Genomic DNA, 115,343 nt, shown 5'->3' with positions numbered 1-115,343 from the left:
GTGCCGTCGGGGGCCTTCACATGCAGGTCGGCCCGGTTCTTCGCGGCCTCGTAGTCGGCGAAGAGGGAGCTGGTGGAGTCCATGCCGGCGGGCTTGTAGAGGGTGTCCTCGGAGAGCTTCTCCCAGGTGGTGCCCTCGGCGTTCGCTACCGCCTGCCCGGCTGCCGTCGGGCCGTAGTTGGTGTAGGCGTAGGAGGCGCGGAACGGGGCCAGCGGCTCGTACCGGAGGTGGTTCAGGATGTACGTGCGGTCGTAGCCGAGGTCCTCCAGCAGGTCGCCCGAGTGGTCGGGCAGGCCGCTGCGGTGCGCGAACAGATCGGCCACCGTGACGTTCCGCGTCACCCACGGGTCCTTGAGGGCGAAGCCGGGCAGGTGGGCGGCCACGGGATCGTCCCAGCCGATCTTCTCGTCACCCTCGCCCACCGCCCCGGCGACTACGGTCGACGCGAGCGGCTTGGACAGGGACGCCAGCTCGAACACCGTGTCGGGGTCGATCCGGGCGGACCGGCCCTGGTGGCGGACGCCGAAGCCCTTCAGATGGACGACCCGGTCCTTGTACACGACGGCGACGGCGACCCCGGGCACGCCCGTCCGCTTCATCCCGTCCCGCACGATCCCGTCGAGCTTCCCCACGGCCGCGTCCACCTCCGCCTCCGTCAGCTGCGCGGGCGGCCGGGGCGGGGGCGCGGCGGCGAGGACACCGGGGACGAGCAGGAGCGCGGCCCCTGCCAGGGCCGCCCGCGCCTTCCCTCGGTGGCGTGTCGTCGTCTGCCGAACACCCATGCAGACCATTGAACGCCTCGCCAGGGACGGTGTCCTGCCGAGGCGTGCGCGCGGCTCGGCGGTCCTTCGCGGTCCAGGGGGCGGCCCCGCCGTCGCCGACCGCGCTCCTGGTGGTCGTCGGCGGCCGTGCCCCCGCCGCGCGCCGACGACCGGCGCACCGGCGTCCGCGGGGCAGCGCGGCCCGCGCCTCAGTGCGGGAAGGCGCGCGGCTGCCGCAGCCGGGGGAGTCCGGCGCGGAACTCCTCGATGCGGGAGCTGATCTGGCGCATCAGGACCGTGCCGTCGAGGCGGTCGAGGTAGAGGTTGCGACGGGCCAGACCGGGCGCGTCGACGCAGAAGTACAGCGCCATCAGCGGATTGACGAACAGTTCGCTGTCCTTGGTCCGCTCGGTGAACCTGACGTCGCCGAAGGCGCCGCGCACGGCGGCGGCGACGGAACCGTTGACGATGCTCGGGTGGCCCGGCGTGCAGGCCTGGGCGTCGGCCACGGCGTCCAGGTAGAGGGCCCCCTCGGGGCTGTGGTGCGACAGGGAGAACGCGCCGAGGTAGGCGTTCTCCCGGTCCAGCGCGGCCAGGTTCTCCAGGACCAGGGAGTGGTTCACCCCGTGATGGGCGTCCACGCCGAAGCCGAGACAGGCCACCAGCCTCTGGGGGACGTCGTCGAGGTCGCACACGGCGGCGAGACTGGCCATGTCCTCCTCGGGCGTGCCCAGCCCGTGCTCGTCGCCGCGCATCAGGATGTCCGTCCCGCCGTCCACCAGGACGACGGCGTCCACCCCGCCCAGGTGGTCGAGGAGCGCCCGGTAGGCGGCCCGCAGGGGTTCCACGCCGGTGCGCGGGAAGGCGTACACCGTCGAGGGGAGGTCGTGCCGGTCGAGCCAGCGGGCCAGGGTGCGCTCGGGGAAGTAGTCGCCGCGGGCGGGGAGGTCGGGGCGGACGGCCGCGACGTCCGGCTGGAGCCAGACCTCGGAGGGCAGCCCGTACAGGTCGGCGAAGGAGAGGTTGGCCAGATGGACCTCCTTGCCCGCCGAACGCAGGGCGAGCGCCAGCGGCAGGCCCGCGTACACGTCGAAACCGCCGCCCGCACCGGCGACGAGCACCCGGCGCGCGTCGCGCAGCCGGGTGAACAGGGGAGGCTCGTGGAGGGAGAACACCCCGGGACGCTAACAGGCGTCGATCACGCGGCCAACGGAGTTGTCGCCGACAGTGCCGAGCCGTGCGCGAGCCGGGGTCCGGCCGGCCGCGGCCGGAGTGGCCCGACGGCGGCGACCGGACCCCGCGCCCAGGACTACGCGCCGCTCTCCCGCAGCATGTCCGCACGCTCGACGATCTTCACGCGCTCGCGGCCCTGCGGCTCGCCCAGCGCCTTCTCGGCGGCGTCCAGCTTGTACCAGCCCTCCCAGGTGGTGAAGCGGACGGCGCGCTCGGTGAGGAACGCCTCCACCGCCGCCGGCTCGGGCGAGGCGGGCGTCTGCAGACGGCCTTCGGCGTGATCGGCGAGCAGGTTCGACACCGTCTCGTTGGCGTCGCCCTTGGTGTGGCCGATGAGGCCGACCGGACCGCGGCGGATCCAGCCGGTGACGTACGTCGACTGCAGGTGCTCGCCGGACTCCTGTATGACGCGGCCGCCCTCGTCCGGGACCGTGCCCGAGTCGAGGTCCCAGGGCAGCTTCGGGAGCTTGTCGGAGAGGTAGCCGACGGCGCGGTAGATCGCCGTGACGTCCCAGTCCTTGAACTCGCCGGTGCCCTTCACGTTGCCGGTGCCGTCGAGGGCGGTGCGCTCGGTGCGCAGACCGACGACCTTGCCGTCCTCGCCGAGGATCTCGGCCGGCGACTCGAAGAAGTGCAGGAACAGCTTGTGCGGGCGGTCGCCGACGTCGCGGATCGCCCAGTTCTCCAGCGTCTTGGCGACCATGTCGGCCTGCTTGTTGCCGCGCCGCGTCGCGATGGAGCCGTCGTCGTAGTCGATGTCCTCGGGGTCGACGATGACCTCGATGGTGGGGGAGTGGTCGAGCTCGCGCAGTTCCATCGGGGAGAACTTCGCCTGCGCCGGGCCACGGCGGCCGAAGACGTGGATCTCCAGCGCCTTGTTGGCCTTCAGGCCCTCGTGGACGTTGGCCGGGATCTCCGTCGGCAGCAGCTCGTCCGCCGTCTTGGCCAGGACGCGGGCCACGTCGAGGGCGACGTTGCCGACTCCCAGGACCGCGACCTTCTCGGCCTCGAGCGGCCAGGTGCGCGGGACGTCCGGGTGACCGTCGTACCAGGAGACGAAGTCCGCGGCGCCGTAGGAGCCGTCGAGCTCGATGCCGGGGATCGACATCTCGCGGTCGGCCGTCGCGCCGGTCGAGAAGATCACCGCGTCGTAGAAGGCGCGCAGGTCGTCCAGGCTGATGTCGGTGGGGTAGTCGACGTTGCCGAAGAGGCGGATCTGCGGCTTGTCGAGGACCTGGTGCAGGGCGTTGACGATGCCCTTGATGCGGGGGTGGTCCGGGGCGACGCCGTAGCGGATCAGGCCGAACGGGGCCGGCATGCGCTCGAAGAGGTCGATGGAGACACCCGGGTCGGCGGCCACATCGGACTTGAGCAGCGCGTCGGCGGCGTAGATCCCGGCGGGGCCGGCTCCGACAATGGCTACCCGCAGGGGGCGGGGCATGATCAGGTTCCCTTCGAGTGGCGACAGATCGACTCGGGGGAAGCCTAAACTAAGGCAAACCTTACCCGGTACGCGGGTCCGGTCTATGGACTCATAAACATCATTGATGAGTGGAACGGCGGCCGACGCACCTCACGGCAGCGGCTGTTCGGCCCAGATGACCTTGCCCTTGGCGGTGTAGCGGGTGCCCCAGCGTTCGGTCAGCTGCGCCACGAGGAACAGGCCGCGGCCGCCCTCGTCGGTCATGGCCGCGTACCGCAGGTGCGGTGAGGTGCTGCTGCCGTCGGCGACCTCGCAGATCAGCGTGCGGTCACGCAGCAGACGGACGCCCACCGGGCCGTTGCCGTAGCGGATCGCGTTGGTGACCAGTTCGCTCAGGATCAGTTCCGTCGTGAAGGACAGCTCCTCCAGATCCCAGCGCGCCAGCTGCCGCGCCACGGCCGCCCGCACCTCGCCGACCGCCGCCGGGTCCACCGGCACGTCCCACTCGGCGACCCGGTCGGCGCCCAGCGCCCGGGTGCGCGCGACGATCAGCGCGATGTCGTCGGCCGGGCGGGGCGGCAGAAGGGCGTCCAGGACGGCCTGGCAGGTCCCCTCGGGCGGACCGTCGGAGCCCCGCTCCAGGGCCGTGCGCAGCAGCTCGAGACCGGTGTCGATGTCCCGTTCCCGGTCCTCCACCAGCCCGTCCGTGTACAGCACCAGCGAGCTGCCCTCGGCCAGTTCCAGCTCGACCGTCTCGAACGGCAGCCCGCCCAGTCCGAGCGGCAGTCCGGCGGGCACCTCGACGTACTCGACCCGGCCGTCGGGGTGCACCAGCGCCGGCGGCGGATGGCCGGCCCGGGCGATCGTGCAGCGCCGGGAGACCGGATCGTAGATGGCGTACAGACAGGTCGCCCCGGAGACGGCCGCGTCGGTGGCGTCGTCCGCCTCGTCCTGGTCGATACGGGCCACCAGCTCGTCCAGCAGCCCGAGGAGTTCCTCCGGGGCCAGGTCCAGGGCGGAGAAGTTGTGCACCGCGGTGCGCAGCCGGCCCATGGTGGCCGCCGCGTGCAGGCCGTGGCCGACCACGTCGCCGACGACGAGGGCGACCCGGGCCCCGGACAGGGGCAGCACGTCGAACCAGTCACCGCCCACGCCCGCCTGCGCCGGCAGATAGCGGTAGGCGATGTCGAGGGCGTTCTGCTCGGGCAGGGTCCGCGGCAGCAGGCTGCGCTGGAGGGTGACCGCCATGCCGTGCTCGCGGGTGAACCGGCGTGCGTTGTCGATGGAGATCGCGGCCCGCGCCACCAGCTCCTCCGCCAGCACCACCTCGTCCGGGTCGAACGGATCGGGCCGTTCCGACCGCCAGAAACTGACCACCCCCAGGATCAGGGACCCGGCCCGCACGGGCACGGTGATCAGCGAGTGGATGCCGAACTCCACGACCTGCTCGGTGCGTTCGAGGTCCTGGGCGCGCCAGCCCGGCGCCTGGGCGAGATGGGCCTCCAGGACCGCCCGTGCCTCGCCGAGGCTGTGGGCCTGCGGGGCGGAGTCCACGAACCGGATCCGCTCGCCCACCGCGTACAGCGGCGCGCCCTTGCGGATCGCGCTCACCGCCGTGCGCCGCAGCGTGCCCCGGGCCCCCGGCTCCTCGCCCTCCAGGACGGCGTCGAACAGATCCACGGTCGCGAAGTCCGCGAACCTCGGCACGGCCAGCTCCGTCAGCTCCTCGGCGGTCCGGACGACGTCCAGGCTGGTCCCGATGCCCACCCCGGCCGCGTACAGCATGTCGAGGCGCTCGCGGGTCGCCTCGGCCCGGCCCGACAGGGCGCGCAGCTCCGTGGAGTCGCGCAGGGTGGCGACGCTGCCCGCCGGGCCGCCCGCCAGGTCGGTGGGCCGCTGGTTGATCGCCAGCAGCCGCTCCCCGACCAGGTGCACCTCGTCGGTGACCATCCGCCCGGAGGCCAGCAGTTCGGCGGTGTCCCGGTCGAGTCCCAGATCGAGGACCTGACGCCGTTCCGCGTCCGGCGGCAGGTCGAGCAGGCGCTGCGCCTCGTCGTTGGCGAGCAGCAGGTCGCCCTCGCCGCCGACGATGATCACCCCTTCCCGTACGGAGTGCAGTACCGCGTCGTGGTGCTCGTACATCCGGGTCATCTCGCGCGGGCCCAGGCCGTGCGTCTGGCGCAGCAGGCGCCGGCTGACCAGCGCCGTGCTCGCCGTGGCCAGGGCGAGGGCCACGGCGGCGCTGCCGAGGACGAGCGGCAGCTGCCGGTCGGCGTTGCCGCCGACGTGCGCGGTGGTGATCCCGGACGACACGAGCCCGACCACGGTTCCGTCGGCCGTCTTCACCGGCACCACCGCCTGGACCAGCCGGCCGATGGTTCCGTTGACCTCTTCGAGCACGACCCCGCCGTCCAGGGCCGGCTGGATGTTCCCCACGAACTTCTTGCCGATGCGGTCCGGTTTGGGATGCGTGTAGCGGATGCCCTCGGTGTTCATGACGACGAGGAAGTCCATGTCGGACGCCTTGCGGGCGGCCTCGGCCTTGGGCTGGAGCACGGCCGTCGGGTCGGGGGTGTTCAGCGCCGCGACGATGCCCGGCGAGTTGGCGAAGGTCTGCGCCACCGCGAGGGAGCGGTTGCGGGCTTCCTGGGTGGTGTCGTGACGCACCTGGAGCAGCAGCGCCACCACGGCCGCCACGACCAACAGCAGCACGATGACCACCTGGAGGACGAACACCTGTGCGGCGAGACTGCGCCCGCCCAGTGCGGACTCAGGCGTACGCCTGACCCGGGGACGACGGGCCGGCCGGGCATCCGAACGCCCCAGGAGTCGGACCATGTGCCATGTCTACACTGCCGGGCCGCGCGAGGCGAGAGGCGTCACGCACGGTCACGGGGCGTGTCCCGCCCGCTTGCCGTGGGTGACTTCCGCCGCCCGCCGGGTGGCCAGCAGCAGCGCGATGTCGTCCGCCCGGTCCGCGGCCTGCCGGGCCGTCGCGGTGAGCCGGTCGGCCACGTCCGCGAGGGTACGGCCGGGAGGATGGTCGGCCGTCGGCCCGCCGGCGTCGGCCTCGGCCGCCGGACGCCCGTCCCCGGCTCCCGCCAGGGCCAGGCGCAGCGTCGTGATGCCTTCGTCGATGTCGTGACCGGGCCGCTCGACCAGCCCGTCCGTGTAGAGGGCGAGGATCGCGCCCGGCTCCAGGCGCAGTTCCGTCACCGGGTAGTGGGCGCGCGGGTCCACCCCGAGCACCACGCCGCCGGCCAGTTCCACGACCTCGGTTCGGCCGTCGGGGTGGCGCAGCAGCGGCGGCAGATGCCCGGCGCGGACCGCCCGGGCCAGACCGGTGGCCGGGTCGAGCCGGACGTAGCAGCAGCTGGCGAACTGGCCGGGGTCCAGGTCGATGAGGAGGTGGTTCGTGCCGCCCATGACCTCCTCGGGCGGCCGGTCGCCCAGCGCGAAGGCCCGCACCGCGCTGCGCAGCTGACCCATGGTGGCCGCCGCCTGTACGCCGTGCCCCTGCACGTCCCCGATGACCAGTGCCAGCCCGTCGCCGGCCTCCACGACGTCGTACCAGTCGCCGCCCACGTCCATGCCCTCGGTGCCCGGCAGATAGCGCCCCGCGGTCTCCACGCGCGCGTGCTGCGACAGCCGGCGGGGCAGGAGGGCCTGCTGGAGTCCTCGGGCGAGGGCTGCCTCGGTGTCGTAGCGCTGTGCCTTCTCCATCGCGTGGGCGATCAGCCCGGCGAGCGCGGTCAGCACCGTGCGCTCCTCGGATCCGAAGCTGCGTGGACGGTCGAAGCCGAGGATGCACGAGCCGACCGGGCGGCCCGAGGCGATCAGCGGGAGGAAGGCGCGGGCGCCCTCCGACGCGTCGAGGTCGATGCCCGGATAGGCGTCCGCGAGCTGCTGCATCGAGTCGAAGAAGAGCGGCCGGCCCGTGGTGAGGGTCTCCACACCGGGCAGCCGGGTGTCCAGCCCCACCCCTTCGAAGGGGGCGAGGAAACCTTCGGGGAAGCCGGACTCCCACGCCAGGTACAGGTGCCGCTCCTGGAGCAGGTAGATGGCGAGCCGACGCCCCCCGAACGCGGGCAGCAGCTCCTGCATCACCACCGCCGACACCTGGCGGGCGGTCACCGCCTCCGTCAGCGCTATGGCCAGCACGATGGGCCGGTAGAGCGGGGTGGTCGGGGTGGTGGTGTCGGGGGCGGTGGTGTCGGACTCCGAGGGCTCGCGGTCCGTGTCGTTCGGCACGCGGTGCGCCGGGACCGCCTTGCAGGTGACGAGGTCCGCGCCCGGGTACAGGGACACGCGCAGCCAGTCGCCCTCGTACGGCCGGGGGACGGCGGAGGGGTCGGTGGCGACCGGCAGCCGCACATGGAAGTGCGCGGGATCCGGAGACAGCAGGGCGCCGCGCAGATGCTCCTCCACCGTCGGCTGGTTCAGCCACGGCACGGCCTCCCACAGCGACCGGCCGACCAGCCGGTCCCGCGGCACGCCCAGAAGGTGCCCGGCCCGCGCGTTGGCGTAGACGACGAGCCCCAGCCGGTCGAGACAGAACACCCCCTCGGGCAGGAGGTCGGCGGCCCCGTCGGCGAGGGCGCCCGGGCCCGGATCGAGGAGGACGCCTGCGATGGGCCGGGGCAGCGTGGAGGACGCGGCGGAGGCGTCGGCCGGCCGGGCCGCCACGCCCGTCGCGTCCCACAGCTCGAGGAGCCGCAGTCCCCCCTCGGTGGTGCGGACCTGGAGCGGCAGCGGCGGCGGCCGGCCCCGGGCCGTGCGGTGCAGCAGGCCCGGCAGCCGGTGGGCGTCCGTCGGGTCGACGGCCCGGGCCAGGGCGTCCAACGTGCCCGGGAACTCGTCCGGAGGCAGACCGAGCAGGGTCCGTGCCTGCTCGTCGAGCGTGACGACGTCGGTCGCCGGGTCCCAGGAGAACCGCCCGACGCGCCCCGGGGCCGGTCCGGCGGCGGGCGGCCGTACGCACAGCGGCCCCTCGTCCCAGGTGACGTCCTCGCCGTCCGCCCCGAGCCCCAGCAGGGCCGCTCCGAATTCGTCCGCCACCGCCGTCAGCCGCTCACGCTCCGCCTGCACCTCCGCCGCGTCGGCCGCCGCCGGTCGCAGGACGGCCAGCACCCCGAAGGACCGCCCGTCCGCCACGACGGGCACGTAGAGCGAACCGAACTGGAACGGCAGGCCCGCCGCGAGCTGCGCGTAGTGGCGCATCATCTCGGTGGCGTTCGCCAGCACCACCGGCACACCCGTGCGGTACACGTCGGCCACCGGGAACGGCCGGTCCATGTGCACCCGCCACCAGGGGCGGAACAGCGGACCGGGCAGCCCCGCGAGGACCGCGAGGCGCAGTTGCCGGGACGTGGCCGAGCACAGGTAGACGCCACCGGTGTGGCCGCCCGTCGCCCGCAGTGCGTCCGCCAGGACTCCGGTCAGCAGCGCGGGCGGTGGCCCGGACGTCTTCCGCTCGTTTCCGGCGCTCCCAGTCATTCGGCCCTACCTCGTCCGTGCGCCGCCGCTTGGGTGACACAGCAAGAATGCGCCACACCTGGCCGGATGTGCATCCGCGCGCCCTCGGGGAGAAAGGGTCCCGGCGAGGTGACCGGCACTCCACGAGCGAGATCCTGGTGGGCGCCGGCTCCTCACGACCCGGCCGTACCCGCCGCCGCCGAACGAACGAGCCCCCGGCCCGCCCCCGGCCGCCCCCACCGGACTCCCCGCCGACGCGCGGCGCACGGGGTCCCGACCGCCTGGAGGCAGGCCCGCCCGGGGTCCCGACCGCCTGGGGGCAGGCCCGCCTGGGGGCAGGCCCGTCTCGGGGTGCGGCCCGGTCCGGGGTGCGGCCCGGTCCGGGTCGGGTCCGTCAGCCGGTGGTGGTGTGCAGGGTGCTCTTGGCCAGCTCGTAGGCCGGGAGCATCGCCTCGTGCTCCGCGGTGTCCATGCCGCCCAGATGCAGGACGACGGGACCCTCGGACGTGGTGACCGCGAGCGCGTGCTCCTGCTTGGTCTCCTCGAGAAGCTCGCTCGTGGTCGTGTACACGACCTCGGTGCCGGTGATGTCGCCCGCCTTCACCGTGCTGTACCGCGCCCCGCTCGCCCCCTTCTCGGCGGCCACGAACTCCTCGAGCACGGCACGCGCGTCGGCGTCGCCCGGCTCGCCGGTCCACACCCGCAGGAACCCGATCTTCCCCGCGGGCTTGGCGTCGACCTCGCAGGCCATGGTGACCGGGCCCTGGCGCAGGAAGGCGTCGGCGAGGTCCGCCAGGTCGCCGGTGGCGGCGGACGACTCCTCGGCGTCGACGGCCTCGGCCTTCCAGAACTCGGCGATGTCGAAGCCGACGGGAAGCTCGCAGGCGGACCCGGAAGCCCCGATGGACCCTCCCCGCCGCGCGACCTTCGCGTCCTTCGTCGCCGACGCCCCGGACGCGCCCTCCGACTCGGCCTTCTCGGCCGCGCATCCCGTCATCAGCCCTGTCAGAAGGGCCGCCACTGTCAGCCCCTGCCCCACGTTCCCCACGGTCCCCGCCCCGAAGCGCACTGCTGTGTCTCCTCTCGACGCCGGCGCGATACCGGCGGAGCACTGTAACCGAGGGGGTCGTGGCTCCCGCCACCGAGATTCGCCGACCGGGCGGCCGGGCCGGGGAAAGTACCGTCCCGCCCCCTGTTCCAGCCCCTGACCGACATGTGCGCGGACGAGTGACGTGCCGTCATATTCACGCGTCGCTGGGAATCCATAGCGGCATGAGCAAGACCGCGCTGATCGTCATCGACATGATCGACACCTACGGCCACCCGGACGTCGACCTGCTCCTGCCGTCGGCCCGCAAGGTGGTCCCGGTGGCCGCCGGTCTCCTCGAACGGGCCCGCCGCGCCGGCGAGCGCGACATGGGCGCGCGAGTGGGCGACAGCGGGGGCCTGTGGACCTGAACGACCCCGCGCCGCGACCCGGCTGACGGACAGTCGGTTCGGCGCCGCCGTACCCGCGTGGTCCGCGTCCGGGCCCGGCCCGGAGAGCGGACGGGGCCGTCCGGCACGGGGCACGGGGCCGACATATTCCTCCGATTCCTCCGATTCCTCTGTTTCGTCCGCTTCCGCCGTTTCCACCGCTTCCTCTGCTTCCACCGCTCACCAAGGGGCACACCACACATGGCCGAGTTGACCCGTCGCAGACTCCTGGGCTCGACCGCGGGCGCGCTGGGCGCCGCCGCGGCTCTCTCCCTCCTCCCGCCGAGCGTGCAGAAGGCCGTCGCGGCCGGAACGTCCCGTCGCGGCTCACTCGCCGACGTCGAACACGTCGTCCTGCTCATGCAGGAGAACCGCTCCTTCGACCACTACTTCGGCACCCTGTCCGGTGTGCGCGGCTTCGCCGACCCCGAGGCGCTCACCCTCGAGACCGGGCGCTCCGTCTTCTACCAGCCCGACGCCGAGAACCCCGCGGGCCACCTGCTGCCCTTCCACCTCGACACCCACACCTCCAGCGCCCAGGCCATCCCGTCCACGAGCCACGCCTGGTCGGTGCAGCACGAGGCGTGGAACGGCGGCCGGATGGACCGCTGGCTGTCGGCCCACCGCACGGCCGACGGCGCCAACGCCCCCTATGTCATGGGCTACTACACCCGCGAGGACATCCCGTTCCAGTTCGCCCTCGCCGAGACCTTCACCGTCTGCGACCACTACTTCTGCTCGGTCCTCGGCCCGACCTGGCCGAACCGCCTGATGTGGATGACCGGCACCATCGACCCCGACGGCGCCCGGGGCGGGCCCGTCGTCCGCAACTCCGCCCCGACGCCGTTCAGCTGGACGACGTACGCCGAGCGGCTCCAGGCGGCCGGGGTCGACTGGAAGGTGTACCAGCAGGAGGACGACTACGGCTGCAACCTGCTGGAGCAGTTCGACACGTTCCGCAACGCGCGACCGGGCTCCGAGCTGTACGAACGGGGCGTCCGGCCCCAGCCGGAGGGCACCTTCGAGGACGACGCCCGGGCCGACCGGCTGCCGACCGTGTCCTGGCTGGTGCCGCCGGGGCACCAGTCGGAGCACCCGGACTACCTGCCGGCGGCCGGCGCGGACTTCGTGGCCTCGAAGCTCGAGGCCATCGCGTCCAACCCCGAGGTCTGGCGCAAGACCGCGTTCATCCTCAACTACGACGAGAACGACGGCCTGTTCGACCATGTGCCCCCGCCCACTCCGCCCGTGGGCACGCCCGGCGAGTTCGTCGGCGGGCTGCCGATCGGCGGCGGCTTCCGGGTACCCGCGATCGTCGTCTCGCCGTGGACCGTGGGCGGCTGGGTGGCCACGGAGCCCTTCGACCACACCTCGACCCTGCGATTCCTGGAGAGGCTCACGGGGGTCATGGAGCCCAACATCAGCGGATGGCGGCGCGGTGCCTTCGGTGATCTCACCTCCGCCTTCCGCTTCGAGTCCACCAGTGCGCTCGCGCCGGCGCTGCCCGACGACACGGCGGAGCAGCTGATGAGGGCGAAGGAGGAGGTCGCCACCCTGCCCAGGCCCACGCTGCCGGGCGCCGAGCAGTCGTTCCCGGTCCAGGAGACGGGCCCCCGGCCGCAGCTCTGACCCGGACGAGCACGCCGCTCTGACCTGGACGAGCATGCCGCGGGTCAGCGGTACGCGACCAGGTCGGGCGGTTCTGCGCGCGTAGAAAGCGGGCTGCCCTGCGGAAGGAAGAAGAGGGCGCAGATGCGCAGCGGTTCCGGCTCCCGGTTCTCCGCCATGTGCACGCCCCGCGGCCCCACCGGTTCGACGATGCATCCGCCGGCGGGCGTCACGCACTCGGATCCGTCCGCCAGGGTCCGGGTCAGGACGCCCGCCGTCACCACGGCGACGACCCGGCCCTCGTGGTAGTGCCAGGGGAGCGAGTGGCCCGGCGGGATCTCGTAGTCGGCGACGACGACCCTGGTGTTCTCCGGTACGCCCAGGGCGAGCCGTTCGGTGAGCAGGCCGTCGGCGAGCAGGGTCGGTACGGGTTCCGCGGTGGGGCGGGCCTCGACGGGCGACGGTCGGTTCACGCGGCGGTCGTCCGGGGCGGGCGGGGGCCGGGGGCGCCGGGGCCGGTCCGGCCCGCTGCGCGACGCAACCCGGCCGAGTTCATGTTCCGCTGGTCAGTGCGTTCCACGGCGTTGACATTAACCCACTTGAGTTACGGAGACGTGACCGGGTGTCATCGGCCGCACCGGTGGCCTGCAGCCCCGCGCGCCTCCCCGGGATCTCCGGGCCGGCGTATCCGGCAGGGTCTGGTCGAAATGTGAGGTAGACGGCCTCTGCGGGAGTGATCCTGGCAGGCCTTCTTCGCGTCCTTCTGAGCGTGGATCGTATGAGACATCGTGCGACGAGTGTTTGGGGGAGACCTTGAGCATCCTGCGTCCGGACGTGGAACGGCCGCGCGAAAGCCGTACCGAGGACGAGCCGCGCGCTGGCCGTGCCGAGGGCGGGCCGCGCGGCGGCCGTGCCGACGGTGAGCAGCGTGGCGGCCGTGCCGACGGTGAGCGGCGTGGCGGCCGTGCCGAGGACGAGCCGCGCGCCGGCCGTGCCGAGGGTGGGCCGCGTGGCGGCGGTGCCGAGGGCGGGCCGCGCGGCGGTGCGCTCGCCCGCACCGCCGCTTTCGTCGCCCGGACGCTGCGGGGCGAGTGGTACGGCATCGTCGTCGACCCCCTGCGGCAGTTGCGCCGCCGCGGGCCCGCGGCGCTGCTGCTGGCGTTCGTCGCCTGCGCGGGCGTGATCTTCTTCCACGCCATCGCCCAACATCCCACGGGCGCGGCGGTGGTGCGCGTCCTCGGCGGGGTCCAGGGCGACCTTCCGCTGTGGCTCGCCCTGCTGCGCACCCCGGTCTCCCTCTACGTCCCGGCCCTCGATCTGCCGGTGTGGGCCGGCATCACCCAGCTGTTCCTCGCCTTCGCCCTGGCCGAACTCGCCCTGGGCCGCCGCAGGACCCTGCTGATCGCCTACGCGTCCACGCTGGCAGGCACCCTCACCGTGCGGGTGATGATGGCGATGGGGCCGGGATGGTGGGGCCTCGGACTGCCGCCCGAGGTGGGCCAGGTGCTCGACACCGGCCCGTCCGCGGCCGTCGTCGGCCTGTTCACCTATCTCTCGGTCGTCCGCCGCGCGCCCATCGTGTTCACGCTCACCGGCGGTTCGATGGTGTGGGAGTCGATCGCCAAGCCCAACCTCGCCGGTCGCGAACACCTCATAGCGGTGACCGCCGCGATCGTCCTCGGCCTGCTCCACGAGAGGGGCCGCCGCCGACGGCAGACCGCCACGAAGACCCAGGACAAGGCGTCTGCCTGAGATCTTGCTATGAATTCGTGGTGCGGTTGAACACTCCTGAGTCCGTCTGCGTATAGGGCCGGGGGATCTCATGCCCATGGCCGCCGACGACGCGTAGGAGCACTCCTTGGTACAGAACAGGCGCAGACGCCAGACGGGCGGGCGACGCGCGACTTTCGCGGCGCTGGCGCTCATCATCGGCGGCGGTGGGCTGATGGGGGTGAACGTCTACGCATCGGCCACCGAAGACGGCAACTCCACAGAGGGCGGCAACAGCGCCGTCACCATCGACTGCCCGGACGTCGGCAGCAAGCTGACCGACGTCCCGGAGCAGGCGTCGCCCGAGGTCGCCCGCGAACTCGCCCTGCTGGACGAGCAGATCGCCGCCGCCTACCGCCAACTCCAGGAGTCCGCGGAGTCGGTGCGGCAGGACGCGGACTTCGCCGACAACGCGGTCATGGACCCGTTGAAGGAGAAGCGCGGCGCGACGATCCAGCGCATCGCGGAGTCCATCGACCGGGCCGGTGACCGCCCCGAAGGCCTGGAGGACCTCGCCGGCTGCACGCTGCGCGACAACGACGACCAGGCCGACGAAGGTTCCGACGGCAGCGGCGACGAGAACCAGAACGGCGATCAGCAGGGCGACGACCAGAACGGCGACGACCAGAACGGCGGCGGAGACCAGCAGGGCGACGACGGCCAGCAGGGCAACGGCGGTCAGGCCGGAAACGGCCCCGTCGCCGCGGACTACGCCGACATCAACGCCGTCCAGCCGGCGGGGCAGACCCCGGATCCCAGCTCCGGTCCCTCCCGCGGCACCTTCACCACCAGCTGCGGAGTGAACGCGAACGGCGTGTTCAACTCCGACAACGTGATCGTGGCCCCGGGCGTCACCAACGGCGCCCACCACTTCCACGACTACGTCGGCAACCAGTCCAACGACGCCTTCGCCTCCGACGACGACCTGGCGAACGCCGACACGAGCTGTGTGGACCAGGGCGACAAGTCCACCTACTACTGGCCCGTGCTGCGTCTGCAGAACGGCGACCAGGAGCAGGACGCGCAGAAGCCGGGCGGTGGCATCGAGGGCAACGCCGGCAAGATCGTCACGCCCAAGGAGGTCACGCTGACCTTCGTGGGCAACCCGCGCAGCCAGGTCACCGCCATGCCCCGGCTGCTGCGCGTCATCACCGGCGACGCCAAGGCCTTCGTCAACGGCACGGCCAACGCCAACGCGTCCTGGAGCTGCACAGGGTTCGAGGACCGGCAGCTGAAGGACAAGTACCCGATCTGCCCGTCCGGCAGCGACGTGGTGCGCACCTTCCGCTTCCAGAGCTGCTGGGACGGCAGCAACATCGACAGTGCCAACCACCGCACCCACGTGGCCTTCGCCGCCGCCGACGGCACCTGCGCGAACGGCTTCAAGGCCGTTCCGCAGCTGGTGCAGCGCATCGTGTACGACGTCGACGCGCCGAGCCTCCAGGACGGCGGCAAGACCACTCCGCTGTTCGCGGTGGACTCCTTCCCGGAGCAGCTGCACAAGCCGGTGACCGACCACGGTGACTTCATCAACGTCTTCGACGAAGGCCTGATGCGCGAGATGGTCGACTGCATCAACGACGGCCGTACCTGCGGCGCCGGCACCGACCCGGGCAACGACAACGGCGGAAACGACAACGGCGGAAACGACAACGGCGGAAACGACGGCGGCAACGGCGGCGGTGCCAACGGCGGCAACGGCGACGACAACGGCTCCGGCGACGACGGAAACGCCGGCAACGGCGGCAACGGCGGCGGAAACGCCGGGAACGGCAACGGCGGTTCCGGCGAGGGCACGCAGGAGCCGTCGCAGGCCCCCGACGCTCCCGCGACCACCGAGCCCGCCGACACCGAGCCCGACACGGGCGGCAACGGTTCCGGTGGCGCCACCACCGACCCCCGCGTCTACACGAAGCCGTCGGCCAAGGCGGCCACCTCGGCGCCCGCCGCCGGCTCGGGCGGCGAGATCGGCTCCCCGGCGACCGCGGCCCCCGCGGCCACCCCCGAGCAGTCGCAGACCCCGGCCGGCACGGGAACCGACACCACCGTCCCGGGTGGGACCGAGCCCCAGGCGGTCCAGGGCGGCCTCGCCGAGACCGGCGCCAACCTCTGGCCCGCGGCCGCCGGAGGGCTGCTGGTGATCGCCGGCTTCGGCGTTCTGTTCCGCAACGCACGCCGTAAGTACTGAGATCCAGACGCCGTACTGAGGTGCGGTACTGAGACTCGGCCACACCACCGAGGGCCCGTCGGACCGCCGACGGGCCCTCGGTGCGACCCACGGGTCTCCGCGCCCCCGTACGGGTGCTCCGGTCCACGAGCCACCGCCCCCGCGCCGGACCGCGCGGTATACGTCGTGCGAAGCGCGGGCGACGATGGGAGACCCATGGAGCACACGGAGCACACCGAGCGGGCGGAGCAGGCGGAGCACACGATGTCCGGGGACTCGTACGACTACGACCTCGGCACCCACGGCCGGCCCGTGACGACCTCGTCCGCCGAGGCACAGCTGTGGTTCGACCGCGGACTGGTCTGGTCGTACGCCTTTCACCACGAGGAGGCCGTCGCCTGCTTCGAGGCCGCGGTCCGCGCCGATCCCGACTGCGCCATGGCCCACTGGGGCATCGCCTACGCGCTCGGGCCCAACTACAACAAACCGTGGGAGTTCTTCGACGAGCAGGACCTGGCACGGACCGTCGCCCGTACGCACGAAGCCGTCGAGCTCGCCCACCGCAGGGCCGGGGCCGCCACCCCCGTCGAACGGGCCCTGATCGGCGCGCTGCGCGCCCGCTATCCGCAGACCCGTCCCGCCGAGGACTGCTCGGTGTGGAACGAGCCCTACGCCGACGCCATGCGGGCCGTCCACGAACTGGCCCCCGACGACCTCGACGTCGCCGCCCTCTACGCCGACGCCCTGATGAACCTCACCCCCTGGCAGCTGTGGGACGTGCGCACGGGCCGGCCGGCCGAGGGCGCCCGCACACCGGAGGCGAAGGAGGTGCTCGACCGCGCGCTGGCCGACGGGGCCGCGGACGCGCATCCGGGCGTCCTGCACTTCTACATCCACCTCATGGAGATGTCGCCGACCCCCGAGGCGGCCCTCCAGGTCGCCGACCGGCTGCGCGGCCTGGTCCCCGACGCCGGTCACCTCCAGCACATGCCCTCGCACCTCGACGTGCTGTGCGGCGACTACCGGCGCGTCGTCACGGACAACACCGCCGCGATCACCGCCGACGAGAAGTACCGGACGCGCTCCGGCGCGATGAACTTCTACACGCTGTACCGCTCGCACGACTACCACTTCAAGATCTACGGCGCGATGTTCCTGGGCCGGTACGGGACCGCGCTGGAGACCGTGGAACGGCTGGAGGCCTCCATCCCGGAGGAGCTGCTGCGCGTGCAGAGCCCGCCCATGGCCGACTGGCTGGAGGCGTTCCGCACCATGCGCTTCCACGTACTGATCCGCTTCGGCCGCTGGCAGGACGTCCTCGACGCGCCGCCGCCCGCCGACCCGGTCCTGCACAGCGTGACCACCGCGATGCGCCATTACGCCCGCGGCGTCGCGCTCTCCGCCACCGGCCGGGTCGCCGAGGCCGAGGCGGAACGCTCCCTGTTCCGCTCGGCGGCCGACCGGGTGCCCGAGACCCGGATGCTGTTCAACAACACCTGCCGGGACATCCTCGCGATCGCGTCCGCGATGCTCGACGGTGAACTGGAGTACCGCAGGGGCAACCACGACCTCGCCTTCGCCGCCCTGGAGCGGTCCGTCGAACTGGACGACCGCCTTCCCTACGACGAACCCTGGGGCTGGATGCAGCCCACCCGGCACGCGTACGGCGCCCTGCTGCTGGAGCAGGGGCGGATCGAGGAGGCCGAGGCGGTCTACCGCGCCGACCTCGGTCTGGACGACACGCTGCCCCGTCCGTCCCAGCACCCCGGCAACGTGTGGTCCCTGCACGGCTACCACGAGTGCCTGGTCCGGCTGGGCAGGACCGCCGAGGCGCGGATCGTGGCCCAGCAGCTGAAGTTCGCCACCGCCCTGGCCGACGTACCCGTCCGGGCGTCCTGCTTCTGCCGTCTCGACGGCGACACGGGCACCGGTACCGGGACCTCGGTCACATCCGGGTGCTGCGCCATGGACAATTGATCGAGATCGTCGGCGCTGTCGACGCGACTGAGGGGGCCTCGGAGCATGGCGGGCGCACGGTGAACGAGATGCGTGGGAAGAAATGGTCGCTGCCGCACGTCGGCCCGACACAGCGGGACGCCGTCGCCCGCGCGCGGGGCTGGGCCCGGCTCGCCCTGGTGCTGGTCGCCGCGTGTGTCGCGGTGGTGATGGCGGGTGCGGGATCCGGCGGCTGGCTGGTCCTGTTCATCGGGTTCGTACTCCTCGCGCTGGCGGGGGCGGGCGTGTGGTGGATGCTGGCGCACCGGGGCGGAGCCCGGCTGCTCGGCGGGCTGGTGGCCGTCACCGCGCCGGTGGGCGTGGTGGTGCTGTACGCCCTGTCCGGCCTGTGGCCGGTGGCGGTGGGCGCGCTCGCGCTGTGGGCGGGGGCGCTGGCCTCGGCCCGGGCCTCACTGCGCAGCGTGCGCCGTCCGAAGGGCATGCACGGCCGCAGGACTCCGCCGCCGCGCCGCCCGGTCCTGATCATGAACGTGCGCTCGGGCGGCGGCAAGGTCGTCAAGCACGGGCTCGTCGCGCGCGCCGAGGCGCTCGGCGCCCGGGTGGTCGTGCTCGGCGCCGACGAGGTCTACACCGATCCGGAGGCGGAGGCCCGGCAGGCCGTCGCCGAGGGCGCGGACCTGCTCGGTGTCGCGGGCGGCGACGGCACCCAGGCACTGGTGGCGGCCGTCGCCGCCGAACACGACGTGCCCTTCCTGGTGATCGCCGCCGGCACCCGCAACCACTTCGCCATGGACCTCGGCCTCGACCGCACCGACCCCACCCTCAGCCTCGACGCCCTCACCAACGGCGTCGAACTCCGCGTGGACCTCGGGGACGTCGGCGGCCGGGCCTTCGTCAACACCGTCTCCTTCGGGGCGTACGCGGAGATAGTGCAGAGCCCCGACTACCGCGACGCCAAGGCCGCCACCGCACTCGACCACCTGCCCGACCTGCTCCAGGGCGAGGCCGGTCCGACCCTGGACGTGCAGACGGACGACACCCGTCTGCACGCGCCGCAGGCACTCCTGGTCAGCAACAACGCCTACGCCCGCGCCGACCCGCTCGGCGGCGGACGCCGGCCCCGGCTGGACGCCGGACTGCTCGGGGTGATCGGCGTCCGGGTGGAGGGCGCCGCCCAGGCCGCCGAACTCGCGCTGCTCGGCGAGCGCGCGGGCAGCATCACCTCGGTGACGTCCCGGCGTGTCGTCGTCGACGCGGACCGCGACCGCATCGCGGTGGCCGTCGACGGCGAGGCACTCGAACTGGCCACCCCCGTCGTGTGCACGGTACGGCCCGCCGCGCTGCGGGTCCGGGTGCCCCGGCACCGCCCGGGCGCGGCCTACGCGCCCCCCACGGTCGACTGGCGGCGCATCGTCCGCCTCGCGCTCGGCCATCCCGACCCTCGCACGATCAAGGAGGCCTACGATGTCTGACCGTCTGCCGAAGCTCCCCACCTCGCATCTGGTCCGTGACCTCGCGACCATGGACCAGGCCCTGTACGAGACGGTCAGCGTGACCAGAACGCCCACCCTGGACAGCGCGCTGCGCCGGCTGTCCGCGGCGGCCGACCATTCCAAGCTGTCCTTCGCGGTCGCCGCCGCGCTCGCCCTGCGCGGCGGCCGTCCCCGCCGCGCCGCCGCGCTCGGCGTCGCGGCCATCGGCGTCGCCTCGGCGACCGCGAACCTGCTCGGCAAGCAGCTCGTACGCCGTCCGCGACCGCACCGCGCCGAGGACTCGCCGTTCCCGGGGCGGCATGTGCCGATGCCGCACTCGGCGTCCTTCCCGTCCGGGCACACCGCCTCGGCCGTCGCCTTCGCGGCCGCGGTCGGTCCGACCCTGCCGGTCTCGGCGGTGCCGCTGGGCCTGCTCGCCTGCGCGGTCGGCTACTCGCGGGTCCACACCGGGGTGCACTACCCGGGCGACGTCGTGGCCGGAGCGCTGCTGGGCACGGGCTCGGCGGCCCTGGTCCTGGCGATCACCGCGCGTAAGCACGCCTGAGGGAGCCGAGAGGGCCGAGAGGGCCGAGAGCGGTCCTACTCCCTGCCGCAGTGGAGGAAGAGGTGGGGTTCCGGCACTGCCTCGGGATGGTCGGGGGTGAACAGCATGTTCTCCTCGGCCAGCACGGTCAGGCCGGCTCCGGTGACCATGTCGACGAGATCCTCGTCGGCGAAGCTCGTGACCCGCACGGGCTGCCCCATGAACACGGCGTCGACGCCCGCCACGTCCAGCGGCACGGTGGCCAGCGCGAGACTGCCTCCCGGCCGGAGCGCCCGGGCCAGCCGCCCGACCAGCCCGGCCTGCTGCGCGCGGTCCAGTTGCAGCAGCGAGAAGTACACGCAGACTGCGTCGAACGAGCTTTCCTCCAGCGGAAGTTCACGTGCGTCGAGGCACCGGAACTCCGCCTCGGGCACCTGCCGGGCCGCCAGCTCCACCATGACGGGGGAGACGTCGACGCCGAGCACGTGGTGGCCCGCCCGGGCGAGGGTCTCGGCCGTCGGCCGTCCCGTGCCGCTGCCGACGTCCAGTACCCTGCCGCCCGGGGCGAGCCGCCCCAGCAGCCACTCCAGGGATCTGTGGTGCGCCTCCGAGTGCGCGAACGCCTTCTCGTACACGGGCCCCAGCGCGTCGAACACCCGCGCCGCACGCTGCCCGCCGTCCTCGCCGACCAAGCCGGTTCCCTTCGTGGTGGTGTGTGAGTCCCGCGCCGTCATGGTGCCCCGGCCGGGGGCTCGCCTTCCGGGAAACGGCCGGAATCGTATTTTCCACTACCGTAAGTAACATGATCCAATCCTCTTGACGCGGGCCCTACTGGTGAGTAGCCAAGCCCCCGGGTAACCGTCGCTTCGTTCGGAGGACCCCCATGCCCTCGCTTGAGGACGCTCTGCAAGAGTCCCGTACCGCCTATGAGGAGCACGCACGCACCTGCCGTCAGTGCCACTTCGACATGGCGCCGTGCGCCGTCTCCAAACACCTCCTGCGCGCCTACAACAACGCCAGGCGGGCTCAGTCCCGCACGAACTCCGTGATGGGCTGAGGGGCTCGGCGGCTCACTTCGCCGACCTGGGCACGGTCACTGTCAGTTCCCGGATCTCGTAGCCGCCGATCTCGTCCTTGAACGACACCCGCGGGCTGCCGGTCATCCGGAGACCGTCCAGCGCGAAGAGCCTGCTGAGCAGCACGTCCGCCTCCAGGACGGCGACAGCGGCGCCCGGACAGCGGTGGGCGCCGTCCCCGAAGGCGAGCCCCGCCGCCCCCGGCCCCAGGTCCCGCAGCCGGCCGGGCCGCAGCAGGTCCGGGTCACGGCCCACGCCGTCCGGGTCCGCGTTGGCCTCGTCGACGAAGACGGTGAGCAGCTCACCGGGGCCGATCGACGCCTCACCGACCCGCATCGGCGCGGTGGCCCGGCGGGACAGGCGTCCCACGACGGGTTCCAGCCGCAGGATCTCCCGGAGCAGTTCGAGCCGCTCCGGCTCCTCGGCCACGCGGTACCGGCCGAGGAGCTCCGGGTCGTCGAACAGATGCCAGGCCGCGACGCAGATGAACTCCCGGGTGGTGACCATGCCCGCCGCCGCGTACGTCAGGCACTCGCCGAGGATCTCCGCGCCCGAGCATCCCTCGGCCAGCAGATGGGAGATCAGGTCGTCCCGCTCCCGCTTCCGGTGCGCACGGATCGCCGGGCGGACGTCGGCGAGATGGATGCGCAGCCAGTTGGTGTTCTGGCGCAACAGCCAGTACAGACCCCGCAGGCTCGTGAGCCCGGGCTGCCCGAACTCCTCGGGGAAGAAGCGTTCCAGCCGGGACTTGAGACCCGGGCGGCTGTGGGTGAGCCCGAGGATGTCGCTCACCACCTCGATCGCCATGGTGAAGCTCAGGTCGGACAACTGCGCCGTACCGGTGGCCCGGAGCGCCGCCGTCTGCTCCTCGGCGATCCGCGTCATCAGCTCGCGGTAGTGCTCGTCCACGTGCCGCGGTGTGAAGAACCGGGCGGTCTGCCGCCGCTGTTCGCGGTGTCCGGGACCGTCCTGGTAGAGCACGGGACGGCGGACGCGCGCCGGCAGCTTCTCCACGGTCTCGATGCCGAGTCCGGCCTGCACCGTGTCCGTGGCGCGCAGCACCTCACGGGCGGCCGTGAACCCACGGACCTCCCATGTCCCGTCCGCGCCGCGGTGTACCGGGCAGCCCGGCCGGGCGGGCCCTCGTTCGACCTTGCGCACGCTCTCCCGCGCGTCCCCCATTGGTCCCCCATCGTCGCACCGGACGACAGTGTCGCCGCGACGGCCGCCCGCGCGATGCGCCTTTACCGGCCATGCGCGGGCGGGCGCACAACTCTCCCGCCCGGCAGGACCCGTCGGAACTCAGGCGGGCCGGACGGCGCCGCGCAGGGCGCCCTCCCCGAACGGCAGGATCGCCTCCTCGCGGATGTACGTGCCCGGACCGGGGGCGTGGATCATCATGCCGTTGCCCGTGCACAGGCCGGTGTGACTGAGGTCGTCGAAGAAGAAGACGAGGTCGCCGGGGCGGAGTTCGGCCAGGCTGATCCGGGTGAAGGCCTTCGCCTGGTCGATGGCGGAGCGTGGCAGGGTCACCCCGGCGGACCGCCACGCGGCCTGCGTGAGGCTGGAGCAGTCGTACGACTCCGGTCCGGTCGCCCCCCACACGCACGGCCGGCCGATCTGCGCCCGGGCGAAGGCGAGAGCCTTGTCCGCCTTCCCCAGGTAGGCCGTACCGGTGGTGCTGACCGTGACATCGGTCGGGGCGACGGCCGGAAGGACGGCCTCGGGGAGCGGGGCGGCGGGAGCCGCGGGAGCGGGCGGGGCCGGGTAAGCGGCACCAGCGGTCAGCACGTCCGCCAGGGGGGCCTGGTAGCTCGGCATGGGCGCGGAGGGAGCGGGACCGGACGTCGCGTAACCCGATGCCGGGGTGGTGAAGCCGAGTTCCGACGGCGGATAGCCGGGGGCGACCGGGGCGCCGGGCGCCATGAAGCCGGACTCCGTCGCGGGCAGGCCGAGTTCGGGCATCGGATAGCCGGACGGCGCTGTGACGGCGCCGAGTTCCGAGGTCAGGGGGTCCGGAGCCGGCGCCGCAGAGGGCATGGGGAAGGCGAAGGCGGTCTCGGGCGCCGCGAAGCCCGACGCCGGTGCGGCGAAGCCGAGTTCACCTGTCGCGAGATGTCCGTCCGCGCCGATCGGTGACGTCGTGCCGGGAGCGGCGGCGGGCGGCCGTCCCGCCCACGCGGCGGTGATCTCCGCACGGAAGGCCAGCTGCTCCGCGGTGTCCCAGGGCTGCTGGGCCGGCTGCGCCCCGGCCGGCTGCGTCCCGGTCGTGGGCATGACGGTCGTGGGGAGGGAGGGCGCGGACAGGGAAGGCGCGGACAGCGAGGGGGCGGTGGCGGTCGGCGCGGGCAGGGACGCCATGGGCAGGGACTGGGGCTGCAGGGACGGGGACTGCATGGGCTGGGACCGCATGGGCTGGGCGAGGGCCCGGGCCAGCACCTCCCTGGCCGCGGCGAGCTTCCGCCCGTTCCGCTCCTTGGTGTTCTTGAGCGAGGCCTGCCGGTCGGTGGGCGCGGACGCGGGGGAAGCGGTCCTGGCGGGCGCGGCGGCCTGGGCGGGGACGGCGGGCAGCAGGGCCCTCGGCGCCTCCTGGCGCGGCTCGGGGGCCGCGGGGAGAGCGGCGACAGCGCGCGCGGTCAGCTCCGGGACGCGCCGGGGAGCCGCTTCCAACTCCCGTACGGCAGAGCTGTCGGCGGGCCGCTCCGGTGCGCTCGCCGGGCGAGCGGCCCGGGCCGGACGGGCGGGCTGGCGGTCGGCCGGCAGTACGGCGGGCGTCACCGGACCGACCCGGCCACGGGCCACGTCGAACCACTGCTTGGCCACCGCGTCGAGCGACGGATCGCTCGACCCGCGCCCGCTGTTGGCGACGGACGTGACCGTCCCGCGGGACCTGCTCGACTGGGCGCGCGTGATGTTGTAGGAGCCCGTGTCGGACTCGGCCCGGTCGTAGAGCGAGTTGACCCGCTCCTGGATCTCCGCCCGGCTCGGCTCGTCGGTGTTGCCGCCTGGGGAGCGCGGGCTGCGATCCGTCGCCATGGAAGACGTTCTCCTTCCGTCCTCCGCCTGCCACTCGGCGGCGGAATCCGGGCGACCCTTGTTGCCAGGTGCCCCCAAGCCCCCTGCCCTGACGGGCAGTCGTACGGCCTGGGCGTCAACTTAACCAACTTGTGAGGCTGGCGTGAAGATTGGAGCGTCAAATGTCCGATACGTATTCGTGACCTTCGTCTCTTGCGGCCGCCATCAGGTTTGCTCGCTGCACGGACCGTCGCGGACCGGTCACGAACGGGGGTCGGCCGCCCCGGTCTCCGGGTGCCGGACGCGGCCGGCGTCGTCCTGGGCCAGCAGGGACAGCAGGGCGGCCACGCTCAGGCCCGCCTCGGCCGGGTGGCGCAGCACCTTGCCGGACTCGACCCGGTAGGTGTTGCCGCGCCCCTCCCTCGTGTGGGACAGATAGCCGGCCTGTTCCAGGTCCGCGATGATCTTCTGAACGGCCCGTTCGGTGAGCCGGCAGTGTGCGGCCAGGTCCCGGATGCGGGCGCTGTGATTGTCGGCGATGGCGGCCAACACACGGGCGTGGTTGGTGAGAAACGTCCATCCGTTGTGTGACTCGGGCACTCCGTCCATGGGGCGATTGTACGGCTGGTTATTCACGTATACAAAGGCCGGAACTTTATTTCGTGTATCTGTTGACGTGTGACGGGCGGCGGGGTGAATCTGGAGGAGACCAGTGGACTGACCGGGGAGGCGGTCATGCCGGAACGAGCTTGTGACGCGAACGCCGAAGGCGGAGACGCCTTCGTCGGTGCGGAGGTGAGCGGTGCGCGTGCCTTTCGGCCGGGCCCCGCGCCCCGGATCGGTGTCCGTCCCGACGGCGACCGTGTCGTCGTGACGGTGCGGGGCGAGCTGGACCTCGACTCGGCCGGGCAACTGGCACAGGCCCTGCGTGCGGCGCTCGGTGACGCGGCGCGCGGCGTGGATCTGGAACTCGGCGGCGTCGCGTTCTGCGACTGCTCCGCTCTGAACGTGTTGCTCGATCTGCACGAGCAGAGCCTGAAGCTGGGCAAGACGCTCGCCCTGCGCACGGTGAGCCCCGCGGTCGAACGGCTGCTGACCCTCACCGGCACCCGGACGCTGTTCGACGCCGTCGGCCCCGACGCCCCCGGCCCCCGCGACGAGGGGACCGAGGGGGCCGCTGAGGGTGAGGCGGACCATGGTCACCCGCCGGCCCGAGGCACGGACCACGGCACCCTGGACGACCTGCGCATCGAGGTCGTCCAGCTGCGGCGCGCCATGCAGACCCGCCCGGTGATCGACCTGGCCCGGGGCATCCTCATGGCGTCCTTCGGACTGGGCGTCGAGGAGGCCTGGCGGGTGCTGGTCCTGGCCTCCCAGAACACCAACACCAAGCTGTACCACCTCGCCCGAGACCTGGTCGCCGCCGTACGGGGCGAACCGCCCGCGGACGCCGTACAGGAACAGGTCGCCGCGGCGGTGGCCAAGGTCAGATCGGAGACCCCCTCGCCCTGACCGGTCCACGGGGTGCGCCGTCACCCGGAGCGGACCGAGGCGGGCGGGGGATCCGCCGGGGCCATGTGATCCGTGTCCGTCGCCGTGCGTCTCCCGGCGGGGACGTTTCGTGGCCGCAGCCCACCGACCAGGCCGGCGATCACCACGGCGATGCCCAGCCATACCGACGGCCCTGGCACGCCGGCGCCCGTGACGGTGCCGACGGCCGCCGCTGCCAGTGGCGCGATGCCGGTGAGCAGTCCGGCCCGCCCGGCTCCGACGGACCGCACCGTCGAGTACCACAGGACGAAGGCGGCCGCCGTGACCATCAGCGCCAGGTAGCCGACGGCCGCCCACTGGGCCCCGGACAACTCCCGTGCCGCCGAAGGCCCTTCATGTGCCACGCCGAGGACGGCCAGCAGCGCCCCGCCCAGCCACGTCGCGTGCACGGACACCCCCCACGGCGTGTGCCGTGGCAGTACCGGCACCGCGAGCAGGGTGAACGCGGCCTCGCAGCCCAGGGTGAGCGCCGCCCAGGCCACCCCGACGGCATCGGTGCGGCCGGTTCCCACCACCAGCACCGCGCCCGTCATGACGACCGGTGCCGCCCACAGGACCTGCCCGCTCGGCCTGCGCCGCTCCAGCAGCGGACCCACCACCCCGAGAACCAGGGGGACACACGCCACCGCGACGGCGACCACCGCGGGCTCCGCGTGCGCGACCCCCCGGACCACGGCCACGTTGAACAGCACGAGACCGGTGACCGCGAGCCCGGTCAGCCACAGCCACTCCCGTCCCCGTGGCCATGTCGGGCGAGCACCCGCCAGCCGGGCGAGGACCACCAGGATCGCGGTCGCGGCCGCGTACCGGACGGCCTGGGCGGTGAACAGCGGGGCGTCGACGAGCGTGTGAGAGACGGTGACGCTGCTGCCGACGAGCGTCATCCCGACCATCCCCGGGACGAGTTGGACGAACGGCGCGGAAGGTGTGTCCATGCCGTCCACCCTGCCCTCACAATGGACTCCATGGGCAGGTCCACGAAGTCATCGGCCGAGGGGTCCAAAAAGCCACGCGCGGCAGCCGTCCCGGCGGTCGGCTCGGACTTCCTCCAGCTGGACATCGGCCAGGCGCCGCCCGGTGGGCGCACCGCCTGGCTCACCGACCGGCTGCGGTCGGCCATCGCCGACGGCCGGCTGTCCGTCGGAGCGCGGCTGCCCGCCAGCCGAGTGCTCGCCGAGGAGCTGCGGGTCACCCGGGGCGTGGTCACCGAGGCCTACCGGCGGCTCGCCGAGTCCGGTCAGATCGCCGGTCGCGGCCGGCGCGGAACGGTGGTGGTGGCGGCTCCCGCCTCGCCGCCCGATCGCGCCCGCGCCCGCGGCGCGGGGGAGGCCGGGCGGCCCGCGCTCTTCGGGTCGGCCGACCGCGAAGGCGTCGTCGACGCGCTGCGCGCCCTGCCCTGCCGGATCGATCTCTCGCCGGGTGTCCCCGATCTCGCCGCCTTCCCCCGCACCGAGTGGCTGCGCGCCGAACGGGCCGTCCTCGCCGACGTCACCCCCGCCGAGTTCGGCTACGGCGACCCCCGAGGCGCCCTGGCCCTGCGGCGGGCCGTGGTCGGCTGGCTGGCCCGCAACCGCGGCATCCGTGCCGACCCGGACGAGGTGGTGGTGGTCGCGGGCGTCGCGCAGGCCCTCGGCCTGCTCGGGCAGCTCCTGCGCGCGGACGGAATCCGCCGCATCGCCGTCGAGGACCCCGGATCCCTCGGAGCGCGCCAGCAGTTGGAGTACGGGGGCCACACGACCGTCCCCGTCCCCGTGGACGCCGACGGCCTCGACGTCGGCGCGCTGCGCGCCGGTGGCGCTCGTGCGGTGCTGCTGACCCCGGCCCACCAGTTCCCCACCGGGGTCGTACTCGACGGGGAACGCCGCCGCGAGCTGCTGCACTGGGTGGCCGAGGGCGGGGTGGTCATCGAGGACGACTACGACGCCGAGCACCGCTACGACCGGCCGCCGGTGCCGGCGCTGCGCTCGCTGGCGATCGAGGGCCTCTGTTACGCGGGCAGCGTCTCGAAGCTGCTCGCGCCCGCGCTCCGGGTGGGCTGGCTCCTCGTTCCGCCGGGCCGGATGGACGCCCTGGTGACGGCCAAGCGGTACGCGGACCTCGGGAACGGCATCCTCACCCAGCTGGTCCTCGCCCGGTTGATGGACTCGGGCGAGCTGGAACGGCACCTGCGCCATGTACGGCTGCGCCACCGTCGACGCCGGGACACGATGCTGCGGGCCGTCGAGGAGCACCTGCCGGGTGCCCGCGTCCACGGGGCGGCCGCCGGCCTCCACCTGATGGTCACCTTCGACGGGCCGCGCAACGGTTTCCACGACACCGACCTGGCCGCGGCCGCTCTCGCACGGGGCGTCAAGGTGCACCCGCTGTCCTGGCACAGGATCACCCCCGGCCCCCCGGGCCTGGTGCTCGGCTACGCGGCGGGCCCCGCCCACGGGATCGACGAGGGCATCGCCGTCATCGGCGACGCCCTGCGCGGTGTGCGGAAGGAGACGACCAGGTGATCAGGGGGCACCCGGGCAGGTGGTGGCTTCGACGTCGTGCAGGTGGATGAGGATCTCGCGGGGGCCAGGGTTCGCCGACCTGCCGGGCGGTGGACTCACGGGCGGCCGGCTCACGGGCCGTCGGCTCACGGGCGGTTGCCGGCCGTCGATCGTCGTCAGGACGGCCATTCCGGTTCGGACAGGGTCGCGTCGAGCGCGTCGAGGAGTACTTGGGCCGGTTGGGACGCGGGCGGCTTGCCGTACACGGCGGCCACGACCTGCCTGCGCATACCGGGAATCCGGTCGAGCCTGACCCTGGGATGCCGGTTGGCGAGGAGGGTGAGCCCGGGCAGCAGACTCACGCCCAGCCCGGCCGCCACGAGCGCCTGCACGGCGACGTAGTCGTCGGTCTCGAACTCGACGATGGGGGAGAACCCGGCCCGCCCGCAGGCCGCGACGAGATGCTCGCGGCAGCGATCGCATCCGGCGATCCAGCGAGTGTCGGCGTAGGTCGTCAACTCCGCCCGGGGGCCGTCCCAGGAGCGGTCCGCCGGTGTGACCACGTACAACGGCTCGTCGAGAAGCGGTGTCATGGTGGTGTCGCGGCGATCACGCTGGGGCGGGTCGCCGTGCTCGAAGATCAGCGCCACGTCGACGTCGTTGTTGCGCAGGGCGCTGAGCGCATCCGGCGGTTCGGCTTCGCGCAGAATGAGCTCGATGCCGGGATACCGGTCGGCGACGCGCGCCGCCGCAAGCGGTACCAGGGTGGCCAGCGCCGAGGGAAAGGCGGCCAGGCGGACCCGGCCGGTGCGCAGCCCGGCCAGTTCGTCCAGTTCGGCGTGCACCGCTTCGACCTGCGCGAGGATCGACTCGGCGCGGTCCACCAGGAGCCGGCCGGCCTCGGTGAGCCGGATTCCGCGCCCCATCCGCTGCAACAGCGGCATGCCGACCTCGGCCTCGAGTTTGGCGAGCTGATGGCTCACCGACGGCTGGGCGTAGTGCAGCGCCTCGGCGGCAGCGGTGATCGAACCTTCACGGGCGACGGCGACCAGCACACGCAGCCGACTCAAGTCGATCATTCGCGAATCATAGCCAGCTTCGATGACAGCCTCGAAAACACGCATTGGACCGCTACCGGGGCCGTTGGGAGGGTGAGTGGGAAAGTTCGTGCGAGAGATTTCGACCGCACACTTCACCGTCGACGATCTCGCCTCCCCCGTCATGCGCGCCCTGCCCCTCGGGCGTGGAAAGGAGACGTTGAATGACCACGGCTGTGAATCCACCGTCGCGCTCGATGTCGGTGAGCGACAACGCGGCGCGGACCCTGGCGAACGCCACCAAGACCGTTCCGCAGATGGCCTCCATCACGCCTCGCTGGCTGACGCACCTGATGTCCTGGGTGCCGGTCGAGGCCGGCATCTACCGGGTGAACAAGGTCGTTCACCCCGAGTCGGTACGCATCGAGTGCGACACCAACGACGAGTCGCCGCTGCCCGACACCTTCGTCGACTATGCGCCGGAGCCCCGGGAGTACCGGCTCAAGGCCGTCCAGACCGTCCTGGACCTCCACACCCGGATCGCCGACCTGTACTCCAGCCCGCACGACCAGACCGCGCAGCAACTGCGGCTGACCATCGAGGCGGTGAAGGAGCATCAGGAGGGCGAGCTGATCAACAGCCCGGAGTACGGGATGCTGAGCAGCGTGGCGCCCAAGCAGCGGATCTCCACGCTGACGGGGCCGCCGACACCGGACGACCTCGACGCCCTGATCACGAAGGTGTGGAAGCAGCCGGCCTTCTTCCTCACCCACCCGGAAGGGATCGCCGCTTTCGGCCGGGAGTGCACCCGGCGCGGTGTCCCGCCGGCGACGGTGAGCATGTTCGGCTCGCAGTTCCTGACCTGGCGCGGCCTGCCGATCATCCCGTCGGACAAGGTTCCGCTGCAGAACGGCAGAACGAAGTTCCTGCTGCTGCGCACCGGCGAGTCGCGCCAGGGCGTGGTCGGACTGTTCCAGCCCGGGCTGTCGGGGGAGCAGGGGATGGGCCTGTCGGTGCGCTTCATGCACATCGACCGCAGCGCCATCGCCTCCTACCTGGTCTCCCTGTACTGCTCGCTCGCGGTGCTCACCGAGGACGCGCTCGCCGTGCTCGACGACGTCGAGGTGGACAAGTTCCATGACTATGCCCCCAGCTACCGGTGACGAAGGCGCCCCGGAGTGGCTGCCGGACGAGGAGACGCTGAACCGGCTGGCCGGGGAGTTCTTCCGCGCTCTTCCGGGCCAGTCGGCGGACACGGTGCCTCCGACGGCTCCGGTCCTCGAAGGCCCGACGGAGTGGCCGGTGCCGACCGGCCTGCCCGCCGCTGACCCGCCTCCACCGGCGCCGGCTGCCCACACGAGCCCGCCGTCCGGGCCGCCACCGACCAGCGCCCCGGCCGCCTATGCGGCGAGTGCGCCCGGCGTCGCCGGCTCCGTCCCGGAGCCGGCGGCCCCGCCGGTGACGCCCGGACCGCCGCCCGCCGCCTCGCTGTCCGCACCGACGTCCGCACCGACGTCCGCACCGTTGTCCGTGCCGGCCCGGTTCTCGGACCCCGGCCCGTACTACTTCCTCGACGAAGCACCCGGGTACCCCGCCGAGGCGCCGGAGCTTCCCGGCTTCGGGCATCTGGGACTGCCGCCCCTGTTCGAGCCGGCGCCACCGGCGGCGACGACCGCGCCGTACTACTTCGTGCAGGACCCCGGCACACCCGGCGCACCCTGGACCCCCGTGGCCGGCGCACAGGATGCGCAGGTGGCGCTGCCGCTCGACCCGCATCCGGCGTTCGACGTGCGGGCGGTGCGCCGGGACTTCCCGATCCTGTCCGAACTGGTCAACGGCCGACCGCTGATCTGGCTGGACAACGCCGCGACCACGCAGAAGCCGCGTGCGGTGATCGACCGGCTGGTCGAGTTCTACTCGCGGGAGAACTCCAACATCCACCGGGCGGCGCACGAGCTGGCCGCCCGGGCGACGGACGCCTACGAGGGCGCCAGGAAGACCGTCGCCCGGTTCGTCGGGGCGGGCTCCGCCGAGGAGATCGTGTTCGTCCGGGGCACCACCGAGGCGATCAACCTGGTGGCCAAGGCATGGGGGCCCCGGCACATCCGCGCGGGCGACGAGATCGTCATCTCCTACCTGGAGCACCACGCCAACATCGTGCCCTGGCAGATGCTGGCCCAGCAGACCGGTGCGGTGATCAAGGTGATCCCGGTCGACGATCACGGACAGCTGCTGCTCGACGAGTACACGTCGCTGCTGTCCGACCGCACCAAGCTGGTCGCGGTCACCCAGATGTCGAACGCGCTCGGCACCGTCGTACCGGTCGAGAAGGTCATCGAGCTCGGGCATCGGGCCGGGGCACGCGTCCTGGTCGACGCGGCGCAGTCGGTACCGCACCTGCCGATCGATGTCAGGGCGCTGGACGCGGACTTCCTGGTCTTCTCCGGGCACAAGCTGTTCGGGCCGACGGGGATCGGGGTGCTCTACGCCAAACGGGAGGTGCTCGAGGACATGCCTCCGTGGGAGGGCGGCGGCAACATGATCACCGACGTCACCTTCGAGCGGTCCAGCTATCAGCCGCCGCCGGGCCGCTTCGAGGCCGGAACGGGCAACATCGCCGACGCGGTGGGCCTGGCCGCGGCCATCGACTACGTCGACCGCATCGGCCTGCCGAACATCGCCGCCTACGAACACAGCCTGGTCGAGCACGCGACCGAAGGCCTGCGCGGGGTGCCCGGACTCCGGTTGGTCGGCACGGCCCCGCACAAGGCGAGCATCGTGTCCTTCGTCCTGGACGGCTACGAGCCGGCCGAGGTGGGCACCGCGCTCAACGAGTCCGGAATCGCGGTGCGTTCGGGCCATCACTGCGCGCAGCCGATCCTGCGCAGGTACGGCCTGGAGGCCACCGTCCGGCCGTCGTTCGCCTTCTACAACACGCACGAGGAGGTGGACTCCCTGGTCGCCGCCGTTCGCCGGCTCGCGGACCGGCGCGGCGGGCACCGCTAGCCTTCGCCTCTCCAGCTCCCACGGACCCGCTCTCGGCCGGGGCCGGGGAGCCGGCCGGGCTCTCCGTCGGCGTGCTCGCCGCGTCGCCCGCTTCCGGCGGTCGGGAGGGCGTGTCGCGACGAGCGCCGCGGCGGAAGGCGCAGTACCGGTGACCGCCGGCGCGCTTCAGGGGCGTTCGGCGGTCGGCTGCGCGGGTTCCTGCCCGCCCACGCTGACCAGCCCGGTCTCGTAGGCGGCGATGACGGCCTGGACGCGGTCCCGCAGTTGGAGCTTGCCGAGGACGCGCGAGACGTGGGTCTTGACCGTGGTCTCGGCCAGGTGCAGACGGTCGGCGACTTCGGCGTTGCTCAAGCCTCGGGCCACCAGGCCCAGGACTTCGCGTTCGCGTGAGGTCAGTGAGGCGAGGTCGCGGTGGATCGCGGTGATCTGACTCCCCTGCCGCGTGAACCGTTCGACCAGGCGCCGGGTGACGGCCGGTGCGAGCAGGGCGTCGCCGGAGCGGACCGTACGGACGGCGGCGATCAGCTGCTCGGGGGTGACGTCCTTGAGGAGGAAGCCGCTGGCTCCGGCGGACAGCGCCGCGTAGACGTACTCGTCGAGGTCGAAGGTGGTCAGGATGATCACGCGGGGTTCGCCCGGGACGCCGGTGAGGATGCGGCGGGTCGCCTCCAGGCCGTCCATCTCCGGCATCCGGACGTCCATCAGGACCACGTCGGGCCGGGTACGGCGGACCGCGTCGACGGCTTCGGACCCGTTGGTGGCCTCGCCCACGACCTCGATGCCGTCGGACCGCAGGATCATCCGGAACCCGGTGCGGACAAGGGTCTGGTCGTCGGCGAGCACCACGCGCGGCGGCGGCTCGGTCACAGTGCCTCCAGAGGGATGAGTGCCTCGACACGGTAGCCGCCGGTGAGGCGCCGGCCGGTGTCCAGGGTTCCGTCGTAGACGGAGAGGCGCTCGCGCAGGCCGAGCAGTCCGCGGCCGTTCCCGGTGGCGGCGCCGGGCCCGGGAGGGCCACCGGTGTCGGACACCTCCACCCGGAGCCGGTCGGGGGTGTACTCGACGGACACGGTGGCACGGGACCCGGAGGCGTGTTTGACCGTGTTGGTCAGCGCCTCCTGAACCACGCGATAGGCGGTGAGCCCGATGCCGGGCGGCACGGGGCGGGCCGCTCCGGTGATCTCGAGGTCGACCGGCAGGCCGGTGTCCCGGACTCGTCCGACGAGTGTCTCCAGCTGCTCCAGACCCGGCTGCGGGGTGAGGCTCTCGGCGCGGTCCGCGTGCTGGCCGCCGCCGTCCATGGTGAGCAGGCCCATGACGTGACGCAGATCGGTCATGGCGGCCCGACCGCTCGCCTCGACGGCGAGCAGTGCCTCGTCGGCCTCGTCCGGGACGGCTCTCATGACCCTGCGGGCGGCCCCGGCCTGGATGACCATGACGCTGACGTTGTGGGTGACGACGTCGTGCAGTTCGCGGGCGATCCTGGCGCGTTCCTCGGCGACGGCACGGCGCAGCGCCTCGGCCTGCTCGTGTTCCACGGCGGTCAGCCGCGCGCGGCCCTCGTCGGTGCGTACCCGCCAGGTGCGCAGGCCGTTGGCGGCCATCGCCAGCGGCCCGAGGATCCACAGCACCACGTACTCGTTCGGGACGATGCCCGGCTGGTACGGGTAGACGTGGGTGGTCGAGGTGCCCGACGTGTAGACCAGGAGGACCGCCGTCGGTACGGCCACCAGGGTGGGAATCCGGTACGGGCTGTAGGCGGCGGCGCTGTAGACGGCGACGACCAGGGGGTAGAAGGTCAGCCGCGCCACGTCCTGCGGGGTGAGCAGCGCCAGGCAGGCCACCACGCACAGCACGCCGAGCGGGTAGCGGCGGCGCTGGATCAGGGAACCGGAGGTGACGAGGGCGAGGGCGCTCAGGGCCACCGCGGCGTCCGTCCCCGACGGTTGGACCACCCTCTCCACACCGGGGAGGACCTCGCGCACCTGATTGTTCGTGACGTCGACGGCGTAGAACACGGTGGTGACGGCGAAAGCAGCCGCCACCGTCACGTCGAACTGCCGGCCGCGCCGGGTGAGGCGCGGAACCGGCCCGGTCGGGCGCAGCGCGCGGCGGGCTGCACCTCGTAGCCGGTCCACCACGGTCGTCTCGTTCGTCACCGGCACATTCTCACCGCCGCCCGGTCCTCGTGGGATCCGTCCCGGAGATCACTTCCGGCGCACCATCTACGCCGGCCGCCTACTTCTCAAGGAGGACACGGCGAGGCCCTCGTTCCGACGGAGGACCGGAAACGGCTCGGGCGAAGGACGTGGCCGGGCCGGAAGCCCGCCTAGCGTCCAGGGCGCCAGACGCACGGAAGCAAGGAGCCCTTCATGACCGAGCCGCTCATCGAACTGCGCGGAGTGAGCCGCAGATACGACGACGGGCCGCCCGCCCTGCACGACGTGTCGTTGACCGTACGGTCCGGCGAGGCCGTCGCGATCCTCGGGCCGTCCGGCAGCGGCAAGTCCACGCTGCTCAACCTGATCGCGGGCCTGGACCGGCCGGACACGGGGACCGTCACCGTGGACGGCGTACGGTCGACGGCCTGGGCGAGGCGGCGGCGGCCCGGTACCGGCGATCCAAGATCGGCATGGTCTTCCAGTTCTTCAACCTGCTCGACGATCAGACCGTCGCCGACAACGTGGCGCTGCCCGCGCGACTGGCCGGCACGGCGCGGGGAGAGGCGCACCGGCGCGCGGCGGAACTGCTCGAGACCCTCGGCATCGACCGGCACGCCCGCGCCTACCCGGGGCGGCTGTCCGGCGGTGAGCGCCAACGTGTCGCGGTGGCACGGGCGTTGATGAACCGCCCGCCGCTGATCCTGGCCGACGAACCCACCGGCGCGCTCGACACGGCAGCCGGCGAGGACGTCAGCCGACAGCTCGCAGACCTCAACGCCGAGGGCCAGACCCTCGTCGTGGTCACTCACGACCTCGCCCTGGCCCGCTCCTGCACGGACCGCACGGTGCGCATCGTCGACGGCAGGATCGCCGAGGACGTCAGCGCGGTCGACGTCGGCGTGGAGGCGGTCCGATGAGCGCGCTGGGCCGGGTGGTGCGCTCGGGCGTGGGCCGGCGCCGGGTGCAGACGCTGGTGATCGGCCTGACCGCGATGATGGCGGTGGCCTCGTCCGTCCTGGGAGGCTCGCTGCTGGCGGTCTCCGGCGCGCCGTTCGACGACGCCTTCGCCCGGCAGCACGGCGCGCACCTGTCCGTCGCGTACGACGCGGCCCGCACCGGCGCCGCACAGGCGAAGGAGACGGGGCGCGCCGAGGGGGTGGCCGCTGCGGCGGGACCGTTCCGCACGGTGTCGGTCAGCCCACGGATCCGCGGGGGCACGGACGCGTGGCCGATGACCGTCGTCGGCCGTGGCGATCCCGACGGCGCGGTCGACGACCTCACGTTGAGCGCCGGACGCTGGGCCACCCGGCCCGGCGAGATCGTGCTGAGCACCGACGCCTCGCTGTTCCCCGCCCTCGGGCTCGAACTCACCTTCCCGGGGCTGCCCGGCGACCCCACCCTGAAGGTGGTGGGCGTGGCCCGCTCGGTCACCGGCAGCGCCGACGCGTGGGTGACACCCGCTCAGGTGACCGGCCTCATCACGCCCGACCGCCCCGGCGGCTACCAGATGCTCTACCGCTTGACCGCCGCCGGCACCGCCGCACAGGTGGCGGCGGGCCGCGAGGCCGTGACAGCGGGAGCCGAGGCGGTGACGGGGACGCGGTCCTGGCTCACCGTCAGGGCCTCCGCCGAGCGCGACACCGCGCTGTACGTACCCTTCCTCCTCGCGTTCGGCGTCCTGGGGCTGGTCATGTCGGTGCTCATCGTGGGCAACGTGGTCGCCGGCACCGTGGGCGCGGGACTGCGCCGGATCGGCGTCCTCAAGGCCGTCGGCTTCACTCCGGCGCAGGTCGTACGTGCCTATGTGGGCCAGGCGCTCGTCCCGGCGGTGGCGGGAACGGTGCTCGGCCTCGTCGCGGGCCATCTGCTGGCCGTACCGGTCATGTCCGAGACGGAGGACGTGTACGGGACCACGTCCCTGGCCGTCGCTCCCTGGGTCGACGCGGCCGTCGTCGCGGGCGTGCTCGGCCTGGTCGCGGTGACCGCGTGGGCGAGCGCCTGGCGGGCCGGACGGCTGCGCACGGTCGACGCGATCGCCGTCGGACGCACCGCGCACACGGACCGCGGCCGGTGGGCGGCGAGCCTGGCCGGACGGTTGCCCCTGTCACGGCCGCTCGCCCTCGGACTGACCCGCCCCTTCGCACGGCCCGCCCGTGCCCTGGCCACGGGGACGGCGATCCTGTTCGGCGCCACCGCGATCACCTTCACCGTCGGTATGGGGGCATCGCTCGGCGAAGTGACGAAGGCAAGGGCGCACGACGCCGCCGACGTCACCGTCGCCGCGCCCCTGCCGGAACCCGGCCCCGACGGTCCGATCTCCGACACGCGGCCCGAGCCCGATGCCGCCGTCGCCGCGGCGATCGACGCCCGGCCCGAGACCCGGACCTACTACACCACCGCGACGGCCCGGGTCACCGTCCCCGGCCTGGCCGGCACGGCCGCGGTCGTCGCCTTCACCGGCGACGCCTCCTGGGGCGGCTACACGATGGTCTCCGGCCGCTGGATCGCCGAGCCCGGCGAGGCCGTCGTCCCCACAGCCTTCCTCACCGCCACCGGTACGCACCTCGGGGACACCGTCACGCTGGGCGGCCTGGGCGAGGCGGTCACGGTCCGGATCGTCGGCGAGGTCCTGGACCCCCGCAACGACGGGATGCAGGTGTTCACCGACGCCGCGACGCTGGCACCCGCGCACCCGGACCTGACCGACACCACGCAGCACATCGCGGTGAGATCCGGTACCACCGCTGCCGCTTACGCGGACGCGCTGAACGAGAGCCTGAAGACGCTGGGCGTCACCGCCCGGGCCGGCGGGGCCGACGGCGGCAGCGACATGGTCGTCACCCTGAACGCGCTGTCCGCGCTCCTGACGCTGATGCTCGTCGCCGTGGCGGCGCTGGGCGTGCTCAACGCGGTAGTGCTCGACACCCGCGAACGCGTCCGCGAACTCGGCGTCCACAAAGCCCTGGGCATGACCCCCCGGCAGGTGATCGCCATGGTCGTCACCTCCGTCGTGGTGACCGGACTGGTCGGCGGCGCCCTGGGGGTTCCGCTCGGCGTCGCCCTGCACGGCCGGGTCGTCCCCGCCATGGGCCACAGCGCCGGCCTCGAACTCCCGGACTCCGTACTCGCCGTCTACCACGCGTCCGAACTGGCCCTGCTCGCTCTGGGCGGCCTGCTCATCGCCGTCCTGGGCGCGCTGCTGCCCGCGAGCTGGGCGGCCGGAGCCCGTACGGCGACCGCCCTGCGCACCGAATAGGGCTGACGCGCGACCGGGCGAACGGGTGTGCCGCACGCCGGTGAGGCGGGAAGCGCAGATGACGGGCCCCTGCCGCATGTGCGGCGGGGCCCCGGCCGCCCGGAGCCTGTACGGGTCGTCCCCGCCGTCAGGCGTGCGGGGACGGCTCGTCCCGGTCGAGGACGAGGCCGGAGACGGCCGACCCCGTTCCGGCGGGGGCACCGGGGACATCCTGTTCCTTCAGCGCCTTCGCCTCGCTCTTGAAGATCCGGGCGGCCTTGCCCGCCGAACGCGTCAGCTCGGGCAGCTTCTTGAACCCGACCACGACCACGACGACGAGCAGGATCAGGGCCAGCTCACTCATACCGAACATCGTGTGCTTTCTCCCGGGGCTCACGGCGGCCGATCGTCGGACCGGTGACGCACGAAAATCTACGTTGCTGTAGAAGTCTCTCCTGGAGCATGACCGCTCAACAAGCCCGCCTTGCCGTCCGGTTGGCCGAGACGGCACCCCCGCACCAGGAGCAGAGACACCAGAATGCCCGACCGCTACGACCCCCCTGCCGATATGGCGGCTCACCGCGCCCGTCCGGAGCTGGCCCACCGCTGCCGTACCGTCACCGAAGCCCGCTGGTTCGCCCTCACCGTCTTCGGGGTGATCCTCGCGAACGCGGCGCTGCTGGGACTGGAGACCTACAGCGGACTGGTCGCCGACTGGCACCGCTGGTTACGGCTCGCCGAGCACCTCTGTCTGGCCGCCTTCACCATCGAGATCCTGTTGCGCCTCGCCGCGCACGCGGACCGCCCAAGGGACTTCTTCCGCGACCCCTGGAACCTCTTCGACCTGGCCGTCGTCCTGTGCGCCTTCCTGCCCGTCGTCCGCGAGAACACCACCGTTCTGCGGCTGCTGCGCCTGGCCCGCGTCCTGCGCACCGCCCGCTTCCTGCCTCAGCTCCGCGTCGTCCTGGTCGCCGTCGCCCGCAGCCTCCCCGGCACGCTCAGCTTTCTGCTCGTCGGTGCCCTGCTGCTGTACGTGTACGCCATGGTCGGCTGGGTCTTCTTCGCCCACCACGACCCCGAGCACTACGGCTCCATCGGCCGCTCGGTCCTCACCCTGTTCCTGCTGATGACCCTCGACGGCATCGGCGAGGCGGTCCGCGCCGGCCTGGAGATCTCCCGCTGGAGCCTCGCCTACTACGCCTCCTACGTCCTCATCGCCTCCTTCGTGCTGGTCAACGTCCTCATCGGGGTCGTCCTCACCTCGCTCGAGGAGGCCAAGGAGATGGAGAGGGAGGAACCACCGGCTCCGCCGGCGCCACTGGCCTCCCCGGGGCAGCAGGCGTCCGTCGAGGGGCACCCGCTGCTCGACCGCATCACCGTGGCCCGCCACGCCCTGGACGAGCTCGAACGAGAACTCGCCCGAACGGCGGAGGCTCGGTCCCGGGTCTGACGGGACTTCATGACCGGCTGAGCGCCCCGCCGCCCGCACACGCGCCGTAGGCGGGCCCAGCCGCAGGTCTGACGGCCTCGCGCCGCAGGTCTGTCGGCCTCACGGCAAGGAGAGCGGCCGGTGGGCGGCCTCCCAGCCGCTGAGCGGGGTGCAGGCACGCGCATCGGGGACCCCTCATGTGGAACCACGAAGGCACCAGGCACACTCTGCGTGTTGTAGTCCCCTTGAGCCAAAAGGATGAGCCACAGATGATCACCCTCACGAAGGAAGACGGCCCGGCCGACCTGGACGGAGTGACCCACCTCTCCATCGGGGTCTCCTGGGATCCCACCGCCGGCAGCAGCGGCGGGGTGCTGGGCAAGCTGCGCCGCAAGACCGGTACCGACCTCGACCTGATCGCCGTCGCGATGCAGGGCGGGGACCCGGTGCGCCTCGCGGGTCTCGACTCGCTCGACCCCATGGGCAACGGCTCGCTGGTACACAGCGGCGACAACCAGACCGGGCGCGGAGACGGGGACGACGAGACGGTGACCGTCGAGTTCGCCCGAATACCGTCCAACATCACGTCGATCGTGTTCGTCGCCGCCGCGTACAAGAAGGGGAGCTCTTTCCAGAAGGCGCGCAACATCAGTTTCAAGGTCTACGACGCGACCGGCGGCAACTCTCAGCAGGTCGCCGACATCTGGCCGAGCCTGCTCACTCAGGACAACGGCTGCGCCGTGGCGAAGGCGATGCGGGTCGGCGGCAGCTGGAAGCTCGAAGTGATCAATGCGACGGGCAAGGTCAAGCAGGGCGACGAACATGCCCTGATGCGTTTCGCCGTCAGCAAGTAGCGCGTACCCGCGACCCACCGGAGCGGCGCCCGGGATACCTGGGGAACGGCCCGCGGCGTCCGTTGCCGAGACTGCGTACAGGGGGAAGTTGTGAGCCAGGTGCTCTACGGCGAACGGTCGAGAAACCCGTTCGCGCGGACCGTGGAACTGACCGAGGACCACCTGCGCAACGGCGGCAGGACCACGCCGCTGGGCGAGCTGAACCTCGCCGCCATGGCCGAGGCGTTCCGGCGCGGATGCTGGCTCGGAGGCGGTGGGACGGAGCGCCCGCTGGAGCGGCTGGGGGAGGGCCCAGGGGTGGTGCCGGTGACCCGCGTCACGGGCACCGCCACGCCGGTGAGGGTGCGACGGGCCGCCGAGTTCGCCCGCAGGCTGGGGGAGTCGGCGGTGCGGCAGTGCGGTGGGCCCGCCCCGGTGGACGCCCTGGCGGCCCGGGCCCGGGCCGAGGAGGTACCGCTGTGGATCGCGCGGCGCTTCGCGGCGGGCCCGGCCGGGCCGATCGCCGTCGCCGTGGACCGGCGTCTGGTGCGCGTGGACGTCTGGGGTCCGCATGCTCCCGTCGTACGGATCAGGGCACCACACGGCTTCGACCGCCACACCGCCGAACCGTCCGGCGGCCTGCGTCTGACGGTCGGCGACGTCACGGCGGAGCTCGTGCTGAAGAAGAAGCTGCGTAGATCCAAGAGTCACGTGGAAGTGCGGCTGCCCGCGCGGCGCTGGGTGCTGCGACGTGAGAACGCGCTGACCTCGCGGCTGCTGCGCGACGAACAGTGTGTCGCCCTGCTGACGCGGCCCCCGCGCCGACCGTCACTCGAGCCGGGCGCGGTGCTGCTGCCGCTGGCCCCGGTGCAGTATCAGAGCCCCGACCCGCTGGACGCCGTCATGGCGCAGGTGTTCGCCGTCGCCTTCGGGCTCGGGGACACGACGGGCTCGGCACGGTTCCGACCGGAGCGGCGCCCGGTGAGCGGGGGCGAGCCCGTCGCCGCCGACGCAGGGTGGGACCGCCCCTGGTTCACCAACCTCGGCAAGGGCAGCGACGACAACGAACCCGGCGGCGGCGACGGCTGGGGCGCGGACGGCGGTGACGGCGGGGACGGCGGCGGTGGTGGTGACGGCGGCGGGGGTGACGGCGGAGGCGGAGGCGGCGACTAGGGTCCGTGAAGGTCAGGCCGAGGGAGCGGCCGCGGTCAGCATCTGCCCCATCCCGGCGACGACCGACGGCTCCACCTTGTAGTACACCCACGTGCCACGCCGCTCGGAGGTGAGCAGCCCGGCCGCCTTGAGCTTCTTCAGGTGGTGGGAGACGGTCGGCTGGGAGACCCCGACGTCGGAGATGTCGCACACGCACGCCTCACCGCCCTCGTGCGAGGCGACCAGTGAGAACAGCCGAAGCCGCACCGGGTCCCCGAGCGCCTTGAACATCGCGGCGGTCCGTTCGGCCTCCTCGGCCGTCAGCGGGCCCTCGGCGAGCGGCGGGCAGCACGGCACGACACCCTCGGCAACCTCTGGGTCCAGCAGCGGCAACGCCTTGATGTTCGACATGCATCTATGTTGACACATGTCGAACCAGGGAGGCGGGGGGAGGGAAGGGATGTCTCGGCGGAGCGGGCACGGCACGGCCGTCGAAGTTAATTCGATGAATGTCTATGTTGACGCTCATCGATACAGATGCCATGCTGGGCCGCGCAAGCCATCGACAGATGTCGAAACAAGCAAGGAGTCGCCGTGAACGCGCCTGCCCTCACCGAGCTGCCCGTCGTCGTGGTCGGAGCCGGTCCCGCCGGTCTCGCCGCGGCTGCCCACCTCGTCGACCGGGGCGTTGAGCCCCTGGTCCTGGAGACCGGAGCGGCCGCGGGAGCGGCGGTGCGGGAGTGGTCGCACGTGAAGCTGTTCTCCGCCTGGGGCGAGGTGGTCGACCCGATCGCCGAGAAGCTGCTCGCGCCGACCGGTTGGACCAGGCCCGACCCGGCGACGTACCCGTCCGGCGGCGAGTGGGCGGCGCAGTACCTGGAGCCGCTCGCCGGGGTCCTCGGCGCGCGGGTCCGCTTCGGCGCGACCGTGACCGGCGTTTCGCGCAGCGGTCGTGACCGCATCGTCGACGCCGACCGCGAGACGCAGCCCTTCGTCGTGCACGTCGCGCACGCCGACGGCCGCGAGGAGCGGATCTTCGCCCGCGCGGTGATCGACGCGTCCGGCACCTGGACCACGCCCTCCCCGGCCGGTGCCGACGGGCTCCCCGCGCTCGGTGAGAAGGCCGCGGCCGATCGCGTCACCTACCAGGTCCCCGACCTGAAGGACCCCGCCGTGCGGGTCCGTCACGCAGGCAGGCGCACGGCGGTCGTCGGCTCCGGAGCATCGGCCTTCACGGCGCTCGCCTGTCTGGCCGACCTCGCCGAGGCCGACGACGGCTCGGGCACGAAGGCGGTCTGGGTCCTGCGCCGTGGCATCTCAGGGTCCACCTTCGGCGGCGGCTCCGCCGACCAGCTTCCCGCCCGCGGCGCGCTGGGCCTGGCGGCGAAGGCCGCGGTGGACGACGGCCACGCCGACGCGGTCACGGGCTTCCGCACCGAGGCCGTCGAACGCGACGGCAGCGGCCGGCTCGTCCTGGTCGCCGAGGACGGCCGGCGGTTGGAGCCGGTGGACGAGGTGATCGTGCTGACCGGGTTCCGCCCCGACCTGTCCTTCCTGTCCGAGGTCCGCCTCGACCTGGACGAGCGCCTCCAGGCCCCGGTCGAGCTCGCCCCGCTGATCGACCCCAACCAGCACTCGTGCGGCACCGTCTACCCGCACGGTCACCGCGAGCTGTCCCACCCCGAACAGGGCATCTACCTCGTCGGGATGAAGTCCTACGGCCGCGCCCCGACGTTCCTGGCGATGACCGGCTACGAGCAGGTCCGCTCCGTGGCCGCCGCGATCGCGGGCGACCTGGAATCCGCCGACCGCGTCGAACTCACCCTGCCCGAGACCGGCGTGTGCGGCGGCGCCGGGCTGTTCGACGCGCCCGAGGCCGACCAGGACGCGGGAGGCTGCTGCGCGCCCGCGCCCGCCCCCGCACTCGTCCAGATCGGCGCCGTCATGGCCGTCGGGACGGACGGGCAGAGCCGGACCGGGGGCCGCTGCGGCTCGTGACCGATCTCCACGCCCGCGGCGACCGGCCGTTCAGTCACTTGGGCCGGTGTCCGCCCGCCTCCGGCTGCTCCAGGTGGGAGGCGAGGACGGCGGCCTGGACCCGGCGTTGCACGCCCAGCTTGGCCAGCAGGCGGGAGATGTGGTTCTTGACGGTCTTCTCGGACAGGTAGAGCTTCTTGCCGATCTCGCGGTTGGTCAGGCCGTCGCCGATCAGCGCCAGGATGTCCCTCTCCCGTGGTGACAGGCTCGCCAGCTCGGACGGCACGGTGGGGGTCTCCGCCGGGTCGGCCCGCAGGGAGCGCATCAGGCGGGCCGTGGTCGCGGGATCCAGCATCGACTGGCCCGAGGCGACGGTGCGGACCGCCGATACGAGGTCGGAGCCCTTGATCTGCTTGAGGACGTAGCCGGAGGCACCGGCCATGATCGCGTCGAGCAGGGCCTCCTCGTCGTCGAACGAGGTCAGCATCAGACAGGCCAGCTCCGGCATCTGGCTGCGCAGCTCCCGGCAGACCGAGATGCCGTCGCCGTCCGGCAGCCGCACGTCGAGGACGGCGACGTCGGGGCGCAGCGCGGGGCCTCGGGCGAGCGCGTGGTCGACGGTGCCGGCGTCGCCGATCACCGAGATGTCGGGTTCGGAGTCGAGCAGGTCGGCCAGGCCGCGGCGGACGACCTCGTGGTCGTCCAGCAGGAACACCCGGATCGGGCTCTGTTCGCTGAAGGCGCGTGGCTCTGGCATGGTGGCGACCCCTCGTTCCCCGGTGGAGGACAGACCGCGGGCTGTCCCTGATGCCGATCATCACGCGCCCGGGCCGGATGCACTAGGGCCGACCGGCCCCATTCAGGTGGGTAAGCCGCACGCTGCGCTGCCGGGCTCGACGTGTCGGGACGTGCGGCCCCCCGCCCGCTTCCCTGGACGACAACCGTGCCCGCCGGCGCCCGTGCGACAAGACGGGTCAGGGTCCTGCGGCGCGAACGCGAACGCGAGCGACGGAGCTTGACGGCAAGGTCTACCGAGACCGCCAATTGCCTTGGCCGAAGGGGGCATTGGCACTCCTCGGCCACGGGATTCCCTTGAGCCGCATTCCGCGCAGCGCTCACTCTGATCACTGGCTTCCGCTCACCAGGCCGGAAGCGTCGTCAGTGTTCAGGGGAGGACGCCACCCATGCGAAGACACCACGCCTTCTGGGCCGTGGCAGGAGCGGCCGGACTGCTCACGGGCGCGATCACGCCCGCCGCGGCCGGTTCCGGATCGCAGGTCACCGCACCGGAATCCACGCCCGTGCGCAGCGGCGCCGGGACCGGTGCGACGAGTACGCAGACCGTCACCCTCATCACCGGTGACACCGTGTCCCTCAGCGCCGGACCGGACGGCAAGTACGCCGTCGACGTCCGGCGCGGCAAGGGCCGCGAGGCCGCCACCTTCCTGTCCGGCGAGAAGGACGGCGAGGTCAGCGTCCTGCCGTCGGACGCGATCCCGCTCGTGAACGCGGGCCGTCTCGACCCGGCCCTCTTCAACGTCACCCAGCTGGTGAAGCAGGGGTACGCCGACGCGAAGACCGGCGACACCCCGGTGATCGCGACGTACACGAAGGGCAACGCGACCCCCGACGGCGCTCGCCGGATACTCAGGCTGCCCACGATCGACGGCGCCTCGCTCAGCGCCGAGAAGTCGACCGCCTTCTGGACGGACATCGCCCCCGCGCTCGGCACCGAACCGACCACGAAGGCCGCACGGCAGCTCGGCGAGGGGATCGACAAGATCTGGCTCGACGGCAAGGTCGAGGCGTCCCTCGACGTCAGCGTGCCGCAGATCGGCGCGCCCGAGGTGTGGAAGTCCGGCTATGACGGCAAGGACGTCAAGGTCGCCGTCCTGGACACGGGCGTGGACGCCGGTCATCCGGATCTCGCCGGGAAGATCGTCGAGTCGACGAGCTTCGTGCCGGGCCAGGCGGTGCAGGACGGCCACGGTCACGGCACCCATGTGGCGTCCACGATCGTCGGCTCGGGCGCGGCCTCGGACGGCAGGCGCAAGGGTGTGGCGCCGGGCGCGGAGCTGCTGGTCGGCAAGGTGCTCGGCAACGACGGCCGCGGCCAGGACTCCTGGATCATCGCGGGCATGGAGTGGGCGGCGCACTCCGGTGCGAAGATCGTCTCCATGTCCCTGGGCGGCACGGCCTCGGGTCCCTCGGACGTGCTGAGTGAGACCGTCGACGAGCTGTCCGCGTCCACCGGCACCCTCTTCGTGATCGCGGCGGGCAACTCCGGCCCGTCCGAGCAGACCATCGGCACCCCGGGCATCGCCGACTCGGCGCTGACGGTCGGCGCGGTCGACAAGTCCGACAAGCTGGCCTCGTTCTCCAGCCGGGGCCCGCGCATCGGCGACTACGCCGTCAAGCCGGAGATCACCGCACCGGGCGCGGCCATCACCGCGGCCCGCGCGGCCGGCACCAGCATGCCTGGCAGTACGCCGGTCGACGACCACTACACGACGGCGAGCGGTACGTCGATGGCGACCCCGCATGTCGCGGGCGCCGCCGCGCTGGTCGCGCAGGCCCATCCGGACTGGACGGGACAGCAGATCAAGCAGGCGCTGGCGACCACCGCGAAGACGAACACCGTCAACTCCGTGTTCGAGCAGGGCGACGGCCGGGTCGACGCCGTACGGGCCGTCAACCAGGGCGTCTTCGCGACACCGACCCTGAGCTTCGGCACGTACGAGGAGACCGACGCCGAAGTCGACAACAAGGACGTCACCTATACCAACACCACCGACAAAGCAGTGGAGTTGAAGGTTGCCTCGTCCCTCCCCGGTGCCGCCCTGAACGCGGACACCGTGACCGTCCCGGCGAAGGGCACCGCCACCGTCGGGGTGACGGTCGACCCCGCCGAGGAGGCGACGGGCCGGTACACGGGCCACATCACCGCGAGCACCGACGGCGTTCAGGTCACCACCGCCGTCGGCTTCGAGAAGCTGGCGAAGACCTACGACCTGAAGGTGTCGCTGGTGGGCCGGGACGGCAAGCCGTCCACCGGGGCGTCGCTCTTCATGCTCTCGGAACTGAACGGCGCGTATCCGGACACGCACGGGTTCCTCGGCAGCGGCTACACCTTCAAGGTGCCGGCCGGCACGTACAACATGGCGTCCTGGATCTCGCAGCGGGACGCGGCCGGACTGGAGGTCAACACCTCGGTCGTCGGCGATCCGGAGGTCGAGGTCGACAAGAACACCGAGGTCGTCCTCGACGCCCGCACGGCGGTCGAGATCAAGCCGAAGACCAAGGAGGACTCCGAGTTCCAGGGCTTCAGCACCAGCTGGCACCGGGAGGGCCCGGGCAGCGCGTGGGGGCTGACCTACAGCCAGGGCTGGTGGACCGACCACGTCTACGTGGCGCCCACCGAGAAGGTCACCCAGGGCATGTTCGAGTTCTCCTCGAAGTTCCGTCTGTACGCCAAGGAGCTGACGGCGAGCGTCACCAGCCCCGAGAAGTACGCACTGCCCCTCGACTACGCGCAGACGGACACCGGTTTCCCGGTGAAGATCGACGGTGAGCGCACGGTCCGGGCGGTGGACGCGGGCGGCGGTACCACGGCCGACTTCGACGGTCTCGACGTCAAGGGCAAGGTGGCGGTCGTCCGGGTGGGCGCCGGTGAGACGGCGGACGAGGCGCTGGCCAACGCGACCGCTGCCGGGGCCGGTTACGTCCTCGCCTACCACGAGACGCCCGGCTACTGGATCTCCTGGGTGGACAGCGCGTCCATCCCGCTGATGACCGCGACCGGCGAGGACGGCGCGAGGCTCGGCGCCCTGCTCAAGAGCGGGAAGAACGTCAAGCTGAAGCTGAAGGGCACCGCGGTCAGCCCTTACGCGTACAGCGTGATGTTCCCGCAGCCGGGCGCCGTCTCGGCCGACCAGACGTACGACCTGAACGGCTCCAACACGGTGAAACAGACGGTGCGTTACCACGGGGGCCGGGCCGGCCAGATCGGCAAGGACTCCGTGTACCGGTACCGTCCCTGGCAGAGCATCGACATCGCGACCAGCAACAACGTGCAACTCGGCACGGAGCGCACCGAGTACTACAACGTCTCCGACAGCCGGATCTGGCACGCCGTCTTTCCCGACTCGAACGCGACCAAGCCCCAGTGGGATTCCCTGCAGACCTTCGACAAGGCGGGCAAGGTGCCCTCCGAGGACTGGCTGCGTCAGGTCGTGCGCCCGGCGACCAGTGAGCGGTACGGCCTCTCCCAGCGCACGGGAGAAAAACTCACCTTCGCGATACCGGAGTTGAGCGACTCCACGCCGGGGCACTACGGGTCGGTGGACAACGTCCAGGACACCGCCAAGGGCAAGCTGTACGCGGACGGACAGCTGGTCGGCGAGACCAGACTCGGCGGACTCGGCACCTTCGACGTCCCGGCGGCGAAGGCCTCGTACCGCCTCGTGCTCGACGCACGGCGAACGGCCGACTGGGCCGCGTACTCCACCGGCACCCACACCGAGTGGTCCTTCGCCTCGGCACACACGGACCAGCGGACGGCGCTGCCGCTGCTCTCGGTCGACTACGGCGTGGACGGGCTCGACCTCCTCAACCGCGTCGACCGCAAGCACGAGTCGGAGCTCGGACTCTCCGTCCGAGATCAGTCGGGCAGCGTCACGGCCGGTGACCTGAAGGCATGGGTCTCCTACGACGACGGCACGTCCTGGAAGGCGGTGAAGGTGAAACACGGCGAGCTGGAGCTCAAGCACCCGAAGGGCGCCGAGTTCGTGTCGCTGCGCGTGCGGGCCGCCGACAGGGACGGCAACGCGGTCGATCAGACCGTGCTGCGGGCGTTCGGCCTGAAGTAACGGACGCAAGCAGCGGTTTGAAGCAGCGGTCTGACGGAGACGGCCCGACGGGGACGGCCTGACGGAGACGACCCGACGGGGACGGCCTGACGGAGACGACCCGAGGGGAGACGCACCTGAGGCGGCCCGACGGGAGACGCACCGGAGGAGTGACCTGCGTGCACGACCTGAAATGAACCGCACCTCAGTCCGGCACAAACAGCCTTAACAAAGATCGCCTACTGTGCCGAGCCATGGTGAACACGGCGTACGACACGGCAGGGCAGACCCCCGCCGCGAGCCCCTGGGCCGCGGTGGGGGTCTCCGCGTTCGACGAGCTGCTGTACCAGGCCATCCTCAACCAACCCGACGCCGGCGCGGCCGGCTGGGCGTTGCTGACCGGCGTCTCCCCGGCCCGGGTCCGTGAGGCCTGCAACCGGCTGCTCACCCTCGGGCTGCTGCAACCACCGGACTCCATGGGCGGGTTACGGGCCGTCGACCCCCGGGTGGCGATCCGCGCGCTGATCAGACGGCGCGAGACGGAGTCCGAGCTGCTGGCCGCCACCGCCGAGCAGATGACGACCGTGTACGAGGCGGGGCTGCTGCGCGAGCAACCGTCCCGGCTGGTCGAGGTGGCCTCCGGCGAGGGCGCCATCGCAGCACGCCTGGAGGAGATGTACGCGCGCGCGGAGCACGAGGTGTGCCTTTTCGACACACCGCCGTATCTCGCCCCGGCCGATCCGCAGGTGGACCTCCAGGCCGATCTGCTCAGCCGCGGGATCGTCTCCCGTGGGATCTACTCGGCGACCGGCCTGGAGGATCCGAAGGTCCTGTCCCGCGCCTTCAGGATGGTCGAACTCGGCGAGCAGGCCCGGGTGTTGCCGTCCGTGCCGCTCAAGCTGCTGGTGGTCGACGGATGCCGGGCGCTGCTGCCGCTGACCGCCTCCGCGGCCGGCGGCTACTGTGCCGTCGTGGTGTGGCACTCGGCGGTGACCGAGGCCCTGCAGAAGCTCTTCGAACTGGCCTGGCAGCAGGCTGCGCCGCTGGGTCAGGCGGTCGACGACGGTGGGCTCTCCGAGAGCGAGCGGACGTTGACCCGGTTGCTGGCAGCCGGAATGAAGGACGAGGCGGTGGCCCGCCATCTGGGAGTGAGTCTGCGGACCCTGCGGCGGCGGGTGAGCGAGCTGCAGGAGCGGCTGGGTGCGGCGAGCAGATTCCAGCTGGGGATGCGGGCCTCCCAACGGGGCTGGGTGTAGCGGCGATACCGGCCCTGTCCCGGCTGGACCGGCATGTCGGCGGGCCGGCTGCCCGCCTGCCCGCCGAAGACCGTCTGAAGCGCCTCGCGCCGGGGGCCGTCGGCGCGCTCGTCGACGATGGCCGCGGCGTACGCGTCCGTCTGCTCGGCCCGGATGTTGCCGACGAACGAGGGGGAGTGTACGAACCAGGCTGCCTGTCCCGGCGGCCGTTCGTGAGCCCGGCCGGGGGCGGCTCCGGTGGGTCGGCGCCCGGCGGAAGCCACCGCGGCACCGGCGCCCCGGCGGAAGTCGCCGCGGACCGCCCGCCCGTAGTGGACCCCTGCTTCGAGGCGGGTCGGGTCGGCGGGTTATCGTCCCGCTGCTGTTCTCTTTTTCTCACAGGAGCCTCATGCGCCTCAAACAGGTCTCCCTGGTCGCGACCCTCTCGCTCGTGGCCGGTCTGACCACCGTCACCGTCGGCCTGGTCGGCTCCGTGGTGTACGCCGACGACACGGCCGCGCTGCCGCTGTCCGGTTACGCCCACCTGGTGGTCGACACCGGCCACCAGCACGTCTTTGTCAGCCAGGGCGCCGGCTCGACCGGCATCGTGGTGACCGATCTGTCCGGCACCCCGATCACCACCGTTGCGGGGGAGCAGGGCGCCACCGGTCTGGCGCTGTCGCCCGACGGCGGCACGCTGTACGCGGCGCTGGCGGACGGCGGCGCGATCGCCGCGATCGACACCGCGACGCTCACCGAGACCGCCCGCTGGTCCACCGGCGCGGGCAGCTCTCCGGTCTCCGTCGCGGTGGCGGGCGGCCGCGTCTGGTACGGCTACACGGCCGACGGCAAGGGCGGCATCGGCTCGGTCGACCCGTCCGCGCCCGCGCCGGCAGCGATCCCGCAGCCTGCCCTGTCGCAGTGGACGACCGCCCCACTGCTCGCCACCGGCGGCGATGTGCTCGCGGCCGAGGAACCGCGGGGCAACCTCAGTCACGTGGCGACCTTCGGCGTCGCTTCGGGCACAGCGTCGCTCAAGGCGGACACCCTGGTCGTCGGCGGCACGGCAACCGGGCTCGCCGTCACCGGCGACGGCACGCGGGTGCTGCTGGCCGCCCCGCAGCAGCTCGCCCTGCGGGCGTACCGCAGCACGGACCTTGCGGCCGCAGACCCCGCCGCGTACTTCACCGGCGGCTCCGGTTCGGCGCCCGGCTCGGTGGTCGTCGACACCGACGGCACGGTCGCCGTCGCCGGCACCTCCGGCGTTTACCTCTACGCCGGCACGAACAACCTCGCCGAGAACCACCTCACCCTGCCGTCCGGCACGGTCGCCCCGGACGGTCTGGAGTGGGGCGCCGACGGCACGACCCTCTACGCCGTCACCAAGGACGCCTCGGGCGCCTACACCCTGAACGTGCTGGGCGCCCCGAAGCTGACGGACAGCGAACTCGCCCTGCGGCACCCGCAGTACGCGGTGCCGACCGAGCGGTACACGGTCAGTGGCTCGCTGAGCACCCGCGGCCTCCTGCCGGCCGGCGCCGCGCTGAAGGTCACCCGCGACGGCACCGCCCTGACCGACACCACACTCGGCGCGGACGGCACGTTCACGTTCACCGACCTCCGGCAGGACGAGGGCGCATACACCTACCAGGTGGCGTACGCCGGTGACGCCACCCACCGTCCCGCGGCGGCCTCACTGACCGTGAACGTGGCGAAGCTGCCGACCGATGTCGTGGGCACCGACATCACCTCGGCGAACCCCGGCTCGGTCGTCCTCACCGGCCGCCTCATGGCCCAGCTGGGCCTGGGCACCTTCCCGCAGGGCACCACCGTCCAGGTGGCCCGGCGCGACGAGAGCACCCAGCAGACCGTGCCGCTGGGATCCGTGCCCGTGGACCCGGCCACCCTCCGGTTCACCGTCACCGACGCCCCGGGCGTCGCCGGCCCGTTCATGTACGTCTTCACGTACGCCGGGGACGCCACCCACCAGCCGTCCGAGAGCGGCATGAGCATCGTGGTCGCCCCGTACGCCCCGGCGCTGACGCTGAGCGCCCCGGCGACCGCCGTCAGAGGGGCGGTCCTGTCCTTCGGCGGCAAGCTCGGCGACGGCCCGTACGCCGCCGGCCGGACGGTCACCGTCGCCCGCAAGGACGCCGCCCACAGCACCCCGGTGACCTCGACCGTGCCGGTGGCAGCCGACGGCACCATCACGGTGAAGGACACCCCCGACACCGGCGGCGCCAACACCTATACGGTCACCTACCCGGGTGACGCCTCCCACAAGGCGGCCACCGCGGTCGCCACCGTCCAGGTGTCCCGCGCGGCGACCGCCCTGACCGTCACCAGCAGCGCGCCCTCGTACGCGTACGGCGCGACGGCCACCGTCACCGCGCACCTGGGCACCACATACAACGGCCGCACGGTGTCGATCCACGCCACGCCCTACGGCGGGGCGAAGACCCTGGTCACGACGGGCACCGTGGACGCCTACGGCAACCTGAGGACCACCTACAAGGTCACCCGCAACACCACCTTCACCGCGACCTTCGCGGGCGACCACCGCTACGCCCCCGCGACGGCCACCCGCGCCGTCAACGGCTACGTGAAGATCGCGACGGCGCTCGGCGGCTACTACACGAGCACCACGTACAGCGGGAGCACCTACCGCGTCTTCCACAAGACGGTGAAACCCACGGTGACCGCGACCGTCACGCCCAGCAAAGCCGGCCAGTGCGAGCGCTTCGAGGTCCAGCGGTACTACAGCGCCGCCTGGCACACGCTCACCACATCGGGCTGCTACGCCCTGTCGTCGACGAGCGGCGCGAAGGCGCAGCTCAGCCTCACCAACCCGCTCAACCAGAAGTTCCGCGTCCGCGCCAAGTACGAGCGCTCCACGAAGGATCTCAGCAGCGTGAGCACATGGGGCGGCTGGCTCTACTTCGTGGTGCGCACCTGAAAGCACCTCTGCCAGACCGAGGCTGACGGCGGAGGCGAGGACGCTTCCGTCGTCAGCAGGCGCTCGCGGCGTCCACACTCGTGTGCCTCAGGGGGCACGCCCAGTAAAAGGGGACCCGTCGATGCCCGCATCCACGGCTACCTGGCGCGCGTACCGTGAGGCGGCATCGGAGTTGCCTGGGCCCGAAGGCATCCTCGACGTATGGCTGTCGAGGGAATCACTGCGGTGTCGGCTGCGGCAGCGGCAGCTCTGGGCATTCCGACCGGACGAGTCCCTGGAGATCGACCGATTCTGCTTCAGCCCTGGTGTCCTGGCTGAAGTGTGGCAACACCCTGACCGCCACCCGGGGCCCCGTGGACGAAGCCGGTCTCGCGGCGCGGTCGACCACACTGGTTGGGGGCACGGAGGATCCGGTGCTCAGCGGCGCCGCGGTGAGCGGATTCATGATCAGATCGGCGGAGTCGTCGGCGTCGCCGCCCTGGGAGCCGTCCTCACCAGCCGCCTGGCCGCCACGTTGGCCGGATCGCTTGATCGGCTCGGCGTTCCCCTGGAACCCGCCACGTCATCGCGGACTCGGTCGCCGGCACGGGGGAGCAGACGGAACCCAGGCCCTGCCGGCACTCGTCCATGACGCCGTGAACACCGCCTCCATCGAAGGGCTCCAACTGGCACTGCGCTGCGGTGGCGCGGCCATGGCCGCCGCAGCTGTGCTCGTGGCCGTTCGCCACCAGCGTGGACACGGTACGTAAGTGGAGTGGCCGTTTCGCGCTTCTCGGGCGGCCCGGGCTCGATGACGCGCGTGCCGCTGTCGATCCAGCCCCGTCCCGTTCGACATCCTGGTGGAGGACGCATCGCCCTATGGGGATGCGACAGGACCTGATGAGGGAACTCATGGATCAGCTGCTGCGAGTGCAGAACTTCACGATCTCCAGCGATGGTGTCGCCGCCGGCGAGGACCAGAGTCTGGAGCGGCCTTTCGGCCACCACATCGATCCGGGAAAGCTCTTCGCCTGGGCCGGCGCCACGGCGAGCTGGCCCAACCGCGCCGAGCCCGGAGGAAGCCGGGGCCTGGACGACTACTTCACCCGGGACTTCAGCCACAACATCGGCGCCGAGATCATGGGCCGCAACAAGTTCGGACCCCAGCGCGGGCCGTGGAACGACCACGAATGGCGCGGCTGGTGGGGTGACGAGCCGCCCTTCCACACGCCGGTGTTCGTCCTGACCCACCACAAGCGTCCGTCCTTCACGCTCGGCGACACCACGTTCCATTTCGTGGACGGCGACCCCGCCACGGTTCTGGCGCAGGCGCAGGAAGCCGCGCAGGGCAGGGACGTCCGGCTCGGCGGTGGCGTGAGCACCGTCCGGGAGTTCCTCGACGCCGACCTCGTCGACACCCTCCATGTGGCCGTCGCCCCGGTGCAACTCGGATCCGGGCTACGCCTGTGGGACTCGCCCGACGAGCTGCTGGACCGGTTCCACCTGGAGGTCGTGCCCAGCCCGAGCGGTGTGACGCACCACCTCTTCTGGCGCAGGTGACACAAGACACGACCCGGGACCGCAATACGGCCGACGCGAGCGTTCCCAGCGACCACCGGCCGACAGCGTGGCGACTGTGCCGGTGGTGCAACGCGCCCGGAACGTCGGGGTGGTGCCGCGGGGTAAGCCGGGGATGTCGAGCTGAGTGTCGGGGCGGCGGCGCCAGCCGCAATCGGCTTCCGTCTGCCGCTGCCGCACGGCGGTGATCTTCGCATCGATGCGGGCCGGCCACAGGGCGTGCCACACCCGCAGCGTCTCCGGGCGGGGCAGGTCCTCTGGAAGGTCATCGGGCCGGGTGTTCGCGCTTCGTGCTTGAGCCCTCCCGCGTTCAGGTCAGGACGCGGGAGGCACGGCGCGGTTGAGAGGATCCAGGTCTGCGTGGAGGGCGGCGTGGAGTGCGGCCGCGAGTTCGCGGGCTCGTTCTTCGCTCGACACGCCGTGCATCATGAAGTAGATCGGTCCCGCATACGCGTCCGCACCGATTTCGCGGGTGTGGACCATGCGGATGATCGCGGCCCGGACGGCTTCGTTCACGGTGTCGTCGACGAAGTGTCCGGGGCCCGCGGTGAGTGTGTCCGCCTTCACGGTCCACCGCGGACCGTCGGATTCGATGGCGACGAACACGGCTTGGTGCGCCATGGCCTGTCTGTAAGCCTTGTGAAAAGCATCGGTGCCGGAGGCGTCCGGGATGAGAGGGGCGGGGCAGGGAACCGGCAGCGGCTGCATGAGCAGATTGTGCAAGAGGTCGGGAACGTTCACGCTTGTCGACACTCAAAGATCGCCCGTCGGCGGGAGGGCGCGGAACTCCGTGACCGCTTCCGCCACTGCCCGCTGTCGCCCTCGCCGCCGGAGCCCTCGTCTCCATGGCGGCGCTGCCCGCGACCGCGGCCGACCGCGCCTGCCCCCCCACCATCCCGAGGTGGAGATCTCGACCGGAGGGGTGTTCCCCGTGCCGGGGGCCGCTGCTGTCGCCTTCGGGTACGAACTCCTGCTGCTCCGTAGCGGTCATGACGGTGGGTCGAAGCGATAGCGCAGACAATGCAGGCCGCTGGACTGGACCGTGCCGTCCGCCTGGGCGCCCAGGCGGCGCAGTACCGCGATCGAGGCCGTGTTGCCGGGCAGGACGAACGCGAAGACGACAGGGAGCGAGAGGGGGCCGAACGCCAGGTCCAGGCAGGCACGGCCCGCCTCGCCGGCGACCCCGCGGCCCTGTGCCCGTGGGTGCAGGGCGAAACCGAGGTCGACTCCGTACTCGTCCCGATGGCGCAGCCCGACCCGGCCGAGGAACGCCCACGTGGCGGCATCTCGGACCGCGAAGTCGCCGTATCCGTGTCTGGCCCAGTGGGCGACGTGGTCGTCGCACATGGTCTCGGCCGCGGATCGGCTGTCGGCGCGTCCGGTCGCCAGCCAGCGCATGACGCTGTCCTGGCTGACCACAGCCTCGAAGAGGTCGTCGCTGTCCTCGCGGCGGATCGGCTCCATCACAAGCCTCTGAGTACGCAGAACGGGTCCGTCCAACCGGGCCACTCGGCAACTCCCCTCACTCAAGGAAGGATCGAAGGAGCATATCCGGCGACGAGGATGCCATCGCCCTGCGCGACCTGCTGAGGGACCCCGCCTGCACCGTCGCGAGGATCGCCGCCCTGCTGCGCGGCTGGCCCGGAGTCACCTGAAATCCTCAGCCGGGTACGGGGCTTGCGGCGTCCTGCGCAGTCGCCGTCCCCGCGCTGACCACGAGCAGCAGGACCCCGAGGGTGGCCGATCCGCTCGAGGTGTCCGGCAACTCGGACGATCCGGAGTGGCTGGAGCGGCCGCAGCACTACGACCGTGGCAAGACCGCAGCCCGCTTCGGTGGTCGGCTGAGCCGACTCGAGGGCGACTTCGCAGCTCGCCGCACGGATGAGCAGGACACCCAGGGATCCAGCGAGTACGGACGCGTCGTCGGGTCGGCTGGAGGTGTGTTGCGCGTCGGCGGGGCCTCCGCGCACGCCGTGCCCCGGAGCGGCCTGAGCACCTTTCATTCCCGGCCTCGGCAACGAGCAGGCCGAGACCGCACAGGAGCACTACGAGGGGGTGGCGGCATGCTCCCGCAGGAAGGCTCCGGCATGAGCGGCGGCCTCTTCCTTCGTCGCGTACCAGGTGCCGTCGGCGGCGGCACCGCGCGTTTCGTCCGCCCCTTCGCCCGCCCAGGCCCAGCCGCCGGACGATGAGTCCCGCACCAGTTCGGCTGTGCCGCCGAAGAGTTCGAGCGTCGCACCGCCCTGCGCCGCCACGGCAGCGGGGCGGGGAACCGCGTCGGGCCACTTCTTGCGCGCGCCCTGGCGGGTCATGCCCCAGACCGCTCCCAGCTGCTCGTAGGTCGCGCCGTAGGAGCCGGCTGTCGCCGCCGCGATCGCCGTCAGCTGCTTGACCTCTGTATCCACCGCCTTCCAGGCGGCGAGGACGGACAGCGTCACATCAACCGGGTCCGCCTCCCACATGCGGGCCGTGGTCAGTCCTGACTGGCGGGAGCGAATGGCTGCCGCGAGTGGGTTGAGGGCCTCGCCAAGGGCCTTGCCCAGCTCGGCCCGCTCTTCCGGGGTGATCTCAATCGAAGCCATGCGACAACTATAGTTACCGACGCCCGTCTCGACAACTTTAGTTCCGGCCCGTGTCGGACGACGGCACCACACCGAGGCCGATGAAGTGGCCTGCCGCGCAGTGGAGCGTGCCGATGCTGGGTGACCTGCCCGTCGAGAACGTCGGCCGGCTCCGCTCGGATCGGGTGATGCGGCGTCCGACGCTCTCCCGGGAAGACTTCCACCTGGTCAACGCGGGACCAGTGGTACGAAGGGGTCCGGCCGGCACAGGATCAGATGTCCGTTCTCTCACTCAGCCGTGTCGTCGCCTCCACGAGCGACACGGTGAACGGGTGACGCGGTGCGGTGAGCACTCGCTGGGCCGGTCCCTGTTCGACGAGTTCGCCGGCGTTCAGGACGGCGATGCGGTGGGCCAGGGCTGCGGCGTCCAGGTCGTGGGTGATCAGGACGAGGGACAGGTCGTCGCGGCCGTGGAGCAGGGCGGTGAGGATGCCGAGGATGCTCCGGCGGGTGATGGTGTCGAGGCCGGAGGTGATCTCGTCGCAGATGAGGACGCGGGGCCGGGCGAGCAGGGCGCGGGCGAGGGCCGCGCGCTGGAGTTCGCCGCCGGAGAGCTGCCCAGGGCGTCGGCGGACGAGGTCCTCGGAGAGGCCGAGATCGGCCAGAGTGGCCAGAGCCTCCTGCGTCGCGGCAGAGGGCTCTGCGCCGCGCAGTCGTATCGCGGTGCGGGCGATCTGGTGCAGGACGGGGCGGTGTTCGTCGAAGGCGGCGCGCGCGTCCTGGAAGACGTACTGTACGGCCGCCAGTTGTGTGCGGTCACGGTCGCGCAGGCTGCGCGGCAGTGGTGCGCCGTCGAGGAGGATCTCTCCGTCGTGGTCGCGGTGGAGTCCGGCCAGACAGCGGGCGAGGGTGGTCTTGCCGCTTCCGGAGCGGCCGACGACGGCCAGGCTCTCGCCCGTGCGTAGGTCGAGTTCGGGCAGGCGCAGTACCTCGGTCGGTCGGCGTGTGCCGTTGCGGTGGTGGGCGGTCAGGTCGCGTATCCGTAGGAGGGGGCGGCCGGTGACGACAGTGGATTCCGGTTCCGTGAACGACGGTTGCCCGGAGAGCGGTTCGTGGGTCCATTCGTGCCGGGGCGCGAGCAGCAGACGTGGTGCCGGGCCCGACTCCACGACCCGGCCCGCCCGCATGACGATCACCTCGTCGGCGAGTGCCCGTACGACGTCCATGTCGTGGCTGAGCAGGACGACGGCTATGCCACGTGCCGCGACGGCCGCCAACTCGTCGATGATACGGCTCTTGGTCAGGGCGTCCTGACCGGTGGTGGGCTCGTCGGCGACGACGATGCGGGCGCCGAGCAGCAGGGCCTGGGCGAGGACGACGCGTTGCTGCTGGCCGCCGGAGAGCTGGTGCGGGAGTCGGCGCAACAGTATGTCGGCGTCCGGGAGTTGGGCATCGGCGAGGGCGCGCAGGACGTGCTCGCGGGCCGCCGTCCGGCGCTTGCCGCGGGGCAGGTGCTGTACCTGGACGCGGGCGATGTCCGTCAGGAGGGCGGAGACACGGCGGGCGGGGTTGAGGACCGCGGCCGGGTGTTGGGGGATGTAGCCGACCAGACCGTCGGCAGCCGTGCGTACGTCGCCGGTGACGTGGGCGCCGGGCGGGTACTCGCCCAGCAGGGCGAGGCCGGTGGTGGTCTTGCCGCTGCCGGAGGCGCCGACCAGGGCGGTGACTCTGCCGGGGAGTGCCTTGAGGCTCACTCCGTCGACGATCGCCCTGCCACCGACCTCGACGCGCAGGTTCCGGATCTCGGCCACGGGTGCGTCGCAGGTGTCACCGACCGGGGCTGTCTCGTCGTCTGTGTGGTTCACGGCCGCCCTTCACCCTTTGCCCGGTCGCGGATGGTCCCCGTTCCGTCGGGGCGCGTCGTGCCCCGGTTCCGGTCGCTTCGGCGGTCGTTCGCGAGCGCGGCGTCGAAGAGGAGGTTGGTGCCCGTCGTGAGGGCGATGATCAGCAGGGCGGGGACGACCACGGCCCACGGCTGGACGAACAGGCCGGTGCGGTTGCGGTCGACCATGACCGCCCAGTCGGCGGCGTCCGGGGCGACCCCGACGCCGAGGAAGGCGGCGGTGGCGACCAGGTACAGCACGCCGGTCAGCCGGGTTCCGGCGTCGGCGGCCAGGGTGCGCAGCATGGAACGGCCGACGTAGCCGACTGCCGTCCGCCACCAGGTCTCGCCCTGCATGCGCAGCGCCTCGACCGCGGGGCGGGCGGCGGCCTCCGTCGCGGCGGCGCGTACCAGCCGGGCGGCGTCGGGCACGTTCACCAGTGCCACCAGCAGGGCCAGACCGACGGCACCGGGGGAGAACACGGTGGCGGCCAGCAGGATCAGCAGCAGCGACGGGATGGCGAGCAGGACGTCCAGAGGGCGCATCAGCAGTTCCTCCAGCCAGCGGCGATGCGTGAGCGCGCCGGCCAGACCGACGGGGAGCGCGACGAGATACGACAGGGCGGTGGCGGCGAGAGCGGTCAGCACGACCGGCCGGCCGCCGTGCAGCACCTGCTGCCCTACGCCCCGGCCCACGAAGTCGGTGCCGAGCCAGTGGCCTTCGTCGACGGCGAAGGACACCGTCCGCGGTCCTGGTTCGCCGGCGAACAGCGGGCCCAGCAGGGCGAGTACGAGGGGGAGGGCGACGACCGTCACGCCGAGGGCGAAGCGTGCCGTCCGGAGCTTCGGCGGCTTCGTCGGCTTCGTCATGCGGCGACCCCCGCCCGGGGTGCGAGACGGTGGGCGACGAGATCCGCGCCCAGGTTCAGTACGACGGTCAGCACGCCGAACACCACGGTGAGACCCTGGACCACCGGCATGTCACGTTCCGCGACGGCGTTCAGCAGAACGGTGCCGAGCCCCGGGATCACATAGAGCGCCTCCACGACGATGACGCCGCACAGCAGCCAGTCGATGGTGCGGGCGAGGTGCTGGGCGGCGGGGGCGAGGGCGCCCGGCAGGGCGTGGCCGTAGCGGATCCGGGTGCCGGAGATACCGTAGCGGCGGGCCTGGGCGACGTAGGGGGAGGCGAGCGCGTCGATCATGCCCGCCCGTACCAGTCGGGACAGGGAGCAGACTGGGCGGGAGAGCAGGACGAGCACGGGCAGGACGAGCGCGGCCGGGTGGCCGAGCAGGTCGGTGCCGTAGCCGACGGCGGTCGGCGGCAGCCATCCCAGCTGGAGTGCGAGGACGGTCACCAGCAGCACGCCGAGGGCGAACTCGGGCACCGCGTACACGGCGAGCGTGAGTGAGCTGATCAGCTGGTCGGCCAGGCGCCCCTCGTGGCGGGCGGCGAACACGCCGAGGCCGAAGCCGATCGGGACCAGCAGGGACACGGTGAGCGTGGCCAGCAGGAGGGTCGGGCCGAAGCTGTCGGAGATGTACGGGCCGACCGGGCGGCCGGAGGTCAGGGAGGTGCCGAAGTCGCCGTGCAGAAGACCCACCGCCCAGTCGGCGAGCCGTTCGTAGGCGGGCCTGTCGAGGTGCATGGCCTCGCGGATGGCGGCGATCCGGGCGGGGTCGGGCTGGTCGCCGGCCAGGACGACGGCGGCGTCGCCCGGCAGCGCCTCGGTGAGTGCGAAGACCAGCAGCACCACGGCCACGGTCTGGGCGACGCCGAGGAGCAGCCGCCGGGCGACGAAGGAGCGCAATCGGCTCACGCGAGCCAGACCTTGTCGAAGCGGGCCCAGTCGAGTGTGTTGGCGGGGGCCTTGGCCTCAACTCCCTTCAAAATCTTCGCCGTTCCGAGGATCCAGTCGGCGAAGCCCCAGATGAGGAACCCGCCCTCGGTGTACAGACGGCGCTGCATCCGCTCGTAGACGGCTGCCCGTTCGGTCTTGTCGCGGGTGGACTGGGCTTGCTGGTAGAGGGTGTCGAAGTCCTTGTGCTTCCACTTGGTGGCGTTGGTGGTGGAGTCGGTGAGCAGGCGCTGGGAGATGTGGGCCTCGATGGGCAGGGCGCCGGAGCGATAGCAGCACAGGGTGCCGTTGTCGAGGATGTCGGCCCAGTAGGAGTCCTTGCTGCCCATCTTCACGTCGACGGTGACGCCCGCCTTCTTCGCCTGGTCGCGGAAGATGCTGGCGGCCTCGGTGAACCCGGCGGCGACGGCCGAGGTGTCGAGGGTGACCTTCAGGTTCTCGGCGCCGGCCTGCTCGAGCAGGGCGCGGGCCTTGCCGAGGTCCTGCTCGCGTTGGGGCAGGCCATCGGCGTAGTACTCGTAGCCCTTGCCGAACAGGTCGTTGCCGACGGTGCCCGCACCGGACAGGGCGCCGTCGACGAGTTCCTTGCGGTCGGCGATGAGGAAGAAGGCCTCGCGTACGCGCTTGTCGTTGAAGGGGGCCCGGTCGGTCTTCATGCAGAACGCCTGCATGGCGCTGTTGCGCAGGCTCACGATCTCGATCTGTCCCTTGCCCTCGTGGGCGCGGGCGGTGGTGGGGTTGAGTTCGTGGGCGTACTCGACCTGCCCGCCGAGGAGGGCGTTGACGCGGGCGGACTCCTCGTTGGCGACGACGAACTCGAGCTCGTCGAGGTGCGGGGCGCCCTCCCAGTAGTCGTCGTAGCGGCGGAAGACGGCGGAGCGGCCGGGGGCGAAGGAGACGAACCGGAAGGGGCCGGAGCCGATCGGCTTCTTGTCGAAGTCGGTGCCGGTGGCGTTCTCGGGGACGATGTACGCGCCGAACGCGGCCAGAATGTTGGGGAATTCGGCGGTGGGCCGCTTGAGGACGAACTCGATGCCCCGCTCGCCGGTGGCGTGGCTGGCGTCGAGGTCGATGGGGTCGAGGGACGCCTTGGCGCGGAACGCCTGCTTCGGGTCGGCGATGCGCCGGTAGCTGTAGAGGACGTCGGCGGCGGTGACCGGCTTGCCGTTGTGGAAGGTGGCCTTGCGCAGAGTGACCTGCCAGCGGTCCAGGGTCTTGTTCGGCTCCCACTTCTCGGCGAGGCGGGGCTCGGCGGAGAGGTCGGCGCCGTAGTCGGCGAGCTTGTCGTACTGCGCCTTGGCGCGGGCGGCGTCGGCGAAGAGGTTGGCCAGGTGCGGGTCGAGGGTCTCGCCGGCGCCGCCGCCCGCGAACGCGGCGCGCAGCCGCCCGCCTCGCTTCGGTGTGCCGTTGCCCTTGGCGCCGGAGCCCTCGCTGCCGGAGCCGCCGCATCCGCTGAGGGCGAGCGCGCCGAGTGAGGCGGCGCCCGTGGCGGCGAGGAAGCCGCGGCGGCGCAGGCCGGGGAAGCGTTCTTTGTGCATGACTGTTCCTTGGGGCGTGGATGTCAGTGGATATCACTGGATGTCAATGGGTGGTGTGCAGGCGTGCGACGACGTGCAGCCGGTCCCCGTCCGCCGTGTCGCCGGGCAGTCGGCCTTCCCGCCAGGGAGGCTCGGTGCGCGGGCCGGGCCCGTCGTGGAGTTCGAGCACCTCGAAGCCGTGCGCGGCCAACAGGTGACGCAGCTCCTGCGGGAACAGCAGCCGCCACGCGGAACGCTGCTCGACCGGCGCCGACCCGTCGTCGGCGGTCCACCTGCGCGTGCGGCGCAGGAGCTGGGCCGTGCGGTCCACGGTGAGCGTGGTGTGGGACCGGTAGGCGGTGCTCCGCCAGACGAAGGAACTGACGGTGGGTGCGTCCAGCAGGTCGGTACGGCCCAGGAAATACGCGCCGTTGCGCATCTCCGCCACCAGGAGACCGCCGGGAGCCAGGGCACGGCGGCAGTCGGAGAGGAAGGCGTCGAGCTGGTCGTTGCTGTGGCAGTACAGCAGCGCGCTGTCCAGGCACACGACGGCGTCGAACACGTCCTGGCCGAGGTCGAAGCCGTGCAGGTCGGCACGGACGTACTCGGGTCCGGGGTGGTGGATGCGGGCGTGGGCGAGCATCGCCTCGGAGATGTCCGCCCCGGTGACGATACGACCGCCGCCGTGCAGGTGGGCGGCGTCGCGTCCGGTTCCGCAGCCCATGTCGAGCACGCGCGGTCCCGCTCCGTGCCGCCCGAGGCAGTCCTGCGCCCAGCGTCCGGCCAGCCGGTCGGGGTCGGGGAAGCGGGCCTCGTACAGCTCGGGGTTGTCGGTGAGCAGGTTGTGCGCAGCGGTCGTCGAAGTCATGTCGTGTCCCTCCTCAGGCCGTTGCGGGTATGGCGGGTGTCGACGGCGTCGGCAGCGACCCGAGCCGGCGCAGCCAGGCCACGCCCAGCGCGGAGGCGAGCCCGAACAGGGCGCAGCACACCCAAGGCAGCCAGCCGGCGTCTCCCCGCTCCCCGATGTCCATGGCCCAGCCGACGACGCTGTTGCCGACGGCGGCGGCGATGCCGGAGACCACGTAGAAGATGCCGAAGTAGGTGCCGGTCAGCTCCGGCCGGCCGAAGCCGGGGATCAGTTCCATCACGAACGGCTGGGCGACCATCACCCCGAGGTAGAGCAGCAGGGCGCCGGTCAGGACGGGCAGGGCGTGCAGCACCGCGTCGGCCGCGCCGTCCGGACTGCCGGAGCCGGCCGTCACCACGGCGGGCGGCAGGAAGGCCAGCGCCATGAGCCCCAGGCCCGTCGCGATCCAACGCGCTCTGTCCCCACGTCCCTTGAGCGCACGGGTGATGCGCAGTTGCAGTGCCAGGTTGGCGAGGGTGCCGACGACGAAGACGAGCCCGGCGGCGCCGTTCCAGCCAGTGGCCTGCCGGGCTCCGTCGGGCAGGAGCAGGTAGAGCTGGTTCTCCAGGGTGAACATGCCGACCATGGCGAGCGCGAAGGCGAGGAATGCCCTGTTGCCCAGGACCTCACGCCAGTCCGCGAGGACCGTGTCCTTGCTCGGCTCGACGTCCTGGACCGGCAGCACGAGGGCCTGCGCGACGGTGAGGACGGCGAAGATCGCGGCGGCGGTCAGAGCGGACGTGCGGAAGTCCACGAACAGCAGCGCGCTGCCCAGCAGCGGCCCGATCAGTGCTCCGGTGGTGGCGAACACGTTGAACAGGGCGAAGGCCTCGGCCCTGCGCTCGTCGGCCTCGTGAGCGATGTAGGTGCGCACCGCGGGGTTGAACAGTGCCCCGGCGAGCCCGCTGAGCACGGACGCGGCGAGCAGCACGGCCAGGTTGTCGCCGAGCGCGAACAGGGCGAATCCGACGGTACGCAGGGCACAGCCGGCGATGATGACGCCGCGCGCGCCGAGCCGGTCGGAGGCGGAGCCGCCGATGATGAACAGCCCCTGCTGGCTGAGGTTGCGCACGCCGAGCACGATGCCGACGACGGCCGCCGACATGCCCAGGTTGTCGGTGAGGTGGGTGGCGAGGTAGGGGATGAGGAGGTAGAAGCCGATGTTGACGCCGAGCTGGTTGACCAGCAGAAGCTGGACCGCGAGCGGGAAGCGGCGCATCTCACGCCACGCCTTCATGCGCCCCCACCTCCTGAACTCCCAGTCCGGGAAAGCCACTTGCGCGCACGATGCCGTCCTCGCCGCCGATGCCGGTCCACGGGTCGTGGGCGAGCAGCAGATGTCCGTCGAGGTCGGCCCAGCGGACCCGGTCGGCGAGGTGGACGGCGGGTGCGAGGCCGAGGCTGCTGGCGGTCAGGCACCCCAGCATCACTTCCGTGCCACTGCCGTCGATCAACTCGGCGATGCGCAGGGCCGCGTGCATTCCGCCGCACTTGGCGAGTTTGACGTTGACCCCCTGGACGCGGCCGGCCAGGCGGCGCACGTCCTCCAGGTCGACGGCGTCCTCGTCGGCGATGATCGGCAGCGGTGAGCGTTCGGCCAGCGCGCCGAGGGCTTCCGGGTCGCCAGGCGCGACGGGCTGCTCGACCGCCTCGACACCGAGGTCGGCGAACCGGGGCAACAGCGCCTCGGCCTGCGCCACCGTCCAGGCGCCGTTGGGGTCGAGCAGGAGCCGGACCCGGGGCGCCGCGTCGCGGATGACCCGGACGCGCTCCACGTCGTCCGCCGGGTCAGGGGTTCCCGCCTTGACCTTGATGATCTCGAAGCCGCTCGTCGCGAGAGAACGGGCCTGTGTCGCCGCGTCGGCGAGGGAGGTGATGCCGATCGTGCGGGCGGTGGCCGCGACCGGAGACGCGGCGGCACCGAGCAGCCGGTGGACGGGGGTGTTCGCGCGCTTGCCGACGAGGTCGAGCAGTGCGGCCTCGGCGGCGGCGGTCACGGCCGGGGGAGTGCCCTCGTCGGCCGACTCGCCCGTCCGCAGTGCATCGAGGGCGCTTTCGGGGTCGGGGAAGCGGGCGAGTGCCGCGCCGACGGCGGTGAGGAGCCGTTCCAGGGTCTCGGCGTCGAGCCCGTAGTAGACGCTGGTGACGGCCTCACCATGGCCGGTCACGCCCTCGTGTTCGATGCTCAGCCATACGGCGTCGCGGGCGGTCATGGTGGAGCGGGAGATGCGCAGTGGCGCGGCGAGTTCGAGGCGTACGGTGCGCAGGCCGGCCTTCACAGGGTCCTTTCCGGGTGAGGTGCGGCCGGGGGTGCGGCCTTCAGCGGGTCGGTGACGCGGGTGCAGCGCACCCAGCCGGTGGCCTCGGCCGCGCCGGGGTGCGGGATCTCGACGGGCCGGGTGGCTGCGGTGCTCGGGTCGAGGCCGTGGGCGGTGGCGAAGCCGTCGTCGTAGACCGTGCCGAGGTAGCGGTGCGGGCCGTCGGGGAAGACGGTGGCGACGACCGCGCCGGGGTGGACGCGGGCGGCCCAGGCGGCGACGCGGGCGGCGGCGCCGGTGCTCCATCCGCCGCTGACGAACGAGCCGCGGGCCAGGCGGCGGCAGCTGTCCACGGCTTCGGCCGGGCCGACCCAGTGGACCTCGTCGAAGGCGTCGTAGGCGACGTTGCGCGGGTGGATGCTGCTGCCGAGTCCGCGCATCAGCCGGGGCCGGGCGCGCTGGCCGAAGATGGTGGAGCCGGTCGCGTCCACCCCGATCAGCCGCAGCGCGGGCCAGCGCCGCCGCAGCGGGCCGATGATGCCCGCGCTGTGACCGCCGGTGCCGACGCTGCACACCAGAATGTCGAGGTGGTCGAGCCGGTCGACGAGTTCGGCGGCGAGGGATGCGTAACCGGCCCTGTTGTCGGGGTTGTTGTACTGGTCCGGCCAGTAGGCGCCGGGCAGGACGGTGAGCACCTCCCGCAGTCGGGCGAGCCGCGCCGCCTGCCAGCCGCCGCGGGCCGCCGGGCAGTCCACGATCTCCAGCCGCACACCATGGGCGCGCAGCAACTGCCGCATGGTCGGCTCCAGTTCGTTGTCGCCGACCAGCACGACGGGATGACCGAGGGCCTGGCCCGCGAAGGCGAGCCCGATCCCGAGCGTGCCCGAGGTGGACTCCACCACCGGTGCGCCGGGCTGGAGTTCGCCGCGCTCACGGGCCCCCAGCAGCATCGAAACGGCGGCACGTGCCTTCATGCCGCCCGCCGCGAGCCCTTCGAGCTTGGCCCAGAAGCCGGGATGCGGGCCGGGCAGGTCGGACGTGATGCGGACCAGGGGGGTGCGGCCGAGCAGGGTGAGCAGTTCCGGGCGTTCCGGGCAGGCGAGGGGGCGTACGGCCGCCGTGGTCATCGTTCGCCCTTCGGGCAGGGGCCGCCGTAGTGGTGCACGGCGCCGGGACCGCCGTCGAGCCAGAAGAAGGGGTACGGCTCGGCGCACACCGCGCTCACCCCGTGGCCGAGGAAGCGGGGCAGTACGGCGCTGCCGGTCTGGGCGAACATCACCAGCTGCTTGCCGTGCGCCAGCGAGTGCCGCCGCAGCGGTTCGAAGGTGCCGTTGCCCAGCGTCATCCCGGACACCAGCAAGGCGTCGCAGCGCCCGGCCTCGGCAAGCGCGTCAGTGGCGACCGGCTCACCCCACTCGGTCAGCCCGCCCTTGAGGTCACAGGGCACATAGCGGAGCCCACGCGAACGCAGCTCCTCCAGAAGCGAGTTGACGACGCCCACCACGAGCACGGTGGCGCCCGCCGGCGGATCGAGCAGTTCGACGACGGCCTTCGCCCGGGTCCGGGACTTCTCCAGCGACGTCCCGGCGGGCAGCGGCACTGACCGTGCCCCGTTCTGCGGTGTATGGGGAGTGACGTGCATCAGATAGGCGTCCAGCGCGGCCACGCGCACCGGCAGCAGCGGAGAGGCCAGCAGGTGAGCCACGCTCGCGCCGACACACTCCTCGACCGTACGGTCGGGCAGCGTCCCGGGCTCGACCGCGCACGATCCGACGGCCTCGCCCAGACGCAGGCTGAGCACCTCGTTGCGGTAGCCGGTGCCGCGTCCGTCGTGCCGCACCGCCTGCCGAGTGGTGAAGGCCACCACGATCTGCTGCGTAGCCGGATCCGGACCGAGTTCGCCGGCGCGTACGCACGCCAGGAGACGGTCGTACGTCTCGCATGCCGTCGTACGGGATGTGCCGGTGACGGCGGTCATCGGATCACCAGCCCGGTACGCAGTTCACCGAGGAGGACCTCGACATGGTCGCGGGCGCCCAGGCCCTCGGCGTCACCTGCCATGACGTGCCCGAGGTACTCGTTGTTGCTGCCCGCCGCCTTCACCTGCTGGCCGGGCTCGGCGAGCTGTACTTCCAGCACACCCGGCGCGTTCCGGAGTCCGCCGTCGTCCAGCTGGTGGAGCGTGCCCGAGGCCTCCGGCACGAGGAAGCCGATGGCCGCACTGCGCAGCCCGGTGTCGCCGCCCCGCAGGTCGGGCTCGCGGCCGAGGGACACCTCCACGAAGGCCGCGGCCAGGTCGATGCCGGTCACATGGCGGACGAGTTCGGTGATGCGGTTCCCGGCAGGCCGAGGGTTGACCTCGACCACGCGAGGACCGGCAGAGGTCAGCTTGATCTCGGTGTGCGCCACCACACCGTCGGTCAGGCCGAGCGCCTCGATCGCGGCGAGGGCGGTCTGCTCGGCGGCCTCGGTGTCGGCGGCCGGCAGGGCGGCGGGGAACATGTGCCCGGTCTCGATGAACGCGGGCACCCCACCGATGCTCTTGTCGGTCACGCCCACCACGTGGACCGCACCCGCATGCGACACCGTCTCGACGCTCACCTCGGGGCCGTCCAGCAGTTCCTCGATCAGGACGGTGGGCTCCCGCCGCTGCCCGCGGGCGTTGACCGGCGAATCGGCCAGCACGCGTACGGAGGCGGCGAGTTGCTCCTCGTCGTCCACGCGCCGCACGTACATGCCCGCGCACAGGTCGACGGGCTTGACCACCAGCGGATAGCCGATTTCTCGGGCAGCGCGGGCGATGTCGGCCCACTCCTCGTGCGCGGCGAAGCGCGGCCCGGGCACCCCGGCGTCGGCGAGGACACGACGGGTGGTGTCCTTGCGGCAGGCGTCCTCCACCGCCTCTGGGGGCGATCCCGGCAGACCCAGATGGCTGGCGATCCGTGCCGCGGTCGGCAGGTAGTAGTCACAGGAAGTGATCACGCCGTCGAAGCGCAGCACCTCGTGCAGCCGCTCGATCTCCGGCAGCAGGGCGCCGGTGTCGTTCGTGTCGGCGGTGATCACGTTCCGGGCGCCGAGCAGCGGGTGCCCCGCACCCTCGGGCGCCGAGCGGAGGTAGTGGTGCAGGTCGCGGGTGAGGAACGTGAACTCGTGGCCGCCCTCCCGGATCGCCCGTGGCAACAGTCTGCTCATCGACCCGACCCAGCTTTCGACCATCAGCAGATGAGCCACAACTCCCCTTTTCGTACGAGCGGTTCAGACCTCAGGGCAGCCCGGAGAACCCTCGGGCAGAGGGGGCGGGCATTGCGCTCCGCACACGCTATCGATAATCATTTTCGTTTACCAGTCCCTTGTCGGAGCCGTCGGGAGACGGATCCTCGCCTCGTCGCAGCACCCTGGCCGTGGCAGAGACCCTGTCGCCGCCACTCCCGCGCAGGCCCTGGTCGGGAGTGGGCCCCGGGGGTGGTGCGGGTGGCCGCAAGTGCGTCTGACCTATCGGGACTTGGCTTGCTGACCTGGGTCCTGATCGCCACGGCTGCCGCTTTGTGGGGCTGCGGCGCGGGCCCTGCTGCGGGATGGTCTCGTCGACGATGATGGCCGGATGCGTGCCCTGGACCTCGGACCGGCAGGCCGAGGCAGCGGCACGAGCGCCATGCTTCTGGGTCGGGTGGCGGCGACACTGAACTGACGTACGACAGGGCGCGTCATGAGGGTGTTGGCGATGGGGGTGGCATGAGAGTCGCGACGGCAACGGTTCGCGCGGTGAACGGGTTGACCGCGCGGTGGGCGGCTGCTTCGGAGGCAGGCACGGTGTTCTCGGCGGCGGGGGTGTGGCCGCTGCTGGCCTACCTGGCCGACGGCGCCGAGGGCGCGGTGCGGGCCGAGCTGGCGGAGACTCTTGGCCTGCCCGCCGGGCAAGCGGCGGATGCCGCACGCGAGTTGCTCGCTGCGATGGGCGCCATGCGGGGACTGGAAACGGCTCTGGGGCTGTGGACGAAGCGCACGCTGGAGCTGAGGGAGGAGTGGGAGGCAGGCCTGCCGGCTGACGTCCACGGGGTACTCACCGGGGACCCTGCGGCCGACCACCGGGCGTTGGACGCGTGGACGGCGAAGCGGACCGGCGGGCTGATCGACCGTATGCCGGTCCCGCTGACCGAGGACACGCAGATGGTGCTTGCGAGCGCGCTGACCCTGCGCACGCAGTGGCTCAGCCCCTTCCACGAAGTGGAACTGGAGACTGACCACGAGCCCTGGGCCACCAAGCCGCGGCTGGGCCTGTGGCGCTCCAGTACCGTGCTGGACCGGGTGGGTGTGGCGGACACACCCGGCGGATACGTCACCGAGCTGAAGGTGCTGGGCAACAACGCCCTGGACGTGCACCTGCTGCTCGGGGAGGAGGACATGGGGCCGGGGCAAGTGCTGGGAGCCGGGGTCGACATCCTCGCCGGCCGGTGGCCGGTTGTGCCGGGACCGCGGCTGCCCTACGGGAACGTGGGCCCGGGCCTGCGGGTGGAGAAGGTGCGTTGCACGCGGCCCGAGCCGCCGTCGCTGGAGGTGACGACCGTGGCGTACAACCTCAACGCGCACCACGATCTGCTGAAGCTGCACCGGTTGTTCGGGCTCACGACGGCACGGGACAACTCACGCGGACAATTCCCCGGCATCAGCGACTTCCCGCTCGCCATCGGGTCGGCCGAGCAGAACACCATGGCGAAGTTCGGCGCGTTGGGGTTCGAGGCCGCCGCCGTGACGGCGTTCGGCGCATTCGCCGCAGGCATGCCCGACCTCCGCTACGTGACCACCAGGATCGGCGCCGCCTTCGACCGCCCCTTCGGCTTCCTCGCCCTGCATCGTCACACGCGGCTCGTGCTGACGGCCGGCTGGGTCACGGATCCGTTGCCGTTCCCCGAGTACGACGGGGAGGACGAGGGGTGATCGGGCCAGTGGTGCTGCCCAGGACGGAGGCCCGGATCGTGACGACTTCCTGGGCGTCGCCGTCGATCTGACACAGGGTGGCGATGGCGATGTCGCGGTCCAGCTGGGGGCGCGACGTCCCTGCTGATGGCCGCCCGCAGGGCGGGAAGCAGTCCGGCAACCGTCGCGCCCAGGGGGTGAGCGGGTGCGCTCCAGCACGCCCGCCCCCGACATCTCAGCGCCGCCTCTTCGCACAGCCCCGCCGGCCGCCGCACAAAAGCTTCATCGGTTGAGCGTTCCGCCGCCCCCGACTTCCAATCCCGCAGAAGGAAGCGAACCAGACAGACAGGGCGCACAACCGGCCCAGACAGCAGGGACCTTGTTCCCGTACTCCAGCGCTAGCGTGTGCGGCATGACGACGCTGATCATCGGTGGCAGCGGGTTCTTAGGGACGGAGCTATTGCGCCAAGCGCACCCTCGGGGCTGGGAGGTGGATGCTACGTTTCACTCCCGCCCCAGTGCGACGCGCGCCGGCGCCTGGCACCAGCTCGATGTCCGTGATCCCGCACAGGTGGAAGCGCTCCTGGTCACGGTGGCACCTCGCGCGGTGATCAACGTGACCAGCGGCGGTGCGGACTGGGCGATCACCGCGGACGGCTCCGTCCACATCGCCATGGCCACCGCGAAGCTCGGAATACGCCTGGTACACGTCTCCTCCGATGCCGTGTTCTCCGGCATCGGCAAGGCCCGTTACGACGAGACCTGCGCCCCGGACCCGATCACCCCGTACGGGGCCGCGAAGGCCGCCGCTGAGACCGCTGCGCGACTGCTGTGCCCGGACGGCGTTGTCGTCCGCACCTCCCTGATCATCGGCGACGGAGGATCCCACCACGAACGGGTGGTGCACGAGCTGGCTGCCGACGAGCGGGAGGGAGCCCTGTTCACGGACGACATTCGCTGCCCTGTTCATGTCACCGATCTCGCGGCTGGTTTGTGGGAGCTCGCGGCCTCAAATGAGGCAGGTGTCTTCCACCTCGCCGGCACCGACGCCCTCAGCCGCTACGCGTTGGGCGTGCTCATCGCCCGCCGTGACGGCATCGCACCCTCCTTGCTGCCCGCGGGCCGTCGGGCGGACACCCTGCTTCCGGGGGCCCTGGACGTACGCCTCGACAGCCGCGCCACGCAACACCGGCTGGACATCAGGCTCCGTGGCGCCAAGGAGTTCCTCCATGCGAGGTAACACCCGCTGGCCGACCAGAACCTCCTTCGTGCCTGTCTTCCCGGCCGAGCGGGTGGTGCCCACGACCTGCGCCCCACCCCGCGTCAGGTGTTAGGCCTCGGTCTTGGGCCGCTTGCTCGGCCGGGTGAGGGACTTGCCAGGTTCGCGCGGAGCACCTCGTCACTGTGATTCGCCGGAACCTGCCCCGCGATCGACGGCACCCGCCAGGACGGACCGGGTGACCCGCACCGCGGACCTCCGGCACCACCACGGCCGCACCCGGCACGCCACCGACCGTGCCGTGCCCAGCGACTTTCACTGGAGCGGGGCCAGGACAGCCGCCTGAAGCCGACCATGGCGCCGTGCGCGTACGACATCCGTGTGGGTGCTTGGGGTACTCACGTCCGTCCTCCTGCGGTGGCGGTGGCGGTGGCGGTGGCGGTGGCGGTGACGGGTGTGCGGTACGCCACGATCCAATCAGCGACCGCAGGGACGCGGCTGAGCCGCTGGAGTTCAGCCGCGATGTTGCGCAGTGCTTGCAGCGGTCGGTCGGAGCGCACCTCGGGGAGGATTCCCCCGGGACTTCGCCCGCGGCATCGGCGGCGCCCTTCAGCCACGCCGGGTCTCCAGCCGCCCGCACGCAATCGTTGGCAGGCGGTTCACGGCGGGGCAGACCATTCGGTCAGTCGCGCCAGCGCCTGGGTGTACTCGCTCAGGTAGCGCTCTGGGTTGGCCGCCACGGCGCGCTGATACAGCTGGACCGACTCCTGCGCCGGTGCAATTGCTTCGCTGCGCCGGTTCAGCTGCACCAGTCGAACGCCCAGGTTGAGCATGGACCGCGCCAGGTCGCCGACATACCGGTCGTTGTTGGCTTGCATCAGTTGTCTGCGTAGGGCTACTGCTTCTTGGGTTGCCGGCAGAGCTTGCTGCGGGCGAGCCAGTTGCGACAGCCAGATACCGAGGTTGTCCAGGGAGGTGGCCAGGTCGCCGAGATAGCGGTCCGGGTTCGCCTCGGCCAGTGAGCGCCGGATGGACACGGCCTCCTGCGTCAGCGGTAACGCCTCTTCTGGGCGTCCCAGTTGGGTCAGCGAGACTCCCAGATTGTCCAGGGCGCGTGCCAGGTCACCGAGGTGGAGCTCGGGTTCGGTGGTGACGAGTTCCCGGTAGGCGGCCACAGCCTCCTGGGTGGGCGTCAGTGCCTGTCCTGGCTGGCTGAGTTCGGAGAACCGCACCCCCAGGTTGCTGAGGGCGGCAGCCAGGCGGGCGTTGTACAGCCGGGGTTCCGTGGCGGCGAGCTCCCGGTAGCCGGCTACAGCCTCCTGGGTGGGCGTCAGTGCCTGTCCGGGCTGGCCGAGTTCGGAGAAACGCACGCCCAGCTCGTCCAGCGACGCCGCGAGGTCGCCGGCGTAGCGGGCCGGATGGGTGACGGCCAGCCCGCGGCGGACATCCACGGCCTCACGCACCGGCTGGAGAGCGCTTCTGCGTTGTCCAGCCTGGGAATAGGCGAGCCCGAGTGTCATCAGCCACCGAGCCCTGAGGGCGGGGCGCGTATGGGGTGGCAGCTGCTGCACGATCCGCAGGACGACCGTGAGATTCGCCGAGGCCAGCGCGACGGTGGGGTACGGGATCATGCGGTGGACTGCTGCGAGTTCACGTCTGTTCAACGGCGCGTCGTCGAGGACGCGAGCCACAACGGAACCCAGGACGCCGCCTACACGGGCGGCGATCGCTATCGCCGGCGGCAGCAGGTCCGCACTCTCCCGCACGACTCGTTCCAGGAGGCGGGCCGCCGCCGGGTGATGGGCTCCACCGCGGGCAATGACAGCGAGCGCACTCACCGTCTCGGAGAGTCCGGCGCCGTGCAGGAATACGGCGAGGAGATCACCGTCCTGCTCGAAGACATCACACACGAGCTGCTCTGCGACCAGGTCCGGCAGGAGCGAGCCCCACCAGCCAGGGCCGACGGGCGGGTACAGCGCACGCAGCCAGCACGCCACGTCGCGACGCGCACCCAACCCGGCATCACTCAGCTCCGGCACCTTCGTCAGCAGCCGCGCCGCCTCATCCAGACCCACGGGCGTGAAAAGGCAGGCAAGAGCCACAACAGCACGGGATCCACGCGTGCCCGTCTGCGCCAGAACGGCCGGCTCCGACCCTGCCCACAGATGAGCTTCATGCCCCAGCAGCGTCCGAAGCACGTCACTGACACTCGTCGCAGTGTTCGCGACGGGGCCGCCAGCAGCGCCAGACCCGCCCGAGGCCGCATCCACTTCCTGGAGCACGGCGACCAGGGCGGCTGCATGCAGCACGAGCACCGGCACCTGGCTCGCCGCAGTCGGCACCGGCACCTCGGCGGACAGCGGGACAGGCACCCCCATCTCGCGCGCGAAGCAGGGGACCGCGCGTTCGACGAGCTCCCGGTCACTCAGCCCTGCGCCCAGGTCCAGTCCCAACTCCTGCACGTGAGTGTGCTCCACCACGGCCCGCACCGGTGCGTCCTCGGCCGCGAGCGCCTGCCACCACTCGCCTGCGCTGCGAGCCAGGAGCAGCACCCGCGCCTCATGCAGGGCAGACACCACAGACCGTAAGAGAGAGGCGAGTTCGGGCCGGGACTCGGCATAGTCGACGACCAGGAGAACACGGCAGTCGGTGCCTTCACGCGCCACCTCCCACGCCCTGGCTTCCATGTGCGCGCCTACCTGCGCGCAGTGCCAGCCTTCGCGGCCCAGGACCTCCATGACGTGCTCGGCCAGCCGTGTCTTGCCCGCGCCGCCGGGCGCCGTCAGTAAGCGGACCGCGTCGGTGCCTTCGCTGCGGCACCACGTCAACAGCTCGGCCGCCTCACTCTGACGGCCTGTGAACGGCACCACCGCCAGCTGCGACGTGAGATATCGGCTCACTGAGGGGGAAGGGGTAGGCCCTGGCAGGCTGACCAGCGCATCACGGCGTGCCGCACGCTCATTGCGCGCGTCCACCCAGCCGGGGATGAAGGCACCCAAGGCACCGCTTATCCCGGCAGCGCCGGCGGTGATCCAGCCTGAGCCTCCCAGCACGGTTGCGCCCGCCCCCACCACCGCGGCGAGGATGAAGCCAACGGCAGCGAACTGTCTGATGTGGCGCGGGCGAAAGGCTGTCAGCACGTGGCGCACCGACCTTCGGTTCTCTGCTCGTGCACGGCCGATACGCAGTCGAGTCGCGGCACGGGGGTGTTCACCGCAACCTCACCGAAGCTCCGTCACCGACCACGATCGGCCCGCAGCGCATTCAGTCCTTCGAAAGACCTGGAATGCAGAGAGATATCCCCTGTGATGTCCACCGCGCAGCCTGCCGCCTTCAGCCGCTCGGCGATCTTTCCCAAGGCAGGGGCCGAACCGTCGAACCGGATGACATTGCGGCCGGCGAGATCAGAGATGGGCTTCCCGGCGCCAACCTGAACGATCACCGTGCGCTCCGGGTATGCCATCAGCAGCATGCCGAGCTCGATCAGCACATTGGGCCGCGGCTGAGGCGACAGCTCCATCTCGTGCTCGGGTTCATGAGTCGAGCGCAAATCGGGGTGCAGCATGACAAGGTCGTCCGGAGTGAGTAAGACCAGAGCAGCCTGGGCCAAGCCGGGCATCTGTGCGACGACCTGGTCGAGGAAAGGAGAGCTTGCGCCACCGGCATGGACTGCGTCCTCCCATTGGAGCGGACGCAGATCCAACCCACGCAGAAAATCGAACATCGCGGACCGAACGGCCGTGTCCCGCCCGAACACCACGAAGACATTGCGCTCGCGTCCGCCTGAACGCTCTACGGCGTCACCTTGGGCAGCTACGTCGTCATGAACGTCACGCAGATGCCCGGACGCGATACCGCTGCCGAAGCTATTGAAATTGCCGAAATTATTGTCTCCGCTGTTTACGATATTCCCGCGAAAATCACCGCTCATCACGCGGACGCCCCCGGTCAGCCACATAGTCCCGACACAACGTCACCACCTTGAGAGCGTATCGAACATGCCCGGAGAGACCCACGGCCTCCACGAAGGCCGCGACAGGGAAACAGACGACCGCCGCAAGACCTCGGCCAGACCACCCCCCCTGCTCGGACCACCCCCCTGCTCGGACCCCCCCCTGCTCGGATCGCGCCCAAGATTTGGCGTGGCACGACCTCTCGCTGACTTGGACCCCTGAACCGTGACCCGCCCTCAAGGAACTGGAGGGCGACCGCCTGCCGATACCGGCACATGTCCCGGCCGCTCTGACCAGGTAGGAGCAGCCACCCCTTGCCTGTCGTGGTGAAAAGAGCGAGCCAACTCTCCGGTGTCGCCCGTGCGTACGACCTCGCAGACACGGCGTCGGCACCCAACCGGAAGAGGCGATCATCCGCTCCTCGGTCAGCTTCGTACGGCCGGTGACGGCGCCGGTGACCGGGCTGTGTCGGACGGGAACGAACAGATACCAGAGCTTCGATCCACCAGAACATCCGTACGGGCAGCCCTGTCTCCCGGCCACCGGGACACGCCACGCGTTGGGCACCGCAGGCCGCCGACAGGTCCGCACGGTTCGGTGAGCCCGGCAGTGCAGCGCCGCCGCCGTAGATCGATTGCTCGGCCACCGAGCCGACGAGGCTCTCCCCGGGCCTGAGCGTGAGACCCCAGAGGCGTTCTGTAAGGCCGACTACGACTCCCGGAGGGGCCCGGACCGGGCAGGGTTCGGGCCCCTCGTCTGCCGCACGCGTCCAGGGGGGAGAGGTACGCGTCCACGTGCACAACGACGGTGGTGAAGAAAGGTCACACCAGGAAGCGAGTGCACGGCCGTGGACGAGACGCACGCGTTCACGGTCCCTGTGCAGGCCAGCGGGTGCGCACGTCGGTGTGGACCTCCACACCGTCCTCCTCACGGCCCGTGGTCCTGGCAGTCGGCCTGTCCGCCTCGCCTGCATCCACGACCTGCGCCCGCTGCGAAGACCGCCGGTCGGACCGGCTGCCAGCACGTGGGGGCTACGGGGAGGTGAGGGGCTACGCCTCGATCGTCACGTCGGTCATCTGGTCTTCCGCGTCGAAGCGGACCGATGGCCAGTAGCCGTCCATGACGTGCTGGCCGCAGGAATCGGTGAGATGCAGGACGACGTCCATGCCGTCATCGACCACGATGGTGTCCAGCAGGAGATCGGCCTGGGCCTGGCCCAGTTCCTCCTCGGTCACCGGGGACACGCTGAACTCGAGGACGACCGCCTCCAGCGCTCGCCGACGCAGTGTTGTGCTGCCCTCGACGGCACGGCGGAGCCGGGGAAGCAGACGCTGCGCCTCTGCGGCGTCCTTGGTGTCCAGGAGCAGGACGACGGTGCGGCCCTCAAGCTCAAGGCGCCGGCTGAAGGAGGAGTCGACCAAGCAGCCGCCGCCGGGCAACGGCAGGGATCCCCGGACGAACCTGCCGAGGACCTCGTCCACCACTATCGCCCCCTGTGGGGTGCCCGCGGAGGGGTGGGATCGGTTGTCCTCAGAGCTGTCGGAGACTGCGGTCACGAAGGCCACCCTAGAGCTGCCCGCGGCGCGCGCCCAGCGGATCCCGAGCTCGGCGTTGCCGCCTTTGGGATGGACCCGCAGATACACCCTGATCTACCTTGCCTACCTTGCTGATCACATCGATCTTGGGCGTCTGCCGACCGGCACGAGCAGAGGAACTGAGTTGCGGCACCTCACTCCTGCCTTCGCCCTCGGCGCCCTTCACCGCAGCCAGCAGATCGAACAGTTCCTCGGAGCCATCGAACGCGACAGCCGCCGGGGGCTTCGATGGAGTAGGGCCGAACCGGCACCGGGCCAGTCTCGCTGATATCCGAGTCCGTCAACCCTGCTCTATGTCATGGCGATCGGAGCGAGCCGCTGCCGGTGCGGGAGCCGGCGCGGGAGTCCGGATGAACGCTCCCAGGTCCGTTGTCCACGGCCGCGGCGGGGCGAGCACGTGGGCGCGGCGGACGTCGAGGTGCGGGGCCGAGAAGCGAGGGGCGAGAAGCGGCGGTCGAGCGGTGGGGCGGCTGCGAGGGCGAGCTCACGGTGGGCCAGCGGATATCTGATGGTGGCCACGCCGCACGCCGCACGCCTCCAGTCGGTCGACGGGGGGCACCGGCGCTGAGCGGCGGCGGGCCGGTGAGGAAGGATGCCTGGTAGGCACGCTCGGCTCGGGCGAGGAGTGCCATCAGCAGCCTGGACCGGTCGCCGAAGTGCCGGAAGACGGTGCCTTTTCCCACTGACGCGGCACGTGCAACGGCGTCCAGGGTGACGTGCTCGACGCCGTCCTTGACGCGCCGGATCCATCGTCGCGACCGCCTGCCCGACCGGCACCCGTCGTGCCTTCGCCGGCCTCGTTCCACCCCTTCGACCTCGCCGAAGAGCTGCTCGAGACGGCGGCTCATGGGGCCGGGCCGCCTGCACGATGTTTCGGTCCACCGGGTGCGGCCGCCTTGGTGATCAGCTATGACCGTGGCCTCCATCGTGTACTGCTTCTTGCCCGACACGAAAGCCCGTCGGCCACCGCAGTCCGCGACGGGGCGACCGACTTGGATCTCGGTGGCGTCTGACAACAACTCGACCCCTCGGTCCGGGCATAGGCGAACATCCTTTCCGACGGCGGTGGCTACCTCTCCAGCGCGCTCAACCAGCAAGCCGCGCGACCACGGTGTCGGAGTATGAGGGCGAATGGGCGCCCTGAGCTCGTCCCACGTCAGCGGGCCGCCTGTTCGGATGAACGACAGTGCACGTACTCGCGCCTCCCGCCAGGCCCCGAGGGGACGGCGGGAGGCGCGACTCAGGTCCGGCTCACCCCGCGGTGATCCGCAGTACCCCGGTCACCGTGCCCTGGAGGTAGGCGCCGTCCCGGGCGACGGTTCCTGCCATCTGCAACGTGTCGTACAGCGCGCCGGTGCCGACGCTCTTGGAGCGGGTGACAAGTCCCGTCTCGGCGTCTATCTGCGCGTAGCGGTAGGTGTCCAGCAGGCTGGTGCCCTTGCTGCCGGGGATCAGCGGGTCGCGCAGGACCGTGTGCAGGGTGCGGTCGGCCGTGGACAGCTTCGGTACGGCCGCCGAGCGCAGGGTGTTGTCCCAGACCTGGGTGCAGCCGGTGCCGTCGGCCCGTATGTCCACCCGGGTCAGGCCTCCGGCGAAGTCGGCGGAGGCGGGCACGGCGTCGCCCGCCCCGTCGGGCACGGCAGGGTACGGATATCCGTACGTACCCGCGACGAAGATGCTGTTGCCGGCCCCGACGGGCGAGTTCTCGCTGCCGGGACCGCCGGACGCCTGGAGGACCGGTACCGAGCAGACCTCCGCGCCGGTGGAGGTCCGGTAGACCTTGAGGTGGACGGTGGTGTCGGCGTTGTCGACGATCGCGACGTAGTCGGTTCCCGTCTCAGGTCCGAGGAACGTCGGAGTGGAGCCACTGCCCCAGCTCAGCAGGCCGGGCTTGCGGGCCTGTCCACGGTCGTAGGCCCGGCGCCAGGAGATCTCGGGCGTGCCCTCGGCGTCCGCGGTGAGCAGGTAGGTGGCGTGGGTGGTGGTGACGGCGGTTCCGTCCGGCGCGGTGGAGATGCTGTTGGCGACCCTTTCGCCAGTCGGCAGGGTCAAGGACCGGACCGTGCCGGTGCGGTCGTCGGCGACGCCGACCACACCACCGCCCGTGGCGAACCAGACGCGGCCCTGCCAGTCCGGCGACAGGCCGGTCACCGCGTCGTCCGCAGGGATGACAGAGGCCAGGGAGAGACTCTGGTCGACCGACAACTGCCAGGCGCCGGCGGCGCTTTGCCGGTGCCCGACGCGGAGCAGGCTGCGACTGCCGTCCGCAACGACAAGCCGGTCCTGGTCGTCGAGGTAGGCATAGACCCCGCCCAGCAGCGAGCCCTTGGTCAGTTGGAGGGTGGCCAGGGAGGATCCGTTGTCGGGGTCGAGCAGGTGCACAGTCGGGACCTGGCCGAAGATGGGGGTGCACAGGGCGACGGGATAGCCGTCGTAACCGACCAGCACCGTAGGGCAGGCGGAGGCGAGCGCTGTCCGTGTGGAGGTGAGGCTGCCTGCGCCCGGACCGGCGAGCGGTGTGGTGTCCGACGAGCCGGTGTCGCCGTGCATGGTGCCCGTACCGTCAGGTCCTGCGTAGGGATTGTGCGGTGGAACCGGGGTGTAGGCGGTGGCGGCCGGTGTCGCGTCGGCGGGGACCACGGCGCCGGCCAGCATGAGGGCCGCGAGCAGGGCGGCGGCCAGTGGTCTGCGGATACCGCGGTGGCGGGCGATCGAAGAGGACATGGCGAGGACAGGATCCTTCCCGGCGACGGAGGTGGTCCGTACGGGGCGTCGGAGCATGCGCGTGATGGCACGCAGCCGGAGATGGCCGGACAGATACATCGGCCTGGGCAGACACGGCGGCGAGCGACCGGGCCTGCCACGGGAGTACGGCGGCAGCCGCGTCAGGGGACGGGTGCCTGGAACGGCGACCCGCCGGGGTCAGTGCAGGGGCTGACAGAGCGCGCCGGAGGTTCGCGCGAGATCGACGTGGCGTCGTCGCGTGAGAACCGGGCACAGAGACTTCATGTACATGATCGAAGCAGCTTCACGTCGCCATGGTCAAGGGCCGACCACCGACCGTCCCGCTGTCCGCCGCTGCGTACGGGGCGCAAGCTACCTATGAGCTCGTAACAAGATCTTGTTGAAGTGCCCTGCTCGGGCGTGACCGTTGTGACGATCTGACCGTTCGAGTAGGTATGACGACTCGACCATGGATCGTGGACAACGACTTGTGGGCGCTGATCGAACCATTGCTGCCGCCCTGGCCCAAGCGGTCGCCTGGGCCGAAACCGGTGCCGGACCGGTTGTGCCTGCAGGGCATCCTGTATGTCCTGCACCAGGACATCGCCTGGCAGCTCCTGCCCCTGGAGCTGGGGTTCGGCTCAGGACAGACCTGCTGGCGGCGTCTGGATCGCTGGCAACAGACAGGGGTCTTCGACCAGTTGCACCGCATTCTGCTCGCGAAATTGAATGCGGCCGGCGAACTCGACTGGTCTCGCGTGTGCGTGGACGGCTCCCACGTCCGCGCGAAAAGGGGGGAGCCGCGACCGGCCCGTCGCCGGTCGACCGACGCAAGACGGGTAGCAAACACCATCCGATCTGCGACGGGAAGGGCACCCCGCTCAAGGTGCTCACCACTGCGGCAAACGTCAATGACATCACCCAGACCCTCGCCCTCGTCGACGGCATTCCGCCCGTCACCGGACGTCCGGGCCATCCCCGCCGACGCCCCGACGCCCTGCTGGGCGACAAGGCATACGACTCCCGGGCCGTCCGTCATGAACTGCGCAAACGCCGGATCGTGCCGGTGATCTCCCGCAAGGGCGCCCCGAACATCCAAGGACTGGGCAAACTCCGCTACGTCGTCGAGCAGACCTTCGCCCTGCTCCACCAGTTCAAACGCCTCGCTGTCCGATGGGAACGACGCCTCGAACTCCACGACGCCTTCCTCTCGTTAGCCTGCAGCCTGATCTGCTGGCGGCGCCTCATGAGGAACCACTCATGAACGTACTGCGAGCTCGAAACCGACAAGAGCCGAAGGGGCGGGTCGTGAGAGGGTGCGGTTCGATCTGGGATTGGGGAATTGTGGGGCTGATCCACGGCTACGACATCTATCTGCGTCCTCGGAATGTCGCCAGGGCGTTGGCCAGTCTGGCCGAGCTGGCGCCACCGTCCCGTGCCGTGCCGCCGCTTGAGGTCGCCCTGCCCGACGGTGACCGGCTCGTCCTCCCGTTCACGTCACATTTCAAGAGCGAGCCGGTCGACTGCTCCACGACCAGCACGCTCGAGCTCGACACGTCCCTCATGTTCGACGTCGATGATGCACTGCGTGAGTACGCGCGGACGAACGGCCCTGAACCCGAGGCGGACGGGCGCATCCAGATCGGGTACATCTACGCGACGATCCGGTTCGAGTCCGTTCTGCACCCTGGCTACACGTCGGTGGGGTGCTGGGCAGCGACGTCGGGGATGAGCCGCTTGTTTGCGCGGTCGGCCAACATCAGGAAGGTGTTCACCGACCTCACCGCCGACAGCGGAGGAGTGTGCTGCCTGTTCGACACTGGCGACGGCGCCCCCGAGCAAGTGTGCTGGCTCAACGGTGAACCCACCCAGGAGATAGTCCCCGGTCCCCGCTTTCCAGATCGGCGAGCACTTGCGGCGGCTTGGTCCGACCCCGAGAAATGAGCATTGGCACTCCCTCGCTGAGACCACAAGATCGTGTTACGAGCTCTATGGAGCGGGGGCCATCAGTGACTATGTGGTCATCTTCTCCCCGGAGTGCCGGGCCGAGGACGGGGCGGAGCCTGCCTTCCAGGGGATGGAGGAGGAGACGCTCAATGCGCAGCAGTTCTGGAATGCCAAGGCTCCCGGAGGGGCCGGTGGTGATCGGGTGATCGCCTGGGGTTTGGACTCCAGCGCGGACATCCTGTGCTGGCGTATCACGGGCGACGATCCTGATGGCTGGCCTGTCGTGGTCTGGAATCAGGATGATGTGGTCTGGCAGGAGTATCCGTGCGGTGTGGTCGAGTTTCTCCATCGTGTTTTGGATGCGGAGTTCGACGAGTGTCCCCTCGGGGGACTCACACTTTGGGGCAACTCGGCGCCGCGGTTTCTGCATAGAGACGAGGAACAGCGACTGCGTGCTTCCGGTCTCGACCCGTGGACAGGGGAACCGGATCCGTACGCAGGGATGTTCGGCGACTGACACAAGCATGCCGGGCGCCGGTTCCCGGAGGCGGCAGTCATGGCAACGCCCCTTGTGCAGCATCGTGAACGACGAGTCAGCACACCTGAGGGCGGCGCCCTCGAGAGGCATCCCTGCGCACGCGGGGATGCCCCGGCCCGCAGCACCTCGGTCCTCCGTGCGCGGCGTGGCTATCTCAGCCGCCTGAATGGTAAAGACCCCCGAAATCAGTCGGGCAGCCGGGGGTGCTCCGGAGGGTCGGCTATCAACATGTTGCCGCCGAATCCGCTCCCGGCCAGCAGAATGTGGCGCCCGGACGCGCGCAGCTGCTCGGCGAACGGCTCGGGGTCCTTGCTCAGTTTGGGATGGGCCGCGGGTTGCGGTGCGGGCCGCAGCGGCGGGAACGCGGTGTTGCAGTCCAAGCCAACCCCGCCGGGCTCTCGCGCAGTGGTGTGTCGCCCTGACGCACGTGGAGCAGGTAGAGGCTCAGGGCGGCGGTGGTGCTGCCGGCGCCTGCGGCGTAGTGCCACCAGAACTGGGCTCCTTCTTCCTGGTCGGCGAGGTAGAGCAGGCAGGCGAAGGTGAGGGTGCCGTCGGGGTCGCGGGCGGTGTCGAAGGCGGTGATGTGGCGGGCGGCGCGTGGTGGTGGAGGCGCCGCGGTACAGGGTGCGCAGGTCGTGGGCGGCTTGTTCATGCAGGGTGCCGGGGAGCTGGTGAGCTCGGGCGCCGGATGGTGCGGTGCTGAGGAACTGTACCCAGCGCAGCTCGTGCAAGTTGCTGGCGAGGTGGAGGAATCGTCTCCCCCCGATCACGCCCCGACAGCCACGAGCCGCGCTCAAGGCTGCCCTCGCGCCGCCATGAAACACCGGCCACGTCCGCGGCGACGGTGCCCTGCGACCGCAGCCGGGCAACTGCCGCTGTCAGACCCAGGTGGCAGTATCACCGAAGTGAAGCCCTGAGGCGTCCTCAACTCGCCTCCGTAGCAAACGAAGAGGAGCATTCCCCTTGCGACTGCATCGCGTAGCGCCCGCCATTGCCGCGGGCATCCTCGCCCCGGCCCTCCTGCTCGCCACTCCGTCCTTCGCCGCCACGGTGGCACCGGCCGCGGTGACGGTGCCCGCAGTGTCCTCGTCAGCGGACGAGCCGGACGCCGACGACCTGAGGGTGGCCATAGTCCGGATCCTCGCCGACCCGGACAGCGGCCGGCGTGTGACACGAGAAGCCAACGCCCTCCTGGACGCCAACGACCCCGAGGCGATGCGCGCCTGGCTGGAGACCGGCTACCGCATCGCCCAGGCCGAGGACGACCGCGTCGCCATCGCCCGCATCCTCGCCGACCCGTCCATCAGTCCGGCCCTGCGCGCGGCAGCCAACGCCGCCCTCGACGACAACACACCCGAAGCACTGCGCCACTTCCTGGAAGTCAGCAGGTACCAGGTCGCCTGACCGGCACGGCGCCGCACCACAGCGCGTCGCCCGGGTGGCACCCCCTGCCGCACGCCCGGTCGCCGGAACGTCGAGAATCCGGGTGGAGCCGCCTGCACCTCTGTGTGCCGGCGGCCCCGCCCGGCAGGCCCAGTGCCGGCTCGGCGCCCCCCCCCGATGCGCTCTGTGGTCTCGCCGCCCGGTGCGGCATGGGCCACTGACACCTCCGACAGCAGAAAGCACATTCATCGATGACCACACACCCCTCACGCACCGAGCGCAGCGGTCCGCAGACCGCTTCCGTCGTGACCGACCTGCCGTTCAAGCCTCAGCTCGTCAAAGCGGTGTTCAGGGACGTGACCTCGTTGCACGTCTCCCGGCCGGCCGCGTGGGCCGCCGCGTCGGTGACGCGGACCGTGCTGACGGCGATCATCGACGGCGCGAGAAGCGCGGCGGCCGAGGAGGCCAGGAAGAGGCTGATTCCCAAGGACCTCATCTCGGCGATCGACCGGAACATCGAGGTGGAGGTGGGATCGGCGTGGTACCTGCACAGCCCGACCTTCCACGGCCTGATGGGCGAGGTGCGCAACGCCGATGGTGCGCTCGTGTCTCTTCGTGAGCGCCGCGGGGCGCGTACACCGAGTGGTGTGGCTGGCGCCCACCGGTTCGAGGCCGGGGTGAGAAGGCTGCTGGGGAGCCGGGGGGTGAGGGTGGTCCCGGCGATGGTCCGCGATCTGGACGGAATCGCGAGCGTGTTCCTGACGGCCCTGGCCCGGGACGCGGCCAAGGTCGTCCGCGAGGGCGGGGTCAAGCGGTTCGGGACGGTCAGTCTGGTGGTGCCGGGCGAGCCAGCCCCGGCCCCGCTGCTCAAGGACCCCCTCCTCGCCCTGTCCACCCGCCGCGGGGACGCGCGGACTGTTGGCGGGGACGACGTCCTGGCCGCCGTCACGATGCAGCTGTTCGGTGATCTCGGACAATGCGCCATCACCGAGGCAGCCGAGTTGACACGGAAAACGTCGGCCAATTGCTGCGGCGGTGCCCCAGGACCCGGTTGAGAACACCGCAGCACGGGCCGGACGGTGCTGTGGATCACTTCGGGATCCTTATGGCAAGGCGACAGCCTGGGTCCGGTCACTGTGTCGGCCACACCGGGCGCGCAGGCTTCGATGCGATGGGTGTCCGTCGATCGTGTCATGCGGGATCGGTGACGGTGTGTGAGGCGGGTTTGGGGATGCTGGGGGTGGGGGCGTACTGGGGGTGGGGGCGTACTGGGCTGGCTGGGCGGCGAACATGGCGGCGTACCGTCCCTGGGCGGCGATGAGTTCGTCGTGGGTGCCGTGTTCGACGAGGTGTCCGGCGTAGAGGACGTAGATGTGGTCGGCGTGGCGGACGTCGGACATGCGGTGGTCGAAGATGCCTTCAAGCCCACCGCACTACTGCCCTCGCAGAGCGTCGGGCCACGGCCGTCCCCCGACCCTGGGCATGGGTCGAAACAGCACCGGGCACCCCAGCGGCAGCCCCCGTACGGGACCAGCCCGTGACCTTCGACGCGGACCGTCGCGCACACACCACGCTTGGGAGACACGGACCCGGGTCACCATCGCCGAGAACGCCACCGAATGGGACGTCATCCCGTGACCAAGCCCCCTCCGCCGCCCATTTCGTTGCCACACAGCGTTCTGACCATGGACGCCCGGCACCCGTACACCGCCAATTCCCTCGTCGACGCCCAGGACATGCACCGCACGGTCATGAGTGGCTTCCGCGGCTGGGTCGCGGACGGTGACCCCGATGCCCGCGCCGCGCAAGGTCCCCCGTTCGTGAGAGTGGCGGCTCGTGCGGCTTTGGCTGTCGCCTTTGGCGGAGGGAGATCGCCTGGGCGAGGACAGCGCCTCGGCTTCTGTTCCGGGCGGGTGCTGCGGGGCAACGTGGCCCAGCCGGGCCCAGGTCCGGCCGGGCCACGTTGCCCCGGCTCGTGCGCCGTTTGGAGAGAAAGACTGGTGGGGCGCGGTCAGGTTGCTGGAAGAGCCGCCCGGGAGCCGCGCCCCCCCAAGAAAAGGGGATACCGGGTTTTCGGCGGCACTCGTCGCCCCGGCGTCTCCGCCCCGTCGTGAGAGGAATCGACATGACCGACGCCGTTGCCCAGCGCAACCTCGACAACACGCTGCTGCTGCTCCAGGACGCGATGCCGAAGGGCGACTTCGACCTCATCCGCTCGCTGGTCACTCCGGACGCCCCGATCCGCCGGGCCGGCTTCGCCGACCTGTACGCGCTTACCGGAGACGCGATCCCGCAGAGCGGCAACTTCGTGGAGTGGCTCGAGGCGGGCTGGAAGGTGCTGTCCGGAGCACTGACCGACCAGACGGCGGAGGCCCGCGACATCGTGGCCTCCGGCAACACCGTCATGCTCCAGTACCGCATGACTGCCGTGCACTCCGGAACGTTCGCCGGTGCCCCGGCCACGGGCAAGCGCGTGGAGTGGGAGGAGATCGGTGTGCTGCACTTCGACGACGAGGGCAAGATCACCGACCTGTGGTTCATGTGCCAGGAGCTGAGCCTCGCCGGTCAGATCGGCTACACCGCGCAGCTGGGCTGACTTGCAGCCCCGCGGTCCTGTCTCGGCCGCGCGATGGTTCGCCCCCAGGGGGCTTCGTGAGGCCGGGGGGATCTGTCCGTGTCGCACGAGCGGCGCCCCACGTGCATACGGGGGGCGCCGCTCGGCCGTGAGAAGGGGTCTTGTGCCGGCGAGAAGGGGTCTTGTGCCGGCAGTGGGCAGGTCATTCGTTCTGGAGCAGGGGGAAGCCGTTGAGGATCTGCTGGAGGTGCATGACCTGCCGGGGGATGAACTCGGCGATCGTCAGGCCGACGACGTCCGCGGCTTCGTCGATGTCGGCGACGATGCGGCGTACTTCGCTGCTGGTGAGTCCGCCGGGGACGAACCCGAGTCCGAGGCCGATCTCGTTGCTGTCGATGGTGTCGACGTCGAAGTGGATGGCGACGCGGGTGCAGCCGGTGGCCCGCAGCCAGTCGAGAAGGGGCCCGGTGGAGGACCGCAGCTGGTCGGGGCTGTAGGACGGGATGCCCCAGGCGGCGATGTTGGGGAAGTCGTCGTCGGTCCACTCGTGCAGCCCCACCAGGGCAAGGCGGTCTGCGGCCACGGTGGCGGGCAGGAGCCTTTGCACGTCGGGATCGCCGTGGCCGGTGAGGGCGGTGACGGCCATCGCGTGGTGGCCCTTGTATGCGCTGTCCGGGGTGCCGATGTCGGGGTGGGAGTCGATCCAGATGACGGCCAGGTCGTCGCCGTAGCGGCGGGCGAGCTCGGCGAACGGGGCCACGCTGACCGCGCACTCGCCGCCGAGCGTGGTGATCCGTGCCGGATCGTGTGCACGGATCACGTCCAGGGCGCTCGCGAGCTGCTTCAGCACCACCGCCTTGGCCTCGACGCCGTCACGCTCTTCCAGGCCGTCATCGCTCATGGTGACGGGGACGGTCGCGGTGGGGCCCTCGTGCGGCGGCAGGATCGCTTCGAGCACTGTGGTGCCGACCGTGTAGCCACGGCGCGCGATGCCGAGCGGGAACTCGGGAGCCAGCTCCTTGACGACGGCGGCGCCGACGCCCTGCCACTGGGGCCAGACGAGACGCAGATGGCCGCCCGCGCCACGGGGCGCATCGGCGGGGGTGGTGGCGTGGGTCATGGGCTTCCCTTAACGGGCCGGGCGGCAGGACGCGAAGGGCGAGCGAGCCCACCCGCCCACGTGCGCAGGCTGGTGTGCGTCGGTCACTCAGGGCGTATCGCAGTGCCGGGCCGGCCGGCCTGCGACGCGTCGTCGCTGCGGACGGCGGCGGGGGCGGGGGCGCTCCAGCTGGCGAGGAGAGCGAGGGCCTGCGCGGAGGCGGTGCCGGGTTCCGCGGTGTAGACGCACATGGTCTGGTCCGTGTCGGAGGGCAGGGCCAGGGTCTCGTGATTCAGGGTGAGCTCGCCGATCACGGGGTGGTGGAAGTGCTGCGTGCCGTGGGCGCACTGGGCCACTCGGTGGCTGTCCCACCAGGTGCTGAACTCGGGCACCCTGACGACGGCCTCGCCGATCAGTTCGTTGAGCAGGGCGTCGTCGGGGTGGCGTCCGGCTTCCAGGCGCAGGTTGGACACGACGATCTCCGCGACCTCGTCCCAGTTCCGGTAGAGCTCGCGGGCAGCGGGATCGAACAGTACGAAGCGGGCGAAGCTGCGTTCCCGGTAGGGCAGTGCCTCCCAGTCGGTGATCAAAGCCTTGGCCAGCTGGTTGGCGGCGAGCACGTCGCCGCGGTGGTTGGCGATGAACGCCGGGGAGACGCCGTTGAGGACGTCCAGCATCAGGTGGACCTCGGGGCGCACCCGCTGGACAGGCTGGGGGCGGCCGCTCTGCGGCCGCGCGGTACGGCTGCGGGCGAGGTCGAAGAGGTGGGCTCGTTCGTCGTCGTCCAGGCGCAGGGCGCGGGCCACGGCGTCCAGGACGGCTTCGGAGACGTTGGGGTGGCGGCCCTGTTCGAGGCGGGTGTAGTAGTCCGTGCTCATCCCGGCAAGCTGGGCGACCTCCTCGCGGCGCAGCCCCGGGACCCGGCGGGCGCCGATACCCGGAGGCAGTCCCGCCTCGGCCGGGGTCAGACGGGCCCGGCGGGTGCGGAGGAAGTCGGCCAGTTCAGCGTTCTGCTCCATTTCTCCAGTATTCGCCGGGAGCCAGGCGGCCGCCCCGCTCAGCGTGGCCCAGCTGGACCCAGGCTCGGCTGGGCCAGGTTTGGCGGCTGATCTGCTGTGCGGCGGCGTGAACCTGGATCACGGCGGTCTGTTTGACCAGGCCGTCTTGCCCAGGCGGCGAACCCGCTCGCCGGCGATGTCCTCTGGAGCACCCTCATCATGCCTTTGACCATCTATGTCCTCGGGTGCGGCACGTTCGCCCAGGGCACCTCGGAGTTCATGCTCTCCGGGCTGCTGCCCTTCCTCGCCGAGGATCTGGACGTCTCGTTGTCCGAGGCGGGGCTGCTGGTCTCGGCGTTCGCGATCGGCATGGTCGTCGGAGCTCCGCTGCTGGCGCCGGCCACCCTGAAGCTGCCCCGCCGCGCGGCCCTGGTCGGCTTTCAGGCGATGTTCGTCGCCGGGCACGTGGCCGCCGCGCTCGTACCGCACTTCGGCTTCCTGCTGGTCATGCGGGTGGTCACGGGCATGGCGTACGCCGGGTTCTGGGCGCTCGCCTCGGTCACGGCGGTCTCCCTCGTCTCCGCGGACCGGCGCGGGAAGGCAATGTCCGTGGTCGTGTCCGGGCTGAGCCTGTCCATGATCCTCGGCGTTCCGGCCCGCACGCTGCTCGCGCAGCACGCCACATGGCAGGCCGCGTTCTGGGCGGTGGCCGTGACGGCCGCGCTGTCCGCGACCGCGGTGCTGCTCACCCTGCGCGCAGGGCACGACACGACGGCTTTGCGGCCGGGGCTGCGCGGGGAACTACGTTCCCTGGCCGTGCCGCGGCTGTGGGTCGCCTACGCCACTACTGCGCTGACCATCTCCGCGACGATCGCGATCTTCTCCTACCTCGGCGCCCTCCTTGAGGACGTCACGGGCCTGTCCGGGGGGCTCGTCCCGGTGGTGCTCGGCCTGTACGGGGTGGGCGCTCTGGCCGGCCTCACGGTGGGCGGCCGGATCGCGGACCGGGCGCCGTCCGGTGTCCTGCTGACCGGTATGGGCACGGTCACGGTCGTGGCCGTTGCCGTCGCGGTGACCGCGCACACGCCCGCGGCGGTGATCCCGCTCGCCGTCCTGCTGGCCGCCGGCGGCTTTGTGACCAACCCGGCGGTGAACGCCCGGGTGTTCGGCATCCTCGGCGAGACCAGGACGCTGGGCGGCGCCGTGAACATCGCGGCCTTCAACGTCGGCATCACCATCGCCCCCTGGATCGCCGGACTGGTCATCGACGCGGGCCCCGGCCTGGCAGGCATCGGCTGGGTCGGTGCGGCCTTCGCCCTGGCCGCCATCGCGAGCACGCTCCTTGACCGGCACCTCGCTCATCGTCCCCGGCGCATCACGCGCACCGCACCCCCGGTCGCTGACTCCCCCCGGTCCGCGACCGCCACACGGTGAGCCCACCGCACACAGCACCTCAAGGCCACCGGTTCATCAACCAGACAGTTCACCAGCGGAGGTTCACCATGAAAGCGATCGTGACACGGCGATTCGCCAACCCGCCCACGATGGCGGTGGAGGAGCGACCGAAGCCGACAGCCCGAGAGGGCTTCACGCTCGTCAGGATGCGCTCGGCGACGATCAACCAGCTCTCCAACACGATCCGGACCGGCGGCTTCGGCGTCCCGACGGCACCGCTCGTGCTCGGCAATGAGGGGGCCGGAATCGTCGAGGAAAGTGACCGGTTCGCTCCCGGCACCCGGGTGGCCATCTACGGTCACGCCGACCTCGGCATCAGCGAGGACGGGCTCTTCCAGCAGTGGGCGCCGGTACGGGACGACCGCCTCCTGCAACTGCCCGACACCGTGGACTGGGCAGAAGGGGCGGCGCTGACCGTCAACTACCTGACCGCCTACCTCGCACTCACCCAGGCCGCCACGGTACGCAGCGGACAGACCGTCCTGGTGTCCGGCGCCACCGGATCGCTGGGGCACGCCGTGATGCAGACCGGCCGCGCCCTCGGAGCGCGGCCGATCGCACTGGTCTCGTCCGCGCACAAAGCACGCCGGGCGGCCGAAGCCGGAGCGGCGGCGGTGATCGACTCCTCGTCTCAGGATCTCGGCGAGGCCGTCGCCGACCTCACCGACGGCCGAGGCGCCGACCTCGCCCTGGACCCGGTCGGCGGGGCGCGACTGGGCGAGTTGATCCGCTCCGTTCGCCGACACGGCACGGTCGTCTCCCTCGGATTCACCGGGGGCAAGCAGGCCACGGTCGACGTAGTGGATCTCCTCGTCGGCGAGAAGCACGTCACCGCCTACGCGGTGCACGGCGCTTCCGACGAGGAGATCACCAAGGCCTTGGACGACATCGGTCGCCTGGCCGCCGACGGCAGGCTGCGGCCGGTCATCGACAGCCGGATCGCCCTCGATGACTTCGAAGACGGCTACACGCGCCTGGCCTCACGGGAAGCCGTCGGTTCCATCGTCGTCGAACTCTGGTCCCGACATCTCGCCGCACCACCCACACCAACCCGAACCACCCACTTCACCCCATGCGAAGGGAACATCGACATGAGCACGATCGCACTGATCGGCAGCGGGCTGATCGGCAGCACCGTCGCCCGCCTGGCGATCGCAGCCGGACACGACGTCGTCCTCAGCAACCGCCGCGGCCCCCAGACACTGACGGGCCTGGTCGCGGAGCTGGGCCCGCAGGCCCGGGCGGCCACCCCAGCCGAAGCGGCGGCAGCGGGCGACATCGTCGTGGTGACCATCCCGCTGAACGCCTACCGGAGCGTCCCGGTCGGGCCGCTGCGCGGCAAGGTCGTCATCGACACCAACAACTACTACCCCGGACGTGACGGCCGCATCGCCCGCCTCGACGACGAGACCACCACGACCAGCGAGCTGCTCCAGGCCCATCTGCCCGAGTCGCGGGTGGTCAAGGCGATGAACAACATCTTCTACGTCCACCTTGGCAACCTTGCCCGGCCCACCGGCCACCCGGAACGCTCGGCCCTCGCCATCGCCGGCGACGACCAGGACGCCAAGAAGACCGTTACGGCGTTCCTCGGCTCGATCGGCTACGAGGCCCTGGACGCCGGCCCCCTCACCGAGGGGTGGCGCTTCCAGCGCGACACCGCCGCCTACAGCGAGCCGTACTTCAGCATCGGCCACAGCCTGACCGCCACCGCGCAGGGCGCCGACCCCGGCCCGGGACAGCCCGTCACCGCGGACACCCTGCGCCCCCCTGCTCACCGCAGCCGAGCGGTACCGCGACATGTGACCCGGCCCGCTCCGGCGCAGCCCCACCACCGACCACGGCCGGCCATGACACCGCGTGCCCCATGACCGCACGCGCGGCCGCCCGCAGCCGCTGCCCCCGGCCGGCCCGCCCTCTGCGCAAACCACTCCCTCAGCATTCAGGAACGAGGAGTTCGCCATGCCCCAGACCATCGCCTTCATCGGAAGCGGCAACATCGGCCGCACCCTCGCCCCCCTCGCCGTCGACGCCGGCCTCGACGTCGTCCTGAGCAACTCGCGCGGACCCGAGACCCTGGCCGACATCGTCGCCGATCTCGGCGAAGCCGCCCGCGCCGCCACCCCGGCCAAGGCCGCACAGGCCGCCGACCTCGTCGTCGTCTCCCTGCCCTTCCACGCCCACGACAAGCTCCCCGCCGATGTCCTCGCCGGCAAGACCGTCATCGACACGATGCACTACTTCCCCGAACGCGACGGCCGGATCGACGACCTGGAGGAGCGGCGCACCACCAGCAGCGAGCTGCTCCAGCTCCATCTGTCCGGATCACACGTCGTCAAGACACTCGGCAACATGGACTTCCTCCGCCTGTACGGCTCGGCCCGCCCCTCCGGACACCCCGAGCGCAGTGCCCTGCCCGTCACCGGCGACGACGTAAAGGCCAAGGCCGAGGTCGTGCGGTTCATGGACACCCTCGGCTACGACGCCCTCGACGTCGGCTCGCTCGCCGACAGCTGGCGCCACGAGGCAGGCACCCCTGTCAACGTCCTGCCCTACGTCGGTGAGCCGCCCAAGAGCATGACCCAGGAGCAGGCGCACGAGTGGATGTTCAACGGACCGTCCGCCGTCGTCAGCGCCGACCGGGTCAAGGAACTCACCGGCCGGGCCACCCAGACCGGCCGCGTCGGCCTCTATCTGGAGGACCTCTTCCCTGTTGGCCGCTGACCGGCTCCCGCCCCGTCACCCCAGGTCCTGGTCAGTGATGTCTTCCCTGGCGCCCCCGCCGCCCCGGACCCACCCCGGCACGACGGCCCCCGGGCCGTCGTCGCCTTCGGTGACCAGGCCGAAGCTGATGGCGCCTGACCAGATGGTTCGGGGCATGGCACACCTCCGCGACAGGCCCGAGCAGAACAGCCTACGAAGGGTGCGCGCGGCCCGCACCAGCTGGTCATGGTGGGGGAGTCGGCGGTTCGGCGGGCTGCTGTGTGGGTGCGGCAGGGTCTGGGGGCGGTGGGAGGGCGGTGACGGTCTGGTGCATGCGGGCGATGTGGTCCAGGCCTGCCCGGTGGCGGTTCGGGTCCTCGAGGAAGCGGTCTTCGTGCCGCCGCCGCATGGCCGCGGCACGGGTGTCGGAGTAGGCGGTGGCGAGGGTGGCGATACCCGAGGCCAGGGCAGGGAGAGCGGGGAGCAGGAGCGGGATCATGATCCACCACGGGGCGTCTGTGAGGGCCGAGCTTCCGGCGGCGAGGCCGGAGAGAAGGCTGGGCAGTGTCGGGGCGTTCATGGTCGGCTCCTGGCGGGGCGCGGTGAGCAGGACATGGGGGTGTCACCGCTTGTGGTTGCGGCGGGGCCGGGGGACAGCACCGGACGGGACAGAGGGTGTGGCAGGCATGGTGGTAGGGGCGGTGGTTAGCCGCGCAACCCCCGTCGGTGGGCAGCACTTTCGCCTGCTGCGCAGGCGTATTCGATAGCTGCGAGCTGCGGCTTCCTGCCCGCGCGAGATCTTGAAGCCGTGTTCTGTGACGGAAAAGGGAGTCGGTGACCTGTCGGCGTGGCGTGGCGTGGCGGGGCGGGGCTGGCGCGGCGACGGCGGCGCGTTGGGCCCGCACGCCGGAACTGGTGAGTCGATTGCCCGCTGGTTCGTGAGGGTGCTCTGCATCCTGCACCGGGGCTGACTTGGCTCCGCAACCTCGCCTGCCCAGCTGGGGCGGGCAGTGCCGGGGTGCGTCGCTCGGCAAGGAAATCGAACAAGTGATCTAATGCCGGTATGGACGACACCGACTTCCCCGACGACCTGCTGCAGACGCAACACGCCTGGAACGCCACCTACCGCGCGCTCGCCGCACCCCGCCCCTGCAACGTCACGGCGCTGCGCCGCCGACTGCTCCGGCTCTCCGTACGTCTGTGGTGGCACCCGTACTGGACGCGGGCGGAGGTTCCGGCCGGCCGGGAGGAGCTGCGCCGCCGGGGCCGTTCGCTGGAGCGGCAGCCGTGAACCGGCGGCCGCAGCACCTGACGGCGCGGGAGGAGGAGAGCTTCGCGCGATCCGCCACTCCGTCCAGGACCGCGGTGAGGCACTCTCGGTGCGCGAGCCGGCACGGGAGCCCGGGCCGCGCAGCCCGGTATCGGTGGCCTGTCACCCGGCTGACCTGGAGGAGCACCGTGCGTTGGTCCGCGACGGGCGCAGCTGGCTGACATGCCGTCTGACCGGCTGGAGGCACCGGGCGGCTCCGCAGTGCGCGTTTTCGGGAGCGTCCTTCCTCCCTCGGGCGCACGGCGAGGGCGCGGTGGCCGGACGAGAGCTGGTCGCACGTGCGACCAGGGTCAGCTGAAGAACTGACGCTGGATCGGCACCCGTGAGATCACTGAGCCCGCATCGCGCCGCGCAGGGACGGCTGGAGTTCCCCTGAGGGGCCGGACAAACGGGAAGCGGTGAGCGGCCCTCACGCGCGACGATGGGGCATGCGCCCCGACGACTGGCATCTCACCCACGACCTCGACGCGTTCCTCGACCGCGCCGGGGACTTCCTGCGGACCCGCCCCGCCCTGCACACGGTCCCGCTGACCGTGACCGAGGGCCTGCGTCGCAGGGGCCTGCGCGTGTACGGCGCGGAGGACCCCCTCTTCGGCACGCTGGACACGGACGGCAGGATCCGCGCGGTGTTCTTTCGCACGCCACCGCACCGGATCTACCTCACCTCCCTGGCGGAGGAGGAGGCCGAGGCCCTCGCCGCGCGCCTGGCGGCCGCCGGTCATCGTCTGCCCGGCGTCACGGCCGACCGCGACACCGCGGCGGCTTTCGCGGCGGCCTGGCAACGGCGGACCGGCACGGCGTCGCACCTGAGCGAGCGCCAGCGCCTCCACCGGCTCGCCGAGTTGGCGGCGCCGGGGCCGGCTCCGGCGGGCCGCGCGCGCGTCGCCACCGCAGCCGACCGCGACCTGCTGGTGCGCTGGCACGACGCGTTCTCGGACGACATCGGCGGGCGCAACGCCCAGGACAGCGCCGGCTGGGCCGACTCCCGGATCGCTCACGGCGGCGTCACCTTCTGGGAGACGGCCGACGGCACCCCCGTCTCCATGGCCGGCGTCACCCCGGAGGTGGCCGGCCAGATCCGGGTCGCCCCCGTCTACACCCCTGCAGGGCTGCGCGGCCGGGGCTACGCGGGCGCGGCGACGGCCGAGGTGAGCCGCGTCGCGCTGGCCTCCGGAGCACAGGTGCTCCTCTTCACCGACCTGGCCAACCCGACGAGCAACGCGCTCTACCGGCGCATCGGATACCGCCCGGTGGCGGACTTCGCGGTGTACGACTTCACGGCGCGGCCGGGGTCTTCGCCGTGATTCCGGGCGGGAGCACCCACCGGCATGGCTTCGGGCGGGAGCCCCCGCATCCCCGGGCGGAGTCCGGCTGGCCATGTGCAGCGAGAACCCAGGTCCGGGCGTCTGGACCGGATGGCGAGTGGCACACCTCTGGAACCCAACGGGCGGTAGCGCGAAGCCCGCGAACGGGACGGCTCTCCCGCCGGGGGCCAGTTGAGGACCTGGAGTTCCGCGAGAGGGACCTGGATCTGGGTCTGCCGGGTTTCGGTGAGCTGGCGTGGTCGGGCTCTGGTCGACCCACATCCACATCGGCATCCCCACCAGGTACCGCCCCGCAGGGCGGGGGCCGGCGATGTCGGGGCCGGCGAGCTCATGGAGTCGACGGCCCGCTGGGCGAGGATAGCCGGGTCGACGGCGGCCGCTGCGGGCGGTGGGTCGGCGAGCCATTGGTTGCGGACGATGGTGTCGAGGCTGTCGAGGTAGTGGCAGGTCTGTTTGCAGACGGCGCCGTCGCCGGGCGTGTGTCCTTTCCAGTTCAGGGATTCGGCCGGGGGCTGCGGTGAGAGCAGCTCGTACACACACGTCCACGGATTGCTGCCGGTGGCGCTCCCGCTGCCGCCCTGCGGCTCACTGCCTGCCTGGCCGCCGGTAGCCCTCGTTTCCAGGCACGTCTGGTCATCTGCAGGTGGCGATGGCGGTGGAGAAGACGCTGGCGAGGGTGAGTGCGGCGGTGAAGGCAACGGCTGCACGGATGAGAGCGGTGGGGTAGCCGGCGCCGTCCAGGCGGGCCAACTTTCCCGCGCCGGCAGCTACTAGTACGCAGACGACGACCACCAGCGCGATGGTGAGCAGAAGGGTAGCGAAGTTGTTCACGAGGTCCTCCACGGTGCGGCCGGCCGGAGTGCCGACAACTGAGACGGTGCCGGTGTTGGTGTGCAGCCGGGTTCGTTCTGAACGGTGTTGAACAATGCGGTGCAGTGTTGAACACACGGCCGCGGAGTGCGGGATCGTTGCACCGGGGGTGAGGCGATGACACCGCAGGAAGCTCTGGCTGAGTTGCGCCGACGGGTGGACCGGGCGCGGGCCGATGCTGGGCTGACCAAGACCGCGCTGGCCGCTCGCACATCCCTGGGACGTGTGCGGATCTCGCGTACCACTGTCCAGCAGTTCTTCCGGGCCGACGGGCCCCTCCCGAGCGTGGACACCGTCACCGCGCTCGCCGCAGCGTTGAATCTCGATGCCCTGCCCCTGCTGGATCTGCGTGATCTGGTCGTCCGTACGTCTGACAGGACGGCCAGTGAAGGAAAGCGCAGTACGCTGTCCGGCCCACACTCGCCTCGCCTGCTGCGGGGCCCGGGCCCCAACCCGCGGTTGATCGGGCCGATCCCGCCCGCCGCGCTGGCGTTCCAGCACCGTGATGAGGCTGACCGGCTGCGCGCCATGTTGGACGGCGGCGGGACCGCCGTCCTCCACGGCCGCCCGGTGGGCGGAATGCCCTTTGGCGGTGCGCTGGTCGGGATGGGAGGCGTCGGTAAATCTCAGCTTGCCGCTGACTACGCCCGCACCACGCTCGCAGAGGGAGCGGTGGACCTGGTGGTGTGGGTGACCGCCACCGACCGCTCTGCGGTCATCGACCGCTTCGCCCAGGCCGGCAGGGAACTCTGTCCCACCGGAGGAGGCAATCCGGAACAGGCCGCGCACGCCTTCCTGGCCTGGCTCACACCCAGGGCCTCGACTGCCGCGCCGGTGCGGTGGTTGGTGGTGCTGGATGACCTCACGCAACCCACAGACCTGGACGGGCTGTGGCCGCCGGACAGCCCCGACGGCCGCACCTTGATCACTACCCGACGTCAGGACGCCGCCCTCATCGGCCCAGGACGTATCCGGCTGGAAGTCGGTGTCTTTACTCCTGAGCAGGCAACTGCTCATCTCGCTGATGCCCTCGTGGCCTACGGACGCAGTGACCCTTGTGAGGAGTTGGCGATGCTGGCCGCGGACCTCGGCTATCTGCCGTTGGCCGTGTCCCAGGCTGCCGCCTACCTCTGTGACACGGGCGCCACCGTTGCCTCGTACCGGCAGGCGCTCGCCGACCGCGTCACCGCTCTGCGGGAACTGGCCCCCGACGTTCTGCCTGACCAGCAGCCCCACACCGTCGCCGCTGCGTGGGTCCTGTCCATCGATCACGCCGATACTCTCCGCCCGGCCGGCCTCGCCCGCCTGCTCCTCCAACTTGCCGCCCACCTCGGCCCCAACGGCATCCCCCATACCGCTCTCACCAGTGCGCCCGCCCGCACCTACCTCACCGACCACCGCAGCCCACAGCCCCAGCGGCTGTCCCTGCCCGAGACAGTGCTCCCGTCTGCCGGTACTGAGCCGGTTTCAGTGGCCGACACTGAGCGGGCGATCAGTGTGCTGCGACGGCTCAGTCTCATCACCCACACGCCCGAGACTCCCTCCACCGCCGTGCGCGTCCACCAACTCCTCCAGCACGCCGTGCGCGACACTCTTCCGTCCAGCCGGCGCGACGAAGCCGCCCGCACCGCGGCCGACGCACTGCTCACCGTCTGGCCCAGCATTGAACGCGACACCCACCTCGCCCAGGTGCTGCGTGCCAACGCCACAGCCCTCACCGCACATGCCCGCGACGCCCTCTTCCGGCCGGAGGCGCACGAGGTCCTGTTCCGCGCCGGCAACAGCCTCGGTGAGGCAGGCCAGGTCACCGCCGCCCGGGACCACTTCCGGCACCTCATCACCACCACCACGGCCCACCTCGGCGACGACCACCGCGATACCCTCATGGCGCGCAGCCGACTTGCCCGATGGCAGGGGGCGGCGGGGGACGCGGCCGGTGCCGCCGCCGCATCGGCCAGCCTGCTGACCGACCGTATTCGCATCCTGGGCGAAGACCACCCGCACACTCTCGCCACACGCGGCAACCTCGCACACTGGCGGGGGACGGCCGGCGATGCGGCCGGGGCTGCAGTCGCAGCCGCCGACCTGTTGGCCGACCGCATCCGACTCCTGGGCGAAGACCACCCCGACACCCTGATAGCCCGTAGCAATCTCGCCCGATGGCGGGGAGAAGCAGGAGACGCGGCCGGGGCCGCGGCCGCCTTCACCGAACTCGTGGACGACATGCTCAGAGTGCTGGGCCATGACCACCCCTACACCCTTGCTGCGCGCGGCAGCCTTGCTCGATGGAGGGGGGAAGCGGGCGATGCGGCCGGAGCCGCAGCCCAGGCAGCGGACCTGCTGGCCGACCGGATCCGAGTCCTCGGACAAACCCATCCTCACACCCTCGCTACTCGCGGCCACCTCGCCCGATGGAAGGGGGAAGCAGGAGACGCGGCCGAGGCCGCATCGGCCTTCACCGATCTCATCGACGACATCGCCCGAGTGCTGGGCGAGAACCACTCCTACACCCTCACTGCCCGACGCAACCTTGCTCTGTGGCGGGAAGCGGCGGGAAAAGACCGCACTCAGGGGACAGACTGACCCCGCAAGCCCTTTTCCGCGTGCAGCAGATCTCCCACGGCCCGTCCGGCACCAGCCGCTCAACTATGTCCATGCCCAAAGCAACGAGCGACAGCCAATCAAGACATTGAGATACCGACTGAGGCGTCGCCCCGTTGCTTTAAGCGGCCTTGGGGCAGGTCACATGGGCGAACTTCGAGGTGACGGTGTACGTGTCGTTGGGGACGCCGGTGAACTCGAAGAAGCCGCCATTGATCGTGACGGTCGTGTCCACCACAGCACCCTTGGAATTCTTCAACGTGACGGTCTCGACCTCCGGGAACCCCCGGCCGGATACGCCGTAGGTATTTCCCGGGCCCTTGGTGACCGTGCACTTGATGGCTGCTTCGTCGTCCGACACGAACTTCCGACAGGATGCGGTGGCTGTTTTCCCGGTGGCGCGGTAGTTGTCGTTCGGCAGCCCAGTAACCTCGAAGAATCCTCCCGTGATCGCCTTGGTCACGCGCACCACGGTGCCCTTGGAATTCCGCACGGTGATTTTGTCGCCCGCCTTGAATCCTTTACCCGACACTCCGAAGCGACCACCAGGGCCTTCGGACACCTTGCAGGTGGCTTTGGGCGCGGCCTTCACCGCGGCGTCAGCATTCGAGAAGGTGACCGCGGTCCATCCACTGAAGGCCATAGCTGACGTCAGTACGGACACGAGAATCTTCTTACGCATGGGTTTCTCCCTGCTTCTGACAGACGAAGAGATTGGAGATCCGAAGCCGCGGCACTGCCTGCGGTCTAGCGGAAGAACGTACCTCGATGCCCCACCCGATATATCATTATTCCACCAGGTGCGACCGCCTGCATGTTGGGTCTCCCGCCCCGGCCAGAGGCCCATAGCCCGAATTGCAGCCCGGGCGACGTGGACCGTGCCGAGGTAGTTGAGCGCATGGCCCGTTCCAAGACAATGTCTTGATTGGCTGTCGCTCGTTGCTTTGGGCATGGACATAGTTGAGCGGCTGGTGCCGGACGGGCTGTGGGCCAAGCTGCACCGCGTGGCCGGCGGAGGCCCGGCTCAAGGGAGGCAGGTAGAGCTGCCGATCCGAGATCAGCGCGTCGCCCAGGGCGTTACGGGCTTTGTCCGCGGTGCCGTCGCCTTGACCGGCTCGGCGCGAACGGCGAACTGGGCTGGTCGCGTTGTGTGGCGGGCGTCGTCGTAGGCAGAAGTGAGAGGGGTCCAGGCCTTTGTGCGGGTGTCGTAAGTGGAACGTCAAGATCGGCTCCTGGCCGGCCAAGGCACGCACGAAGCACCGCGCCGGCCAACTGCCCGATGCCGACGTACGCTTGGTCGCCGCGCTCTTCGACGGGGACCGGACGACCGAGGAGGCTGTCCCGGCCGCCGTCGCGTAGGCAGTCCGGCTCGCTTCACACGCTGCGGGTGCGCACCGCTGTTCGCCGACGCGATCAGCAGGGGGTTCTTTGCCCTAGCCGTCGTGCTGGGCTTCAAGCGCGCACACGCCCCCGACGCCGGAGACTTCTACACGAGCAGTTCGCCGTCGATGACCGTGACTGCGCGGCCGGTGAGGAGGGTGCGGTCGCCGCGCAGTTCGGTGCGGACGAGACCGGAGCGCGGGGACGCCTGGAGGCCGGTGAGACCGGGGCGGCCGAGGCGCTCGGACCAGTACGGGGCGAGCGCCGTGTGGGCGCCACCGGTGACGGGGTCCTCGTCGATGCCGATGTTCGGGAAGAAGCAGCGTGAGACGAAGTCGTAGCCCCGGGAGGGGTCTTCGGCGCGGGCGGTCGCGATGATGCCGTGCCGCGCGTACCGCGCGAGGGCCGCGTGGTCGGGGGTGAGCCCGCGGACCGTCTTCTCGTCGGCGACCTCGATCACCAGGTTGCCGACGTTCGGGCCCGTGTCGTGGGACGTCAGCGGTTCGGCGCCCAGCGCTTCGGCGACTTCGTCCGGGACGGTGACCGGGATCAGCGGCGCGGTAGGGAAGTCCAGTGTGATCGAACCGTCCTCGCCGGGAGTGGCGATGAGGACACCGCTGCGCGTGGCGAACCGCACCAGCCCCTCGTGGGCGCCCGTGGTGTGCAGGATGTGCGCGGTCGCCAGCGTCGCGTGTCCGCACATCGGGACCTCGGTGGTGGGCGTGAACCAGCGCAGCGCCCAGTCCGCCTCGCCGCCTGGGGGAAGGCGCCGGGCGAACGCCGTCTCGGCGTGATTGACCTCAAGGGCCACACTCTGGAGCCAGGCGTCGTCGGGGAAGGAGTCGAGGAGCATGACCCCGGCGGGGTTGCCGGCGAAGGGGCGGTCGGTGAAGGCGTCGACGATTCGGATGCGCATGGGGCGACGCTAGCCGCCGGGTGGACCTACACGACAAGGCCAATCGCGGGGAGGTGGACCGACCGGGGGAGGGGGGCTGGGCCGAAGATCCTGGTCCGGAGCTACGCGATCCGCCACCGCAGGGCATCGCGGGCAGACTCAAGGCAGCGGAGAAGGTCGGCCTGGGGATCCGGTGAGATCATCCGGCCGGTCCGCCGCTCGTGCGATCCATGTCCGCCACTTTGCCTGCCTGGCATGCGAACGGGGTCGTCCGACGACACATCGCTCTCTCGCCCGGACGGCCCGCCCCCGGTGAGGTCAAGCGCCTCCCGGCTCAACGAAGTTCGGCCGGACTCACCGAGGTCTGATCCGCGCGTGGCGGGTTGGTCCGAGGGGGTGCCTCCGGCCCTTCGTCAAGGCTGAGCGGGTCGTGCGGAGGCGGTTTCGGGGGCGCGGGGTCTGTAGAGGTGCCTCAGGAGCCTTCCGCGAAGCGTGCGCCTGGCCCGGGCGTGCGGCAAACGTCTTCCGGGGCGAGGTGGTTGTGCCCCGCAGCGCACTCGAGGACGATCTTGACCGGCTCATCGCATGAGCTCGCATCGTCGACGGGCCGGTGCCGGACGATGACCGACGGACCCTGCGGGTCGGCGAGGTAGGTGTCGCCCCATTCCAGGAGCGCCACGAGCGTGGGCCGCAACGCCCGGCCCTGCTCGGTGAGCTCGTAGGCGAAGCGCTGCCGGTCCCCGGGCTCCTGGTACGGGGCCGGCCGCGCAGGCCACGGATGTGGGGAATGGCGTCCAGCAGTGGCATGAGCTGGGTGACGTCATGGCGGTTTCCGCTGGTCAAAGAGATGGCGAGCGGGGTGCCGTGCCGGTCGACGATGAGGTGGTGTTTGCTGCCGGGCCGGGCCCGGTCGACCGGCGAAGGTCCGGTGTGAGCCCCCCTTTGAGGGCTCTGACGTGCGAACCGTCGATCGCGGTGTCGTCCATGTCCGGCAGTCCGGCAGACCGGCAGACCGGTAGACCGGCAGACCGGTAGACCGGCAGACCGGTGGACCGGCAGCCCGCAGCGCGGCCAGCAGTACCTCGTGCAGCTGCGGCCAGACGCCGGCCTCGGTCCAGTCCCGCAGACGCCGCCGGGCTGTCACTCCGCTGCAGCCGACCTGTTCAGCCGGAACGTCCCGCCAGCTCACACTCTTGCACGGCACGTAGTCGATGCCTCTACTCGGTGCCGGTCCGGCTGATCGGCAAGCGGGTCCGGGTCGTGCTGTATGCCTCCCACCTGGTGATTGACGACCGAGACGTGGAAGTGGCACGGCACGAGCGGCTGATCGCGAAGGGCAGCTGCTGCCTGGATCTGGACCACTGCCTCGAGGCCCTGATCCGCAAGCCAGGTGCTTTCCCCGGCGCCACCGCGCTCGAACAAGCCCGCTCCGCGGGCAAGTTCACCCCGGTCCATGACGCCTGGTGGGCCGCGGCGGTCAAGGCCCACGGAGACAACGCCGGGACCAGGGCCCTGATCGAGGTGCTGCTGCTGGCCCGCCACGTCTCTCACGAGCACCTCGTCGCCGGTCTGGCGACTGCTCTGCGGGCTGGGGCCCTGACCGCGGACGCGGTCGCGCTCGAGGCCCGCAAGGTCACCCAGGCCGAGGACGAGTCGGCCGGTCGCGCGGCGCGGGCCGGAGCCGCTGGCGAGGCGACGGTGACGTTTCTGCACGAGTGGCGGCTCGCGCATCTTCCCCCGGACACCAGGCCGCTGCCCTCGGTGACCCACTACGACCAACCGCTCCGACGCCGTCGCGCCAGCGGCGGTGAACACCGCGAGGAAGAATCACAGTGACGGAGTGAGGTCAGGTGGTCGGGCCGCCCGCGACCCACTCGCTCCACGGCATGTTCCAGTCGCTGAGGCCGTTGTCCGGGGCCAACGTGGTCTTGTCCGTGGAGTTCTTGACGATCACGACGTCACCGATCATCGAGTGGTCGAAGAACCACGCGGCGGGCAGGCTGTCGTGGTCGCCGCCCCTGACATCCTTCAGGCCTACGCAGCCGTGGCTGGTGTTGACCTTGCCGAAGACCGAGCCGGTACCCCAGTAGTTGCCGTGGATGAACGTGCCCGAGTCGGTCAGGCGCATGGCGTGCGGTACGGCCTTGATGTCGTACGAGGGCTTGCCGTCCTTCTCCGTGAGGCCGACGCTCGCGCCGTTCATGTGGATGTGCTTGAACTTCTCGGAGATCACCATCTGGCCGTTGTACGTCGGGTGCTCGAGGCTGCCTGACGAGATCGGGATGGTCTTGATCGTCTTGCCGTCCCGGACGACGGTCATCTGTTTCGTCTTCGCGTCCACAGTGCTGATCTGGCTTCGGCCGATCTTGAACGTGACGGTCTTCTGGAGGCCGTGGCGGTTGAGCGAGACGGTGACGGTGGAGCCGGATTTCCAGTACTTCTCGGGGCGGAAGTCCAGGCGGTGGTCGTTGAACCAGTGACCGACGACCCGCTGGCCGCTGCTGGAGCTGACCTGGATCTCCGACTGCACGGCGGCCTTGTCACTGATCGCCGTGTTGAAGGTCACCGACACCGGCATGCCCGCGCCGACGGTCGAGCCGTCCATGGGGGAGACGTGCCCGATGAAGTCGTTGGCCGGGGAGACCGTGGTGATCGTGGCGTTCCCGGTGGCGGAGCGGCCCTTGGCGTCCTCGGCCTCTGCGGTGATCTCGTACTTGGCGGCACGCTCCAGTCGGCCGTTCGGTTTCCAGGCGGTGCCGTCCGCGGACAGGGTGCCCCGGATCTCGGCGCCGGTCGCGACAGCGGTCATGGTCACCTTGGTGAGCTTGCCGTTACTGGCGGTTACGCCGACTGGACCGTTGATCCCGACGTTGTAGGCGCCTTGCCCGGGCGTGATCTTTATTCGGGCGTCGGAGGCCTTCTGGGTGCCTGCCTTGTCTGCCGGCGCCTGCGATGCCGGTTGGTTCCCGGCATCGTTGCCGCCGGTGGCGGCGATACTCGTGCCGCCCAGTGCCGTGACTGCGAGTACGCCCCCGAGCACTCCGGCCGTAGCCATCTGCCCGGTGCGTCGTCCGTAGAGCGTGATCAAGCGCTTCTCCCTGTCGCTGGTCTGTGCCCCCTGTGTTGATCGCCGAAGGAGCGCAACTGTCTGTGAACCTACTTATAGGCAGATTCCTTCTCTAAAATGGGTAAATTGTGATGAAAGCCATGCATTGTCGAGCACTTCGGAGGAACGACCCGGACAGACGTCGGTCTCAAGATCAGACGAACCCTGATCGCTACTCCGTGACGAAGGGTGCGTATCCGACCGGGACCTCGCTCACCTGAAGGTCGGAGAAGAGCAAGGTGAGGTTGTGGGCGTTGGTCTCCATGAGTACCTCGTGGAAGTCGATCCCGAGGGCCTTCGACCAGCGGCGGGTCGCCTCCGACGCGGGGAGAAGCTTGGCTCCCGGGTACAGGCAGTGCCACTTCACTCCCCAGACGTATCCGTCGAGATCGACACCGGTTTCGTGGTCGATGAGCCGGTCATCCAAAGAGACCCGCCAGGTGTCCGCCGGCACTGACGTCTCACACCGGGCCTCGACGCAGTACCGGAAGAGATACCGCAGGTGGGACGGCGTGAGGCCGGTACGGGGATCCGCCGTCGCGTAGACGATGACCTCGTAGTCGCGCATGTAGTTGGTGTATCCGTGGTGCACGACAGCGTGATCGAAGGTCTCGGCCAGCATCTGTTCAAGTACGGCGGCATCCATACCGCCCTTCTACCTCACTCGGCGAGACCTTCGACAATGAGATTCACGGGCAGCACCGTTGCCTCAGAGATCGCCCGGACAAGTCCTAGGAGTATCGGCCTGTCGTGGGTTCGCTGCCCCCATGTGGCGTTGGCTTGCGGCTAGCGCTGAGCACCGCGTCGGCGGGGGGTGTCTTGAGAGGGCAGTCCTCCGGCTCCGGGAAGCCCCAGCTCAGCTCACGCAGGAACTTTTGGTTGTGGCGAGCGTGAGGCGCTCAGGAACCTCTCGAGGTTCGATCCGCTGCACCAGAAGAGGGTCTTCGCAGCGATGTGGGCGGGCAGGCCGCCGGTGACGGCATCCGTGATGAACATCCTGCGGAAGTCGGGCGGGGTGTAGCGCAGAGGCTTGCCAGCCCGGTCGGTGAGTCCGGACGGTTCCAGCGTGTCGTTGAGGAGCCGGTAGACGACTCGGGTGCTGGTCTCCCGGCGCCATCCGATCTTGCGTTGGAACAGGCGTCGCCCACTGCTTCCAGCAGGCATGCCACACCTCGTACCAGGCCTTACGCGAGCACCGGTGTGACCGGCTGAGAGCTGAGCAGCATCAGAAGGGGAAGCCGGCCAGCTTCACCGTGATGGGCCCGCTGCTGCGCGCGTTCAGTTTGGTTGCGGCGTCGTAGAAGTTTGCGCCGTTCACATGGGTGGCCAGTGGTGGGAACGCCGCCCGCCCTCCCGGAGGCGAAGGAACTCCCGGGCGCCGCGCAGGGAGGTGCGCAAAGACTGTTGGGTCGTCTGACTGTCGAGACGCACGTCAAGGGCTCCGGGAACGGTGCTCTCGGCTCGGAGGCCGGCGGGCAGTCGGGAGGCGTCGAGACCGTCGCGCCTTGCGATGAGGACGCCGAGTTCGTGGCGGCTCAGGGCATCGGCTCCTGCGGCATGGTGGATTCCCGCAGCGTCGCTCAGCGCCAGTTCCAGCAGTGCGGCGGCCAAGTCTGAGACGTGGACCGGGCACCGGATGTCGTCGGTGAACAGGGCTCCGTCGCCCCTGCCGGCGGCGAGTTGGTGGACCAGGCGCTCGTGCACGGAACGCCCGTGGCCGATGATCAGCGACGTGCGGACGACGGCGGCTTTCGGGTGCACCGCGAGGACCCCGGTCTCCGCGGCCGCCTTGGCTGCGCCGTACGGGGTGACGGGTCCGGGAGACAGGACTCGTCGTAGTGGACGCGGCCGGCGCCGGAGAACACCGCGTCGGTGGACATGTGGACCATGCGGGTTCCGCGCTTCGCCGCGACGATGGCGAGCTGGACCGGGCCTTCTGCCGTGACTGCCCAGTCCGCCCGGCCGCTCGATGCGTTGATGACCACGCGCGCGTTCACCTCGGCCATGATGGCGTCCAGGCTTCCCGCGTCCCGCAGATCGAGGGGGCGCCACGCGCTTGGGGAGGCGGTTCCCGCCTTGGTCGTGTACGTCGCGACGGTCGTGTGTCCCGCCGCACTCGCCTGCCGGACCAGCTCGGACCCCAGGAAGCCGGACCCACCGACGATCAGAATGGTCGTGCGCGTAACCGTAGTCCCGGGGGCGCCATGAGGACGGCGGCCACCCGGTGTTCGGGTGACCGCCGTCCTCGTTCGGCCGGGCCGGAAGCGGCTACGTCTGCGGCTGCCAGACGTAGCGGACATCGGGCTCGCCCTCGTCGTTGCGCTGACCGTCGGGTGGGAGCCGGGGCGGGTAGCCGGGCCCTGTTCGTAACGTGACGTCTTGGCGAAGACGTCACGCGCTACCTCAATGAGGACCTACTCGTACAGATGCGGCCGGCCCTACGCCCCCTCGTCGGCCGCTCTGTGCGCGCTGTGGGGGAGGGCGCGTTGCCCCCAACTGGCCCAGGGCGATGGAGGCGTGGTGTGCGGCGGAGGAAGCGGGGCTGGTGCGACCGATCGGTCGGCGGTGCAGTTTCACCATCCGTTGGTGCGCTCGGTGGTAGACGGGCGGCGTCGTCGGCGGGTGATCCGGGCCGGCGGGCCTCGATGCCGGACGAGTCGGTTGCGGGCGCGTTGACCGAGACCGGCCGGCGCGCCGAACGGCTGGCCGCGCTGTCTCCGCTGACGATCGGGGGACGGCGCGGCGCTGCTGTGCGTGAAGCGGAGCACCCCATCCCCACCTCGTCGCCCGCGGGGCAGGGCGTACGGCCTGCGACTTTCGGCCGCTCACAGGTGTCCGGGCAGAGGATGTGGCGTCAGAAGGTCATAGACCAGCGGTCCAGGTAGCCAGGGTCGACGGTGAAGATCCCCGGGGTGTTGTCGGTGACGCGCAGCTTCCACAGGCCGTCTGCGGGGAGTGCGGAGGCGTCGACCGCGAACGTGGCGTGCAGCTCGGTGCCGGTGTCCCAGACGAAGTCCTTGACAAGGATCACGGTGCCGTCCTCGGCGACGAGCTCGACGATCTGGCCGCCGATGAAGTCGTGGACCAGGTCAACGGTGATTTTGAGGTCCGAGGGCGCGTTGTCGGCGCGGCCTGTGACGCGCAGCGGTGACTCGATCGTCCGCCAGTTGGGGATGTCATAGCGGTCGGGGTTGACGAAGTGGTCGCCGCCGGAGGCCAGGACGGTCCACGTGTAGGACAGGTCGAGCCGCTCCGCTGCCGAGTTGGTGAGGGTGAGGGTGACCGTGAAGGTGCCGGCGCGGGTGGGCATGCCGGTGATGCGGCCGTCGGCCGCCCCGAGGGCCAGGCCGTCGGGCAGTCCGGTGGCCGCGTAGGTGAGCGCGCCGGGCCGGGTGGACGTGGCGGTGATCTGCCGGCTGACCGGCTGGCCGACGGCCGCGTCGCGGGTGGAGGGGGCGTCGGCAGCGATGTGGTTGACGTAGCGGGGACCGACGTTGACCGCCGCCCACGCGTTGGCGACCGTCTCGTAGGCATCGCTGGTGGCGCCGAACAGGTCGGCGGCCGCTTGCAGGGTGGCGGTGCGAGCGCCTGCGTAGTCGGTGGTGCTCGTCATGTAGCGGGTCAGCGCCCGGTACCAGACGTTGGTGGCGTTCGCCATGCCCAGGGCGGCGACCGGCTTGCCGTCGTAGGTGGGGCTGTCGTAGGTCACTGCGTTGACGGTCGTGCGGCCGCTGCCCTCGGCCAGCAGGTAAAAGAAGTGGTTGGCCGGCCCGGAGCTGAAGTGCGGGTCCAGCTTCTTCGTCCCGGCGGTCCAGTAGTCCTGTGATGTTCCCTTTGCGGAGGCGTCCTTGGAGGGCTGGTCCATGTAGCGCAGGGGCCTGCCGGTGCCGCGGACGTCTGCGAGCTCCCCGATGAGGAAGTCGGGTGTGTCCTGGGCGTTGTCCGCGAAGAACTCCACCGCGGTGCCCATGATGTCGCTGGTGGCCTCGTTGAGCCCGCCGGATTCGCCGGTATAGATCAGACCGGCGGTGGCGGAGGTGACGCCGTGGGTCATCTCGTGTGCGGCGATGTCCAGTTCGGTCAGCGGGTGCCGGCCGTCCAGGCCGTCGCCGTACGTCATGCAGAAGCACAGGTCGTCCCAGAACGCGTTGGCGTACATGGTGCCGTAGTGCACGTTGGTGATGGCCCCGACACCATCGTCGGCTATGCCGTTGCGGCCGAAGCGGTCATGGTAGAAGTCCCAGGTCCGCTGAGCTCCGTAGGCCGCGTCGACCGCCGCTGTCTGCGCCGTGGCCGCACTCCCGTCGCCCCACACGTCGTCGGTGTCCGTCACCAGTGTGCGCACGCCGCCGGTGACGTCGTAGGTGCGGTGGTTGCCGCGCTGGGGGTCGGCGAGCTGGAAGACATCCGCGCTGCGTACCGACGCCAGGGGGACTGTGCCGCTGTACTGACTGTGGCCCTCACCTGCGTGGATATCCTCGTAGGAGGTGAGGCGGGTGCCGGTCGCGGCATCGGTGATCACATGGACACGGCTCGGTGTGCGATCCTCGCGCACACCGGTGACAACGATGTCCCATGCGAGTCGGGAAGAGCTTTGCGCCGCCCAGACGACCTGCCGCGCCGAGGTCGACCGCTCCGAGGCGGGGGAGCCCTCAACGTCGGCTGCCGCGAGCGCGGCCTTCTTGGCTGCGGCCGAGGAGACCACGGCCTTGACCGCGGGCACCGAAAGCCTTTCCGGCGTGGTGCGCGTGACGCTCTGTTCGCCCGCGCGCTCGTGCACGATCAGGTCGGCGCCGATCACCGGGAGTCCGGCGTAGGTGCGGGAGTAGCGCGTGTGCACGGTGCCGTCGGCGTCCTTCGCGACGTCCTCGGCAACCAGCGCTTCTTCGGCGCCCATACGGAGGGCGCGGGCCGTGTCGTGAGCGGACTCGGTGGCGTGGTCGAGCAGTCGGTCACGCTGCGCGCGGGACAGGGGCACGCCGCGCGCCCCGGGTCTGGGCTCGGCGTCGATGCGCCGGGTGGCCGGTGTTCCAAAGCCGTCGTCCAGGGCCGAGGCGGGCTGGGCGGTCGGAGCGGTGATCGCGAGCACCGCTATAGCGGCGGCCAGTGCGGCCGCCGGTCGGCCGCGCCGTCGTGCGGTGCGCGCAAGAGCGGACGAACGACGCGCTCTCGTAGGTGAGTTGGACATGCGGGCAGCTCCTTTCGCTCGCTGTCTGCTGACAGCGGCGGGGACACAGGGGTGCGAGAAGGGGGGGAGACCGCGGGGTGTCGGCCTGCGGCGGGAGGTGAGGTGGAAGACAAGGTGGAAAACGGGCGCGGGTCGAGGCGGACGCTGCTCGAGCGCCGACAGATCGTTTCAGGGTGTCCGGGGACTGTCACCACTGCGGAGATCGATGTCCGAAAATCGGTCAACGGGTCGCCTCTGGACGGTGATCGGGAAGGGCGCTGTCACGTGTGGCTTTACAGAGCGGCAATACGGCGCTAACCAGCAAGGTTGGCCGTATCCGAGCGGCCGGGACCAGGTGCCGGTGGCCGGGCGCCGGGTGTCGGAAGCTGCGCCGTTCCCGCCGCCCCGCCGGCTGTCTCCGGGAAATCACTCACGATTGCATGCAAGGTCCTGTCCGGCGGATCGAATGCGAACCCCGCGCCGCCTTCCCGCCGGGTGCCTCAACTAGTCCATGTTTCGGGGCTGTTGCCAAACGGATGACAGTGCGTCCGACTCTTCCGAAGATCGTTGCCGGTGGCATAGATTCCCGTCGCCCTGTACACCCGTTCAAGTCGAGGGAATCCTTTGACGCAGCCCCCCTTCGGAAGACGGCGCCACCTGCTCGTGGTCGCGGCCGCCCTCCTGGTCACCGCGGCGACCCCGCACGTGGCCTCCTCCGCAGACACCCCGCCGGCCGACGCGACCGGCGCCGCCCGCTCTTCTGACAACGTTGCCGCCTCTGCCGTCACCCTGGTCACCGGCGACAAGGTCACCGTCACGCCCGGTGCCGGCGACGGCCCCGGCACGATCACCATCCAGGGACCCGACGGGGAGCCCACCGGCGCCCGCGTGCTGACCGTGGGCGGCGACACCTACGTCTATCCCGACTCCGCCCGCCCTTACCTGGCGTCCGGAGCCCTGACGACCGGCTCTTCAACGTCTCCCGCCTCGTGGCCGACGGCTACGACGACGCCGCGCTCGGCCACCTGCCGCTCATCCTCACGTACAGCGGCGAGGAGCAGTCCGCCGCCACCTTGCGCAAGCGCGCTGTCGCGATGCCCGGCGACGCCACGGCCATACATCCCCTCACCAGCGTCAACGGGGTGGCCCTCGCCGCGGACCGAGAAGACACCGGCACTCTGTGGAGCGCGCTCACCGGCGCCAGCGCCGGCTCCGCCACCGTGAACACACCGGACACCGACGCGGTCTTCCACGGCGGCGTCGCCAAGGTCTGGCTCGACGGCCGGGCAGAGGCCACCCTCAGCGACTCGGTCGCGCAGATCGGCGCGCCCGAGGTCTGGTCCGGCGGCAACACCGGCGACGGCGTCGACGTGGCCGTCCTCGACACCGGCTACGACCCGGGCCACCCCGACCTGAAGGACGCGGTCGAGGACAGCGACAGCTTCGTACCCGGCCAGGACGTCACCGACCGCAACGGCCACGGCACGCACGTCGCCTCCACCATCGCCGGCAGCGGAGCCGCCTCCGACGGCAAGGAGAAGGGCGTCGCACCCGGCGTCGACCTGCATGTCGGCAAGGTTCTCGCCAACGAGGGCTACGGCTACGACTCCTGGATCCTGGCCGGCATGGAGTGGGCCGCCCGCGACGTCCATGCCCGGGTCATCAGCATGAGCCTGGGCTCCAGTGAGAACGCCGATGGCGACACCGTGCTCGCCCGCGCCGTGAACGAGCTGAGCGCCGAGACCGGCGCTCTGTTCACCATCGCCGCGGGCAACGACGGGCCCGGGGCTCAGACGGTCCGCTCGCCCGGCACCGCCGACGCGGCCCTCACCGTCGGCGCGGTCAACTCCTCCGACGCCATCGCCGACTTCTCCAGCCGAGGCCCCCGCTACGGCGACGACGCCCTCAAGCCCGAGATCACCGCGCCCGGCGTCGGCATCCTGGCCGCCCGCTCCCAGTTCATCACCACCGGCAGCGGCTACTACACGAGCGCCAGCGGCACCTCCATGGCCACCCCGCACGTGGCCGGTGCGGCCGCGCTGGTCGCCGCCGCGCATCCCGACTGGACCGGCAGCCGCATCAAGGACGCCCTGATCAGCACCGCCGAGCCCACGCCCGGCATCAGCGCGGACGACGGCGGCAACGGCCGGGTGGACGCCGCCGCGGCGGCCACGGCCACGCTCACCGCCACCGGCAAGATCGACGCCGGCATCCACTCGCCCGGCACCGCCAAGGGCACCGTCCGCTCCACCGCGACCTGGACCAACACCGCGGACCAGGCCGTCATCGTGGACCTCGCCGTCGACGCACCGGGCGTTGAGGACGGCGTCTTCACCGTGTCCCCCGCCCGCGTGCAGGTCCCCGCGCACGGCACCGCGACCGCCACGGTCACCACCGACCTCGACCGGGCGGGCGACCTCCAGCGCCGGACCGGACAGCTGACGGCATCCGCGGGCGGCGCCGAGGTCACCCGCACCCTGCTCGGCGTCAGCACCCGTCAGCAGCTGTTCCACGTCCGCACCGAGGTCACCGGCCGCTCCGGGGAGGCCACGGACGGCGTTCTCACCTTCTACCGCAAGGGTGACGAGTACGCGGGCACCTATCTTTACGGCGAAGGCCGGTCCGACGAACTGCTGCCGCCGGGCCTCTACACCGTCTACGCCGACTTCCGGGTGCAGGGCACGCACGGCACCGCCTCGGCCGGATACGCCCGCATGATCATCCCCGAGGTGAAGGTGACCGGTACCACCGACCTCGTGCTGGACGGCACCGACCTGAAAGAGATCAAGGAGTTCACACCGCGGAAGACCGAGAACTTCACCCGGCGCCTGGACTACTACCGCGAGTTCGAAGACGGCTCCTCGGTCGCCGACAGCTCGCTGATCGGCGACGGCTACGACAGCATCTGGACGGCGCCCACGGCCGCGCCCCGCGACGGCGATCAGTACCTCACCGCCCGCTGGCGCAACCAGGAACCGCTGCTGACGGTGACCGCCGGCCGGCAGGAGTTCGACGACCTGTGGATCATGCCGGGATCAGCGAAGCTGCCCGAGGACGCCTACGACCTCGACGTGATCCACCCCGGCGACGGTCTCGCCGAGGACTACGAAGGCGTCGATGCCGCCGGCAAGGCCGCGGTGGTGCGCTGGGACTCCGACGACGAGGACACGGCGGACGACCAGATCCGGGCCGCGCAGAACGCGGGAGTGAAACTGCTGCTGTTCGTCAACGACCTCGACGGTCGACTGCGCGAGGCCATCATCAGGTCCTCCATCGAAGTGGTGGGCCTGTCCCGCACGACGGGCGAAAAGCTCCTGGCGAGCGTGGACGCGAGCGCGTCGGGCAGCGTGCCCGTGCGGGCCGTCTCCCGCCCCGACACGGACTACCTCTACGACCTGGTCCACACCTGGAAGAACCGCATACCCGCCAACCCCGTCTACGCGCCCACGACCGGGCAACTGGCCCGGGTGGAGACGTCCTTCCACAACCCCACCGGCCGTGAGGTGTACGAGAACCGCTACGACGTCCACCCCTGGACCACGTACCAGGTCGGCACCAACCGGCTGAGCACGGCCGGCGCACACCGCACCGACTGGGTCAGCGCCGACCGCACCTTCTCGTGGAGAGAGGAGGGCGAACTCCAGGGCCTGTCCTACAGCGCGTCCGGACCCGTCACCTACCGGGCGGGCAGCGCCACGGACGTGGACTGGTTCGGACCCGTGGTGCGCCCCCGCATCAACGCCGGCGTCCAGCCGCCCGTGCGCACCGGCGACCAACTGGACGTCGTCATCCCGTCCTGGAGCGACTCCGGCGGCGACCACGTCAACTACGCCCCCTTCGGCAGTACCGACACCACCCAGGAGACCTCGCTGTACCGGGGTGACACGCTGGTCGCCGAGGGCGGCGCGGGGGTGAGCGCGAGCGTCCCGGCGAAGAAGGCAACCTACCGTCTGGTGCACCGGGCGACCCGTACCGCCACGGCCGCCTTCCCCTATTCGACGTCCACGCGCACCGAGTGGACGTTCACCTCCTCGGCGCCCGAGGACGCCGAGGACAGCGAGCAACTCCCCCTCGTCCAGGTGGACTACACCCTGCCGACGTCCGACGACGGCAAGGCAGCCACCGACGCCGTCCTGCTCGTCACTCCGCTCCACCTGGAAGGCGCATCCCATGCCGCCCTGCACGCCAGCCGCGTGGAACTGTCCTACGACGACGGTGTCACGTGGACGACGGCACGCCTCAGCGGCCAAGGCAACGGCAAGGTGAGCCTGCGGCTGCACGCACCTGCCTCGGCGCAGTACCTCACACTGCGCGTCCAGGCCGGTGACAGCCGCGGCAACACCGTGACGCAGACCGTCGTACGCGCCATGGGAATCGCCGGATGACCTCGGCCTGAACGAAGCCGCACGGCCGTCCTGCACGACGGCCGTGCGGCCGGGCGGAGCCGATCTGACCGATGACGCAAAAGGCAGCGCGGCCGGCTCCAGTGGTCCGTCGTACGTGTTCACCCGCCGGCACGCTTCCTGTGTCCTTCGTGGCGCGCCGGGCATGTCTTGCCCTGCGGGCTCAGGCCAACATGCCCCTCACGGCAATCGTGCCGCCGGGATCAGCCGTGAAAGAGCGGTACACCACCTTCACCCCGCTCACGTCCGCTGCCGCCAGACTGAAGGCTAGATTTCCGTTTCTACGATGAGGACGGCGGCGGTGACCGGGCCCGGGGTGCCAGTGGCGGCAGCGTCGGCTAGAGCGGCCCGGACAGCGCGGGCGACTTCCAGTGGATGGTGTCCGGGGGCGACTGCGAGCTGGACCTCGATGTGACGGACGGGTGGATCGTCATGGTCCCGCACCTTGACCGGGCGGCTTCCCAGCACGGCGGTGAGGCGGGCGACGCCCGCAGTGCCCATCGCGACGTCCGACAGCTCACCGACAGGCCCTCGCGTGGATCCTGTTCCCGTCCCCGGTGGCGAGCTTCGCGCGGCTGCGGCCTGCGGCGCGAGCTTCACGGCCTGCGTTGTGTTTCGCGACCTTACGACCGCCTTCGAGCGCTCATGGAGATCCGTGACGCGCAGGTCAGCTGTCACCGCGGCCAGGCCGAGCGCTTCAGCGGCTGCGTAGAGCAGCGCGCTCCTCAACTGGTCGGCAATGTGAGGCAGCGGCTGGCCGAGGGATGCCGTGAAGGCGGCTTCGATCCTGAGCGGGCCAGGTGGTAGCGCGCTGGCCGGCGGACGGACGGCCGGCTCGGACACTGGCTCCATTGGTATCGGCCCGATACGCAGAGACTCCAGCCAGACACCGGGAACCTCAGCGGCCGCGCGCCCGAGGGCGCGGCAGGCGGCTTGTTCGGTGATCCATGTCCCGTCGTCGGGGCCGCCGAGCGGGAGCAGCCGGCCCGGGCCGTGCTGGTGCCGTAGTGCCTGCGTCCACGCCTCGGTCTTCACCAGCCTCTTACCCTCTTGCTCCCATGGCTGCAGTTCTCTTCCTGCCGCCGCACTGCGCCCGGAGTGTCCCGGAGGGCTCCCGGCAGGGGTGTTCGGGCCGCTCGTCGGACCATTCCGCCTCATGCCCTATATCAGGGAAAAACATACTAAAGCGAATATAATATCAACGGTGAGTGCCATGTGGGCGTCTTGAGGGAGGAATGTCCCGATGACTGAGAACACCGGCGTAAAAGTCAGTGGTGCGCCCGGTTCTCGCGGCCGGACGACCATCGCCGATGTGGTGGTGGAGAAGATCGCCGGTATAGCGGCACGGGACGTGCTCGGCGTCCATGCTCTGGGCAGCGGACTCGCCCGCTCGATGGGATCCATGCGGGAGCGGATGCCTGGCGCCGGCAGTGGCAAATCTGCCACGCGCGGGGTCAGCGTCGAGGTCGGAGAGCAGCAGGCGGCCATCGACCTGGAGATCGTCGCCGACTACGGCGTCTCCATCACGGACGTGGCCGGTGAAGTGCGGGAGAACGTGATCTCCGCAGTCGAACGGATGGCGGGCCGGGAAGTCGTGGAAGTCAACATCACCGTCAGCGACGTGAAGCTGCCCGACGACCAGGAGGACGAAGGGGAAGAGCGGCAGCGAATCCAGTAGCAGGGGCGGAGCAGCCCACGTGAGTTGAAGGAGCGCCTGATGAGCAGGGCCGTAGTGGGCCTGATGGCCGGAATGGCGCTGGGATTCGCCGCGTACTTCGGTGACTTCTGGGCTTTCCTGCTGGTGCTGGGGCTGGGTGTCGTCGGCCTGATGGTCGGACGGTTCACGGAAGGTGATCTCGAACTGGGCGATTTCGTCCGCCGCCGGGACCGCCAGGAGCGGATCCGCGACGACCGGCGACGGACTCGGGGGGACTGGCGGCAGTGACCGGTGAAACAGATCGGCACCCGGCCGCTTCCCGCAGGGAGCGCGGTGCGATCACCGTCGCCGACCGGGTCGTTGCGAAGATCGCCTCCCGTGTGGCGCGCGAAGCGCTGAGCGGGTTCACCGAGTCGGCCGGCCGCGTACCGCCGGGCCGCCGGACGCCACGGGTGAACACGTCCGTGCGGCGGGCACCGGGGCGGAACACCGCAGGACGAGACGCCGAGTCCGCCGCGCTGCGGCGGACGGCGCTCGGTGAGGCGCGGCTGCGCATCGTCGTCGGGCTCGGCTATCCGTCCGACATCGGGGCGCAGTGCGCCGCTGTGCGCCGGGAGGTCACCGAACGGCTCAGGACATGGGCCGGCATGGACGTGTCCGACCTCCAGGTGTCGGTCGAGAGGCTGCACTCGGCGCATGGACGGCACACGGACCAGGCGAGGGTGAGATGAGCGCGCACACCTGGCGGCAGTCGACCGGCGACAGCGGCCTTCCCTCCGACGCCGGCGAGGCGGCTCCGTCCGCCGATGACACCCCGGGCACGGGCGCGACGGCGCTGACCGACGCATCAGGCGGGCCGCCGCGCCGCTTCTGGTCGGCGCGGCGGATTCCCGCGGCCCTGGTGGCCCTGCTGGCCGCCGCGGCCGTCGGACTGCTCCTGTACGACGTGGTCTCGGTGCGGGCAGGCCGGCCCGCCATGAGCTGGCGGCGTCGGCTCGCCGAGGAACTGGCCACGCGGCCACTGGACGACATCTGGGTGATCGTCGGGGCTGTGGTGGCGATGGCCCTCGGCTTGTGGCTCTTCCTGCT

The 115,343-nt window shown here is 71.1% G+C and carries 91 protein-coding genes and 8 pseudogenes (1 of these 99 running past the window's edge); 43 read left to right on the top strand and 56 right to left on the bottom strand.

Translation table 11 applies throughout. The features are described 5' to 3' along the window. The 6 genes from ABT070_RS07885 to ABT070_RS07860 form a co-directional block, all read right to left on the bottom strand. A protein-coding gene (locus ABT070_RS07885) for a serine hydrolase (RefSeq protein WP_351756254.1) crosses the window boundary here: on the bottom strand, window positions 1–791 show its start. It extends 805 nt beyond the left edge of the window; 791 of the gene's 1,596 nt are visible here — the first part of the coding sequence; the start codon lies at window positions 789–791; its stop codon lies beyond the left edge, outside the window. A gap of 179 nt (window positions 792–970) precedes the next feature. After that, the gene (locus ABT070_RS07880) at window positions 971–1,936 is read right to left on the bottom strand and encodes a DUF1152 domain-containing protein (RefSeq protein ID WP_351756252.1); all 966 of its coding nucleotides are present in this window, start codon (window positions 1,934–1,936) and stop codon (window positions 971–973) included. Window positions 1,937–2,070: 134 nt separating this feature from the next. Further along, window positions 2,071–3,435 (bottom strand): FAD-dependent oxidoreductase, encoded by a 1,365-nt coding sequence (locus ABT070_RS07875; RefSeq protein WP_351756250.1) that lies wholly within the window; start codon window positions 3,433–3,435, stop codon window positions 2,071–2,073. 132 nt (window positions 3,436–3,567) lie between these two features. Further along, window positions 3,568–6,255 (bottom strand): SpoIIE family protein phosphatase, encoded by a 2,688-nt coding sequence (locus ABT070_RS07870; protein WP_351756248.1) that lies wholly within the window; start codon window positions 6,253–6,255, stop codon window positions 3,568–3,570. A gap of 51 nt (window positions 6,256–6,306) precedes the next feature. After that, a complete protein-coding gene (locus ABT070_RS07865) occupies window positions 6,307–8,913 on the bottom strand; it encodes a SpoIIE family protein phosphatase (protein ID WP_351756245.1) in 2,607 nt (868 codons plus the stop codon). Window positions 8,914–9,286: 373 nt separating this feature from the next. Beyond that, complete coding sequence (locus ABT070_RS07860; RefSeq protein ID WP_351757328.1) at window positions 9,287–9,889, bottom strand: lipoprotein; 603 nt, start codon at window positions 9,887–9,889, stop codon at window positions 9,287–9,289. 275 nt (window positions 9,890–10,164) lie between these two features. On the opposite strand from ABT070_RS07860, the gene ABT070_RS07855 reads away from it, so the two are divergent. Together ABT070_RS07855 and ABT070_RS07850 are read left to right on the top strand one after the other, a co-directional pair. After that, the gene (locus ABT070_RS07855; RefSeq protein WP_451102149.1) at window positions 10,165–10,350 is read left to right on the top strand and encodes a hypothetical protein; all 186 of its coding nucleotides are present in this window, start codon (window positions 10,165–10,167) and stop codon (window positions 10,348–10,350) included. A 219-nt stretch (window positions 10,351–10,569) separates the two neighbouring features. Beyond that, window positions 10,570–11,997 carry an alkaline phosphatase family protein gene (locus ABT070_RS07850; protein ID WP_351756243.1) on the top strand — a complete coding sequence of 476 codons (1,428 nt, stop codon included), beginning with the start codon at window positions 10,570–10,572 and terminating at the stop codon, window positions 11,995–11,997. Window positions 11,998–12,041: 44 nt separating this feature from the next. Here the strand turns inward: ABT070_RS07850 and ABT070_RS07845 are convergent, their stop codons facing one another. Further along, complete coding sequence (locus ABT070_RS07845; RefSeq protein ID WP_351756241.1) at window positions 12,042–12,449, bottom strand: cupin domain-containing protein; 408 nt, start codon at window positions 12,447–12,449, stop codon at window positions 12,042–12,044. 340 nt (window positions 12,450–12,789) lie between these two features. On the opposite strand from ABT070_RS07845, the gene ABT070_RS07840 reads away from it, so the two are divergent. From ABT070_RS07840 to ABT070_RS07820, 5 genes are all read left to right on the top strand, one after another. After that, entirely contained in the window at window positions 12,790–13,728 is a 939-nt protein-coding gene (locus ABT070_RS07840; RefSeq protein ID WP_351756238.1) for a hypothetical protein, read from the top strand. A gap of 193 nt (window positions 13,729–13,921) precedes the next feature. Continuing rightward, window positions 13,922–15,934 (top strand): DUF1996 domain-containing protein, encoded by a 2,013-nt coding sequence (locus ABT070_RS07835; protein WP_351757325.1) that lies wholly within the window; start codon window positions 13,922–13,924, stop codon window positions 15,932–15,934. Between the two features lie 243 nt (window positions 15,935–16,177). Further along, a complete protein-coding gene (locus ABT070_RS07830) occupies window positions 16,178–17,890 on the top strand; it encodes a tetratricopeptide repeat protein (RefSeq protein WP_351757322.1) in 1,713 nt (570 codons plus the stop codon). Between the two features lie 68 nt (window positions 17,891–17,958). Continuing rightward, window positions 17,959–19,341: a diacylglycerol/lipid kinase family protein gene (locus tag ABT070_RS07825; RefSeq protein WP_351756235.1), complete on the top strand. Its 1,383-nt coding sequence runs from the start codon at window positions 17,959–17,961 to the stop codon at window positions 19,339–19,341. Continuing rightward, window positions 19,334–19,906, top strand: a complete 573-nt coding sequence (locus tag ABT070_RS07820) for a phosphatase PAP2 family protein (RefSeq protein ID WP_351756232.1) — start codon at window positions 19,334–19,336, stop codon at window positions 19,904–19,906. The genes ABT070_RS07825 and ABT070_RS07820 overlap by 8 nt, the downstream gene beginning before the upstream one ends. 35 nt (window positions 19,907–19,941) lie before the next feature. Here the strand turns inward: ABT070_RS07820 and ABT070_RS07815 are convergent, their stop codons facing one another. Next, on the bottom strand, window positions 19,942–20,619 hold the full coding sequence (locus ABT070_RS07815; RefSeq protein WP_502990158.1) for a class I SAM-dependent methyltransferase: 678 nt from the start codon (window positions 20,617–20,619) through the stop codon (window positions 19,942–19,944). A gap of 149 nt (window positions 20,620–20,768) precedes the next feature. On the opposite strand from ABT070_RS07815, the gene ABT070_RS07810 reads away from it, so the two are divergent. Continuing rightward, window positions 20,769–20,942 carry a hypothetical protein gene (locus ABT070_RS07810; RefSeq protein WP_351756229.1) on the top strand — a complete coding sequence of 58 codons (174 nt, stop codon included), beginning with the start codon at window positions 20,769–20,771 and terminating at the stop codon, window positions 20,940–20,942. A 13-nt stretch (window positions 20,943–20,955) separates the two neighbouring features. On the opposite strand, the gene ABT070_RS07805 is transcribed toward ABT070_RS07810, so the two are convergent. From ABT070_RS07805 to ABT070_RS07795, 3 genes are all read right to left on the bottom strand, one after another. Next, on the bottom strand, window positions 20,956–22,143 hold the full coding sequence (locus tag ABT070_RS07805) for a cytochrome P450 (RefSeq protein WP_351756226.1): 1,188 nt from the start codon (window positions 22,141–22,143) through the stop codon (window positions 20,956–20,958). Window positions 22,144–22,263: 120 nt separating this feature from the next. Continuing rightward, the gene (locus ABT070_RS07800; RefSeq protein WP_351756224.1) at window positions 22,264–23,997 is read right to left on the bottom strand and encodes a C40 family peptidase; all 1,734 of its coding nucleotides are present in this window, start codon (window positions 23,995–23,997) and stop codon (window positions 22,264–22,266) included. A gap of 240 nt (window positions 23,998–24,237) precedes the next feature. Then, window positions 24,238–24,585 carry a helix-turn-helix transcriptional regulator gene (locus ABT070_RS07795; protein WP_351756222.1) on the bottom strand — a complete coding sequence of 116 codons (348 nt, stop codon included), beginning with the start codon at window positions 24,583–24,585 and terminating at the stop codon, window positions 24,238–24,240. A gap of 126 nt (window positions 24,586–24,711) precedes the next feature. Between ABT070_RS07795 and ABT070_RS07790 the strand changes: the two genes are divergently transcribed. Next, a complete protein-coding gene (locus ABT070_RS07790) occupies window positions 24,712–25,488 on the top strand; it encodes an anti-sigma factor antagonist (RefSeq protein ID WP_351756220.1) in 777 nt (258 codons plus the stop codon). Between the two features lie 20 nt (window positions 25,489–25,508). Here the strand turns inward: ABT070_RS07790 and ABT070_RS07785 are convergent, their stop codons facing one another. Further along, window positions 25,509–26,462: a DMT family transporter gene (locus tag ABT070_RS07785; protein ID WP_351756217.1), complete on the bottom strand. Its 954-nt coding sequence runs from the start codon at window positions 26,460–26,462 to the stop codon at window positions 25,509–25,511. Window positions 26,463–26,483: 21 nt separating this feature from the next. Between ABT070_RS07785 and pdxR the strand changes: the two genes are divergently transcribed. Beyond that, a complete protein-coding gene (gene pdxR / locus ABT070_RS07780) occupies window positions 26,484–28,028 on the top strand; it encodes a MocR-like pyridoxine biosynthesis transcription factor PdxR (protein WP_351756215.1) in 1,545 nt (514 codons plus the stop codon). 155 nt (window positions 28,029–28,183) lie between these two features. On the opposite strand, the gene ABT070_RS07775 is transcribed toward pdxR, so the two are convergent. Next, window positions 28,184–29,086, bottom strand: coding sequence for a LysR family transcriptional regulator (locus tag ABT070_RS07775; protein WP_351756213.1), 903 nt, complete (start codon window positions 29,084–29,086; stop codon window positions 28,184–28,186). 182 nt (window positions 29,087–29,268) lie between these two features. Between ABT070_RS07775 and ABT070_RS07770 the strand changes: the two genes are divergently transcribed. After that, window positions 29,269–30,207: a family 2A encapsulin nanocompartment shell protein gene (locus ABT070_RS07770; protein WP_351756210.1), complete on the top strand. Its 939-nt coding sequence runs from the start codon at window positions 29,269–29,271 to the stop codon at window positions 30,205–30,207. After that, entirely contained in the window at window positions 30,182–32,050 is a 1,869-nt protein-coding gene (locus tag ABT070_RS07765) for a family 2A encapsulin nanocompartment cargo protein cysteine desulfurase (RefSeq protein WP_351756208.1), read from the top strand. The genes ABT070_RS07770 and ABT070_RS07765 overlap by 26 nt, the downstream gene beginning before the upstream one ends. Before the next feature lie 165 nt (window positions 32,051–32,215). Here ABT070_RS07765 and ABT070_RS07760 read toward each other — a convergent pair whose 3' ends face one another. Together ABT070_RS07760 and ABT070_RS07755 are read right to left on the bottom strand one after the other, a co-directional pair. Then, complete coding sequence (locus ABT070_RS07760; protein WP_351756205.1) at window positions 32,216–32,917, bottom strand: response regulator; 702 nt, start codon at window positions 32,915–32,917, stop codon at window positions 32,216–32,218. Beyond that, window positions 32,914–34,209: a sensor histidine kinase gene (locus tag ABT070_RS07755; RefSeq protein WP_351756202.1), complete on the bottom strand. Its 1,296-nt coding sequence runs from the start codon at window positions 34,207–34,209 to the stop codon at window positions 32,914–32,916. Before ABT070_RS07755 ends, ABT070_RS07760 begins: the two co-directional genes overlap by 4 nt. 213 nt (window positions 34,210–34,422) lie before the next feature. On the opposite strand from ABT070_RS07755, the pseudogene ABT070_RS07750 reads away from it, so the two are divergent. Further along, window positions 34,423–35,129, top strand: a pseudogene (locus ABT070_RS07750) (ABC transporter ATP-binding protein). Further along, the gene (locus tag ABT070_RS07745; protein WP_351756200.1) at window positions 35,126–37,468 is read left to right on the top strand and encodes an ABC transporter permease; all 2,343 of its coding nucleotides are present in this window, start codon (window positions 35,126–35,128) and stop codon (window positions 37,466–37,468) included. Before ABT070_RS07750 ends, ABT070_RS07745 begins: the two are co-directional and overlap by 4 nt. 127 nt (window positions 37,469–37,595) lie before the next feature. On the opposite strand, the gene ABT070_RS07740 is transcribed toward ABT070_RS07745, so the two are convergent. Then, a complete protein-coding gene (locus tag ABT070_RS07740; RefSeq protein ID WP_451102135.1) occupies window positions 37,596–37,811 on the bottom strand; it encodes a twin-arginine translocase TatA/TatE family subunit in 216 nt (71 codons plus the stop codon). Window positions 37,812–38,015: 204 nt separating this feature from the next. On the opposite strand from ABT070_RS07740, the gene ABT070_RS07735 reads away from it, so the two are divergent. The 3 genes from ABT070_RS07735 (at window position 38,016) to ABT070_RS07725 (ending at window position 40,882) form a co-directional block, all read left to right on the top strand. Continuing rightward, window positions 38,016–38,897 (top strand): ion transporter, encoded by an 882-nt coding sequence (locus tag ABT070_RS07735; protein ID WP_351756197.1) that lies wholly within the window; start codon window positions 38,016–38,018, stop codon window positions 38,895–38,897. Between the two features lie 248 nt (window positions 38,898–39,145). Further along, window positions 39,146–39,730: a TerD family protein gene (locus tag ABT070_RS07730; RefSeq protein ID WP_351756195.1), complete on the top strand. Its 585-nt coding sequence runs from the start codon at window positions 39,146–39,148 to the stop codon at window positions 39,728–39,730. 90 nt (window positions 39,731–39,820) lie between these two features. After that, window positions 39,821–40,882: a hypothetical protein gene (locus ABT070_RS07725; RefSeq protein WP_351756193.1), complete on the top strand. Its 1,062-nt coding sequence runs from the start codon at window positions 39,821–39,823 to the stop codon at window positions 40,880–40,882. 12 nt (window positions 40,883–40,894) lie between these two features. On the opposite strand, the gene ABT070_RS07720 is transcribed toward ABT070_RS07725, so the two are convergent. Next, on the bottom strand, window positions 40,895–41,272 hold the full coding sequence (locus tag ABT070_RS07720) for an ArsR/SmtB family transcription factor (RefSeq protein ID WP_351756190.1): 378 nt from the start codon (window positions 41,270–41,272) through the stop codon (window positions 40,895–40,897). Between the two features lie 183 nt (window positions 41,273–41,455). On the opposite strand from ABT070_RS07720, the gene ABT070_RS07715 reads away from it, so the two are divergent. Beyond that, on the top strand, window positions 41,456–42,859 hold the full coding sequence (locus ABT070_RS07715) for an NAD(P)-binding domain-containing protein (RefSeq protein ID WP_351756188.1): 1,404 nt from the start codon (window positions 41,456–41,458) through the stop codon (window positions 42,857–42,859). 34 nt (window positions 42,860–42,893) lie between these two features. On the opposite strand, the gene ABT070_RS07710 is transcribed toward ABT070_RS07715, so the two are convergent. Beyond that, on the bottom strand, window positions 42,894–43,595 hold the full coding sequence (locus ABT070_RS07710) for a response regulator (protein ID WP_351756185.1): 702 nt from the start codon (window positions 43,593–43,595) through the stop codon (window positions 42,894–42,896). Between the two features lie 427 nt (window positions 43,596–44,022). On the opposite strand from ABT070_RS07710, the gene ABT070_RS07705 reads away from it, so the two are divergent. Next, window positions 44,023–47,706, top strand: a complete 3,684-nt coding sequence (locus ABT070_RS07705; RefSeq protein ID WP_351756182.1) for a S8 family peptidase — start codon at window positions 44,023–44,025, stop codon at window positions 47,704–47,706. 233 nt (window positions 47,707–47,939) lie between these two features. Then, a complete protein-coding gene (locus tag ABT070_RS07700) occupies window positions 47,940–48,941 on the top strand; it encodes a LuxR C-terminal-related transcriptional regulator (protein ID WP_351756179.1) in 1,002 nt (333 codons plus the stop codon). 47 nt (window positions 48,942–48,988) lie between these two features. Here ABT070_RS07700 and ABT070_RS07695 read toward each other — a convergent pair. Next, window positions 48,989–49,204 (bottom strand): annotated as a pseudogene (locus tag ABT070_RS07695) (DUF1326 domain-containing protein); the annotation flags it as partial. 125 nt (window positions 49,205–49,329) lie between these two features. On the opposite strand from ABT070_RS07695, the gene ABT070_RS07690 reads away from it, so the two are divergent. Further along, the gene (locus ABT070_RS07690; RefSeq protein ID WP_351756177.1) at window positions 49,330–51,876 is read left to right on the top strand and encodes a hypothetical protein; all 2,547 of its coding nucleotides are present in this window, start codon (window positions 49,330–49,332) and stop codon (window positions 51,874–51,876) included. An 891-nt stretch (window positions 51,877–52,767) separates the two neighbouring features. Further along, the gene (locus ABT070_RS07685; RefSeq protein WP_351756174.1) at window positions 52,768–53,415 is read left to right on the top strand and encodes a dihydrofolate reductase family protein; all 648 of its coding nucleotides are present in this window, start codon (window positions 52,768–52,770) and stop codon (window positions 53,413–53,415) included. A gap of 333 nt (window positions 53,416–53,748) precedes the next feature. Here the strand turns inward: ABT070_RS07685 and ABT070_RS07680 are convergent, their stop codons facing one another. Both ABT070_RS07680 and ABT070_RS07675 read right to left on the bottom strand, forming a co-directional pair. Continuing rightward, window positions 53,749–54,174 carry a hypothetical protein gene (locus ABT070_RS07680; protein WP_351756171.1) on the bottom strand — a complete coding sequence of 142 codons (426 nt, stop codon included), beginning with the start codon at window positions 54,172–54,174 and terminating at the stop codon, window positions 53,749–53,751. A gap of 246 nt (window positions 54,175–54,420) precedes the next feature. Further along, a complete protein-coding gene (locus ABT070_RS07675) occupies window positions 54,421–54,897 on the bottom strand; it encodes a GNAT family N-acetyltransferase (RefSeq protein ID WP_351757316.1) in 477 nt (158 codons plus the stop codon). Window positions 54,898–54,992: 95 nt separating this feature from the next. Between ABT070_RS07675 and ABT070_RS07670 the strand changes: the two are divergent. After that, window positions 54,993–55,088 (top strand): annotated as a pseudogene (locus ABT070_RS07670) (fic family toxin-antitoxin system, toxin component); the annotation flags it as partial. 390 nt (window positions 55,089–55,478) lie between these two features. Here the strand turns inward: ABT070_RS07670 and ABT070_RS07665 are convergent. The 11 genes from ABT070_RS07665 to ABT070_RS07615 form a co-directional block, all read right to left on the bottom strand. Further along, window positions 55,479–56,015 (bottom strand): hypothetical protein, encoded by a 537-nt coding sequence (locus ABT070_RS07665; RefSeq protein ID WP_351756168.1) that lies wholly within the window; start codon window positions 56,013–56,015, stop codon window positions 55,479–55,481. Between the two features lie 251 nt (window positions 56,016–56,266). Further along, window positions 56,267–57,859 (bottom strand): ABC transporter ATP-binding protein, encoded by a 1,593-nt coding sequence (locus ABT070_RS07660; RefSeq protein WP_351756165.1) that lies wholly within the window; start codon window positions 57,857–57,859, stop codon window positions 56,267–56,269. Then, a complete protein-coding gene (locus tag ABT070_RS07655; protein WP_351756162.1) occupies window positions 57,856–58,746 on the bottom strand; it encodes an ABC transporter permease in 891 nt (296 codons plus the stop codon). The genes ABT070_RS07660 and ABT070_RS07655 overlap by 4 nt, the downstream gene beginning before the upstream one ends. Next, the gene (locus tag ABT070_RS07650; RefSeq protein ID WP_351756159.1) at window positions 58,743–59,696 is read right to left on the bottom strand and encodes an ABC transporter permease; all 954 of its coding nucleotides are present in this window, start codon (window positions 59,694–59,696) and stop codon (window positions 58,743–58,745) included. Before ABT070_RS07650 ends, ABT070_RS07655 begins: the two co-directional genes overlap by 4 nt. Then, a complete protein-coding gene (locus ABT070_RS07645) occupies window positions 59,693–61,273 on the bottom strand; it encodes an ABC transporter substrate-binding protein (protein ID WP_351756156.1) in 1,581 nt (526 codons plus the stop codon). The genes ABT070_RS07650 and ABT070_RS07645 overlap by 4 nt, the downstream gene beginning before the upstream one ends. Window positions 61,274–61,316: 43 nt before the next feature. Continuing rightward, window positions 61,317–62,120 carry a class I SAM-dependent methyltransferase gene (locus ABT070_RS07640; protein ID WP_351756153.1) on the bottom strand — a complete coding sequence of 268 codons (804 nt, stop codon included), beginning with the start codon at window positions 62,118–62,120 and terminating at the stop codon, window positions 61,317–61,319. 13 nt (window positions 62,121–62,133) lie between these two features. Further along, the gene (locus tag ABT070_RS07635) at window positions 62,134–63,396 is read right to left on the bottom strand and encodes an MFS transporter (protein ID WP_351756151.1); all 1,263 of its coding nucleotides are present in this window, start codon (window positions 63,394–63,396) and stop codon (window positions 62,134–62,136) included. After that, window positions 63,380–64,438, bottom strand: a complete 1,059-nt coding sequence (locus ABT070_RS07630) for a dipeptide epimerase (RefSeq protein WP_351756148.1) — start codon at window positions 64,436–64,438, stop codon at window positions 63,380–63,382. The genes ABT070_RS07635 and ABT070_RS07630 overlap by 17 nt, the downstream gene beginning before the upstream one ends. After that, the gene (locus tag ABT070_RS07625) at window positions 64,435–65,544 is read right to left on the bottom strand and encodes a PLP-dependent cysteine synthase family protein (RefSeq protein WP_351756145.1); all 1,110 of its coding nucleotides are present in this window, start codon (window positions 65,542–65,544) and stop codon (window positions 64,435–64,437) included. The genes ABT070_RS07630 and ABT070_RS07625 overlap by 4 nt, the downstream gene beginning before the upstream one ends. Next, a complete protein-coding gene (locus tag ABT070_RS07620) occupies window positions 65,541–66,395 on the bottom strand; it encodes a Rossmann-like domain-containing protein (RefSeq protein WP_351756143.1) in 855 nt (284 codons plus the stop codon). The genes ABT070_RS07625 and ABT070_RS07620 overlap by 4 nt, the downstream gene beginning before the upstream one ends. Further along, entirely contained in the window at window positions 66,392–67,648 is a 1,257-nt protein-coding gene (locus tag ABT070_RS07615; protein ID WP_351756140.1) for an ATP-grasp domain-containing protein, read from the bottom strand. Before ABT070_RS07615 ends, ABT070_RS07620 begins: the two co-directional genes overlap by 4 nt. 501 nt (window positions 67,649–68,149) lie before the next feature. On the opposite strand from ABT070_RS07615, the gene ABT070_RS07610 reads away from it, so the two are divergent. Continuing rightward, window positions 68,150–69,352 (top strand): serpin family protein, encoded by a 1,203-nt coding sequence (locus ABT070_RS07610; RefSeq protein WP_351756138.1) that lies wholly within the window; start codon window positions 68,150–68,152, stop codon window positions 69,350–69,352. 391 nt (window positions 69,353–69,743) lie between these two features. Further along, window positions 69,744–70,571: an SDR family oxidoreductase gene (locus ABT070_RS07605; protein WP_351756135.1), complete on the top strand. Its 828-nt coding sequence runs from the start codon at window positions 69,744–69,746 to the stop codon at window positions 70,569–70,571. A gap of 377 nt (window positions 70,572–70,948) precedes the next feature. On the opposite strand, the gene ABT070_RS07600 is transcribed toward ABT070_RS07605, so the two are convergent. From ABT070_RS07600 to ABT070_RS07570, 7 genes are all read right to left on the bottom strand, one after another. Continuing rightward, entirely contained in the window at window positions 70,949–71,110 is a 162-nt protein-coding gene (locus ABT070_RS07600; protein WP_351756132.1) for a hypothetical protein, read from the bottom strand. 99 nt (window positions 71,111–71,209) lie between these two features. Next, entirely contained in the window at window positions 71,210–73,699 is a 2,490-nt protein-coding gene (locus tag ABT070_RS07595) for a tetratricopeptide repeat protein (RefSeq protein WP_351756130.1), read from the bottom strand. An 86-nt stretch (window positions 73,700–73,785) separates the two neighbouring features. Continuing rightward, on the bottom strand, window positions 73,786–74,508 hold the full coding sequence (locus ABT070_RS07590; protein WP_351756127.1) for a TIR domain-containing protein: 723 nt from the start codon (window positions 74,506–74,508) through the stop codon (window positions 73,786–73,788). Between the two features lie 1,044 nt (window positions 74,509–75,552). Continuing rightward, the gene (locus tag ABT070_RS07585) at window positions 75,553–76,059 is read right to left on the bottom strand and encodes a hypothetical protein (protein WP_351756125.1); all 507 of its coding nucleotides are present in this window, start codon (window positions 76,057–76,059) and stop codon (window positions 75,553–75,555) included. Window positions 76,060–76,394: 335 nt separating this feature from the next. Continuing rightward, complete coding sequence (locus ABT070_RS07580; protein WP_351757313.1) at window positions 76,395–76,946, bottom strand: TetR/AcrR family transcriptional regulator; 552 nt, start codon at window positions 76,944–76,946, stop codon at window positions 76,395–76,397. Between the two features lie 403 nt (window positions 76,947–77,349). Further along, complete coding sequence (locus ABT070_RS07575; protein ID WP_351756122.1) at window positions 77,350–78,822, bottom strand: hypothetical protein; 1,473 nt, start codon at window positions 78,820–78,822, stop codon at window positions 77,350–77,352. A 198-nt stretch (window positions 78,823–79,020) separates the two neighbouring features. Continuing rightward, window positions 79,021–79,107 (bottom strand): putative leader peptide, encoded by an 87-nt coding sequence (locus tag ABT070_RS07570; RefSeq protein ID WP_351757311.1) that lies wholly within the window; start codon window positions 79,105–79,107, stop codon window positions 79,021–79,023. 170 nt (window positions 79,108–79,277) lie between these two features. Between ABT070_RS07570 and ABT070_RS07565 the strand changes: the two genes are divergently transcribed. From ABT070_RS07565 to ABT070_RS07555, 3 genes are all read left to right on the top strand, one after another. After that, a protein-coding gene (locus ABT070_RS07565; protein ID WP_351756120.1) for an IS5 family transposase occupies window positions 79,278–80,086 on the top strand; the annotation gives its coding sequence in 2 pieces (ribosomal slippage) (window positions 79,278–79,595 and window positions 79,598–80,086; 807 coding nt in all). Between the two features lie 80 nt (window positions 80,087–80,166). Next, a complete protein-coding gene (locus ABT070_RS07560; RefSeq protein ID WP_351757308.1) occupies window positions 80,167–80,766 on the top strand; it encodes a hypothetical protein in 600 nt (199 codons plus the stop codon). A gap of 73 nt (window positions 80,767–80,839) precedes the next feature. Continuing rightward, window positions 80,840–81,286, top strand: coding sequence for a hypothetical protein (locus ABT070_RS07555; RefSeq protein ID WP_351756118.1), 447 nt, complete (start codon window positions 80,840–80,842; stop codon window positions 81,284–81,286). Window positions 81,287–81,620: 334 nt separating this feature from the next. Here ABT070_RS07555 and ABT070_RS07550 read toward each other — a convergent pair whose 3' ends face one another. Then, a complete protein-coding gene (locus ABT070_RS07550) occupies window positions 81,621–81,959 on the bottom strand; it encodes a hypothetical protein (protein ID WP_351756115.1) in 339 nt (112 codons plus the stop codon). A 311-nt stretch (window positions 81,960–82,270) separates the two neighbouring features. On the opposite strand from ABT070_RS07550, the gene ABT070_RS07545 reads away from it, so the two are divergent. The 3 genes from ABT070_RS07545 (at window position 82,271) to ABT070_RS07530 (ending at window position 85,286) form a co-directional block, all read left to right on the top strand. Further along, on the top strand, window positions 82,271–82,711 hold the full coding sequence (locus ABT070_RS07545) for an ALF repeat-containing protein (protein ID WP_351756112.1): 441 nt from the start codon (window positions 82,271–82,273) through the stop codon (window positions 82,709–82,711). Window positions 82,712–82,941: 230 nt separating this feature from the next. After that, window positions 82,942–83,745, top strand: coding sequence for a hypothetical protein (locus ABT070_RS07540; protein WP_351756110.1), 804 nt, complete (start codon window positions 82,942–82,944; stop codon window positions 83,743–83,745). A 1,070-nt stretch (window positions 83,746–84,815) separates the two neighbouring features. Then, complete coding sequence (locus tag ABT070_RS07530; RefSeq protein ID WP_351756107.1) at window positions 84,816–85,286, top strand: ester cyclase; 471 nt, start codon at window positions 84,816–84,818, stop codon at window positions 85,284–85,286. A gap of 181 nt (window positions 85,287–85,467) precedes the next feature. Here the strand turns inward: ABT070_RS07530 and ABT070_RS07525 are convergent, their stop codons facing one another. Together ABT070_RS07525 and ABT070_RS07520 are read right to left on the bottom strand one after the other, a co-directional pair. Further along, the gene (locus ABT070_RS07525) at window positions 85,468–86,385 is read right to left on the bottom strand and encodes an arginase family protein (RefSeq protein WP_351756104.1); all 918 of its coding nucleotides are present in this window, start codon (window positions 86,383–86,385) and stop codon (window positions 85,468–85,470) included. Between the two features lie 83 nt (window positions 86,386–86,468). Further along, the gene (locus ABT070_RS07520; RefSeq protein ID WP_351756101.1) at window positions 86,469–87,383 is read right to left on the bottom strand and encodes a helix-turn-helix transcriptional regulator; all 915 of its coding nucleotides are present in this window, start codon (window positions 87,381–87,383) and stop codon (window positions 86,469–86,471) included. A 198-nt stretch (window positions 87,384–87,581) separates the two neighbouring features. On the opposite strand from ABT070_RS07520, the gene ABT070_RS07515 reads away from it, so the two are divergent. From ABT070_RS07515 to ABT070_RS07505, 3 genes are all read left to right on the top strand, one after another. Beyond that, window positions 87,582–88,796 (top strand): Cmx/CmrA family chloramphenicol efflux MFS transporter, encoded by a 1,215-nt coding sequence (locus tag ABT070_RS07515; RefSeq protein WP_351756099.1) that lies wholly within the window; start codon window positions 87,582–87,584, stop codon window positions 88,794–88,796. A gap of 68 nt (window positions 88,797–88,864) precedes the next feature. Further along, a complete protein-coding gene (locus ABT070_RS07510) occupies window positions 88,865–90,688 on the top strand; it encodes a zinc-binding dehydrogenase (protein ID WP_351756096.1) in 1,824 nt (607 codons plus the stop codon). A 91-nt stretch (window positions 90,689–90,779) separates the two neighbouring features. After that, window positions 90,780–91,541: an NADPH-dependent F420 reductase gene (locus ABT070_RS07505; protein ID WP_351756093.1), complete on the top strand. Its 762-nt coding sequence runs from the start codon at window positions 90,780–90,782 to the stop codon at window positions 91,539–91,541. A gap of 15 nt (window positions 91,542–91,556) precedes the next feature. Here ABT070_RS07505 and ABT070_RS07500 read toward each other — a convergent pair whose 3' ends face one another. Beyond that, window positions 91,557–91,697 (bottom strand): hypothetical protein, encoded by a 141-nt coding sequence (locus tag ABT070_RS07500; RefSeq protein WP_351756091.1) that lies wholly within the window; start codon window positions 91,695–91,697, stop codon window positions 91,557–91,559. A gap of 67 nt (window positions 91,698–91,764) precedes the next feature. Then, on the bottom strand, window positions 91,765–92,100 hold the full coding sequence (locus ABT070_RS07495; RefSeq protein WP_351756089.1) for a hypothetical protein: 336 nt from the start codon (window positions 92,098–92,100) through the stop codon (window positions 91,765–91,767). A gap of 483 nt (window positions 92,101–92,583) precedes the next feature. Between ABT070_RS07495 and ABT070_RS07490 the strand changes: the two genes are divergently transcribed. Continuing rightward, the gene (locus tag ABT070_RS07490; protein ID WP_351756086.1) at window positions 92,584–92,811 is read left to right on the top strand and encodes a DUF8825 domain-containing protein; all 228 of its coding nucleotides are present in this window, start codon (window positions 92,584–92,586) and stop codon (window positions 92,809–92,811) included. Between the two features lie 467 nt (window positions 92,812–93,278). After that, the gene (locus ABT070_RS07485; RefSeq protein WP_351756083.1) at window positions 93,279–94,154 is read left to right on the top strand and encodes a GNAT family N-acetyltransferase; all 876 of its coding nucleotides are present in this window, start codon (window positions 93,279–93,281) and stop codon (window positions 94,152–94,154) included. A 654-nt stretch (window positions 94,155–94,808) separates the two neighbouring features. On the opposite strand, the gene ABT070_RS07480 is transcribed toward ABT070_RS07485, so the two are convergent. Further along, the gene (locus ABT070_RS07480; RefSeq protein WP_351756081.1) at window positions 94,809–95,006 is read right to left on the bottom strand and encodes a hypothetical protein; all 198 of its coding nucleotides are present in this window, start codon (window positions 95,004–95,006) and stop codon (window positions 94,809–94,811) included. A 156-nt stretch (window positions 95,007–95,162) separates the two neighbouring features. On the opposite strand from ABT070_RS07480, the gene ABT070_RS07475 reads away from it, so the two are divergent. Further along, complete coding sequence (locus ABT070_RS07475; RefSeq protein WP_351756079.1) at window positions 95,163–97,628, top strand: tetratricopeptide repeat protein; 2,466 nt, start codon at window positions 95,163–95,165, stop codon at window positions 97,626–97,628. 139 nt (window positions 97,629–97,767) lie between these two features. On the opposite strand, the gene ABT070_RS07470 is transcribed toward ABT070_RS07475, so the two are convergent. The 5 genes and pseudogenes from ABT070_RS07470 to ABT070_RS46240 all read right to left on the bottom strand — a co-directional run. Continuing rightward, window positions 97,768–98,328 (bottom strand): hypothetical protein, encoded by a 561-nt coding sequence (locus ABT070_RS07470; protein ID WP_351756076.1) that lies wholly within the window; start codon window positions 98,326–98,328, stop codon window positions 97,768–97,770. An 804-nt stretch (window positions 98,329–99,132) separates the two neighbouring features. Then, window positions 99,133–99,942 carry a PhzF family phenazine biosynthesis protein gene (locus ABT070_RS07465; RefSeq protein WP_351756075.1) on the bottom strand — a complete coding sequence of 270 codons (810 nt, stop codon included), beginning with the start codon at window positions 99,940–99,942 and terminating at the stop codon, window positions 99,133–99,135. A gap of 451 nt (window positions 99,943–100,393) precedes the next feature. Next, window positions 100,394–100,642, bottom strand: a pseudogene (locus ABT070_RS07460) (winged helix-turn-helix transcriptional regulator); the annotation flags it as partial. Between the two features lie 35 nt (window positions 100,643–100,677). Next, window positions 100,678–100,932, bottom strand: a pseudogene (locus ABT070_RS46245) (transposase); the annotation flags it as partial. Window positions 100,933–100,972: 40 nt separating this feature from the next. Next, a pseudogene (locus ABT070_RS46240) lies at window positions 100,973–101,086 on the bottom strand (IS5/IS1182 family transposase); the annotation flags it as partial. A 59-nt stretch (window positions 101,087–101,145) separates the two neighbouring features. On the opposite strand from ABT070_RS46240, the gene ABT070_RS07450 reads away from it, so the two are divergent. After that, window positions 101,146–101,757 (top strand): hypothetical protein, encoded by a 612-nt coding sequence (locus tag ABT070_RS07450; protein WP_351756072.1) that lies wholly within the window; start codon window positions 101,146–101,148, stop codon window positions 101,755–101,757. Between the two features lie 10 nt (window positions 101,758–101,767). Here the strand turns inward: ABT070_RS07450 and ABT070_RS07445 are convergent, their stop codons facing one another. The 5 genes and pseudogenes from ABT070_RS07445 to ABT070_RS07425 all read right to left on the bottom strand — a co-directional run bounded on the left by ABT070_RS07445 (window position 101,768) and on the right by ABT070_RS07425 (window position 108,215). Beyond that, entirely contained in the window at window positions 101,768–102,976 is a 1,209-nt protein-coding gene (locus ABT070_RS07445) for a L,D-transpeptidase (RefSeq protein ID WP_351757306.1), read from the bottom strand. A gap of 223 nt (window positions 102,977–103,199) precedes the next feature. Then, window positions 103,200–103,673: a YxiG-like protein gene (locus ABT070_RS07440; protein WP_351756070.1), complete on the bottom strand. Its 474-nt coding sequence runs from the start codon at window positions 103,671–103,673 to the stop codon at window positions 103,200–103,202. Window positions 103,674–103,888: 215 nt separating this feature from the next. Continuing rightward, entirely contained in the window at window positions 103,889–104,191 is a 303-nt protein-coding gene (locus ABT070_RS07435; protein WP_351756067.1) for a hypothetical protein, read from the bottom strand. Between the two features lie 150 nt (window positions 104,192–104,341). Further along, window positions 104,342–105,192: pseudogene (locus tag ABT070_RS07430) on the bottom strand (SDR family oxidoreductase). Between the two features lie 689 nt (window positions 105,193–105,881). After that, complete coding sequence (locus ABT070_RS07425; RefSeq protein ID WP_351756064.1) at window positions 105,882–108,215, bottom strand: M4 family metallopeptidase; 2,334 nt, start codon at window positions 108,213–108,215, stop codon at window positions 105,882–105,884. Between the two features lie 968 nt (window positions 108,216–109,183). Between ABT070_RS07425 and ABT070_RS07420 the strand changes: the two genes are divergently transcribed. Then, window positions 109,184–112,579, top strand: a complete 3,396-nt coding sequence (locus ABT070_RS07420; protein ID WP_351756062.1) for a S8 family serine peptidase — start codon at window positions 109,184–109,186, stop codon at window positions 112,577–112,579. 285 nt (window positions 112,580–112,864) lie between these two features. Here the strand turns inward: ABT070_RS07420 and ABT070_RS07415 are convergent, their stop codons facing one another. Next, a complete protein-coding gene (locus tag ABT070_RS07415) occupies window positions 112,865–113,632 on the bottom strand; it encodes a hypothetical protein (RefSeq protein ID WP_351756060.1) in 768 nt (255 codons plus the stop codon). 208 nt (window positions 113,633–113,840) lie between these two features. Here ABT070_RS07415 and ABT070_RS07410 point away from each other — a divergent pair, with 208 nt between their 5' ends. The 4 genes and pseudogenes from ABT070_RS07410 to ABT070_RS07395 all read left to right on the top strand — a co-directional run. Continuing rightward, the gene (locus ABT070_RS07410) at window positions 113,841–114,275 is read left to right on the top strand and encodes an Asp23/Gls24 family envelope stress response protein (RefSeq protein ID WP_351756058.1); all 435 of its coding nucleotides are present in this window, start codon (window positions 113,841–113,843) and stop codon (window positions 114,273–114,275) included. Window positions 114,276–114,314: 39 nt separating this feature from the next. Continuing rightward, a complete protein-coding gene (locus ABT070_RS07405; protein WP_351756055.1) occupies window positions 114,315–114,542 on the top strand; it encodes a hypothetical protein in 228 nt (75 codons plus the stop codon). Further along, a complete protein-coding gene (locus ABT070_RS07400; RefSeq protein WP_351756053.1) occupies window positions 114,539–114,985 on the top strand; it encodes an Asp23/Gls24 family envelope stress response protein in 447 nt (148 codons plus the stop codon). Before ABT070_RS07405 ends, ABT070_RS07400 begins: the two co-directional genes overlap by 4 nt. Continuing rightward, window positions 114,982–115,343, top strand: a pseudogene (locus tag ABT070_RS07395) (DUF6286 domain-containing protein); the annotation flags it as partial. The gene ABT070_RS07400 and the pseudogene ABT070_RS07395, both read left to right, overlap by 4 nt.

It is taken from the genome of Streptomyces sp. NPDC002884, assembly GCF_040295245.1.
GTDB lineage: Bacteria > Actinomycetota > Actinomycetes > Streptomycetales > Streptomycetaceae > Streptomyces.
The sequence above is the reverse complement of the archived record's forward strand: the minus strand, read 5'-3'. Positions and strand labels throughout refer to the sequence as shown.

What these genes read in the sequence shown, in the direction of transcription:
- ABT070_RS07875 (WP_351756250.1), bottom strand. Translation starts at nt 3,435, where the DNA reads ATGCCCCGCCCCCTGCGGGTAGCCATTGTCGGAGCCGGCCCCGCCGGG.
- ABT070_RS07870 (WP_351756248.1), bottom strand. Translation starts at nt 6,255, where the DNA reads ATGGTCCGACTCCTGGGGCGTTCGGATGCCCGGCCGGCCCGTCGTCCC.
- ABT070_RS07865 (WP_351756245.1), bottom strand. Translation starts at nt 8,913, where the DNA reads ATGACTGGGAGCGCCGGAAACGAGCGGAAGACGTCCGGGCCACCGCCC.
- ABT070_RS07860 (WP_351757328.1), bottom strand. Translation starts at nt 9,889, where the DNA reads ATGACGGGATGCGCGGCCGAGAAGGCCGAGTCGGAGGGCGCGTCCGGG.
- ABT070_RS07855 (WP_451102149.1), top strand. Translation starts at nt 10,165, where the DNA reads ATGAGCAAGACCGCGCTGATCGTCATCGACATGATCGACACCTACGGC.
- ABT070_RS07850 (WP_351756243.1), top strand. Translation starts at nt 10,570, where the DNA reads ATGGCCGAGTTGACCCGTCGCAGACTCCTGGGCTCGACCGCGGGCGCG.
- ABT070_RS07835 (WP_351757325.1), top strand. Translation starts at nt 13,922, where the DNA reads ATGGGGGTGAACGTCTACGCATCGGCCACCGAAGACGGCAACTCCACA.
- ABT070_RS07830 (WP_351757322.1), top strand. Translation starts at nt 16,178, where the DNA reads ATGTCCGGGGACTCGTACGACTACGACCTCGGCACCCACGGCCGGCCC.
- ABT070_RS07825 (WP_351756235.1), top strand. Translation starts at nt 17,959, where the DNA reads ATGCGTGGGAAGAAATGGTCGCTGCCGCACGTCGGCCCGACACAGCGG.
- ABT070_RS07820 (WP_351756232.1), top strand. Translation starts at nt 19,334, where the DNA reads ATGTCTGACCGTCTGCCGAAGCTCCCCACCTCGCATCTGGTCCGTGAC.
- ABT070_RS07815 (WP_502990158.1), bottom strand. Translation starts at nt 20,619, where the DNA reads ATGACGGCGCGGGACTCACACACCACCACGAAGGGAACCGGCTTGGTC.
- ABT070_RS07810 (WP_351756229.1), top strand. Translation starts at nt 20,769, where the DNA reads ATGCCCTCGCTTGAGGACGCTCTGCAAGAGTCCCGTACCGCCTATGAG.
- ABT070_RS07805 (WP_351756226.1), bottom strand. Translation starts at nt 22,143, where the DNA reads ATGGGGGACGCGCGGGAGAGCGTGCGCAAGGTCGAACGAGGGCCCGCC.
- ABT070_RS07800 (WP_351756224.1), bottom strand. Translation starts at nt 23,997, where the DNA reads ATGGCGACGGATCGCAGCCCGCGCTCCCCAGGCGGCAACACCGACGAG.
- ABT070_RS07795 (WP_351756222.1), bottom strand. Translation starts at nt 24,585, where the DNA reads ATGGACGGAGTGCCCGAGTCACACAACGGATGGACGTTTCTCACCAAC.
- ABT070_RS07790 (WP_351756220.1), top strand. Translation starts at nt 24,712, where the DNA reads ATGCCGGAACGAGCTTGTGACGCGAACGCCGAAGGCGGAGACGCCTTC.
- ABT070_RS07785 (WP_351756217.1), bottom strand. Translation starts at nt 26,462, where the DNA reads ATGGACACACCTTCCGCGCCGTTCGTCCAACTCGTCCCGGGGATGGTC.
- pdxR (WP_351756215.1), top strand. Translation starts at nt 26,484, where the DNA reads ATGGACTCCATGGGCAGGTCCACGAAGTCATCGGCCGAGGGGTCCAAA.
- ABT070_RS07775 (WP_351756213.1), bottom strand. Translation starts at nt 29,086, where the DNA reads ATGATCGACTTGAGTCGGCTGCGTGTGCTGGTCGCCGTCGCCCGTGAA.
- ABT070_RS07770 (WP_351756210.1), top strand. Translation starts at nt 29,269, where the DNA reads ATGACCACGGCTGTGAATCCACCGTCGCGCTCGATGTCGGTGAGCGAC.
- ABT070_RS07765 (WP_351756208.1), top strand. Translation starts at nt 30,182, where the DNA reads ATGACTATGCCCCCAGCTACCGGTGACGAAGGCGCCCCGGAGTGGCTG.
- ABT070_RS07745 (WP_351756200.1), top strand. Translation starts at nt 35,126, where the DNA reads ATGAGCGCGCTGGGCCGGGTGGTGCGCTCGGGCGTGGGCCGGCGCCGG.
- ABT070_RS07740 (WP_451102135.1), bottom strand. Translation starts at nt 37,811, where the DNA reads ATGAGTGAGCTGGCCCTGATCCTGCTCGTCGTCGTGGTCGTGGTCGGG.
- ABT070_RS07735 (WP_351756197.1), top strand. Translation starts at nt 38,016, where the DNA reads ATGGCGGCTCACCGCGCCCGTCCGGAGCTGGCCCACCGCTGCCGTACC.
- ABT070_RS07730 (WP_351756195.1), top strand. Translation starts at nt 39,146, where the DNA reads ATGATCACCCTCACGAAGGAAGACGGCCCGGCCGACCTGGACGGAGTG.
- ABT070_RS07720 (WP_351756190.1), bottom strand. Translation starts at nt 41,272, where the DNA reads ATGTCGAACATCAAGGCGTTGCCGCTGCTGGACCCAGAGGTTGCCGAG.
- ABT070_RS07710 (WP_351756185.1), bottom strand. Translation starts at nt 43,595, where the DNA reads ATGCCAGAGCCACGCGCCTTCAGCGAACAGAGCCCGATCCGGGTGTTC.
- ABT070_RS07705 (WP_351756182.1), top strand. Translation starts at nt 44,023, where the DNA reads ATGCGAAGACACCACGCCTTCTGGGCCGTGGCAGGAGCGGCCGGACTG.
- ABT070_RS07700 (WP_351756179.1), top strand. Translation starts at nt 47,940, where the DNA reads ATGGTGAACACGGCGTACGACACGGCAGGGCAGACCCCCGCCGCGAGC.
- ABT070_RS07690 (WP_351756177.1), top strand. Translation starts at nt 49,330, where the DNA reads ATGCGCCTCAAACAGGTCTCCCTGGTCGCGACCCTCTCGCTCGTGGCC.
- ABT070_RS07685 (WP_351756174.1), top strand. Translation starts at nt 52,768, where the DNA reads ATGGATCAGCTGCTGCGAGTGCAGAACTTCACGATCTCCAGCGATGGT.
- ABT070_RS07675 (WP_351757316.1), bottom strand. Translation starts at nt 54,897, where the DNA reads ATGGAGCCGATCCGCCGCGAGGACAGCGACGACCTCTTCGAGGCTGTG.
- ABT070_RS07665 (WP_351756168.1), bottom strand. Translation starts at nt 56,015, where the DNA reads ATGGCTTCGATTGAGATCACCCCGGAAGAGCGGGCCGAGCTGGGCAAG.
- ABT070_RS07655 (WP_351756162.1), bottom strand. Translation starts at nt 58,746, where the DNA reads ATGACGAAGCCGACGAAGCCGCCGAAGCTCCGGACGGCACGCTTCGCC.
- ABT070_RS07645 (WP_351756156.1), bottom strand. Translation starts at nt 61,273, where the DNA reads ATGCACAAAGAACGCTTCCCCGGCCTGCGCCGCCGCGGCTTCCTCGCC.
- ABT070_RS07640 (WP_351756153.1), bottom strand. Translation starts at nt 62,120, where the DNA reads ATGACTTCGACGACCGCTGCGCACAACCTGCTCACCGACAACCCCGAG.
- ABT070_RS07635 (WP_351756151.1), bottom strand. Translation starts at nt 63,396, where the DNA reads ATGAAGGCGTGGCGTGAGATGCGCCGCTTCCCGCTCGCGGTCCAGCTT.
- ABT070_RS07625 (WP_351756145.1), bottom strand. Translation starts at nt 65,544, where the DNA reads ATGACCACGGCGGCCGTACGCCCCCTCGCCTGCCCGGAACGCCCGGAA.
- ABT070_RS07620 (WP_351756143.1), bottom strand. Translation starts at nt 66,395, where the DNA reads ATGACCGCCGTCACCGGCACATCCCGTACGACGGCATGCGAGACGTAC.
- ABT070_RS07610 (WP_351756138.1), top strand. Translation starts at nt 68,150, where the DNA reads ATGAGAGTCGCGACGGCAACGGTTCGCGCGGTGAACGGGTTGACCGCG.
- ABT070_RS07605 (WP_351756135.1), top strand. Translation starts at nt 69,744, where the DNA reads ATGACGACGCTGATCATCGGTGGCAGCGGGTTCTTAGGGACGGAGCTA.
- ABT070_RS07590 (WP_351756127.1), bottom strand. Translation starts at nt 74,508, where the DNA reads ATGTGGCTGACCGGGGGCGTCCGCGTGATGAGCGGTGATTTTCGCGGG.
- ABT070_RS07580 (WP_351757313.1), bottom strand. Translation starts at nt 76,946, where the DNA reads ATGAGCCGCCGTCTCGAGCAGCTCTTCGGCGAGGTCGAAGGGGTGGAA.
- ABT070_RS07575 (WP_351756122.1), bottom strand. Translation starts at nt 78,822, where the DNA reads ATGTCCTCTTCGATCGCCCGCCACCGCGGTATCCGCAGACCACTGGCC.
- ABT070_RS07570 (WP_351757311.1), bottom strand. Translation starts at nt 79,107, where the DNA reads ATGAAGTCTCTGTGCCCGGTTCTCACGCGACGACGCCACGTCGATCTC.
- ABT070_RS07550 (WP_351756115.1), bottom strand. Translation starts at nt 81,959, where the DNA reads ATGAACAAGCCGCCCACGACCTGCGCACCCTGTACCGCGGCGCCTCCA.
- ABT070_RS07540 (WP_351756110.1), top strand. Translation starts at nt 82,942, where the DNA reads ATGACCACACACCCCTCACGCACCGAGCGCAGCGGTCCGCAGACCGCT.
- ABT070_RS07530 (WP_351756107.1), top strand. Translation starts at nt 84,816, where the DNA reads ATGACCGACGCCGTTGCCCAGCGCAACCTCGACAACACGCTGCTGCTG.
- ABT070_RS07525 (WP_351756104.1), bottom strand. Translation starts at nt 86,385, where the DNA reads ATGACCCACGCCACCACCCCCGCCGATGCGCCCCGTGGCGCGGGCGGC.
- ABT070_RS07520 (WP_351756101.1), bottom strand. Translation starts at nt 87,383, where the DNA reads ATGGAGCAGAACGCTGAACTGGCCGACTTCCTCCGCACCCGCCGGGCC.
- ABT070_RS07515 (WP_351756099.1), top strand. Translation starts at nt 87,582, where the DNA reads ATGCCTTTGACCATCTATGTCCTCGGGTGCGGCACGTTCGCCCAGGGC.
- ABT070_RS07510 (WP_351756096.1), top strand. Translation starts at nt 88,865, where the DNA reads ATGAAAGCGATCGTGACACGGCGATTCGCCAACCCGCCCACGATGGCG.
- ABT070_RS07505 (WP_351756093.1), top strand. Translation starts at nt 90,780, where the DNA reads ATGCCCCAGACCATCGCCTTCATCGGAAGCGGCAACATCGGCCGCACC.
- ABT070_RS07500 (WP_351756091.1), bottom strand. Translation starts at nt 91,697, where the DNA reads ATGCCCCGAACCATCTGGTCAGGCGCCATCAGCTTCGGCCTGGTCACC.
- ABT070_RS07495 (WP_351756089.1), bottom strand. Translation starts at nt 92,100, where the DNA reads ATGAACGCCCCGACACTGCCCAGCCTTCTCTCCGGCCTCGCCGCCGGA.
- ABT070_RS07490 (WP_351756086.1), top strand. Translation starts at nt 92,584, where the DNA reads ATGGACGACACCGACTTCCCCGACGACCTGCTGCAGACGCAACACGCC.
- ABT070_RS07485 (WP_351756083.1), top strand. Translation starts at nt 93,279, where the DNA reads ATGCGCCCCGACGACTGGCATCTCACCCACGACCTCGACGCGTTCCTC.
- ABT070_RS07475 (WP_351756079.1), top strand. Translation starts at nt 95,163, where the DNA reads ATGACACCGCAGGAAGCTCTGGCTGAGTTGCGCCGACGGGTGGACCGG.
- ABT070_RS07470 (WP_351756076.1), bottom strand. Translation starts at nt 98,328, where the DNA reads ATGCGTAAGAAGATTCTCGTGTCCGTACTGACGTCAGCTATGGCCTTC.
- ABT070_RS07465 (WP_351756075.1), bottom strand. Translation starts at nt 99,942, where the DNA reads ATGCGCATCCGAATCGTCGACGCCTTCACCGACCGCCCCTTCGCCGGC.
- ABT070_RS07445 (WP_351757306.1), bottom strand. Translation starts at nt 102,976, where the DNA reads ATGGCTACGGCCGGAGTGCTCGGGGGCGTACTCGCAGTCACGGCACTG.
- ABT070_RS07440 (WP_351756070.1), bottom strand. Translation starts at nt 103,673, where the DNA reads ATGGATGCCGCCGTACTTGAACAGATGCTGGCCGAGACCTTCGATCAC.
- ABT070_RS07435 (WP_351756067.1), bottom strand. Translation starts at nt 104,191, where the DNA reads ATGCCTGCTGGAAGCAGTGGGCGACGCCTGTTCCAACGCAAGATCGGA.
- ABT070_RS07425 (WP_351756064.1), bottom strand. Translation starts at nt 108,215, where the DNA reads ATGTCCAACTCACCTACGAGAGCGCGTCGTTCGTCCGCTCTTGCGCGC.
- ABT070_RS07410 (WP_351756058.1), top strand. Translation starts at nt 113,841, where the DNA reads ATGACTGAGAACACCGGCGTAAAAGTCAGTGGTGCGCCCGGTTCTCGC.
- ABT070_RS07405 (WP_351756055.1), top strand. Translation starts at nt 114,315, where the DNA reads ATGAGCAGGGCCGTAGTGGGCCTGATGGCCGGAATGGCGCTGGGATTC.